Source organism: Paraburkholderia dipogonis (genome assembly GCF_042680985.1).
Taxonomy (GTDB): domain Bacteria; phylum Pseudomonadota; class Gammaproteobacteria; order Burkholderiales; family Burkholderiaceae; genus Paraburkholderia; species Paraburkholderia phytofirmans.
In genome coordinates, this window is the sequence record NZ_JBHUFR010000016.1 from 146,016 (window position 1) to 261,358 (window position 115,343).

Consider the following 115,343-nt stretch of genomic DNA (forward strand, 5'->3'; position numbering starts at 1 on the left):
TAGAGGCGGAGTATAGGAAGCGGAATTTCCAACGTAAAATCACGAATACCGAATCCTGCTATTCGAAAAACACATGTCAAAAGACGTAACCTTGCGGCAGATGCGCTACTTCGTGGCGGCAGCCCAGAGTGGGCAGTTTTCGATGGCGGCGACGGCCGAGCATGTGTCGCAATCGGCGATTACCAATGCGGTGCTCGCATTGGAGGAAACCCTGGGTACGCGGCTCTTCGAACGCCTGCCTCAAGGCGTCACGTTGACGCCGGACGGGCACGACTTTCTGAACCACGCGCGACACATACTCGATTCGGTGCGCGACGCGGTCTACAAGGCGCCATTCCGTTCGCACGATCTGAAAGGGACCGTGCGCATTGCGGCGTCGTACACGGTGTTGGGCTATTTTCTGCCCGAGTTGATGGCGCGTTTTCGCGCGACCTATCCCGACATCGAGATCGATCTGCACGATCTGGATCGCGAGTCGATCGAACAGGCCGTGCTCGCCGGCGACGTCGATCTCGGTGTCGTCCTGCTCTCCAACGTCGAAAATATCAGGCGTTTCCGTCACCATGTGCTGATTCGGTCGCGCCGGCAATTGTGGACCTCGCCGACTCATCCTCTCGCGCAACTCAATGCGCCTTCGCTCGCGGATATCGCGAGTTATCCATATATTTTGATAACGGTGGACGAAGGCGAGCAGTCGACGCTGCGTTACTGGAAGCAGAACGACGTCGAACCGAAGATCGCCTTTCGCACGAGTTCGATGGAAGCGCTGCGCGGTCTGGTCGCGCATGGTTTCGGTGTGACGATTCTGTCTGATATGGTGTTTCGGCCGTGGTCGCTGGAAGGCAAGCGGATCGACGCGCGGCCCATTCTCAACGCGATCCCGCAGATGGACGCGGGCATGCTGTGGCGCAAAGGCGCAACGCTGGATACGCCGGCCGTTGCGTTCCAGCAGTTCCTCATTCATGCATGCGGGAGTTAAAAGCGGGGCGATCTCACCCGTATCTGTTTTTCGCATAGCCTGAAAGCCGTTTCCTTTGCGCTCACACGGCGACCAACTCACGCCTCGAAGCCGCGCCGACATTGGCCCAAGCCGGGACGCACTATAATCGCCCCGATGCATCGATTCATTGAGAATCGATCGACGACCTTTTCGCCTTCCGACATGCCCAAAGAGAGAGCCAGCAAACCCGTCAAGCCCGCGTTGCGCAGCCGCAAGTCTCCGCAGGGCTCGCCCACCGTGCAGGACGTCGCGCGTCTCGCGAAGGTGTCGGTCGGCTCGGTGTCGCGTGTGCTGAACGGCCGCGAGAATGTGGCGCCGGCCATTCAGGACGCGGTGCGCGCCGCGGTGGCCGAGTTGAATTTCGTGCCGAACGTGGTGGCGCGCAGCATGCGCAAAGGCAGTTCGAGCGCGATCGGCTGCCTGATTTCCGATATCACGCAGCACACCGCCGCCCAGATGGTGAGCGCCGCCGAAGAGCGCCTGCGAGCAAGGGGTTTCGAGATTCTGATCGCCAATTCGCACTACGATCTCGAGCGCGAGCGGGCCATTCTGTCGAGCCTGAAGCAGCGCCGCATCGACGGATTCATCGGTGCGATCTCCGACGACGAAACGCCTTCCTATTTCAACTTCCTGCATACCCTGAACATGCCGGTCGTGCTGTGGGAGCGCGATGCCCAGGGCGAATTCAATTCGGTACTGACCGATCACGCCGACGGCTGCCGTCAGGCTGTGCGCTATCTCGCGTCGCTCGGGCATCGTGCGATTGCGCTCGTGGCCGGCCACGAAAACACGTGGGTGGGCCGCGAGATGGTGCGTGGCTATCAGGCCGCGTGCGAAGCGGCCGGCATCGCGCTCGATCCGGCGCTCGTGCTGCGTACCAGCGCCTTCAACAAGGACGTCTGCCGCGCGTTGCTCAGCGCTCCACAACCGCCTTCCGCGATCATCGCCACGCTGAACGACGTGGCCATCGTGCTCGAAGTCGTGCGGGAAACCGGGCTGTCGATCCCGGCCGACCTGTCGGTGATTTCCATCGGCGAACACGAGTATTCGGGCATCGCGTCGCCGGCCTTGACCGTGGTGACGCAAAATCCGCGCGACGTCGGCCGCGAAGCAGCGGACATGATGTTGCAGCTGATCGACGGCAGCGCGCCGTCCGGCATCCGCCGTTCCAAACATCCCATGCGGATGATCGTGCGCGAGTCGTGTGGCGCGCCGCGCAGCCCGGCACGCCGCAAAAAGCGCTAGCCCGGTTCGCTCCTCAGGGTTTGTCCGATCTCAAAGTTGCTTGACAGCGGATTTTTCGTCGCCGACATTGCGCATAAGCGTTAAATGAATCGATTCACCAAAACTCAGGACGAGACATGAGCGACAGGAAAAACGCGTTACGGTCGGGGCAGGGCGATAGCGAGGAAGGTGGCCGCGCGGGCCGTCGGCGGTTCATGAAAACGGCAGGCGCGCTGGCCGGCGCGGTGGCGACGGGACTCGGTCTCGATGGCTGCGGAGATGGCGGAATCAGCGCCGCGTCCGCGCAGAGCGTGGCTGCGCCGCTACCGGCGCTCGTGCCGGCGCAGACGGCGCTTGTTGTGATGCATTATCAGACCGACATCCTAGGGCTCTTTCCGTCGGTCGCGCCTACGTTGCTCGCCAACACGCGCAAGTTGTGCGATGCCGCGCGGGCCAAAGGCGTCAGCGTCTATTTCGCCAAGATCCAGTTCAGTCCGGGCTATCCGGAAGTCAGCCCGTTGAACAAGAACGGCCAAGGGCTCAAGCAGCTCGGCCTTTTCATCGACGACAAAATCGCGCCGGAGCTTGGCCAGCGGGCCAGCGAACCGCTCATCGTCGGGCATCGTGTGAGCGTGTTTTTCGGTACGGATCTGCAGGCGCGGCTTTCCGCACAGGGTATCGACACGCTGATCATGGTCGGCGTTGCGTCGACCGGTGTCGTGCTGTCGTCGGTCGCCTATGCGAGCGACGCGGACTTCCGCTTATACACCGTCAAGGATTGCTGTTACGACCCGGATCAGGTCGTGCACGATCATCTTTTTTCCACGGCATTCGATTCGCGCACGACGGTGCTGTCGCTCGCGGATGCCTCGTTGCTGCTCGCCTAGACTCCGCCGGAAAGCGTTCTGAATCCGCCAGCCAGGGTTTCCGATATTTTTAAAAAGTTGACTCGCCGCGCCAACCTCACTATTGTCTGTGAATCGATTCACGAAACTGTGGCGAATCGGCCGGCATTAAAAAAAGCAGAGGATTTCATGACTTTCAGCAGCAGGCGACGACAAGTGCTCCGTGCGGGCGCCGCGGGCATCGCAGGGCTTTCTTTGCCGTTCGCATTCGAAGGCCGCGTCTTCGCGGCAGAGGCAGGCGTGCTGTCGGTCGCCATTCCGAGCAATCCGCAGACGCTCGATCCGATCAACCAGCCGAATCACGACGTGATGGCGATCAATCAGTTGATCTTCGAGAATCTGGTTGCCATCGACGCGCGCGGTCAGCGGGTGCCGCAACTGGCCCGCGCATGGACGATTTCGCCGGACAAACTCACGTACACGTTCGATCTGCAGCGCGGCGTGAGTTTCCAGAACGGTCAGCCGTTCACCTCCACCGATGTGAAATACAGCTTCGACTACGTGCTGAATCCCGCCAACAAGGCATTCCGCCGCCCGTTCTGGACCGTGATCGAATCGGTCAGCGCACCGGACGCGCACACCGCCGTGATCCGCCTCAAGCGTCCTTACCGGCCGTTGCTCGACTACATGTCGAAGTACATGGGTATTTTTCCGGCAGGCAGCCGCGAGCAGCATCCGGCCGACTACTTCAAGCAGACGCCGATCGGCGTTGGCACGGGGCCGGCCATTTTTGTGCAGTCGAAGGCGAACGACTTCGTCGAACTGAAGCGCAATCCGGCTTACTGGGGCAAGGGCGAGCCGCATTGGGACAAGGTCGTGTTCCGCATCATCCCCGAAGAGTCGTCGCGGCTTGCCTCGCTGATGTCCGACCAGACGCAGATCATCAGTGCGCCGCCGGCCCAGACGTTCGCGCAGATCCGCACCTCGGCGGGCCTCGCGGGCGACAGCCGTCCCTCGCCGACCAGCCCGCTGATGATGTGTCTGAACAACCGCAAGGCGCCGTTCGACGATCCGGCGTTTCGCCGTGCGGTATCGCTCGTGCTGGACCGGGTCAAGGTCTGCCGCGATCTGTGCTACGGCGCGGTCAAAGCGAGCAGCATGCCGTTTGCGCCGGAGTCCTCATGGTACGACGCGGGCTCGGCTGGAAATTTGGCGTTCAATCTGGAGCAGGCGCGAGCGGCGCTGAAAAGCTCGAAGTACGCGAGCGGCGCATCGTTCGATCTGCTGTATGTGCAGCCTGCGTATCTGATCGATACATCGTCCACGGCGCTTTTCATTCAGGCGCAACTGGCGTCGCTGGGCGTGCGCGTCAATCTGCGTCCGCTCGATTTCGGCCAGATGATCTCGCAGGTGCTAGTCGGCAACCACGCGGCGGCGTTGACCGGTTTCATCGCGCCACCGGAGCCGACCTATCTGCTCAACGCGCTGTTCAGACCCGGCGAAAGTCTCTGGAAAGCGAGCGGCTACGAAAGCGCCGAGCTGCTGAAGCTAATCGACGACAGCTATCTGATCGACGATCCGGCCGCGCTCAAGCCGATCCTCGCGAAAATTCAGCAGGTGCTGGCGCGCGACTGTCCGGCCGTCTGGATCGGCGCGCTGGAAGTGCAGAACCTGTGGCGCAGCAACGTTAAGGATTTCCAGGTCAACACCGGTTTCTCGCTGAAGCTCGACAACGTTTATCTCGCGAAGGCATGAGGTCGATATGAAAGCCGTTTCAAGGCTGTTTTCCTCCGTGCTCGTGCTGCTGGTGGTGAGCGCGTTGCTGTTCGCGATGTGCCGCGCGACACCCGTGTCGCCCGCGCGTCTGACCTTGGGCAGCGACGCCAGCGTCGAACAGATTGCCGCGTTCAATCATCAATACGGACTGGACCGGCCTGTCGCCGCGCAATACGGCCGGTGGCTGAACGGTGCGCTCGCGCTCGACTTCGGCAAGTCGTACGCGACCGGCAACCCGATCGGCCCGCAAATCGCCGATACGCTGCCGAATACCGTCGAGCTCGTCACACTGTCGTTCGTGTTCACGATCTTCGTGTCGATCGTGCTCGGCACCTTCGCTGCATTGAAGGAGAACAGCGGCACGGACCATCTGCTGCGAGCCGTGGCGATTGTCGGCTTATCCGTGCCGTCGTTCTGGCTGGGGTTGTTGTTGATTCGCTATGTCGCTTTGAAGACCGGGTGGTTTCCGGTCGGCGGGCTCACGCCCTGGTCGGACGGCGCGGTGTCGCATCTGCTCGCGCTAGTGTTGCCCGTACTGACCATGTCCGTGTACTACATCTCCGTGCTGAGCCGTCTGGTGCGGGCGAACATGGTCGACGCGCTTTCGCAGGACTATGTGCGAACCGCCAGAGCGCTCGGTTTGCCGCCGTCGCGCATTCGCCTGTATGCGTTGAAGAACGCGTTGCCGTCGCTGGTGAGCACGGCCGCGATGAGTTACGGCTACATGTTCGGCTGGGCGCTGATCGTGGAGCAGATTTTCAATTTGCCGGGCGTCTCGCGCGCGTTGCTCACGGCGATCTTCCAGCGCGACTATCCGACGGTGCAGGCCATCGTGCTCGTAATCACGACGATCTTCATCGCGTCGAACACCTGCGCCGACGTACTGCATGGTTATCTCGACCCGAAGGCGAATAGAACATGATGGCTGATTCATCTCTCCCCAACGTCCAACGCAAGCCGCATGCGCTCGGCTCATGGCTCGCATCGGCCGGCCGGTTGCTCCGCGCGCTGATGCACGAACCGGCCGGTGCGATCGGTCTCGTGACGATCGTGCTGCTCGCCGCGATCGCAGTGTGCGCGCCGTGGCTGCCCTTGAAAGATCCGCTGCAGCTCTATATCGAACATCGACTGGAAGCGCCAGGAGCGGCTTTCTGGCTCGGCACCGACCAGGTGGGTCGCGATATTCTGAGCCGCACCATCTGGGGCGCTCGTGCTTCGCTCTCCATTGGACTGTGCGCGGTGGCGATCGGCCTCGTGCTCGGCACGGGCATCGGCCTCGTGGCGGGCTACAAGGCCGGCTCGTGGCTCGACGAAACGCTGATGAAAGCGATGGAAGTGCTCGCGTCGATTCCACTATTGATCTGGGCGATTGCGCTCGTCGGCATTACCGGCACTGACACGCTACATGTCGGCATGCTCGCCATTTCAAACGAAACCAAACTGGTGCTGCTGATCGGCGTGCTGTACGCGCCGGGTCTGGCGCGGCTCACCCATAGTCTCGCGAAGGCCGAGTCGCAAGCGGAGTATGTCGCCGCACGGGTTCTGCAAGGCGCGAACGGGGCGCGCATCATGTTCTCCGACGTTCTGCCGAACATCATCTCGCCGGTGCTGATTCAGGCGACGCTGCTGCTCGGCGTGACGATCATCGTGGAAGCGTCGCTCAGTTTTATCGGGCTTGGCGTGCAACCGCCTACACCGAGTTGGGGTGCGATGCTCTCCGACGCGCGCGCACTGATTTTCACCGACAACTGGTGGGTCTCGGTTTTCCCTGGCGCGGCGGTGTTCGTCAGCGTGCTCGCCTTCAATCTGTTCGGCGACTCGATGCGCACGATTCTCGACCCGCGGCGGCGCAATGCGCAGGCGGCCAATGTACCGGGAGCATCGCTATGAACGCTATGAGTGAAGCGCTGCTGTCGATTGAAAACTTGCGCGTCACCTTCGGTTCGCGCAAGACGCAGACCGAAGTCTTGCATGGGCTCGATTTGCAAGTGGGACGCGGCGAGGCGGTCGGTCTCGTCGGCGAATCGGGTTCGGGCAAGAGCGTCGCCTCGCTGGCGGTGCTCGGCTTGCTTGGCAACGCGGGGCGCATCAGCGGTGGCCGGATCGTGGTCGACGGCGAAGACTTGAGTCATGCGTCCGAGGCGCGTATGCGGACACTGCGCGGCGGGCGCATCTCCATGATCTTTCAGGATCCGGCAACGGCGCTCAACCCCGCTTTCACGATCGGCGCGCAGCTCGCGGACGTGATCCGCGCCCACCGTCCGCTGCGCGGCCACGCAATACGCGACGAAGTGCATGCCGTGCTCGCACGTGTCGGTTTCAAAGACCTGCGCGCCACGGAGCGCGCGTATCCGCACGAACTGAGCGGTGGCATGAAGCAACGCGCGATGATTGCCGCCGCGATTGTCTGCGAGCCGGCGCTGCTGCTCGCGGACGAACCCACCACCGCGCTCGACGTGACCGTGCAGGCGCAGATTGTCGAGCTGCTGCGAACGCTGGTGGACGAGATGGATCTCGGCCTCGTGTTCATCACGCACAACCTCGACCTGATGGCGGAACTGTGTTCGCGCGCTGTCGTGCTGAAACAGGGACATGTGGTCGAAGCAGGCCCGGTGGAGGATATCTTTCTGCGGCCTGCGCACGACTACACGCGGCATCTGATCGCGAGCATTCCGCGTTTGCCGGCTACGCGTGCGTTGGGCCGACATCAACCTGAGGAGCCTCGCAATGTCCGCTAACGTGCCGAACTCCGCTTTGGCCGCGCAGCCGATCTTCGCGCTGCGAGAGGTCGGCAAATCTTATGCGCTGGCGCGTTCGCCGCTCGAGCGCATGTTCAACCGGCGCCGCTTTCACGCCGTGTCGGGCGTGACGCTCGAGGTGGCGAAGGGCGACGCGCTCGCTATCGTCGGCGAAAGCGGCAGCGGCAAATCCACTGTCGCGCGCATGATGGTCGGCCTCACTGCGCCGACGGCCGGCTCGATCTGTTTCAGAGGCGACGCGTTGAACACGATGACGCGCGCGCAGAACGCGACGTTCCGTCAGCGCGTGCAGATGGTGTTCCAGAGCACGACGAATTCGCTGAACCCGCGCAAGACGATCGCCACGACGCTGGCCGAAGCGATCGGCAACGACGGCGTGCCGGTGCGTGAATTGCTCGACATGGTCCGGTTGCCGACCTTCGTGCTGGCGCGCTATCCACATCAGTTGTCGGGCGGTCAGCGCCAACGCGTGGGCATCGCGCGAGCACTTGCGCGCCGTCCAGAACTGGTCGTCGCCGATGAACCGACGTCCGCGCTCGACGTATCGATCCAGGCGGAGATCATCCGGCTGCTGCGCGATCTCCACCAGAGCGCAGGTGTCTCGCTGGTCGTGATCAGCCACGATCTGGCGCTGGTCGGCGAGCTGTGCGAGCGGGTGGTGGTCATGCGGGAAGGGCGTGTCGTGGAAGCGGGAGCCGTGGATCAGGTGCTGTTTGAACCACGCGAGCGCTACACGATGGAGTTGCTGGCGGCGATCCCGAAAGGCATCGGCCGGCACCCAATACGGGTGGCACCAGAGTAAGTGCGAAAGCGCTAATTCTGGTCGACACAGGAGAGTCGGTCCGAGCAGTAAAGAAGAAGATCCGGATCAAGCAGTGAGCCGGCCCACCTTGGGATATTTTTTTACACCATTGGTGAATCGATTCATTTGCTATCATCAATCGATCGCTAGCCGACCGGGGTGTCGCGATTCCTTGTTTGGAGAAGAGCGGTGAAGGAAAAGTTATTCATCATGGCGGCTCTGCTGGGCGGGAGCGGTTTCGTTCATGCGCAGAGTTCAGTCACGCTGTACGGGATCATCAACGAGGCCATCACTTACTCGTCGAACCAGGGCGGCCATAGCGCGGTGCAGTTGACCGGCAACGGCGAGTACGGCAGCCGCTGGGGACTGCGAGGCGCAGAAGACCTCGGCGGCAACACCAAGGCGATCTTCACGCTGGAGAACGGCTTTAACCCGACCAACGGCGCGCTCGGTCAGAACAACCGCATGTTCGGCCGCCAGGCGTTCGTCGGTTTCTCGAATCCGGACTACGGCACGCTGACATTCGGCCGCCAATACGACGCGATCGTCGGCACCTTGCAGACGATGACCTCCAACGGTGCGTGGGGCGGCGTGATGTTTTCGCATCCGTACGACAACGACAACACCGACGACTATTTGCGCGTCAACAACTCGATCAAGTATGTCTCGCCGAATCTGAAGGGCTTCACCGGCACGGCGATGTACGCGTTCAGCAACGCGCCCGGCGCCTTCGCGAACAATCGCATGTGGTCGGTAGGCGGCATCTATTCGCAGGGCGCTTTTTCGATTGCCGCGGCGTATTCGCTCTATGACCAACCGGGCGTGAACACCACGGCGAACGTGAATACGAACGGCGCGATCACCTGTTGCGACGCGCCGATCACGTCCAAACGCGAACAGATCGCGGGCATCGGTGCGTCGTATGTGATCGGCCCGGCCAAGCTGAGCCTGATGTACAGCAACGCGATCTACAACAACGTGGGCACGACGCTGACAAGCGGCATCAACTATCGCTTCAACAACTATGAAGCGAATGCGCGCTTCACGCTCGATCCGACGCTGTTCTTCGGCATGGCCTACACGTACACGAGCGACAACATCACCGGCGGTCCGGGCGGACCCACGCAGGTGCACTGGCATCAGGTCAATCTGCTGGTCGACAAGTTCCTTTCCAAGCGAACCTCCATCTATACCGAGGTGATCTATCTGCGCGCGGCGGGCGGCGGTTTTCCGCGGCCCACGGGCGGACCGTTGCCGGCGACGTCGAACGGCATGCTGGCTTCGCAGATTCAGACCATGTTGCCGTCTTCGGGACAGAACCAGGCCGTGGTCAGTGTCGGACTCGTGCATAAGTTCTAGCGCGCTGCATTGACGGGCGCAAACCGGCCACGCGTTTGCGCCGCATCGACTAACAAGCAAGGTGTGTAATGACTGAAAGACTTTACCGGGCCGGTGTCGATATCGGCGGGACCTTTACGGATATCGTCGTGATCGGTGATGACGGTGTGATTCATACGAGGAAGGTTTCGTCCACGCCCCAGGACTATGGCATCGCGATCGTCGCGGGTTTGCAGGCATTGCTCGCCTCGCTCGACGCGCAACCGCGCCAGATAACCGAACTGGTTCACGCAACCACCATCGCCACGAATACCGTGCTCGAAGGCAAAGGCGCGCGCACGGCGCTGATCACCACGCGCGGTTTTCGCGACGTGGTGGAGATCGGCCGGTTGCGCGTGCCGATGCTCTACAACCTCGCGTATCAGAAACCGGAGCCGCTCGCGAAACGCCGGCATCGTTACGAGGTCGATGAACGGTTGCTCGCCGACGGCTCGATCGACACGCCGCTCGACGATGCTCAAGTGCTGGACATCGCGCAACGTATCGCCGACGAGAACATCGAAGCGGTGGCGATCAGTCTGATTCATGCGTATGCGAATCCCGAACACGAGATCCGCATTCGCGATCTGCTGCGGGGCGTGCTGGGCGACGCCATCTATCTGACCTGCTCGCACGAAATTCTGCCGGAGATCCGCGAATACGAACGCACCAGCACGACCGTCGTCAACGCGTATCTCGGGCCGGTGGTGGTGAGCTATCTGCACTCGCTGATCGACAAGCTGCGCGGCATCGGCATGACCGGTCCCGTGCAGATCATGCATTCGAACGGCGGTGTGATGAGCGCGGCGATGGTGATGCAGAAGCCGGCCACGATCATCGAGTCCGGGCCGGCGGCCGGTGTCATCGCGGGCGCATCGGTCGCCGCCGCGTCGGGTTACGCCGATTGCATCACGGTGGACATGGGCGGGACCACGGCGAAGGCGGCCATCATCGAGAAGGGCGAGCCGGCGCGCACCACCGAATACGAAGTCGGTGCGGGCATCAATGTCAGCAGCAAGCTCGTCAAGGGTGGTGGGCACGCGGTCAAGCTGCCGTTCATCGACGTCTCGGAGATCGGCGCGGGCGGCGGGAGTCTGGTGCGTATCGACGCGGGCGGGCTGGTGAAGGTCGGCCCGGATTCGGCAGGCTCGGTGCCCGGGCCCGTGTGCTACGACGCGGGCGGCACGATTCCGACGCTCACGGATGCTGTGCTGACGCTCGGCTATCTGAATCCGGCGTTCCTTGCCGGCGGCGAGTTGCGCATTAATCAGCAGAAGTCGCTCGAGGCCATGCGCACGCAGATCGCCGAGCCCACGCACACGGATCTCTACGAAGCGGCCTATGGCGTTTTCTCGATCGCGGCCTCCACGATGACGCGCGCGGTGAAAGCCGTGTCGACATATCGCGGCCGCGATCCGCGCGAATTTGCGTTGTTCGCTTTCGGCGGCAATGGGCCGGTGATCGTGCATGCGATCGCCGAATTGCTCGACATGAAGACGGTCATCGTGCCGCCGAGTCCCGGCGTGTTCAGCGCGCTTGGTCTGCTGTTCTCGTCGACGCAACATGAGTTCATGCAAACGATGTTCTGCCGCCTCGATCATTGCGCAGCGGAGCAATTGGCCAACACGCTCGAAGACCTGGTGGCGCGGGCCACGGCGGATATGACGGCCGAGGGCAATGCGTTCGACGATATCGCCGTGACCTGCGCGCTGGATTTGCGCTACACGGGTCAGGCCTACGAGTTGACCGTGCCGATCGAATGGCGAGCCGGTCAGCCGCTCGATATCGTGCCGATCGCTGCCGCGTTTCATGCGGAACACGAACGTACCTACGGCCACGCCTCCACGGACGAGGTGATCGAACTCGTCAATCTGCGCGCGGTCGGTTCGCTGCGCTCGCAGAAAGACCGCGCCTACGACGCGCAACGCGCCGGCGGCAGCCGGGCGGGTTCGCCGGGTGCGCGCGCGCCCGTGCGGCGCCGCGCGTATTTCGGCAAGACCCACGGCTTTATCGACACCCCGGTGATCGCGCGCTCCGATCTGCGCGCCGCGCCGATGACCGGCCCGTTGATCGTCGAAGAATACGACTCGACCTGCGTCGTGCCGCCGAATGCCGGCGCGCGCGTCGATGCCCACGAAAACATCGTCATCACGTTTCTGGAGCAATCCGTATGACTACCCAGCAGGCCGCTTCAGCGGCTACCGACGCCATCACGCTTGAAATCGTCAAGAACGCGCTCGGCTCGATTGCCGACGAAATGGCGCTCGTCGTGCTGCGCACCGCGTATTCGCCGATCGTGCGCGATTCGATGGACTTTTCCACCGCGGTGTTCGACCGCGCCGGCCGCGTGATCGCGCAGGGCCTGACCTTGCCGATTCACCTCGGCGCGTTTCCCGCCGCGATGGACAACGTGGTGCGCCGTTTCGGCACGGCGGGCAAGCCCGGCGACATCTACATCATGAACGATCCCTACACGTCGGGCGGCATGCATCTGCCGGACGTGTATCTGATTCAGCCGGTGTTTTACGAATCGCGTATCGAAGGCTATGTGGCGACCATCGTCCATCACGCCGATATCGGCGGCATGGCGCCGGGCAGCATGGCGATCGGCGCGACGGAAATCTATCAGGAGGGCTTGCGAATTCCGTTGATGAAACTGTGCGATGCAGGCGCCGTCAACGACGCGCTCGTCACGCTGCTGGAAACGAACTCGCGCATGCCGGGCCAGTTGCGCGGCGACCTGCGCGCGCAGGTGGCCTCATGCAAGGCCGGTGAGCGCGGACTCGTGCAATTGCTCGACAAATACGGGGCGGACGGTTTCGGGCGGCTGGTCGAAGCGCTGCACGATTACGCGGAGCGCCTGACGCGCCAGGCGATCGGCACGATGCCGAATGGTGAATACCGTTACGAGGATTTCATCGACGGCCTGGGCGATACGCCTGTGCCGATCGCGTTTCGCGTCAAGGTGACGGTGGCGGACGACACCATCCGCATCGACTGGACCGGCACCGATGCGCAGGTGCAGGGCGCGATCAACGGTCCGTTCGCGACCACGCAATCGGTCGCGTATGCGGCGGTGCGCTGCGCGATCGGCGTCGATGTGCCGAACTGCGAAGGTTTTTCGCGGCCCGTTCAGGTCTACGCGGAAAGCGGCTCGATTGTGAATCCGGTGGAGCCGGCCGCCTGCGCGGCGCGCGGGATCATCGCTTATCGAATGTTCGACGTGTTGCAAGGCGCGTTCGCGCAGATCGTGCCGGATACGATTCCGGCGCTGGGTGAGGGCGGCCCGTCGGTCGTGTCGATTTCCGGGCGTAGTCAGGATGGCGAGGGTGGCGCGCGCGCGGGCAACTGGCTGATCACCGACGGCGTGCTCGGCAGTTGGGGCGGCGGTCGCAATGACGGCTGCGAGGGCATTGCGAATCCGCTCGGCAATCTGTCGAATCAGCCGGTCGAACTGATCGAGGCACGTCTGCCGCTCAAGATCACCGAGTACGGCTTCGTCACCGATTCGGGCGGCGCGGGCCGGCATCGCGGCGGCCTCGCCATGCGCCGCGCTTATGAATTGCGCAGCGACCACGCGTTGCTCGGGCTGCGCTCGGACCGGCGCGCGCATCGGCCTTCGGGTTCGCATGGCGGGTTGAGTGGATCTCCGTCGCTCAACCTGCTGACCCGCGACGGTCGAAGCACGTTGCTGCCGACCATGCCGAGCACCGTGACCGCGCTTCTCAAGGGCGACCGCTTCTGCCATATCGCGGCGGGCGGCGCGGGCCATGGCGATCCGTTGATGCGCTCGCCGCAAGCCGTGCGCGAGGACGTGCTGGACGACCGCATCACGGAGCAGATGGCGCGCGAAGTCTACGGCGTCGTGCTCGAAGGCGCGGGGCGCGACATCGACGCGCGGCGCACCGCCGAGATGCGTGAGCGGTTGCAGACGCTTTCCGGGCAGGAGCGCGTCGCGAAGCAGGAGGCGCTGTTCCTGCAAGCGACCGGCGCCGATGCCGCGGCTATCGGCAAACTCTGACCACTTCGGGGCGTTATCCATGTCCGTTTCAAATATCGAGCCCGACTTCGACACGCAACGCGTGCGCTTGCTGCGTCCGAGCTGGGCCGAGCTCGACTATGGCGCTATCGCGGCGAATCTGGCGCTCGCGCGTGAGCTGGTGGGACGAGCCACGAAAATCTACTTCGTTTGCAAGGGCGACGGCTTCGGTTTCGGGGCTGCGAATGTTGCGCGCCTCGCGGCGCAAGCGGGTGTTGATGGCTTTTGCGTCGGCAGTCCGGAAGAGGGCGTGGCGATTCGCAACGCCGGCATCGACCGCGAGATTCTGCTGTTTGCCGCGACCTTGCCGGAGGATGCGGCGCAGGTCGCGGCGCTGGGACTGACGGTGACGATCCAGAGTCACGAAAGTTTGCGCGCGTTTATCGATGCCGGCGTGGCCGTCGATGCATTCCTCGAGATCGATCCCGGCTTCGGGCGCTTTGGCTTTCTGCCGTCGCAATGGCAAGCCGCGTTCGAGGCGCTGCGGGATCAATCGACCGTGCGGCTCAAAGGCGTGTACACGCATCTGAGTTCGCCGGAGAGCGACGACGTGACGCGCCGGCAGGCCGGCGTGTTCGATGCCGCGCTGGCCGACGCGCGCGCGGCGGGATTCGATAACGTGACGACGATGCTGGCGAGCTCGCGCGTCATGCTGGCGCATCCGCATCTGGCGTATCAGGCGGTCGACCCGGGGCGCTTTTTATACGGTGCGCTCGACGCCGACTGGATGGCGCGCGCGCCGCTGCGGCCGATGTTGCGGGCTGTGCGCGCACGCATCATTCACGTTCAGGAGCATCCGGCCGGATCCGTGCTCGGGATCGGCTACGCGGAACCGATCCGGCTCGAACGCGCTGTGCGCATCGGCGTGGTGCCGATCGGCTTCTGGGACGGGCTGAATCATGTGCCGCCGCTGGGCCGCGTGCTGGTGCACGGACAGACCGCGCGTATTCTCGGGCGCCGTTCTTTCCAACATACCGTGATCGATATCACCGAAATCGCGCAGGCGCGGACCGGCAGCGTCGTCACGCTGCTGGGGCGTGACGGCGATCAATCGATCGAGATCGACGAGCTGGCGCAAACGCTGCGCTTGCCGGTCATGGAACTGGTCCCGCGGCTGGCGCGGAGCTTGCCGCACGTCGATGCCGGCGCGGCTGCCCACGCCGGCGAAAAACGTCGATAACGAGCGGAGACAACACGGCCACGTCAACCTGATCGCAGGCGGATTAAGCGGCGCATAATGCTGGAATCCAGTTATCAGGATGATGGAGGTCGATGTGACTACTTTTGCCATAGACGCCGTTCGCATCAACCCGACGAGCGACCGGATCACTCACGTGCGATGGGCTCCCGTCGACCCGTCGACGCGTGACTGGCTGTCCCCCACGGCGATTGTCGAAGTGCCCGAAGTCGTCGCCGCGATCCGTCGGGGCGATGCTGTCTGGTCCCTTTTTACGCTCGGCGGCACGCGGTTTCTGGGGCCCAAGATCGTGCCTGTCTCCCACACAGACGGCCACGATGGGATCGACACGGATGTCCCCGGCGCCCACGTCGAAAAATGCATCGACGACCTGCCGCGCGTTTGATCGCTCTCTCTTCAGCGCTGTCGACGATCATCCGCTGGAAAAACTACAATAGCGGATTCTGCATGCTTGAACCCGCGGCGCCGATTCGGCGTCCGGGGTTCAAGCCATCGGCTCGGTTGATGCAATCTGCATGTCGATCTGCATAACGAGTGTTTCCCACCAGGCCAACCCAACCCCAACCGAGAAAATCAATGGCCAACGAAAAATCAAAGCGCGCACGCCGTGCCGCCGAAAGCCTCTTCGGGGATTTGCCGAGCACCAGCAACACCACGGCCAGCCGGCCCTCGAATCCTTTCGACAACGACCCGTTCGACAGTCCCGCCAGCGTGACGCCGAGCGGGGACGAACTGGTCGTCGTGCCGGGCCAGTTCGAACTGCCGCCCGGCTATGCGGACGCGGCCGCCATGCGCGATGCGCTCGCCCGCGTCTGGCGGATGGACTGGATCAAAGTGGGCAAAGGCGAATGCGTGGTCAGACTGCCAGTTGGATGGCGCGCGGACAAATCCGTGGACGGTGTTTTGCGGATCGAATCCGCGGGCGTCGTTCGTGCGCAGGGCCGCATCGTGGAGGGCGCCGCATTGCAGATTCTGCCGCGCTACTACCTGAAGGCCGAATTCCATGAATCGAACGACCATTGCCGGATCGTCGTGCGGGATCGCGGCCGCAACAACAGCGTCCTGAAGGATTCGTTCTGGGACACGCGCAGCGGCCCGAACCATCCGCAGTGGAAGATTCTGTCCGACTGGCTGGACAAGGAATACCCGGATCACCGCGATCCGCTTCGGTATTGGGACGATTGCGAAGACAATCGCCGCGGCGTTTGAGCGAGTACCGAGCGCAACCATGTCCCACCTGAAATATTTGACTGGCTACTCGCCCACGCTTCAGGAGAAAGTCAAAAAGCTGATCGCTGACGACCAACTCGGCCAGTACCTCGCCGCGCGCTATCCGAACACGCACGACGTGCAAACAGATCGCGCGCTGTACGCCTACTGCGCCGATCTGAAGCGCGAACACCTGCGCAGCGCGGAGCAGATCGACAAGGTCGCCTACGACAGCAAACTCGACGTCGTGCGTCACGCGCTCGGTCTGCACACGAGCATTTCACGCGTGCAAGGCGGCAAGCTGAAGGCGAAGAAAGAAATCCGCATCGCCTCGCTGTTCAAAGCGGCGGCGCCGGAATTTCTGAGAATGATCGTGGTGCACGAACTCGCTCATCTGAAGGAAAGCGACCACAACAAGGCCTTTTACCGCCTGTGCGAGTTCATGCAACCGGGTTACCACCAGATCGAGTTCGATCTGCGTCTTTATCTGACGCAGCGCGAACTGGCAAAAAAGCCCGTCTGATGATCAAGCCGCGACCGCCTCGACTTCGGAGGCCTTCAATAACACCGGAATCGACTTCGACGTCGGCGTGCCCGCGCCATCGGCGACCGACGACAGCGGCACGAGCGGATTCGTCTCCGGGTAATAAGCGCCGAGACAGCCGCGCGGAATGTCGTACTCCACGAGCAGAAAACCATCCGCGTGACGCTCGATGCCGTCCGCCCACACGCTCGTGATATCCACGCGTTGTCCCGCCGCGAAGCCGAGCATCGCAAGGTCGTCCTTGTTGGCGAACAGCACGCGGCGTTGTCCGTACACGCCGCGATAACGATCGTCGAGACCGTAAATCGTCGTGTTGTACTGATCGTGCGAGCGCGTTGTCATCAGCGTCATCAGCCGCTCGCCGTGTTCCTTGCGCGCCTGGTGGATCGGCGTGGCCATATCGATTGCGTGCACCAGGAACTGCGCCTTGCCGCTCGGCGTTTTCCAGATCCGCTCGCGCGACGCCACGCCGAGGTGGAAGCCGCCGGGATTCTTCAAGCGCTCGTTGTAGTCGGTGAAGCCTTCGATCACTTGCGCGATGCCGTCGCGGATCAGCGAGTAGTCCGCGGCCTGCGCGAGCCAATCCACTTTCGCGCTGCCGAGCGTCGCATGCGCCATGCGCGCGACGATCGCAATTTCCGACAGCAGATTCTCCGACGCCGGTTTGTTCATGCCGTACGAGATATGCACCATGCTCATCGAATCCTCGACGCTCACGCCTTGCGCCACGCCGTTCTGCAAGTCGATTTCGGTGCGGCCGAGCGTCGGCAGAATCAGCGCGTCGCGTCCATGGACGAGATGGCTGCGGTTCAGCTTGGTCGTGATGTGCACGGTGAGGTCGCATGAACGCATCGCTTCCCATGTGCGCGGCGTGTCGGGCGTCGCGATCGAGAAATTGCCGCCCAGGCCGATGAACACCTTCACCTTGCCGTCGAGCATCGCCTGAATCGTGTTGACGACGTCGAGTCCGTGCTCGCGCGGCGGTTCGAAATCGTAGACTTCGCCGAGTTTGTCGAGAAACGCCTCAGTCGGTTTTTCTTCGATGCCGACCGTGCGGTCGCCTTGCACGTTCGAGTGGCCGCGCACCGGGCACAGGCCCGCGCCGCGGCGGCCGATATTGCCGCGCATCATCATCAGGTTCGACAGGATCTGCACCGTCGGCACCGAATTCTTGTGCTGTGTGAGGCCCATGCCCCACGTCGAAATCACGGCGCGGCCCTTCACGTAGATGTCGGCGAGTTGCAGCACGTCTTCGAACGGCACGCCGGCTTCGGCGACGATCGTGTCCCAGTTCTCGGCGCGCAAGTCATCGGCGAAGGCGTCGAAGCCGACCGTATGTTCGGCGATGAACGCGACATCCAGAACGCGTTCCAGGCCCGACGCCAACGCTTCGTCGTCGAGCTCGATCACGCGTTTGGCGACGCCCTTGATCAGCGCGAAATCGCCGCCGACTTTCGGGCGAATGAACACGGAGCTGATCTTCGTGCTGCCCATCGTCAGCATTTCCACCGGATGCTGCGGGCTCGCAAAGCGTTCGAGGCCGCGCTCCTTCAGCGGATTGATCGACACGATGGTCGCGCCGCGCTTGGCGCACTCACGCAGTTCGCCGAGCATTCGCGGATGGTTGGTGGCCGGATTCTGGCCGAAGATCAGCAGCGTGTCGGCGTGTTCGAAGTCGTCGAGCGTGACCGTGCCTTTGCCGATGCCCACCGTATGCGGCAAACCGCGGCTGGTCGCCTCGTGGCACATGTTCGAGCAGTCGGGGAAGTTGTTGGTGCCGTACATGCGCACGAACAGCTGGTACAGGAAAGCGGCTTCGTTGCTCGCGCGGCCCGAGGTGTAGAAGGCGGCGCGGTCCGGATCGTCGAGCCGCTTCAGGTGATCGGCGATCAGGTCGAACGCTTCGTCCCAGCCGATCGGCACGTAACGGTCGCTCACGGCGTCGTAGACGAGCGGGTCGGTCAGGCGGCCGTGCTGTTCGAGTTCGAAGTCCGACTGCGTCATCAGTTCGGCGATCGTATGTTGCTCGAAGAACGCCGGCGTCACGCGTTTGCTGGTCGCCTCGGCGGCCACGGCCTTCACGCCGTTTTCGCAGAACTCGAAGGTGGACGCATGCTCGCGATCCGGCCACGCGCAGCCGGGGCAGTCGAAGCCATTCGGCTGATTCTGCTTGAACAGCATTCGGTAGTCGCCGCCCGTCACCTTCTCCTTGAGCAGGTTGAGGGCGACGTACTTGAGCGCGCCCCAGCCGGCGGCGGGGTGCGTATAGGGTTCGATGCGAGCTTCGGGTTTCTTCATGATGTTGCCGCCGGATCGGGCTTGGACGAGGCTGTTGAGCCGATAGGTGCAAGCCTACTGTGTTCCAAAAAGGGCGCAGCATACAGAAAATTGGAAAGGGAAGGGATACAGTTGACCGGTTTTGCCCTAGACTGGCGCTTCAGCCCACGCTTTCGCGCGACTCAAGTCCTTGAAACTGTACGAAAAACTCGCCGATGAAATGACCGAAGCCGTGCGCCGCGGCGTGTTCGCGGCGGGCGAGCGGATTCCGTCCGTGCGGCAGGCGAGCCAGCAGCACGGCGTGAGTATCAAGACCGTGTTGCACGCGTACGCGTTGCTGGAAAGCCGGGGGATTGTCGAAACGCGGCCGCAGTCGGGCTATTTCGTGCGCGACGCGGCGGCGCGGGCCGTGGCGCTCGACGAGCCGCGGCCGGGCCGCCCTTTGCCGCCGCAGACGCCGCACACACCGCCGGTGGCCGCGGCGGTGGACGTAAGCCGCCTCGTGCTGTCGACTCTGCGCAGCATCCGCGCGCACGACGCCGTGCCATTCGGCTCGCCGTATCCGGATCCGTCGCTGTTCCCGTGGCGGCGCATCAACCAGTACGCGAACGCGATCGCGCGACGCCATGCGAGCTGGAATCTGATCGACGATCTGCCGCCGGGCAACCCCGAGCTGATTCGGCAGATCGCCCGGCGTTATGCCGAGAACGGCGCGCCAGTCGATCCCGATGAAATCGTCATCACGCTCGGCGCGACCGAAGCGATCAACCTGAGCTTGCAGGCGGTCGCCAAACCCGGCGACACGGTGGCCGTCGAATCACCGACCTATTACGCGATGCTGCACGCCATTGAGCGCCTCGGCATGCGCGCGATCGAGGTGGCGACGCATCCGCTTCACGGCATCGATATCGAGGCCTTGGCTCAAGTGATCGCCGAACAGAAGATCGCGGCCTGCATGGTGATGCCGAACTTCCAGAATCCGCTTGGTTTCCAGATGCCCGATGCACGCAAGCGGCAGCTGGTCGAACTGCTGGCGGCGCACGAAATACCGGTGATCGAGAACGACGTCTATCAGGAGCTTTACTTCGGCGAGACGCGGCCACAGACCCTGAAGAATTTCGACGCGAAGGGGCTGGTGCTGCACTGCGCGTCGTTTTCGAAGAGTTTGACCGCGTCGTACCGGATCGGCTGGGCGCTGCCGGGACGCTATCGCGCCCAGGTCGAGAAGCTGAAGTTTCTCAATACGCTGACCACGCCTTCGGTGCCGCAAGTCGCGGTCGCCGATTATTTGCGGCAGGACGGCTACGATCGGCATCTGCGGCACGTGCGCAAGGTTTATCGGCAGCAGGCCAGCATCATGATGGCGATGGTGCAGCGGTTTTTTCCGGTTGGCACGCGCATGTCGACGCCGCAGGGCGGCTACGTGCTGTGGGTCGAACTGCCCGAGCGGGTCGATTCGATGCGGCTCTACCAGGCGGCGCTCGCGCGCAGCATCACGGTCGGGCCGGGCATGATGTTTTCGACGCGCAACGATTTTCGCCACTTCATCCGGCTCAACTACAGCTATCCGTGGACCGCGCAGACCGAAGCGGCTTTGAAGACGCTCGGCGAACTGGTCATGCAGATGGCGTAAAAAAGGAGGAGACACTGACTATGGAAGACGACGAACTCGATCCGGTGCTGGTCGCCATCTTGACGCAATTGTGGCGCGCGCATCGGGAAACGCCGGGCGGCGCGTGGTCGCTCGCCAAACTGTCGAAGCAGGCCGGCGTGCCAATGAGCGGCTTGCGGCGGCAGTTGACGGCGCTCGTCGACGGCGGTCTGGTGGACACGACGTTCAACGAGGAAGGCACGGGCACGGCGCGCCTGAGCGAGCTGGGCCAAAGTCTGTGCGGCGAGTTGTTCGGCGACGGCGACGGTAACGGCGACGGCGACGGCGATGCGCCCGACGAGGATCAGGCGGAGCCGCAGCCGAAGCTTCACTGACCGCGAGCGCGGCTCGCCTGAGCGTGGCTTTAAAGCTGGCTCATCCCACCGTCGGCGATGATTTCCGTACCGACGATAAACGCCGACTCCGGCGCCGACAGATGCAGCACGGTCGAGGCGATTTCTTCCGGCGTGCCGAAGCGGCCCACCGGCACCTGGCCGAGAATCTGCGCGGCGGTGGATTCGAGCGCGGCGGCGTCGAGGCCGAGCTTGCCGTACAGCGGCGTCTGCACCGGGCCGGGACTCACCACATTGACGCGCACGCCTTGCGGCAGCAGTTCTGACGAAAGCGTCTTCGCCAGCGAAATCACCGCGGCCTTGCTCGCCGCATACACGGACGACGCCGGCATGCCGATATGCGCATTGATCGAGCCGTTGATCACGATCGACGCGCCGCGATTGAGCAACGGAAGCAGCGCCTGAATCTGAAAGTAAGCGCCCTTGACGTTGGTGTTGAACATCGCGTCCCAGAAGGCTTCGTCGACGTCCGGAAACGGCGCGAATTTCGCGGTGCCGGCGTTGACGAACACCGCGTCGAGGCGGATGCCGGCGGCGCTGATCGCAGCCGCCAGTTCACGCGCCGACGCCACCGAGCCGGCGTCGTTGCGCACCGCGACGGCATCGGCGCCGAGCGCCTGTCTTGCCGTTTCGAGGGCGTCGGCATCGCGGCCGGTGATCACCACACGGGCGCCTTCATCGGCGAATGCCTTGGCGGCCGCGAAGCCGATGCCGCTGCTGCCGCCGGTGACGAGAACCGACTTACCTTGGAAGCGAGTCATTTTGAATCTCCGAAAGAGTGTTGCGGGTTGGTGAGAGTGATATTGCGCCTGCGCGGCGGCCTTGCCGTACCATTTCTCCGACGTACTCGTTCGAAAGTATCGAACATGTTTATGACCATACCAAAATACGAGCTTAGTTATGGGCGGAATAACGGGAAATAATTTTTCCGCTGAAATTGACCTTCGAATATGGCCCCCTATGCTGGAGCCTTGCCCGGGTTATCCCGAGCGCTGGGGCAGGCACCTTCAACCATCTTCGGAGAATCCATGAAAACAACGCTGGCGCGAGCGCTGAATCATTCACTGCGCATCAAAGCCGTCCGAACCGTCCTCGTTGCGGCGCTTGGCGCGACGCTGGCATTCAGCGCAGCGGGGGCGTCCGCCGCCGCCACGCAGCCGGTCGGCATTGCCTTCGTCTACCTCGGCAATCCGGGCGACGCCGGCTGGACCTACGCGCACGAACAGGGCGTGAAAGCGCTCGAGGCGAAGTTCGGCGACAAGATCAAGGTGACGCGCGTCGAGAACGTGCCGGAGTCGGCGGATTCGGAGCGCGTGTTCCGCGATCTGGCGTCCAGGGGCAACAAGATCGTGGTGGGGTCGAGCTTCGGCTTTCAGGATTTCGAGCTGAAGGTCGCCAAGGACTTCCCCGACGCCGTGTTCGAACATGCCACCGGCTACAAGAAGGCCGCCAACTTCGCCACTTATGACGTGCGCACCTATCAGAGCGCCTATCTGGCGGGTCTCGTCGCGGGCTATACGACCAGATCGAACACGCTCGGCTTTGTCGGCTCCGTGCCGGTGCCGGAGGTGGTGCGCAACATCAACGCGTTCACGATGGGCGCCCGCTCGGTCAATCCGAATGCGCGCGTGAAGGTGGTGTGGATCAATAGCTGGTTTGATCCGGGCCGCGAAAAGCAGGCCGCCGAAACGCTGATCGGCCAGGGCGCCGACGTGCTGATCCAGAACACCGATTCGACGGCGACGATGCAGACCGCCGAGCAGAAGAAGGTGCATGCGTTCGGCTGGGACTCGGATATGAAGAAGTTCGGGCCGAATGCGCAACTCGGCGCATGCGTGAGCAACTGGGGCGTGTACTACACGCACCTGGTCGATCAGGTGATGGCGGGCACCTGGAACAATTCGCCGGTGTGGTGGGGGCTGAAAGAGAAAGCGATCGACCTCGCCGACATCAACACCGAAGCTGTTTCGCCGGCCGCGCAAAAGGCTTTGAGCCAGAAGCGCGATGACATCATCTCCGGCAAGTTCAATCCTTTTGCCGGTCCGATCATGGATCAGTCCGGTGCGGTGAAGGTCGCCGCCGGCAAGTCGCTGAGCGATCCGGAACTGTTGCGTTTGAACTGGTTCGTGCAGGGCGTGGACGGCTCGCTGCCCAAGTAAAAATTTGCTTCGCTAATCTAACTATTATTTAAGGAGATCGCCCGTGAGTCTGACGGTTTCGACGGAGGCCGCCGCAGCGGCCGCCAATTATCCGCCGCAGGGTTTGACGCCCACGCACGAGCAGATCGTGCGGCATCTGCGGCATTCGAGCCGGGTGGCCGAGCGGGCGACGCTGCTGGGACATCATCCGTTCGGCGCGGTGCTGGTCGGACCCGACCAGGAGACGGTGCTGATGGAGCAGGGCAACGTCGACACGGTGAATCACGCCGAGTCGGTGCTGGCGCGCGTGGCGGCGTTGAACTTCACGCCTGAGTATTTGTGGAGCTGCACGCTGTACACGTCAGTCGAGCCTTGCTGCATGTGTGCCGGCACGATGTATTGGGCCAACATCGGCCGGGTGGTGTTCGGCATGACCGAGAAGCGCTTGCTGGAGGCGACCGGCGATCACGCCGAGAATCCGACCATGAGCCTGGATTGCCGGTATGTCTTCGATCATTGCCAGAAACCGGTCGAGGTGATCGGGCCGGTGCCCGAAGTGGAAGCCGAGGTGATGGCGGTGCAGCGCGGATTCTGGAGCAGCCGCTAGGCGTGCCTGGTGTGCCTGGTGTGCTTGGTGCGCTTGCGGGAGAGAGAAGCGCGATGTTTGCACCCCTGCTTGAGTGCCTGGCCTCGCCGAGCCGACATGCAAAGCATGCTTTGGTCATTGCGCGGCGTCGGCCTGCATTTGCGCCGGCGCCAGCATCGCGACGCCGCAGAACCAGTCGCCGCCGCGCGGCTGATGTTTCCACTGTCCGCTGGTCGCCTTGAGCACGCTGGAACACTGCTCGTTCACCACGATTCCAGGGTTCGCCGCCGTGCACTGACGCATCGCCACCTCGGTGGGTTGTGCGGGGGCCGTGAGCGGCCTGCGTCGCGTGTCGGGCTCGGCGGGCGTGGTGGATGGCGGCGGCGTTCCGGTTTGGGTTTGCATCCCTTCGATCAGCGTCTGCAGTTCCTCGATACGCGTTGCGTACCACGTCCCCAGACACGCCGCATCGCGGCAGTTCGCTTCACGCCATGCCCATTTGCTGTCGCTGTCGGTGAGAAAGGCGCGCCGGTTGCTGACCCGCCGACGCGCTTTCCAGTACAGTTGCCCCAGCGTGTCGTCGAGCTTCGAGAGGGCGGGGTCGTTGCAAATCATCCTCTCGGTTAGCGAGCGTCCCCGGTTGCAGTCGAAGCTGGTGGCCTGGGCGACTGGATGCGCGAGCATCAGCGCGGCGATCAGAAGTGGGCGGATGATGGTCATTGCGGTCCCGAAAGTGCATGGCTTTTTCATGCAATGGATGATCGGCCGAGATGCCTGAACACGGACGCCCGAAAAACGCGTGACTTCAGGTGGGTGGTTACCAAATCTTGCCTCACGGGGACGGCGGGAATCGACGGGGCGCTTGACTGAACGCTTTCAGGCATGTGCCGTGCAACTCGCCTGTAACCGGATGCATCGCACGGCGCTACATGGCGGCGCGGCGCACCGCGCAGGGACCACAAGCACTCACTACATCAGCAGGACCGGCCGGCAGGACACGCGGCGCTTGAAACGGGAGAAAGAATGAAACAACACCTCGTTCGATGTCTGTACGCGGCGGCCGGCGTGCTGGCCTTGCCCGCCGTGGCTTGCGCGCAGTCGCAGGCCTATACCAACACCACCGTCAACGTGCGCGCGGGCCCGGCGCCGGATTACCCGGTCGTGACGCAATTGCCAGGCGGGGTGCCGCTGAGCGTGATGGGGTGCATCAGCAACTATCAATGGTGCGATGTCGCCGCGCCGAACTTGCGCGGCTGGGTGTATGCAGGCTCGCTCAGCTATCCGTATCAGGGCGCCAATGTGCCGGTGATGAACTACGGCATGGTAATCGGGCTGCCGATCGTGACGTTCTCCATCGGCGCGTATTGGGGCGACTATTATCGCGGCCGGCCTTGGTACGGCCAGCAATCGCGCTGGGCGCATCATCCGCCGCCACCTCCACCGCGGCCGGGCGCGGGACGGCCGCCGGGGCATGACGGGGGAAGGCCGCCGGGGGGAAGGCCGCCGGGGCATGACGGGGGAAGGCCGCCGGGTGGGCCGCCTCCGGGGCACGGCGGAGGAAGACCGCCGGGTGGGCCGCCGCCAGGGAACGTTGGCGGGCGTCCGCCGGGTGGGCAGCCACCAGGCAATGCGGGCGGACGGCCACAGGGTGGTCAGCCATCGGGTAATGCGGGTGGGCGGCCACCCGGTGGTCGGCCATCGGGCAATGCAGGCGGACGGCCACCCGATGGTTCACAAGGCAACACGGGTGGCCGCCTTCAAGGCGGTCCTCCGCAAGGCGGCGGAGGCAGACCGCCGGGCGGCGGTAACGGCGGTGAAGGACAGGGCGGCGGACACGGTGGCGGCGGTGGGGGTGGCCGCCCGCCGGATCAACACGGCTGAGCGCGATCCAGGCAAGTCGACGCGAAGCGTCCCGGCATGAGTCGGGTTCTGCCTCCGCAACAGGCGGCGGCAGAACCCGAAACCCTCCCGGCGCGGCGCGCGCCGAGGGCGCGATCACACGCTTGAGGCAAGTCGCCGCGCAGCTTCCCCGCGTGATTCGGGTTCCGACTCGCAAAAGCGGGGAAACCTATAACGCTGCCCGCGCGGCGCCCGCCCAAAGCGCCATCGCCCGCTCCAGCAAGGCCTTTGCGCGGTTTCTCCAAGGCCATCAACCGGCCCGATTCGGCAAGCCGTCTCCCATCCGCGACGAATTAAATTCGCCGGCCTCGCGTAAACCCCGGTGTGCCGCGTACACTAAGTTGCCGATGTCGGGTTAGGGGGCGCACATATGACTTGCGAAGCGACATCAGAAAACAAGCTGGAAGCAGCGCCTGAAGGCCGCTATGGATCGAATCTCGCCGAAGGAGTGGTGGCGTCGGAGCGCACGGTGTTGCGCTTGATCACCCGCAACACGCCGCTGCCGGAATTGCTTGACGAAGTATGCCGCCGCGCCGAAGCGCTGCTGGGCGAAGGCGCGTCCTGTTCAATCCTGTTGCTCGACGCCGACGGCGTGCACGCCAGAGTGGGCGGCGCACCGTCGCTGCCGGCGCATTTCAGCGCGGCGATCGACGGCACGGCAATCGGTCCACGGGTCGGCTCGTGCGGCACCGCGATGTACGAGCGGCGCCTCGTCGTCGTCGAGGATATCGAAACCGATCCGCTGTGGGCCGACTTCCGGCACCTCGCATTGCCGATCGGCCTGCGGGCCTGCTGGTCGGTGCCCTTTGAAAACGATTCCGGCGTGGTGCTCGGCGCCTTCGCGGTCTACTACCGCGTGCCGCGCCGTCCGGGCGCTGAGGAAGAAGCGATGCTGCGCGACATCGGCCACAGCGTCGGTCTCGCCGTGCATCAGGACACCATGGTCCAGCGCCTCGCGCACAGCGAGGAGCATCACCGGCTGGTGGTCGATCATCTGATCGAAGGAATCGTCGTGCAGTCGCGCGATGGCATCGTGCTCGCCTGCAATCCGAGCGCGCAGCGCATCTTGCGCGCCACCCCGCAGATCGTCGGCCGCAGTATTCATACGGTGATGGTGCGCGCGTATCACGAAGACGGCTCGCTCGTCATCGACGCCGCCCGCCCGACCGCGCAAGTGTTGAGCACCGGCAAACCGGTGCTCGGCGTGACGATCGGCGTGGAGCTGATCGGCGGCGACATCGTCTGGATCACCGAGAACGTCGTGCCCATCATGAAGCCGGGCGAGGGCGAACCCGGTTCGGTGCTGATCTCGTTCACCGACATCGGACCCGTGCGCGAGGCGCAGCGCCAGCTCAAGTTCCTCGCCACCCGCGATTCGCTCACCGGCCTCTACAACCGCGCCTATCTCACCGAGCGGATGCGCGACCTGTTCACGCCGGACATGTCGTCCGGGATGGGCGAGCTGGCGAGCGTCGCCGTGCTGTTCGTCGATCTGGACGGCTTCAAGAAGGTCAACGACACGGCGGGCCACGAGGCGGGCGACTCCCTGCTCTGCAGCGTGGCGGAGCGCCTCTCGGCGTGCATCTCGCCCGAGGACACGCTCGCGCGCGTGGGCGGCGACGAATTCGTGATCGTGATCAGCGCGTATGAAAACACCGGGCATCTGATCGGCCTCGCGCGCCGCATTCTCGACATGATCGCGGTGCCGTTCGCGGTGGCGGACAACGAGTACTACCTGGGCGCGTCGATCGGCATCAGCCGTTTTCCGGAAGACGGCCAGGACGTCGCCACGCTCATGCGCAACGCGGATTCGGCGATGTATCACGCCAAACAGCGCGGCCGCAACAACTTCCAGTTCTTCACCGCCGAGCTGAATCAGCATCTGCAGCGCCGCTTCACGATCGAGCAATCGCTGCGGCGCGCGCTCGCCGGCAACGAACTCAGCCTCGTGTACCAGCCGATCGTCGACAGCCGCGACGGCCGCACGATCGGCGCGGAAGCGCTGCTGCGCTGGTACAACAGCGAGCTGGGCAACGTGTCGCCGGGGGAATTCATCCCCGTGGCCGAAGATGCCGGGCTGATCGTCGAGATCGGCGACTTCGTGCTGGCGCGCGCCTGCGAGCAGGTGGCGCAATGGCGGCGCACGCTGGCGCCGGAGCTGATCGTCGCGGTGAACCTGTCGCCGCGGCAGTTCAACGACGGTCTGGTGGAGCGGATCGAACGCTGTCTCGCGCAGTCCGGGCTCGAGCCGACGGCGCTGGAGCTGGAGATCACCGAACGGCTGCTGATGAGCGACAGCGAAACCGTCCTGCCGATGCTGAGCGCGCTGAACGCCATGGGCGTGCGCATTTCCGTCGACGACTTCGGTACCGGCTATTCGTCGCTGTCGTATCTGAAGCGTTTCCCGCTGCATAACCTGAAAATCGACCGCTCGTTCGTCGCGGGTTTGCCGGATCATCGCGATTCGATTGCGATTACCCAGGCCGTGGTGGCGATGGCGCACTCGCTCGGCATGAACGTCACCGCCGAAGGGGTGGAAACCGCCGAACAGGCGGCGTTTCTGCGCGCGATCGATTGCGACAAGCAGCAGGGCTATCTTTACAGCCGTCCGGTCGGGGCCAGTGCCTATGCCCGCGGTTTGTGGGACGCACAGCTCAACGTCGCCGACGCCTCCTGAACCTGCCGGCCGTTCCGCACGCAAGCCCGGACCCCTTGCCGCGCTTGCGAATGCCGGCTTGCACGGCGCGCGGCGCGCGCATCCCGACGGGATTGTTCGGTTTGCCGGACAAGTGACTTCGCGTTCGCGCTATTTATCCGCGAGGCTGGTCTCCCTAAAATCCTCCCATCGAAAGGAAAATTGAGCGCGATGCCGAAACGGCGTCGTGCGATGGGAGTTGTCATGCCAGCTTTAATCAGAGACCAGCTTTACCGGCCGTCGGTGGTCTTGCCGATGGTTGCCCTCATGCAGGTGATGGTGTCGCAGGATTTCAATCTCGGCCAGGTCGGCTGGGTAATGGCGTCACGCGGCGCGCAGGCCGCGCTGCAACGTTCGCGCGAACTGATCTGCGCCGTGCATTGCCACGCCTGAGCACAACGGACGGAAAATAGCAGTCATCCGCAACAATCCGCAACAATCGGCGGCAGTAGTGAGCAGCACAACGTGGTGATTCCAGAGGCGAAGCGTAAGATGCTACGACCAGCACCCCAGCCTCGGGAGAGTTGCCATGCCACAGCACTTCGACGCAGTTGTGATCGGTACGGGACAAGGCGGCTCCCCGCTCGCCGTGCGTCTCGCTCAAAGCGGCCGCCAAACAGCGGTTATTGAACGGGCTGCCTTTGGCGGTACCTGCGTGAACGTCGGCTGCACGCCGACCAAATCCTATGTTGCGAGCGCCCGCGCGGCCCATGTCGCGCGTCATTGCGCGGAACTCGGCGTGCAGGTGGGCGGCGCGATCAGCGTCGATCTGGACGCCGTCAAGGCACGCAAGGACAAGGTCATTGGGCAGTCGCGCGACGGCGTCGAAGCATGGCTGCGCGGCACGAAGAACGTGAGCGTGTTCAAAGGCCACGCGCGTTTCACCGGACCGCGCGCACTCGCTATCAGCGGACCGGACGGCAATCTGCTCGACGAGATCAGCGCCGACGAAGTCTTCATCAATACCGGCACGCGCGCCGTCGTGCCGCCGCTCGACGGGCTCGAGCGGATTCGCTACTACACCAACTCCAACCTGCTCGATCTGACGGAATTGCCGAGTCATCTGGTGATCGTCGGCGCAAGTTATATCGCGCTCGAATTCGCGCAGATCTTTCGCCGCTTCGGCAGCCAGGTGACCGTGCTAGTGCGCGGCGAGCGTTTGCTCACGCGCGAGGACACCGATTTCGCCGATTCCGTGCAGAAGGTGCTCGCGCGCGAAGGCGTGGAATTTCGCTTCAATGTGCAGCCTTCGCGGGTGGAGCCGCATCCGCATCGCGAGAATGACGTGTGCGTCGGCTTCGAGCAGAACATTCCCGCGCTCGAGGCGTCGCACCTGCTGTTCGCGACCGGCCGTGAGCCGAATACCGACGACCTCGGCCTCGCCGCCGCCGGCATCACAGTGGACAAGCACGGCACGATTCCCGTCGACGGCCAGCTGCGCACCAACGTGCCGGGCGTCTGGGCGATCGGCGACGTCAACGGGCGCGGCGCCTTTACCCACACCTCCTACGACGACTATCAGATCGTCGCGGCCAATCTGCTCGACGGCGGCTCACGCAGCGTCGATACGCGGATCATGGCGTATGCCGTGTTCGTCGATCCGCCGCTCGCGCGTGTCGGCGCTTCCGAGGCCGAGGTGCGCAAGTCGGGCCGCGACGCGCTGATCGCCACCATGCCGATGACACGCGTGGGCCGCGCGCGCGAACGCGGCGAAACCGACGGCTTCATGAAGGTGATGGTCGACCAGGAGAGCAAACGGATTCTCGGGGCGGCGATTCACGGCATCGAAGGCGACGAGGCGATTCACACGTTCATCGACATCATGACGACGGGCGCGCCGTATCCGACCTTGCAGTACGCGATGCATATTCACCCGACCATCAGCGAACTCATCCCGACCTTGCTCGATGGACTCAAGCCCATGAAGTGAGCGGCGCGCACGAGCGGAGCACATACGATGATGCGCGCAATCCAAAGCGGCAATCTGTTCGATCACGATGCATCCGCGGACGCGGACGAGCAGATCGATGCGCTCGTCGAAGAGGGCGGCGTGAGCATCGAGCGGATCGTCTCGATGGGCCACGCCAGCGCGCCGGGTTTCTGGTACGACAGTTCGCGCGCCGAGTGGGTCGTGCTGCTGAGCGGCGCGGCGGCGCTCGAATTCGAAGGCGAGGCCGGGCCTCACCCGATGAAGGCCGGCGATCACGTGCTGATCGCCGCGCATTGCCGGCATCGTGTGGCATGGACGAGCGAGCAGGAACCCTGCGTGTGGCTCGCCGTCTATTACCCGGACGACGCTCCGACCTGACCTCGGCAAACTGCCGATCGATCAGGCGCATCGACAAAGCGTCGGGCCATCGCGGATAATCGGCAACGGCGTGGGTCGTCTGCGGAATGCGGGCGAACGGTGCGCGCAACCGCATTCATCATCAGGAATTCAACCGATGGGCAAGGGACGTGTCGAAGCCTTCAGCGATGGCGTGATCGCCATCATCATCACGATCATGGTGCTCGAACTGAAGGTGCCGGAGGGCTTCGATCTCGCCGCGCTGCGGCCTGTGCTTCCAGTGTTTTGCGCGTACGTGCTGAGCTTCATCTATGTCGGCATCTACTGGAACAATCATCATCACATGTTCCATGCCGTGCAGAAGGTCAACGGCGCGGTGCTGTGGGCCAACCTCCATCTGCTGTTCTGGCTGTCGCTGCTGCCCGCCGTTACGCATTGGGTCGGCGAAAACCACCTGGCTTCCTGGCCGACCGCGATGTACGGCGTGGTGCTGTTCATGTCGTCGATCGCGTATTTCATTCTGATGGGCGTGCTGATTCGCGAGCACGGCAAGGACTCGGCGCTCGCGAGAGCCGTCGGCAACGATTTCAAGGGCAAGGTTTCGGTCGTGATCTATCTGACAGGCATCGCGCTGGCGTTTGTCGTGCCATGGGTTTCGGCCGCGCTTTATACGCTCGCCGCCGCGTGGTGGCTGGTGCCGGACCGGCGCATCGAACACGTGCTGGAATCGTAAGCGTGCTGCTCGCGCTCAAGCTCGCGCTGGTGCCGGCGTTCCTCGCCGCGCTGACCGTGGCGGGACGCGTGTGGGGGCCGTCGGTGGCGGGCTGGCTCGCGGGGCTGCCGGTGGTCTCCGGGCCGATCGTATTGCTGCTCGCGCTTGAACGCGGGCCGTCGTTCGCGGCGCAGGCGTCGGCGGCTTCGATCGCGGCGATTGCCGCATCGGAAGCGTTCAATTTTGCGTATGCGTGGACTTGCCGGCGGGTGGCGTGGCCGCTTGCATTGATTGTCGGTATGGCCGGTTGGGCCGGCGTGGCAAGTGTGCTCGCGCTGCTTCCCGCCGGACTTGCATGGGCGGTGGCGGCGGCCTGTGCGGCCGTGGCTGTGTCACAGAGCGGCTTGCCGCGCGTGAACGGCCATGTGCCCGTGGCGCGCCTCGGACTCGGCGATCTTGCCGTGCGCATGCTCGCCGGGGCGCTGCTGACGGTCGCGGTGACCACGCTGTCCGCATCGATGGGCGCGATTTGGAGCGGACTGCTGTCGGTGTTTCCCTTGCTCGGCATCGTGCTCGCGGTGTCCGCGCAGCGAGCGCATGGTCCGGACTTCGTCGCCTTGCTGACGCGCGGCATGGTGATCGGCCGCGCCTCGTTCGCGGCGTTCTTTGCCGTGACGGCGACGATGTTGCCGCAATACGGCGTGTGGATCAGCTTCGCGTGCGCCTCGGTGGTTTCGGTGATCGTGCAGGGCGCCACTAAACGGATGCTCGGCGCGAAACGGTCGGTGCAGGCCGTGTCGCGTGAACTTGCCGAGCAGCAATCGGCGGATTGAGTGGGTGGGTTTGCCGCGCTTATGACCGCGAAAAATTACCGCGGAGAGCGGAGATGCCCGCTCAGCGAAACGACCGCGCGCGCAGTCCGCTCATTTGCCCGATACTCCCAACATGACTTCGCGCACTCCACAACCGTCACGCACACGAATCGGCCTGATCTCCGACACGCACAACCTCGTGCGCCCGGAGGCTTTGCAATATCTGGCCGGTTGCGACGCGATCGTTCACGCCGGCGACATCTGCAACGAAGCCGTGCTCGATGCACTCACGCGGATCGCGCCGGTCACGGCGGTGCGCGGTAACAACGACACCGGCGACTGGGCCGCGTCGTTGCCGACCCACACCGCGCTGACCGTGCAGCAAGTGACGATTCTCGTCGTGCACGACATCGCCGACGTGGGCGCCAATCCGCGCAGCCAGGGGATCAACGTGGTGGTGACGGGCCATTCGCACAAGCCAATGATCAGCGAACGCGACGGCGTGCTGTTCGTCAATCCAGGCAGTGCGGGGCCACGGCGTTTCAAGTTGCCGATTTCAGCCGGGATTCTGATCGTCGAAGGTGCGCACGCAAGCGCGAGTTTCGATTCGCTGGTGCCATAAAAAAACGGGCCGGCAAACTAGCCGGCCCGCTCTCGGACTATTCGCGGACAAGCCGCGCTAACCATCAAACAACCCGCAATCAGGCACGCGCCGTAGCCGTAGCCGCATAACGTTCGTCCATCTCCTCGGCTTCACGTTCACCGCGCAACACCGCATGTGCTTCGGCACGCGTCGCCACGCACGGGCCCGAGCCCAGCAGCGGCTTGCGGGCGGTTTCGCGCAGCGCCACCACCGAGACGATACCGATCAGCGACGCGCCCATCAGGTAGTACGCGGGCATCATCAGATTGCCGGTACGGTCGACCAGCCACGCCGTCACGAGCGGCGTCGTCCCGCCGAACAGCGACACCGAAATATTGAAGCCAATCGCCAGCGCGCCGTAGCGGATTTTGGTCGGGAACAGCGCTGGCAGCGCCGACGGCATCACACCGGTAAAGCACGACAGCAGCACGCCCAGAATCATCAGCCCGCCGAACACCGGCAGCACCGTGCCCATGCGGATCAGCAGCAGGGCGGGAATCGACAGCGCGAACAGACCCACGCAACCGAACAGCATCACCGGCTTGCGGCCGATCGTGTCGGACAGACGGCCGGCGGCGAGCGTCATCGGCATCATCAGCACCATCACGAGCAGCACGAGGAACAGGCCGTGCGTTTCGTTGAAGTGCAGCGTGGCCGACAAATAGCTCGGCAGATACGAGAGCGCCATGTAGTCGGTGACGTTGAAGATCAGCACGAGGCCGACGCACAGCAGCAGCGGCTTCCATTGCTGCGCGAGCAACTGGCCGAACGACTGCTTTGGCACGGCTTTGTCCTCGGCTTCGCGTTGCTCGGCCTGCTTCTTGAACGCCGGCGTTTCTTCGAGCTTCATCCGGATGTACAGACCCACCAGACCCAGCGGGCCGGCGATCAGGAACGGCACCCGCCAGCCCCACGAGAGCAGCGCGTCGTTCGAGAGCGTCGCGGTCAGCACGGCAACGGTGCCCGCGCCGAGCACGTAGCCGATCAGCGTGCCGAACTCGAGGAAGCTGCCCATGAAGCCGCGGCGCTTGTCGGTCGAGAATTCGGCGATGAAGGTGGCCGCGCCGCCATACTCGCCGCCGGTCGAGAAACCTTGCACCAGACGCGCGACCAGCAGCAGCACCGGCGCAAAAATGCCGATCGTCGCGTAGCTGGGAATCAGGCCGATCGCGAACGTGCCGAGCGCCATCATGATCATGGTCATGGCGAGCACGCGCTGCCGGCCGATGCGGTCGCCGAGGGGCCCGAACACCATGCCGCCCACGGGCCGCACCAGGAACGCCGCGGCGAACGTGCCGAACGTGGCGATCAACTGCGCAGCCGGACTGGCCGACGGGAAAAACACTTTGCCGAGCGTGACGGCGATGTAGCTGTACACGCCGAAATCGAACCATTCCATCGCGTTGCCGAGCGCCATGGCGCCGACGGCCCGCTTGAGGAGAGATTTGTCGACGACGGTGATGTCGTCGAGAGAGAGGCGTTGTTCTTCTTTGTGGTGTCGCCAGAAGCCGTTGCTGGAAGCGGTCAAGGTGAAAACTCCAATGACTGCGACGAAACTCATGATGCGCATGAACGTTCCGCCACGGTTGCTGGGAAGTGCGGTTTCGCGAGCAAGGCGAAAAGCATCTCCGTTGCCGTTCAAGGGCAGTGGAGCGGGGCGCAATGGAAAACACAACGCCCGTGCCTCGCGAGACAGATCGCGAAAAAACACTCGTCTAGATTGTGCTGACGTTGCACCTGCGTGGCCGTGGAAGGGGGGCAGGTACATGAGGACGCCGGGGTGGCTGAAAGCTGGCCCATGCGCCGCTGGAAGGCTTGAAACGAAAAAGGCCGGTGCTTTATTCGCCGCTCACGTGTGACGCGAAACGGGGAAACGACCGACAAGCCTTCTTGTATAAAAACTGTTCAATTCGGGTGGCACACGCACTGCGCGCCAGATTGAAGAGAAACGTGAATGAAGGTGAAATGCTGTTGGAACGAGGCACATGATAGCACGATAACAGAGGATCGTGCAAACCCGCTGTCCGCCGAGGGCTCTGGCGGGCACGCTCAATCCCTTGCTAGGCGGGGGATCGAGCGGATCCTGGCGGTCTGGAAAAGGGGCTTAAAACCGCGCGGAAATGTACCGTTTGGAGAGTTTCCCGGCGAGGTCGGAGGCGCGATCCGGTGGTCTCGATTCGGTGAATCCGCTCGCGCGTACAGACGAAAAAAATCCGCGGACAGGGCGCGGATTTCGGTCATGCAGTTTAAAAGCGCGAAAGCCTTTACTTTACTCAGCCGACGGCGGCACATAACCCTGCGCCGTGTCCGCGCCTTCGCCAAAGAAAAACTTTTCGGTCTGCTTCATCAGATATTGGCGCGCGCGCGGATCGGCCATGTTCAGGCGGTTTTCGTTGATCAGCATGGTTTGCTGCTTCAACCAGGCCTGCCAGGCTTCCTTCGAGATGCCTTCGTAGATCCGCTTGCCGAGTTCGCCGGGCAGCGGCGGGAAATCGAGGCCTTCGGCTTCCTTGCCGAGCTTCGCGCATTGAACCATACGAGTCATGCTGTGCTTCTCCTAAAATCGGTGTGGGGGCGGACAGTCGCTATATAGGGCCGCTCAGAGCTGTTTCATCAGCACGAGCGACTTGCGCTGCCAGTTATAGAGCCGGCGGCGGTCTTCCGGCAGGTCGTCGACCGTGACCTTGACGAAGCCGCGCTTGAGAAACCAGTGTTCGGTACGCGTGGTGAGCACAAAAATGCGCGTCAGGCCGCGCGCGCGGGCACGCTGCTCGATGCGCTTCAACAGCCGTTCGCCGTCGCCGGTGCCTTGCGCTTCGGGCGCGACCGTCAGGCACGCCATTTCGCCGATGCGCTCCTGCGTGTACGGATACAGCGCCGCGCAGCCGAACAGCACGCCATCGTGCTCGATCACAGAGAAATGGTCGATGTCGCGTTCGATCTGGTGACGCCCGCGCCGCACCAGCGTGCCGTCCGATTCGAGCGGCTCGATCAGCGCGAGAATGCCGCCGACGTCGTCCGGCGTGGCTTCGCGCAGGCTTTCGAGGTTCTCGTAAGAAATCATCGTGCCCACGCCGTCGTGCAGGAAAAGTTCGAGCAGCAGGCTGCCGTCGAGCGCGTAGGGGATGATGTGCGCCCGCGCCACGCCGCCGCGGCAGGCGCGAATCGAGTGCTTCAGATAGAAGCCCGCGTCGCCCGTGACTTCACCGCTTTCGTGCAGTTTGTAGGCGTCGTCGAGCGACAGTTCGCGCACCAGTACGGGGCCTTCTTCGCCGGCTTCCATCAGGCCCGGCGTTTCGGTCAGGAACACGATCTTGTCGGCGCGCAGCGCGATCGCCGCGGCGGACGCCACGTCTTCCATGGCGAGATTGAAGGCCTCGCCGGTGGGCGAGAAGCCGAGCGGCGAGAGCAGCACCAGCTTGCGGCTCGCGAGCGAGTGGCGGATCGAATCGGCGTCGATCTTGCGCACCACGCCGGTGTGAGCGAAATCGACCCCGTCGAGAATCCCGACTGGCCGCGCCGTCACGAAGTTGCCCGACACCACGCTGATGTGCGCGTGCGCCATCGGCGTATTCGGCAAGCCCTGGCTGATCGCGGCCTCGATATCCAGACGCACTTCGCCGGCCGCTTCTTTCGCGGACTCGAGCGCGCGCGCATCGGTAATGCGCATGCCGTGCGAAAACTCGGACTCCACGCCGTGCAGGCTCATCTGCTCCTCGACCTGCGGGCGCGAGCCGTGCACCAGCACGATCTGGATGCCCATGGCCTGCAGCAGCGCGATGTCGGAGACGAGCGCGTTCAGGAGCCCCTGATGCACCACCTCGCCGCCAAAACCGACGACGAACGTCTTATTGCGGAACGCATGGATGTAAGGGGCGACTGAGCGCATCCAGTCGACGAATTGCGCGTGCTGGGCGAGATCTTCCGTTGCGCCGGCGGGGGCCGGAGCGCTCGCGGGCGCGGGGACGAGGTCGGTTTGGGAATTCATGCCGGGGATTATAATGCGCCCCCATGTCGAATGTACCCAAAAGTCCCGCTGCGGCGAACGAGAATCCGGCGCCGGCCGCCGATCAACCGAAGGCCGGCGACGCGCCGCGCCGCGATGCGCAGGACGCCGAACGCAACACGCCGCACACGGCGCGCGAGCCGCGGCGCGCCGCGGAAAATGCTGGGGCGCGGAAGAATGCTTCGGACCGCGGCGTGCGCGGTCAAGCAAATGACGCGGCGCGGCAACACGCTGCAAGTGATGAATCGCGGCGGGCGTCCGAGCGCGGCGCGAGCCGCCGCGAACCGCAGCAGCCACGTGCACCCCGTGCACCCCGTGCACCCCGCGCGCCGCGCGTGGTCGAGCCCAATCCGATTCCGCCGATTACTTACCCGGAAGCGCTGCCGGTTTCGGGCCGTCGCGAGGAAATCGCCAAAGCCATCGCCCGGAATCAGGTCGTGATCGTCTGCGGTGAGACGGGTTCCGGTAAAACTACCCAGCTGCCGAAAATCTGCCTGGAACTCGGGCGCGGTCTCGGCGCCGGCGGCTCCGGTCTGATCGGCCACACGCAGCCGCGCCGGATCGCCGCGTCGGCGACCGGCCGCCGCATCGCCGAGGAACTCGGCACGCCGTTTGGCGAGGTGGTCGGCTACAAGGTGCGCTTCACCGACAATCTGTCGCCGGGCGCGTCCGTCAAGCTGATGACCGACGGTATTCTGCTTGCCGAAACGCAAACCGATCCGCTGCTGAAAGCGTACGACACGCTGATCATCGACGAGGCGCACGAGCGCAGCCTGAACATCGACTTTCTGCTCGGCTATCTGAAGGAAATTCTCGTCAAGCGTCCCGATCTGAAGCTGATCGTGACCTCGGCGACCATCGACGCGGATCGTTTCGCGCGCCACTTCGGCAGCGACGAGAAACCCGCGCCGGTGATCGAGGTGAGCGGGCGGCTGTATCCGGTCGAGGTGCGCTACCGGCCGGTCGCCGAAGACAGCCCCGCCGTGAAGGCGGCGCAAGGTGATGCGCCTGCTGCGCAACGCGGTGGCGACCGGCCGAAATCGCAGCGCGAAACCGATCGCGATCTGATGGACGCGATCGTCGACGCCGTCGACGAACTCTGCCGCGAAGGCCCGGGCGACGTGCTCGTGTTCCTGCCCGGCGAGCGTGAAATCCGCGACGCCGCCGAGGCGCTGCGCAAGCATCATCCGCCGCATACGGAAATTCTGCCGCTGTTCGCGCGGCTTTCCGCTGCCGAACAGGAGCGCGTGTTCCGCACCTCGAACGCGCGGCGCATCGTGCTGGCCACCAATGTCGCCGAAACCTCGCTGACGGTGCCGGGCATTCGCTATGTGGTCGACACCGGCCTCGCGCGCGTGAAGCGCTACTCGTATCGCAACAAGGTCGAGCAGTTGCAGGTCGAGTCGATTTCACAGGCCGCCGCGAATCAGCGAGCCGGGCGTTGCGGCCGCGTCGCGGACGGCATCTGCATTCGTCTCTATGAGGAAAGCGACTATCAGGGCCGCGTGCGGTTTACGGATCCGGAGATTCTGCGTTCGTCGCTGGCGTCGGTGATTCTGCGCATGAAGTCGCTGCATCTGACGGCGATCGAGACCTTCCCGTTCATCGAGCCGCCACCGGGCCGCGCGATCGCCGACGGCTATCAGCTGCTCAACGAGCTCGGCGCCGTCGACGACGACAACCGGCTCACGCCGCTCGGCCGCGAACTCGCGCGCCTGCCGCTCGATCCGCGCGTCGGCCGGATGATTCTGGCCGCGCGCGACCAGCAGGCGTTGAAGGAGGTGCTGATTATCGCGAGCGCGTTGTCCGTGCAGGATCCGCGCGACCGGCCGATCGAAGCGCAGGAGCAGGCCGATCAGGCGCATCGCCGTTTCGCCGACGAGCGCTCCGAATTCCTGCAGTGGCTGAAAATCTGGAACTGGTTCGAAGAAGCGATCGCGCACAAGAAGTCGAACAAGCAGCTGCACGAAGAGTGCCGCAAGAACTTCCTGTCGCAACTGCGCCTGCGCGAATGGCGCGACGTGCACTCGCAACTGCTGACCGTCGTGCGCGAGCACGGCTGGCGTCTGAACGAGGCGGAAGCGACTTTCGAGCAGATCCATCTCGCGCTGCTGACGGGCCTGCTCGGCAACATCGGTCTAAAAGCCGACGACGAGCCGTATTACCTCGGCGCGCGCGGCATCAAGTTCTATCTGTGGCCGGGTTCGGCGCTGGTGAAGAAAGCCGGCAAGTGGGTGATGGCCGCCGAACTGGTCGAGACGAGCCGGTTGTACGCGCGCTGTATCGCGAAGATCGAGCCGGAGTGGATCGAGAAGATAGGCGCGCATCTGCTGAAGAAGTCGCTCTCCGAGCCGCATTGGGAAAAGCGCGCGGCGCAGGTCTCGGCGTTCGAGCGCGCGGTGTTGTATGGGCTGCCGATCTATCACCGGCGGCGCGTGAGCTTCGGCAAACAGGACCCGGTGCGCGCGCGTGAATTGTTCATTCGCGGCGCGCTGGTGGAAGGCGAGTTCGATACGAAGCTCGCGTTCTTCGCGCACAACCGCAAGCTGCTCGCCGATATCGAGCAGCTCGAACACAAGTCGCGCCGCCAGGACGTGCTGGTGGACGACGAGCTGATCTTCGCCTACTACGATCAGGCGTTGCCGAAGGGCATTCACACGGGCGCGTCGTTCGAACGCTGGTATCGCGACGAAGTGAAAAAGAGCGGCCAGCCGGAAGACAAGCTGCGCCTGCTGTATTTGTCGCGCGATGACCTGATGCGGCACGAAGCCGCCGGCGTGACTACCGATCTGTTCCCGAAACGGATGACGATGGCGGGCGTCGAGATGGCGCTCACCTATCACTTCGAGCCAGGTTCGCCCCGTGATGGCGTGACGCTCGCCGTGCCGCTGTATGCACTGAATCAGGTCGACGCGCGGCGCTGCGAATGGCTCGTGCCCGGCATGCTGAAAGAGAAAGCGCAACTGCTGCTCAAGTCCTTGCCGCAGAAGTTGAGGCGTCATTGCGTGCCGCTGCCCGAGTACGCGGCGGGTTTCGTCGACCGGCACAGCGGTCCGCGCTTTGGTGCGGGCGGTTTGCTCGAGTCGCTGATCGCCGATGTTCGCGAGCAGACGCAAGTGGCGATGAAGCAGTCGGACTTCAAGCTCGAGACCTTGCCGCCGCATCTGTTCATGAACTTCAAGGTCGTCGACGAGCATGGACGCCAGCTCGCGATGGGCCGCAATATGTCGCAACTGCGCGCCGAACTCGGCGGCCAGGCGCAGCAGCATTTTCAGAAGATCGCGTCGAGCGCGGCCGGGGCGGCATTGGCGGACGCGGGCGGCGGCGGTGTCGCGACGCCGGCGCAAACCACCGGCGCGGACGAGCCGCGGGGCAAGGGCGGTGCGGGCGCCGCATCAGCTCCGCGGACCGTACCGCAGGGCGGGGCGCAGGGCACGGCGCTGTATGAAAAGCTGACGACGTGGAATTTCGGCAAGCTTCCCGAATTGCTCGAAATCCGTCGCGGCGGGCAGACGTTGTTCGGTTATCCGGCGCTGGTGGATCGCGGCACGCATTGCGACGTCGAAGTGTTCGATTCACCCGACGAAGCCGCGCGGATTCATCGCGCGGGATTGCGTCGGCTGTTCGCGTTGCAGTTGAAGGAGCCGATCAAGTATCTGGAAAAGAATCTGCCGGGTCTGCGCGAAATGGCGATGCAGTTCATGCCGCGCGGCACGCAGGAAGAGTTGCGCGATCAGCTGATCGACACCGCACTCGACCGCGCCTGCCTGCAAGACCCATTGCCCGACGACGACGTCAGTTTCCACACGCGCCGCGACGAAGGCCGCAGCCGCCTGACCTTGCTCGCTCAGGAAATTGCGCGGCTGGTCGGGCAGATTCTGGGCGAATACGCGAGCGTCGCGAAGAAGCTGGTGCAGGCAAGGTCGTTCACGGCGGCGCATGCCGATTTGCAGAACCAGCTCGACGGACTGATCGGCAAGCGCTTCGTGGTCGACACGCCGTACGCGCAACTGGCGCATTTCCCGCGCTATCTCAAGGGGATCGCGCTGCGCATCGACAAGCTGAAGGCGGACCCCGCGCGCGACGCACGGCAGTTCGCCGAATTCCAGCCGCTGCTGCAGAACTATCAGCGCGCGGTGGCGCAACGCGGCGGCGTGCTGGATCCGCGTTTGTCGGAGTTCCGCTGGTTGTTGGAAGAGTTGCGGATCTCGCTGTTTGCGCAGGAGTTGCGTACGCCGATGCCTATTTCGGTGAAGCGCCTTTATAAGGTGTGGGAATCGATGCAGCGCTGATCGGGGCGAGCAGGGACCCTCGCGTGAGTGGTGTCTGCTACCGATCGGATCGGCGTAATAGACCGACAGCCTTTCGCAGAGAGGTAAAAAAAGCGCGCGACGCCATGCCTTGTGGGAATGGCGTCGCGCGCAAAAACGGGCGTGGGGCTTGGGTCGAGCCCACGCTCGTCGCACATGAAAAGTCGATGGTTCAGGCTTTTGCTGTGACTCGCTTTGGCCTCGCTTGTCCTTCCAGTTCCGTTACCAGTGCATGCCGGCGCCGACTGCCGCGCCGAACTGGCCGCGCGAATCCGTGGTGCCTTGCAGCTTGTAGACCCACTTCCCCGTTTCCGAGATTTGCGATACGCCGATGGCCAACGCCGACTGACCGGCGTAGGTGCCACCGGCCATCGCGACCATGCCGCGACCCGGCAGAATCGCCTGCGGCAAGCCGGCCATTGCCATGGCGGACGCCGTGCCGCCGTAACCATCGCGACGGGCCGAGCGGATCTGGTCGTCGGTATAGCTGTTCGCCTGGCTGAGCGCTCCACCCACGCTTTGCTGCAACTGGCTCACATTGACCGCGTCGGTGCCTTGCACGCCGGCCGCGACATTGGCGATCTGGCGTTCCTGGCCTGCCGCGCCGACGGAGACGGTGTTGGCGCGGTCCGCGATCGAGCCTTGCCCCAACGCGACGGAGTTGCTGGCGGTGGCGTTTGCTGCTGCGCCGAGCGCGGTGGCGTTGGCGCCGCTGGCGATGGAGTTCGCGCCGAGCGAGGTGGCATTCGCGCCGCTCGCCAGCGAGTTGGCGCCGATGGCGACCGTGTCGGTGCCGGTTGCCCGAGCGTTGGCGCCCGCGGCCACGGACTGCGTACCGGACGACACGGCGCCTTGGACATCGCGATTGCCTTCCGCGCTGAAGAACGGATTGCCCGAGTTGACCACGACGTTGTTGACCGCGCCCGCAATGGCCGCGTTCAACTGATCGACGTTGACCGCGTCGGTGCCGTCCACGCCCGCCGCGACGTTGTGGATCGTCGTGCCGCCGTTCGCGGCGTCGCCACGGAGCGTTACGCTGTTCCGGTTGACGCTGCCGTCGGCGTTCTGGTCGTACATCACCGCGCCGTCGAGCTTGGCGGCATTGGCGGCGCCTTGATCGCTCACCGCTTTGAGCTGCGCGACGTTGACGGCGTCGGTGTCGGCAGTGCCGGCTGCGACGTTCGTGATCTGGCGCTCGTTGCCGACGGAGCCGACCGAGACGGTGCTCGCGCGGTCGGCGATCGAGCCTTGCCCCAAGGCGACAGCGTTGTCCGCGGCGGCGCGGGCCCGATAGCCGAGAGCGGTGGAGTTCGCGCCCGCTGCGTCGGCCTGGTAACCTAGCGCTACGGAGTTGTCGGCCGCTGCGCTGGCCTGGTAGCCGAGAGCAGTTGAGTTCGCGCCCGCTGCGCTGGCCTCGTAGCCTAGCGCGACGGAGTTGTCGACGAGGGCGCTTGCCCGATAGCCCAGCGCGGTGGAGCCGTTGCCCTGCGCGTTGGCGAACCCGCCAACCGCCGTGGCGGAATCGCCGCTCGCCTGCGAACTCGTGCCAATAGCCGATGCGGCTTGTCCCGCCGCAAGTGCCGAACTGCCGACGGCGACCGCGTTGTCGCCGGTGGCCGCTGCGTCGTCGTTGCCGTCGTTCAGACCGTTCGCCTTGAAGTAGCGCGAGGCGGTCGCGCTGGCTGCCTGCAATTGGCTCAGATTGACGGCGTCGGTTGCCTGGGTGCCGGCCGCGACGTTCGCGATCTGGCGCTCCTTGCCGGCTGAGCCGACGGAGACGGTGTTCGCGCGGTTGGCGACCGAACCCTGGCCCAAGGCGACGGAACCGTCAGCGGACGCGTCCGCGTCGTGGCCTATCGCAATTGAATCGACATTGCCGGCAACGGCGTTGTAACCCAATGCGATGCTGCCGGCCGACGTAGCCGAAGCATACGCGCCGAGCGCGGCGGCGCCCGTTCCCGCCGCGGCGGAGTTGGCGCCGAGCGCCGTGCCGTAGTCGCCGGATGCGTTTGCGAGCACCCCTGTTGCGACCGCATGCGTGCCGGTTGCGACGGCATCGTCCGTGCCGTCGGCGGCGCCATTGGCCTTGAAGTAGTGTTGCGTGCCGCTTTGCGCAAGCGCGCCGACCTTGCCGTCGACCGCGCTCAACTGACTCAGGTTGACCGCGTCGGTCGCCGCCGCGCCCGCTGCGACGTTAGTCAGGCGGCGCTCTTTGCCTGGTGAGCCAACGGACACCTCGCCGAGGGCCGCTGTCGCCTGGACCACGCCGCTCGTACCGAATTCCTCGCCGGGCTGGCTCAGATTCGTGGTGGTGGTCGAGTTCGCGCCGAGTGCGACACTGTTGGCGACCGTGGCTGACGCCGCATAGCCGATAGCGACAGAGTTCAGGTTGCTAGCCCGCGCGGCTGAGCCAAACGCCGTGGCCCCGGCCCCGCTGGCGAAAGCCAGATCGCCGATCGCGATTCCGTAGAGGGCGGCAGCTGCGGTTGTCGCCTGCACGCCCATTGCAAGCGATTTGTCGCCGTACGCCTGCGCCTGGACGCCGGTTGCAATCGACATGGAGCCCTGCGCACCGGACTGAAAGCCCGTCGCGATTGCGTAGGGGCCCCCTGCGATTGCACCGATGCCGAGCGCAATCGCGCCTGGGCCCACCGCAGAGGCAAAGAGATCGCTACCGGGGGAATTGACACTCGTATCTACGAAGAGGGCGGCCTGCGCCGCCGGCGCGCCCCCGGCCAGTGCCGCCACAATCAGCACTGCACGCGCGATGGCCTTTCTGCGCTTTGCCTTTGATCTTGCCGTTGCCGCCGTTGCCGCCGACATTGTCGTCGCTTCACACCAAACCAATGGGTTGTTGCTATTCATTGTTTTAGAAACTCCGCGTAGTGCGGGAGTGCACGGCACATGAGCGCGGGGTTTCGTATAAGGATTAATCGTCCCGATAAATCGCGCAACAAAAAATCTCGAGACTTTGGCATTGCCCGATTCAGTCTTTCGTTCTTTCTTAACTTGCACAACACCCGCGTAACGCCCGTGCATCCAGCTATGATTGGATAGGGATGAGACGAGGCGATTGTCATATCTGGCGGCGGCGCGGGGGATCAGTTATATCCGAAGCGATTGCGGAAAAATCTCTTTGTGTCGGCGGGTCTTGATTGGTTAGTGTGTGAGAAGCAATAAATAAAGAATCTTCAACGTATATTCTGATAATTATTTATTTCGTATAAGCGTGTTCTTGTGCCTATCCGCTTTCATTGAGATTCGCGGTTTCAGGCGCGACAATCCGTCGCCGGCGCTTTCAGAAACACGTGATCGCGCGTTGCGTTCGCTCTCGCTCGCCGTGCCGCGAGCCGCGGCATCCCGCCCTCGATTTCTCCTGGTCATAGCTCGACCTGCGTCAACCGCTGGCCCCGGCAAACGTTCTACAATGATGGTTGTTCTCCGATGTGAGTTTTCATGCGTAAATTTTTTCTTCCCGGCTTGACTGCCACGGTCGCCGCGGGCGCGGTGCTAGTCGCCGCCACAGGCTTTTTTTCTCCGGCAGCCCACGCCAACAACGTGATCGTGCTCAATTCCGGCGAAGCCACGCTCAGCCTGATCGACGAGGCGACCCGCCAGGTTGTCGGCACGGTGCCCACGGGTAAGGAACCGCATCACCTGATGGCCACGCCGGACAATTCGTCGTTGATCGTAGCGAATTCGGTGTCGAACAATCTGATGTTCGTCGATCCGAAATCCGGTCAGGTGCAGCGTTGGGTCGAAAATATCGAAGACCCGTACCAGATCGGCTTTTCGCCTGATCGCAAATGGCTGGTCACCACGGGCCTGCGTCTGGACCGTCTGGACATCTATCACTACGACGGCCAGAAGAACCAGATGACGCTGGCGTCGCGCCTGCCGCTCGCGGTCATGCCGAGCCATATGGCGTTCACGAATGACAGCAAGACGGTCTTCGTCACGCTGCAGGTGTCGGGCGAACTGGCCGCGATCGACCTCGCTACGCAAACCGTCAAGTGGAAGATGAAGGTCGGCAAGGTGCCGGCCGGCCTGTGGATGACGCCGGGCGAGAAATATCTGCTGATCGGCATGACCGGCGCGGATTACGTCGCGGTGGTGGATTGGCGCAACCAGAAGATCGTCAAGACGATTCACACCGGCAACGGCGCGCACAACTTCCGTTCGCTGGCCGACGGCAAGCACGTCGCGGTGTCGAACCGCGTGGCGAGCACCATCAGCATCATCGACGAGGACACGCTGACCAATGTCGGCGACATCACCGGTTTGATGCCTGGACCGGACGACATGGAACTTTCCGCCGACAAACGCTATCTGTGGGTTACGTTCCGCTTCGCGAAGCACGTCGGCATTATCGACCTGAATACGCGTAAGCTGATCCAGACGATTGCCGTCGGCCGTTCGCCGCACGGCATCTATTTCTTCAATCGCGCGCCGGTCACGGCGCCGAACGGCGCCTGATGCGAAGGCTCATGCCGCAACACGCGAACCGTCACGGATGAAGTAACCGGCCAGCACCATGTTCCATCTGATTTTTTCTTCCCTCGACAACTTCGTCTCCGCCGTGCAGACGTTGTTGTACGTCGACGTGGTGCAGCCGCTGCTGTTCCGCTTCAATTTGATGGATTACGACGAAGACACCTACGACAGCCTGTATTGGGTGATCGTGGGAATCGTCGAAGTGCTGGCCATGTACGCGGTCCTGCGTCCGCTCGAAGCGCTGCGTCCGGTGGAGCTGTGGAAGAGCCGCAAGGCGGTGCGCGTCGACGTGATCTACACGTGGATCGCCAAGCTCGGCATTCTCAACCTGTTCTTTTTCTTCGCGCTTCAGCCGTTCTTCGACAACGTGCAGGCGTGGTTCCGGCTGCACAACATTTCCAATATCGAACTCGACAATCTGTGGCCCGGGGTCACCACACAGCCGCTCGTCACATTCGTGATGTATCTGCTGGTGCTCGATTTCGCCGGCTACTGGTATCACCGCTGGGAACACCGGATCGGCGTGTGGTGGGAACTGCACGCGGTGCATCACAGCCAGCAGCAGATGTCGCTGTGGTCCGACGACCGCAACCATTTGCTCGACGACCTGCTGCAAGCCTCGTTCTTCGCGGTGATCGCGCTGGTGATCGGCGTGCCGCCGTCGCAGTTCGTCGTGCTGGTCGCCATCACGAATCTCGCGCAGAGCGTCCAGCACGCGAACATCCGCATGTACTTCGGCTGGCTGGGTGAGCGGTTGCTGGTCAGCCCGACGTTTCATCGGCGCCACCATGCGATCGGCTACGGCCACGAAGGGCTGAAATACGGCTGCAACTTCGGCGTGCTGTTTCCGTGGTGGGACATGCTGTTCCGCAGCGTGTCCTGGAGCCGCGAGATGGAACCGACCGGCATCCGTGATCAGCTCGAAGGACGCCGTTACGGCGACGGCTTCTGGGCGCAGCACTGGCTCGCCTTCGTGCGCATCGCCGGGCGTCTTTCGCCGAAGCGCCGCACCGAAAGCAACGACGCCGCCGCCGTTTGAGCGCGCATCCTCCCACGCCGCCGGTTTCCCCGGCGGCGCGTCACGTGGTTTATCCTGTTCACGTTTGCGACCAGGCGCGGGCCTGCCCGGCGGGCTCGTCGCGCGGTTCGCTCCCTTCCATCGTTTCGTTCACCGGCACTGGCTCGCATGAATGATCTGTTGCGCTCGTTCGGACGCGCGCTCGCAAGCGCGCTCCACCCGCGCATGCTCTGGCTGACTTTCATGCCGTTTCTGGCGGCGACGGTCGGCTGGGGCGTGATTCTGTGGTTTTCCTGGCAGACGCTGATCGGCGCGACCCGCAGCTGGCTCGAAGGCTGGTCGTTCACGATCACGCTTTATCATCTGTTCGACTGGCTCGGTTTTTCGGCGCTGCATGCGGCGATCGCGCCGTTTATCGTGATCGCGATGGCGATTCCGCTGATCGTCGTCACGGTGCTGCTGCTGATCGCCACGCTGTCGATGCCCGCGGTGATCCGCTTCCTGTCGGCGCGGCAATTCCCGAGCCTGGAAATGCGTCGCGGCGGAACGTGGTACGGTAGCCTCGGGCAGGCGTTGTGGACCACGCTGGTGTGTCTGGTGCTGCTGATCGTGACGCTGCCGCTCTGGCTCGTGCCGCCGTTCTTCGCGCTGATTCCGCCGCTCTTGTGGGGCTGGCTGACGTATCGTGTAATGAGCTACGACGCGCTCGCGCTGCATGCCACGCGTGACGAGCGGCGCGCGCTGGTGCGGCGCTTCCGCTTGCCGCTGCTGCTGATCGGCATCGCGAGCGGCTTGCTGGGTTCGCTGCCGACGTTGTTGTGGGCGTCGTCGGTCTGGCTGATCGTGCTGTTCCCGGTGGTCACGGCCGTGACGATCTGGATCTATGCGTTCATCCTCATATTTTCGGCGCTATGGTTCGGCTACTACTGTCTGCGCGCGCTGCAGCGCATGCGCGCGGATGAGCACGGCGGCGTGCGGCACGCGGCGCCGGTTCCCTACTGATGCATGACTGACTAAGCGAAAAGAGGCGGCAATGGCATTTGGCGTCATCATCATCGGCGATGAAATTCTGTCGGGCAGACGTATCGACAAGCATCTGCCGAAGGTCATCGAATTGCTGGGCGCGCGTGGGCTGTCGCTCGGCTGGGCGGAGTACATCGGCGACGATCCGGAGCGCATTACCGCGACGCTGCGACGCACGTTCGCTTCGGGCGACATCGTGTTCTCCACGGGCGGCATCGGCGCCACGCCGGACGACCACACGCGCCAATGCGCGGCGGCCGCGCTCGGCGTGCCGCTCGAACTGCATCCGGAGGCCGCGAAGCTGATTCAGGAGCGCATCCGCGACATGTATCCGGCGAACTCGCCCGCGCCGCTCGATCTGGAGTCGCCGGAGAATCGGCATCGGCTGAACATGGGCACGTATCCGCAGGGGGCGTCGATCATTCCGAACGGCTACAACAAGATTCCGGGCTTTTCGATCCATCATCATCACTTCGTGCCGGGTTTCCCGGTGATGGCGTGGCCGATGATCGAGTGGGTGCTGGACACGCAGTACGCGCATCTGCATCACGCCATGCCGCATGCGGAGAAGTCGCTATTGGTGTTCGAGTTGCCGGAGTCGCGCGTCACGCCGCTGATGGAAAAAATCGAACGCGATTTTCCGGGCGTGCGGGTCTTCAGCCTGCCGAGCGTGGGCGATGCGGAGCGCGGCGGCGTGTACGCACGTCATCACATCGATCTGGGCGTGAAGGGCGAGCCGGAAGCGGTGGCGGCGGCGTTCGTCAAGCTGCGCGAAGGTGTGCACCTGCTGGGCGGGGATATTGTCGAACCCGAAGCGGCGGCGGCGGCAGCGAAGCCGCGCGGCTGATCGGCGCGACACACGTTTGCCTTCGCTCGGGCGCTGCGGCGCCCGTTTTTCATAGAGCGCGTTGCCGATGCCGAGCGCGGCTTGGGCGGATCATCGGCCTGTCACATTGGGCGCCGAGTATGTGCTGGTTCTCACGCGCGGGCCTCAACAAGCTGACGTTGAACCGCTCCAGACAATCCGCCGTAACTGCTAGCGGGCGGTTATCAAGCAGGCAGGCCTCGAACGGTAGCGCGCGAGCGAGCGCTACACAGCAGTCACGCAATCGCCGTATTTACGCGCCGATCCACGGCAATCCGCGAAAGCACCAGCCCGACACCGTCTTCCGATGCCCCTGGCCGTCCTTGTCGCCTTCGAAGCCTTCCAGCAGGTCATACGCCTTGGTGAGGCCGGCCTGCGTGGCGGCAATCGCGGCGAGCTTCGAGCGCGCGGCGCTGCGGCACAGGAACAGCACAGGGGTATCGGGCGTGGCGACCTGTTTCAATTGCGCGAGAAATTCCTGGTTCGGCACCGCGCCCGGATAGCGGGTCCATTCCACGTGCGCGTATTGGCCGTCGCCGATCACCGGCCGGCCGACCCAGTCGAGTTCGGCGCGGGTGCGCACATCCACGAGACGCGTGCGCGGATCGAGCTGCAGCAGTTCGAACGCTTCGGCGGGCGATATCGCGCCCGCGTACGGCAACTGATTCTCGGTGCGGCGCTTGTCCGCGCTGGCGTACAACTGTTCGAGCGTGCTCATGAGCGCAATCTCCATCGGACCAAATGACCATTCTAGCGCGCGGCGTGCACCGCGCGCATGGCGCGAGCAGCGGAGAACGGGCGAGCGTCGCGATGTACGGAGTGCGCAAAGATGGTGCAAATTTCGTTCAACGCACCAAAATAGAGATGCTGGCCGTTGCCAATCAGGCGAATGCACATATTTGGTGCGAAATCGGGGTTGAAGATTTCGGGGCTGCATGCCGTGCGGTGCGTCCATTCCCCGCAAACGCGCGCGCAGTGTGGTTCTGCGCCGGGTTGGCGCATATATGGCACAGAAGCTGCTTTATTGGTGCCGATCGATTTGTCCAGGCAGACTTTTATGCTCATCCTCAACGATTGAGGGTGGACGCGCCGGGACGGGTCAGCTAGATTGGGCGGCGGCTGAATCCGCCGAATTCGTTAATCAGGAGATAGGTTATGAGTAAATCCGTGGCCGACGTCGTGCAACTCGTCAAAGACGAAGACGTCAAGTTTGTCGACTTTCGTTTCACCGACACGCGCGGCAAAGAGCAACACGTTTCGGTGCCGGTGTCGGCATTCGATGAAGACAAGTTCGAAAGCGGCCATGCGTTTGACGGTTCTTCGATTGCCGGCTGGAAGGGCATCGAGGCATCGGACATGTTGCTGGTCCCGGACGCGAACACGGCTTTCATCGACCCGTTCTACGAAGAATCCACGCTCGTGCTGACCTGCGACGTCGTCGAACCGGCGGACGGCAAGGGCTACGAGCGCGACCCGCGCTCGCTGGCAAAGCGCGCTGAAGCCTACCTGAAGAGCACGGGCTTGGGCGACACGGCGTTCTTCGGTCCGGAACCCGAATTCTTCATTTTCGATTCGGTCCAGTGGAACACGGATCAATCGGGCTGCTTCATCAAGATCGGTTCGGAAGAAGCACCGTGGTCGTCGGCGAAGGAATTCGAAGGCGGCAACACCGGCCACCGTCCGGGCACGAAGGGCGGCTACTTCCCGGTCGCTCCGGTCGACACGTTCCAGGACATCCGTTCGGAAATGTGCCTGTTGCTCGAACAGATCGGCATTCCGGTCGAAGTGCATCACCACGAAGTCGCGGGCCAGGGCCAGAATGAAATCGGCACCAAGTTCTCGACGCTGGTGCAACGCGCCGACTGGCTGCAGCAAATGAAGTACATCATCCACAACGTCGCGCACACGTACGGCAAGACGGCAACGTTCATGCCGAAGCCGGTGGTCGGCGATAACGGTTCGGGCATGCACGTTCACCAGTCGATCTGGAAAGACGGCACGAACCTGTTCGCGGGCAACGGCTACGCCGGTCTGTCGGAATTCGCGCTGTTCTACATCGGCGGCATCATCAAGCATGCTCGCGCGCTGAACGCGATCACGAACCCGGGTACGAACTCGTACAAGCGTCTCGTGCCGCACTTCGAAGCACCGGTCAAGCTGGCTTACTCGGCTCGCAACCGTTCGGCATCGATCCGCATTCCGCACGTGTCGAACCCGAAGGGCCGCCGTATCGAAACGCGCTTCCCGGATCCGCTGGCGAATCCGTACCTGTGCTTCTCCGCGCTGATGATGGCGGGCCTGGACGGCGTGCAGAACAAGATTCACCCGGGCGAAGCCGCCGACAAGAACCTGTACGACCTGCCGCCGGAAGAGGATGCAAAGATCCCGACCGTGTGCGCCGGCCTCGACCAGGCTCTGGACGCGCTGGACGCGGACCGCGAATTCCTGACGCGCGGTGGCGTGTTCACGGATTCGATGCTCGACGCGTACATCGAACTGAAGACGGGCGAGCTGCAACGCTATCGTCAGTCGGTGCACCCGATCGAATTCGAAATGTACTACTCGCTGTAAGCGGCCATGGCGTTTCGCCCTTCACACGGCGAAGCGCTTTGCCCGACGCTCGCGATCGGTCACGAAGGGACGGCGGCGCCGTCCCTTTTTCGTTAGGCCGTTTGCAACGCTCGCAACGTTCACGACGTTTGAAATGTTCGCAACGTTCGCGGCTCGCGGGCAAGGCAATGAGCAACACCTAAAGCGCATCAAAGTTTTATCACCATCTCCTATCGGCCAGACTGCAAGATGGTTCTTAAGAATCTGATCAAGGCAAGGAAAGGGCACGAGCAGGCGCTCTCCGACGACGCTCAACTCGTCAGCTCGGGTTTGCTGCCGGGCTTCGAGGCGTTGCCGACGGTCGTGCTGGTGCTCGAAAAGCGCACGCTGCGCGTCGCGTTTGCGAATCCGTCGGCGGAGTCGATGCTGGAACTCTCGCGCCGGCAACTGACGCAGATGGCGTGGCCGGACATCTTCTCGAATGCCGACGAACTGGTCGCAACCATCACCGCGATCGCCGCCCACCGTTTTCACGCGACGCATCTGGACGCCGTGCTCGAGCGTCCGGGCCACGAGCCGCTGCATGTGCATGCGATCGTCGGTTTTCTTGAAGGCGCGCAAGACTACGTGCTGCTCGAACTGTTCGAAAACGAGCGCCATATACGCACCGACCGCGAGGAGCGCATCAACGACCTCACGGCGGTCAACAAGCAACTGATTCGCAACCTCGCGCACGAAATCAAGAATCCGCTCGGCGGCATTCGCGGCGCGGCGCAACTGCTCGAGTTCGAACTCGGCGAGCGTCAGCGCGATGAATTGCGCGAGTACACCCAGGTCATCATCAAGGAATCGGACCGGCTGCAAACGCTGGTCGATCGACTGCTTGAGCCGCACCGTCATCCGCATATTGTCGGCGACGTGAATATTCACGAGGTGTGCGAGCGTGTGCGTCAGGTGATTCTCGCGGAGTTTCCGCGGGGCCTCACTATCGAACGCGATTACGACGTGAGCGTGCCGGACCTGCGCGGCGACAAGGAGCAGTTGATCCAGGCGCTCCTGAACATCGTGCGCAATGCGGCTGAAGCGCTGCGCGAACGTATTTCGCAGGGCGACGCGCGAATCGAATTGCGTACCCGCGTTGCTCGCAAGATTACGGTGTCGAAACGCTTATGTAAGCTGGCACTGGACTTGCATATCACTGACAACGGCCCAGGCATTCCCGAAGAGATCCGTGACCGCATTTTCTATCCGCTCGTGTCGGGGCGCGAGGACGGCAGCGGTCTTGGACTGACGCTCGCGCAGACCTTCGTGCAACAGCACGACGGCTTGATCGAAGTGGATAGCCGCCCGGGCCACACCGAGTTTCAGATTCTGCTGCCGCTCGACTGCTAACACCATACGTACTCAAACGTACTCAAGACTTCTGACCGACCCATATGAAGCCGATCTGGATAGTAGACGACGATCAATCGATTCGCTGGGTGCTCGAAAAAGCACTGGCCCGCGAAAACTTCGCGACCCGCAGCTTCGCGAACGTGCGCGAAGCATCGGCCGCGCTCGATCACGACAGCCCGCAGGTGCTGGTGTCCGACATCAGGATGCCTGGCGGCTCCGGCCTCGAATTGCTGCAAACCGTACGCGACAAGGTGCCGGGCTTGCCCGTCATCATCATGACGGCGTTCTCGGATCTGGATAGCGCGGTTGCCGCATTCCAGGGCGGTGCCTTCGAATACCTCGCCAAGCCGTTCGACGTCGACAAGGCCGTCGAACTGATCCGCCGTGCCGTGGACGAAAGCATGCGCGGCGAACAGACGTGGGACGAACGCGTCACCGAAGCACCGGAAATGCTCGGCCAGGCACCAGCGATGCAGGATATGTTCCGCGCGATCGGTCGCTTGTCCCATTCTGCGGCAACCGTGCTCATTACCGGCGAATCAGGCACCGGGAAGGAACTGGTCGCGCGTGCGTTGCACCGACATAGCCCACGCGCGAACGGTCCCTTCATCGCGCTGAACACCGCCGCGATTCCAAAAGATCTGTTGGAATCCGAATTATTCGGTCACGAGCGCGGGGCCTTCACCGGCGCGCAGGCCATGCGCCAGGGCCGTTTCGAACAGGCCGAGAACGGCACGCTGTTTCTCGATGAAATCGGCGATATGCCGTTCGATCTGCAGACGCGTCTGTTGCGTGTGTTGTCGGATGGGCAGTTTTATCGCGTCGGCGGCCACAATCCGTTGCGCGCCAATGTACGCGTGATCGCGGCGACGCACCAGAATCTCGAATCGCGCGTGCGTCAGGGTCTGTTCCGCGAGGACTTGTATCACCGTCTCAATGTGATCCGCTTGCGCTTGCCCGCTTTGCGCGAGCGTAGCGAAGACATCCCGCTGCTCACACGGCACTTTCTGCAAAAGAGCGCGCGTGATCTCGGCGTCGAGCCGAAGCGTGTGTCCGAAGAGGCGCTGGCTCATCTCGCGTCGTTACCGTTTCCGGGCAATGTGCGTCAATTGGAGAATCTCGCCAACTGGCTCACGGTGATGGCGCCGGCGCAGACCATCGAGATCAAGGACTTGCCGCCCGATCTCGGCCCCGCGCAAGCGGGCGTGAGCGATCTGAGCGGCGGTGGCGGCGGGGCGATCGGCGCGGGCGATGCGACTCTCGCAGGCGGCGTGCCGGTCAACGGCGCAAGTGCGGCAACGCATCCGGCCACGGTGGGCGGCATGCCTGTCGCGACCGCCGTCAGCGCCTGGGAAGGCGGGTTACGCACCGAAGTTGCGCGGATGCTGCGCGAGAATGCCGCGGACGTCATGGATGAACTCGCGCGCCGTTTCGAAGCGGCGGTGATTCGCGAAGCGCTCGACTTCACGCGTGGCCGCAAGGTCGAAGCGGCGGAGCGTCTCGGCATTGGCCGCAATACGATTACGCGCAAGATTCAGGAACTCAATCTCGAGCCCTGAGTGTCTGGTTGTAGAGCGGGGCGGCGCGTGAGCCGCTCCGTTCATTCGCTTGTCGAACGAGTCGCGCGCTCCCGCAAGGCATAATCAACGCTGTTTTCATTCGACAGCCGACGATGCCCGCACCTCGCACTCTCACCGCTCCTTTCTCCTGGCCGCTTTCCCCCGATCCCTTTCTGTCGCTCGAAGCGCTCGACGACCCTGACGCGCTCGCGTGGGTCGAACAGCAAAACGCGCGCACGCGCGCCGCGTGGTGCAGCAGCGCGGAGTTCGCCTCGCTCAGGCAGCGGCTCGCGGACGCCTATCTGCCCCGCGAACGTCCGGTGATTCCCGATCGCTGGAAGGATTGGGCTTACGACCTGTGGCAGGACGAGCGTAATCCCAAGGGCATCTGGCGGCGTACGGCGTGGGCGGCATGGCGTGGCGGCAAACCGGAGTGGCAGAACCTGCTCGACTTCGACGCGCTCGGCGCCGCCGAAGGTACGCCGTGGGTGTGCGTCGAACTGGACATTCTTTATCCCGATGGCGACCGCGCGCTGATCACAATGTCGCCGGGCGGCTCGGACGCGCTCGTGGTGCGCGAGTTCGACATCGACGCGCGACGCTTCGTCGACGACGGTTTCGTGATCGCGAAGGCCGGCAAGCACACGGCGTCGTGGATCGATCGTGACACCCTTTACGTCGGCTGGGATAACGGCCGCAAGAGCTTGACGCGCTCCGGGTATCCGCGCGAAGTGCGACGCTGGACGCGCGGCACGGCGCTCGCCGACGCGCCTGTGGTGTTCAAGGGCGCGTTCGGCGATATCGGCGTCGAAGGGCACTACGATCCGGTCGAGCAGCGGCATACGGTGGTGAGCAGCGTCGATTTCTTCGATTCGCACACGTACTACCTCGATGGCGCCCACGGCGCCGCCGACGCATGGCGCCGCTACGAGGTGCCGTCGCATGTCGCGGTGAGCGGCTGGCAAGGCTGGCTGTTGCTCGAGCCGCGACTCGATTGGGACTGCAATGGCGCGCACTATCCGGGCGGCGCGTTGCTGGCGATCCGCGAAGACGCGTTCCTGCGCGGCGAGCGCGACGTGCTGCCGTTATTCACGCCGACGCCGCAAACCTCGGCCTGCGAATGGACGCATACGCGCAATCACCTGATCGTGTCGTATCTGGAAGATGTGCAGAATAAGACCTTGCTATTGACGCCGTCGCAAGGCGGCAACCAGGCGTGGCATTGGCAGGAACGCGTCTTTCCGACGCGCGACGACGCGCAAGCCGACGTGTCGCCCGTCGAGCCGACCCTCGACGACGAAGTGTTCGTCGATACCGACGACTATCTGCAGCCGCCCGCGTACTGGCTCGCCGACCTTGCGCGCGACGATCTGAGCGAATGGGAACTGCTCGACCGCTGGCCGACGCAATTCGACGCGACGCAATTTACCGTCACTCGCGCTCACGCAGTTTCCGCGGACGGCACGCGCGTGCCGTACACCGTCGTCGGCCCGCGCGATGCGCCACAACACGCGCGCCCATGCCTGCTCAGCGGTTACGGCGGCTTTGCGATTCCGTTGCTGCCGAGCTATCTCACCGGGCAAGGCATTGGCTGGCTGGCGCGCGGCGCTGTGTACGTGGTCGCGCATATTCGCGGCGGCGGCGAGTTCGGCACGAGATGGCATACGGCCGCGCAGGGCAAGCATCGCCAGCGCGCGTTCGACGATTTCATCGCAGTGGCCGAGGCGTTGATCGACACGGGTGTGACGAGCGCCGCACATCTCGGCATACAGGGTGGCAGCAACGGCGGTCTGCTGGTGGCGGCGTGCATGGTGCAGCGCCCCGAGCTGTTCGGCGCCGTGGTGTGCGAGGTGCCTTTGCTCGACATGCGCCGCTATCATCTGCTGCACGCGGGCGCGTCGTGGATAGACGAGTACGGCGATCCCGACGAGCCCGATGAGGCGGGCATGTTGGCCGCTTACTCGCCGTATCACCGCGTGGCGGCGAACGTTGCGTATCCGCCGGTGTTGTTCACCACGTCGACGGCCGACGACCGTGTGCATCCCGGCCACGCGCGCAAGATGGCCGCGCGCATGCAGGCGCTGGGTGCGCAGCAGGCGTGGTACCGGGAGAATACGGAGGGCGGGCACGGCGGCTCCGATGAACTGGAGCAGGCCGAGCACGATGCGATGGTGTTCGAGTTCCTGTGGCGTACGTTGAACCCGTCAACGTAGCCCGACTTGATGACGCGAGATCAGCCGAGTTGCGCGACAACCGGCGCGTGGTCCGACGGCTGATCCCATTTGCGCGGCACCTTGTCGACGTCGCACGACGAGCACACGTCGGCCAGCGCCTTCGACAGCAGGATGTGGTCGATGCGCAGCCCCGCGTTGCGGCGGAACGCCATCATCCGGTAGTCCCACCACGAGTAGATTTTCTCCGGCTGCTCGAACTGGCGGAATGCGTCGAGAAGACCGAGCTCGATGAGGCGCACGAACGCAGCGCGTTCTTCCGGCGACACCAGGTTCTGACCTTCCCACGCTTTCGGATCGTGCACGTCGCGATCGTCTGGCGCAATGTTGTAGTCGCCGAGCAGTGCGAGCTTCGGATGCAGCGCCATCTCGCTTGCGATCCAGTCGTGCAGCGCAGCAAGCCAGCGCAGTTTGTACGCGAACTTGTCGGTGCCCGGTGCCTGACCGTTCGGGAAATACGCGGAGATGATGCGCACGCCTTCGATAGTCGCGGCAATCACGCGTTGCTGCGGATCTTCAAAGCCCGGAATATTCCGCACGATGCTGCCTTCGTCGACCGTCAAGCCGCCGCGCACCAGAATGCCGACGCCGTTATAGGTCTTCTGCCCGGCGAACCAGCTGCGGTAGCCTTTCTCTTCGAGTTCGGCGCGCGGGAATTTTTCGTCCGGCAGCTTCAGTTCCTGAAGGCACAGCACGTCGGTGCCGCTGGTTTCGAGCCAGTCGATCACATGCTGCTGGCGGACTTTGAGGGAGTTGACGTTCCAGGTGGCGATTTTCATGACATTCTCTTTTTCTTGCGTGATTCCGATAGTCCCGCATCTTATCGCGCGGACGAGGAGGCGGTGAAAATGGCCCCGTCGCGGCATCGAAAATAAAAGCGCGAGCCGCTCATGCCGCGGCGTATAGTGGGACGACTCACACTCGCGCTTTTGCGCATCGGGGAGGCATCATGGCCGAACTTTACCCGGCTCTTTATAAGGACTTCGAAGTGCATCCGCTGGTGTTTTCGCGGGCATTCGACAAGTTCGACGGTCATAAGCGCCACTCCGAAGGTTATGACGTCGCGGTGCGCGTCTGCCGGCCAGGCGCGATTAGCGGCTCGAAAGCGAGCCGCGTATTTCGTCTCGTGCTGCCGCTCACGTTCTCCGATTTTGGCGTCGCCAAACGTAGCGCGAGCCAGTACGGCGCGGATATCATCGACGGCAAGGTAGAGGGCGCTACGGTGCAGGATCTGTGAGTCGCGTGTGCGTCGTTTCACGAGCTTGAAATAATTCGCACGATTGTTTGACGTCTTGCGAACATCTCTATACAATCCGTTTTCTCTGACGCGGGGTGGAGCAGTCTGGCAGCTCGTCGGGCTCATAACCCGAAGGTCGTAGGTTCAAATCCTACCCCCGCAACCAAACGCATTGAGGCTTTTAGCCGCGTTGTGTATCCGTTTGAATCGCCCTGAATTCACCGTTAGGGCAAACTGAAGGCAAAGCTTGCGCATTCTGTGCGAAGTTGCCCGAAAACTGAAACCCGCCCTGTGCGGGTTTTTTGTTGTCTTTTGTCGGAGAGCAACCTCTTCTACGAGGAGCCGACTTGTCCGCAATTCTGTTCGGCGGTAACGATTCAGCCTATCTCGCATGGTTGCATACGCATCCGCATAGCGTTGTTCTGAACCGACGTCGCAATGGGTGATCGACCAGCTACCTCGTTCTCCACACTGCAATCTGTACGCCACGTCAGAAGGTTGCAGGCGAGTTCACCGAACGAACAGGGGACGCCAAGGTGTGTGCGGAAAGCGTTGACGCACTTCGCGCGTATGCCCGTGACTCTTCGCAACGCGCTTTGCGAGCCATGCAGTCAAGGTGTCGCGAAATATTTTTCCGGCTTTCGTGACGCTACGTCGATCAACGCAGCATGCAATGGACCGACGCAAGACGCTGGTCGAGCACGTCTTCCCAGTCCTCGCCGGAATTTTCCGCGCACTCGCTTTCGAGCGTCGATAGTCCCTCATCCATGCCGAGCACCGCGCCTTGCTTTTCTGCTACCGGATCAATCCACCCACGGCCGGGCCGATCCACGTACGCCGCGAATATGCGCCGCGCGCTTCGATGAACGGCGGCGCGTTATCCGGTAGCGGCAAATCATTGACTTCGAGCGCTTCCTCGATAAACGCGGTGCGAACCGGGTACGCGAAGTCATTAGCGAAATCGGTACGGCGGCGGTTAAACGTCTTCCACGCTTCGAGCAAGCCCGCGCGGGCGGACGAACAATTAACATCGCTTCAGTCCTGCGAAAGCGGTTGCGCACTCGCGCAACGCGGCGGCGTGACCGGCGTAGAGGTCGCGCATGGTGAGCTTTTCCGAGAGAGGTGCAGCCAGAAACGACAAAGCCCGCATTGCGCGGGCTTCATAATTCAGACAAGTTCTGACCGTCCGAATAGTTTGCCTAATAGGCTGGATTTGTCGTATGTCAGATCATATTCGCGCCGGTATGCACCGCGCATTTGATTGCACCCCTTTTAGCCTTTGTCTTATTCCCCCTGTTTCAAACCCGAGGCACGATGACCCGAGTGGGAGCAATTCAGCCCACTACTGCATTACCGGCCGCGTTACCGGGCGGGTCGCTTTCTTCTACTTCGTGGGGGTAAATGTCGGAACAGCAGGAACGTAATGGCAGGTTGTATCCGTTCGCAACCATCGGGGCTCGTACCGAGCGTAGCGGATGCGTGACGGGCGGCCGCGTACTTCCAATCTGCGGCCTTCTGGTTGCATGCATCGGCGACATTGTGACGTATAGCGGCTTCAGCGAAGCGGTCATTACGGACGGCGCAGGCATCGCGCTTGTCTATTCCGGCAATCCCGTTGCACTCGTTGGTAGCAGCCTGAGCAATGGCGACAGGATCGTTTCGGCCATCTCGAACGAGCGCGGGCTCTCTGTAGACGAAGACCAAGATATTGAGGTGCTATTCGACGCCGATTGTGTGCCCGAGTCGCACAAACCTTCAGCGCGTTTCGCTGTGTAGTAGGGGACCGCGACCTTACAACGACTGGCGGGCGTGTCATTGCATTAAAGGCGATGATTCGCAACAACGGGATAAAGCTAGCTCTGGACAGTGAACACGCAACTTGCGGAAACTGCAAGGGATCGTGGCCGATGCACGGAACCGGCGACAAGATGCGGAACCGTGGAACACCGGTTGTACTTGATAACGATCCTGTTCTGTGCCGCTGCGGAAAGAATCGACTAATCGCCGCTTCGGATGCCAAGTGCTTCGTTCATAAAAATACGAATATCGGGCGTTCCACCGTAGCGAACCCGCCGCTTGGAGTTACGCAAACTGCACCCTTCGATGAGCAATTTAGCTTGCTCGATAACACGCGCCGCCCGCTCGCACATATTCGTTATCGAATCGTCACCAATAGCAGCCAAGTCACCACAGGTACGACGAGCGCGATCGGTGCAACAGAACGCATCGAAACAGATGGAACGGAAAGGCTAAGGCTCTACATAACTGGAGAATCTATCAATGAGTGACGCCGGCAGCAACAGTTACGGCTTCAAGACGAGCGAAAACGAAGAATGGTTCGAGGTTCATTCGATTGCCGTCACAAATACGAATCCTGGGTCGATGGTTTACGTGTCCATAGATACAACACCAATTTGCCCGAATATGACTGATTGAGAGTTTCGGCAAACTGTACTGTCTCTAAGAGATGAGGCCGTAAAGATCATCCGTCAGCGGCAAAGTGAGCTTTCCATGTGGTCCCCTTCAGCGCGCGATCGAGTCAAGGCGTGGTTTAGCTCGAACGACGACGCTGTGCGGAAAAAGCTGATAAACGGCTTGAATAATCTTATTCAAGTAATGAACGGGCTAACTGCCAGCAATTTCATTCGACCAGACCCAGAAAGAGACCGCGCCGTCGGCTGCACACCGAATGCAAATAATCGAGGGGAAGTTGCACACGTTTGCGGCCCTGATACGGCTACGCATACAATAGCGATTGATACAAATTTCTGTTACTTGCCGAAAAAGTCAGCGGGTAAACTGTCGTCAATGCAATTGACGCTGGTTCATGAATGCACGCATTTTATGGATACATTCGGCACGATTGACTACCCCGGCGCATACGGGAGAACGGCTTGTGGTTGGCTGGCCCGCGATCATTCAGATGTCGCGATAAACAATGCAGACAGCATTGCTTGGTACATTTTGACTCGCGATGAATAGAGAGAATATATGAAAATAGATATCTATATTTTGGGGTTAGTGCTGACTGCTGCATCATTGCAGGCAACGGCATGTACGATTCTTCTCCAAGACAAAATCGAGTTGCCGCACGGTGCGCCAGATATAAGCAACGGCGATCGTCTTGCCCTGACTCGCCACTATCTAACTGCAAGGGGGTGGACGGGAGAAGGAACGAGAGCCACAGTCGAGGCAACCGCGTTCGAATACGAATCGAATGCCAAGCAGCTTGCGGCGTTGCGAGGGGAAAAGATCACGGCATTCCTAAAGCAACTGGGGCTCGACAAAGACGATATAGATGTTGATGAGAGAGTTATAAAACTCAACAAGGGAAAAATTGATCCAGACGATAAATGGCAGATCGGCGTTGAGTTCGTGCCGAAGTGTGCGGCCGCCGACTGTCAAAAACTGTGTAATACGCCGAATCTTCCGGGGGGCGTCAGCTATGCCGTAACAGCAGATACACCCGGACCCGTGCCCGGCAGTAACATTTTTACTTGTGGAGATAAGCGGGAACCGGCCAACGCCCGCATTATTACGCGTCAAGTTTGGACCGCTACTACGAAGGAGCAAGCTCTTACGTTGGCAACTGACGGCGGAAAGCCGCGCGCGGGGGTTTGCTACCGAATCTCGACGAGCGTACATAAATATATAGGTATGACGGACAATCAGGGACGCACCGAACTTCTACAACTACTTGGCCCTGAGTACACAACTATTGAGGTGAAAGTCGACCAGTATAGCTATTAGTCGATGGGCAAAGGTTGCGCAGGGCAAGGATCAGCCTCGTAAGCTCCGCTTCGGCGGGGCTTTTCGATCCATGAGGAAACTTGGAAATTAAACGTTTTATATTGACGTTGTTCGTTGTGGGCGCCACGAGCGCCGCGCACCACGTTGCAGCGCAAGGACCGGAGACGACCGATGCAAAGCAGGATTCGCCGACCACAATCACATCGGGGAAAGCGAATTCAGACCGTTCATTTGTGCGTTTTCTATTGGCGTGTGGAAATGGCCCGTGTGCTACGGTTTATTACACGGTTTGCTACCCGTCCGGCGTGGCCGCAATAGGAGAAACAGATGCTAACGGGTACACGATGTTCTATGAAGCTAATAATGTTCAATCGTTGAAACTCCTTTTAGGTCACCGTCGGCCAGGTGATTGCGAAGACAGGGGACGGTTAGGTATTGGCGTTACGCGAGAGGTCCAATCTCGATAGGCCGTTAGACTACCTGCGCCCCAGTGATTATCGGCCCCGCTTCGGCGGGGCTTTTCGATCCGCGAGGAAACTTGAAATTGAAACATCTTATATTGGCGTTGTTCGCTGTGAGCGCCACGAATGCCGCGCACCACGTTGCAGCGCAAGTGCCGGAGACGGCCGACGCAAATACAGGGAGCAATCCGACGGATTCGGACCTATCTAAGAAATTCCCGAATTCAATGCAATACACAATTGCCGACTCAGAAGGTAAGCCGTTAGCGCAAATTGCCTACCGGGTAACGTTCCCATCCGGGATAACGGCAAAAGGCGTAACCGATGAATACGGGCACACTGTTCGATTCCGAACAAAGAACCCTGAACGCCTCAGCCTTGCCGTCAAAGCGACTAATGCCAACGTTGCCCTCCTGCCTTCAGCGTCTGCTCACTAAATCGCCAGCCGCCGTTGTTTCTGCGCCGTGTCGGCGTGATCGAATAGCGCGCCCTGGCGGTGTGCTTCATTGATGCGCTCGCACGCGTTATCGAAGTGCGCCGGGTCCAGCTCGATAACGACGAAGCCCCGCCCGGTCTGTAACGCAGCTACGCCCGTTGTCCCTGAGCCCATGAAAGGATCAAGCACGATCGAGCCGGGCGCACCACGCGCAGCAGTTCGACATCGCTCTGTGCAACTGTGCAACGCCGCCCCGGATCGTCGTAAAGCTCGCGGGTGAGTCATGGTGCGATGACGAAGCCGAGCATTACGCCGCTATCGCCAACGCCGCCGCATTACTCGTCGCGGGTTCTAATAAAGCTTCCCTGCATGACGAACAGTTCATGCTGCGCGACGCGCGCGGGCGGCCGCTCGCCGACAGCTATAACACCATCCGCTTTCCGTCCGGCTCAGTCGCGCGCGGTGTAACGGACAGTGCGGGATGCACGATGCGATACAAGACAGATGGCGTACAAAACATTTCGCTCTATCTCGGCCACAGGAATTAAGCATGTCGGTAAGGCTGCAAGGATCACTATCGCACGGCGTTACCGATTCACAAAGCATAAATAGGAGGCTTAATGACGCAACCACTTGCGATCGCAACGACCAATACAAATCCGAATTCGTGCGTGAACGTACAGACAGATAGGCGGTGTAAGCCCTGGCAGCTTTCACCGCAAGGTATAACGTTCATGGCTGTCCTTGAGTGTGGAATTCTCAACGGTACGTATCATCATGTGGTACACGGCCATACAACTAACCTTACCGTTGTTGAGGGCTTTATATTGCAGGGGTACGACGATGGAACCGGCATTCCGACAGTAGGACTAGGGCATCGTGTCTTGCCGCAAGACCATTTGCATCTTGGGGACGTTATTACACTTGACCGGGCGAAAGAGTTTTTTCGACACAATCGGGAAGCCACTGAAAGGGCAATCAATCGTGACGTTCGCGTACCGCTCTATTAATACGAATATGATGCGCTGGTGTCCGTTCTCTTCAACACTGTCCACGGACGCCGACCGCATGACCCATGGCCGGGTACACGGTCGGAATACTTGGCCGATTTTCTGAATCATGGCGAGTACGAGCGTATGCGTGACGTGATTCGGGGCTTCATCGCTAATATCGTCGCAGGCCGCCGCCAGCGCGAGGCGCGTCTGTTCGACACGGGGGTCTATGACGCAACTCACTAAATTTTTGCATGTGTGCGTCGGTGCTTCTCTCTACATGGCCGGCGCTTCCATTGCGAATTCAGCTTCAATCTATGGAACCACGTTCGACTACCGGAAAGCGGAACCAGCAATCAGCCAGTTCCCTGGAAAGACGTCCCAACAAATCGCCGAACATTGCAAAGGCGAAAACCTGGGAACGATGGAACTGACCACATGCGCCCAGTTCAAGTTCGAGTTAGCCAAAACAGCACTCGCTAAGACTGTCGGAGCCGCCGAAAAGGAAATCGAGCAAAACGATGTAGAGCTTCGAAAGAACCATAACCCGATTGCTTTGCCGTACTTCAAACAGGCACAAAATCACTGGCAAAGCTATAGAGACAATCAGTGCTACGCGAACGTTTACGAAATCGGCCAGGCATCCATACGTTTCATTGATTTCTGGACGTGCATGGAAGCAATTACGAAAGCGAGGATCGGCGAGCTAACCAAACCTGATGTAAGTCAGTAAAACTTTTGCAGCTTCGCTTCAAGCGAATGACTGAGCTATCTTCGCCAGCAATCCCATAGGACCGCTTCGGTTGGGCTATTACTTTCGAGCGACAAGCGCGCCTGTTTCTGCGCCGTGTCGGCGTGATCGAATAGCGCTCCCTGGCGCTGCGCTTCATTGACGCGCTCGCACGCGTTATCGAAGTGCGCCGGGTCTAGCTCGATAACGACGAAGCCCGCCCGGTCTGTAACGCCGCTACGCCCGTTGTCCCTGAGCCCATGAAGGGTCAAGCACGATCGAGCCGGGCCGCACCACGCGCAGCCATTCGCGCGTAAGCGCTAGCGGCATTTGCGTGACGTGTACCCGAATCGCGCGGCGCGGTGCATTCGTAAGAGCGGGGTATCGTGCCGACAGTGAGATCCAGCGGCATCATACCCACCGCGCCCGGCCTGCACGCGCGCTTGTCGCGGGCATCTCCGCTGAAATCCGGTAGCTGTTGGCTTGATGAATCCGATTGAACGTTTTTTTCCAGGTGTCTAGTACGCGGTCGGAGCGAAACTGTCCACCGCTCGAAGATGGCGGATCGGTGAGCAACGCATCGAGCCCGGCAAGCTGCGGGAGCACCGCGAGCGCGTCCGCGTTAAAGAGCGTCGCCGGGCCGATCGTAACGGGCTCAATCGTGCGCGCCGCCAGGTGCGATTTTCGGCGCTCAGTTCGAGCTGCTATCAACATGCCGCGCCGCTCACCCGCAAGGATACGCGCGTCGATCCTGTGAGGTTCGATCGTGAGGATTTCGGTGGGCGTGCATCGCTCACCGGCAAACATCAAGATTTCAATAACGCTGATGATGGCGCCGGGTCTGAGGTCGGTCCGGCTCACGGTTTTTCCTCTGCATGTTCGTTTATCCAGTCGAGCGCGGCGCGGTGAGCATCGAAGTAAGACGGCAACAGGCGCCGCCCGGTTTCGGAGCCCATTGCCTATTAATCCCGCGCCTCCACCTCACTCCCCATCAATCGCCCATTCCACCGCCGCTTGCGCATGCAACGCAGTCGTATCGAACACAGGCAACACAGAATCTTCCGGCTTGATCAGCAACGTGATCTCCGTGCAGCCGAGAATCACCGCCTGCGCGCCACGCGCAGCCAGCGCTTCGATCACACGCTGATACACCGCGCGCGAAGCGTCGTTCACTTTGCCGTGGCATAGCTCGTCATAAATGATGCGATGCACGTCCGCGCGTTCGGCTTCGTCGGGAATCACCGTCTCCAGGCCGTAGCGCTCGCGCAGACGTCCCGTGTAGAAAGTTTGCTCCATCGTATAGCGCGTGCCCAGCAAGCCCACCCGCTCGATGCCTGCCGCCCGCAGCGCGCTGCCGGTAGGATCGGCGATATGCAGGAAGGGCACGTCGATCGCCGCTTCGATCGATTCATAGACGCGATGCATCGTATTGGTCGCCAGCATCACCAGATCGGCGCCGCCGCGTTCGAGCTGGCGGGCGGCGTCGGCCATCTGCTGGCCAAGCGCGGTCCAGTCGCCCGCGCGCTGGTTCGCTTCGATCGGCGCGAAGTCGACGGTGAGCATCAGACTGCGCGCGTTGTGGTGACCGCCGAGGCGCGCCTTGGTGTGCCGGTTGAGAAGCTTGTAGTACTCGGTGGACGATTCCCAGCTCATCCCGCCAATCACGCCGATCGTTTTCATGTGTTTGCTCCGTGAGTGGATGACGGCGCGGCATCGACCGTCTGTCCCGGCGAGTATAGGCGGGTGGCGCAATGCGCTGCCGGTACGGATCGCGCGCCGCTCGCCGGTACGGCCGGATGAAGAAACGTGGAACAAAATCGCCGCCACACGTTTTCTGACGCCGATAGAATCGTAATCAATCAGGACGGGGTCAAAGGGAGCGATAGATGGATCTGATCATCCGCCGCGCGATGCTGCCGTCAGGCGCCGCGCCGCAACACAACGAGCCGGTCGATATCGGCATTGAAGCGGACCGCATCGTTGCGGTCGAAGCGAATCTGGCCGCCAACGCGCGCGAGGAAATCGACGCCGCGGGCTCGCTCGTCACGCCGCCGTTCGTCGATCCACATTTCCATATGGACGCAACGCTCTCGTACGGTCTGCCGCGCGTGAACGCGTCGGGCACGCTGCTCGAAGGCATCGCGTTGTGGGGCGAACTGAAGCCGGATTTGACGCAGGAGGCGCTGATCGAGCGCGCGCTGCAGTATTGCGACTGGGCCGTCGCGCGCGGATTGCTGGCCATCCGCAGCCATGTGGATGTGTGCGACCCGCGCCTGCTCGCGGTCGAGGCGCTGGTCGAAGTGAAACGCCGCGTCGCGCCGTATCTCGACCTGCAACTGGTGGCCTTTCCGCAAGACGGCGTGCTGCGCAGCCCGGGTGCTTTCGAGAACCTCAAGCGCTCGATCGCGATGGGGGTGGACGTGGTCGGCGGCATTCCGCATTTCGAGCGCACCATGGCCGACGGCGCGCAGTCCGTGCGCCTGTTGTGCGAGTACGCGGCGGAGCAGGGCTTGCGCGTCGACATGCACTGCGATGAATCGGACGATCCGATGTCGCGCCACATCGAAATGCTCGCGGCCGAAACGCACCGGCTCGGTTTGCACGGGCGCGTCACCGGTTCGCATCTGACCTCCATGCATTCCATGGACAACTACTACGTCAGCAAGCTGCTGCCGCTGATGCGCGAGTCGGGCGTCGCGGCGATCGCGAATCCGCTGATCAACATCACGCTGCAAGGGCGCAGCGATACGTATCCGAAACGCCGCGGCATGACGCGCGTGCCGGAGATGATGGCGGCAGGCATCAACGTCGCCTTCGGCCACGATTGCGTGATGGACCCGTGGTATAGCCTTGGTTCGGGCGACATGCTCGAAGTCGCGCACATGGGCTTGCATGTGGCGCAGATGACGGGCGTCGACGGTATGCGCGCCTGTTTCGACGCGGTGACGGTGAACGCCGCGCGCATTCTCGGTCTGGAGGGCTACGGCATCGCGCCGGGATGCGCGGCCAATCTCGTGCTGCTCGACGCGCGCGATCCGGTGGAAGCAATTCGTTTGCGCGCCGCGCGCCTTGCGGTGGTGAGCCGCGGCAAAGTGGTGAGCCGTGCGCCGGCTGCGCGCGCAGCGCTGTCGCTCGAAGGGCGGCCTGCGCAAGTGGATTTCAAGCTGCATCGCGGCTGATTGCACCGAGGCTCTGAGCCTCGCGCGAAGAAAAAAACCGGTGCCTGCATAACGCAGGTCACCGGTTTTTTATCGGCCCATGCAAAGCGCCGACATTCGCATCAACCGATCAATGCGCCGCGCCCGGCGACATGCCGTTGTGGCGCAGCAAGGCGTCGATATTCGGCTCGCGGCCGCGGAACGCCTTGAACGATTCCATCGCCGGGCGGCTGCCGCCCACTTCCAGAATCTCCTTGCGATAGCGCAGGCCGGTCGCCTGATCGAGCACGCTGCCGCTCGCCGTTTCCGCAGCTTCTTCGAATGCCGCGTAGGCGTCGGCGGAGAGTACCTCAGCCCACTTGTAGCTGTAGTAGCCCGCCGCATAACCGCCCGCAAAAATATGGCTGAACGTATTCGGCCAACGCGAGAACGGCGCCTGCGGCACGACATGGAAGCGCTCGTTGATTTCGCTCGCGAGTTCGGTGGCGTTCTTCGTGCCGGACGCGTCGAAGCCGGTATGCAGTTGCATGTCGAACATCGAGAACACGATCTGACGCAGCGTGCCAAGACCACTCTGGAAATTCTTCGCGGCGAGCATCTTGTCGAACAGGTCGCGCGGCAAGGGCTTGGCCGTTTCGACGTGCGAGGTCATGTCGCTCAGCACGTCCCACTCCCAGCAGAAGTTCTCCATGAATTGCGACGGCAGTTCGACCGCGTCCCACTCGACGCCGTTGATACCCGACACGCCCAGCTCATCGACGCGCGTGAGCATGTGATGCAGACCGTGGCCGAACTCATGGAACAGCGTGATGACTTCGTCGTGCGTGAAGCAGGCGGGCTTGCCGCCGACCGGCGCCGAGAAGTTGCACGTCAGATACGCGACCGGCGTTTGCACGCTGCCGTGCGTGTGCTTGTGACGGCCGCGCGCGTCGTCCATCCAGGCGCCGCCGCGTTTGCCTTCGCGTGCATACAGATCGAGGTAGAACTGCGCGACGAGCCCGCCATCCTGATTCTCGACGCGGAAAAAGCGCACGTCCGGGTGCCACACGGCCGCTTCGTCGCGACGGATACGCACGCCGAAGAGTGTCTCCGTGACCTTGAAAAGACCCTTGAACACGGCGTCTTCCGGGAAGTACTGTTTGACTTCGTTCTCGGAAAACGAATAGCGCTTCTGACGCAGACGCTCGGCGGCGAACGTCATGTCCCACGGTTGCAGTTCAGTCATGCCGAGTTCGTTCGCAGCGAATTCGCGCAGTTCCTTCCAGTCCTGCTCGGCATGCGGACGCGCACGCGTGGCGAGGTCTTCGAGGAAGCTCATCACCTGGGCGGGCGATTCGGCCATTTTCGGCGCGAGCGAGACTTCGGCGAAATTGTTGAAGCCGAGCATGTGCGCTTCTTCGGCGCGCAGTTTCAGCTGATCGGCGAGCACCGCGGTGTTGTCCCACTCGGGCTTGCCATTGCCGTATTGCGGGCCGAGCTCCGAAGCACGCGTGACATAGGCGCGATACATCGCTTCACGCATCGGACGATTTTCAGAGTACTGCATCACCGGGAAGTACGACGGGAAGTGCAGCGTGAACTTGTAGCCGGTTTTGCCTTCGCGTTCGGCCGCTTCCTTCGCGCCTTCGATCACGTCTTCGGGCAAACCGGCCAGCTCTGCTTCATTACCGGCTTCGACGATATACGCGTATGCGTTGGTCGCATCGAGCACGTGATCGGAAAACGCTTTCGAAAGCGCCGCCTGGCGTTCCTGCAACTCGGCGAAATGGGGCTTCTGGTCCTCCGGCAATTCCGCGCCGGACAGGCGGAAATCGCGCAGCGCATTGCCGAGGATCTTCTTGCGCTCGCCGGTCAGCGATTCGAAGTCGGCGCTGGCATTCAACGCCTTGTACTTCTCATACAGCGCGAGATTTTGCCCGACGCTCGACCAGAACTCGGTGACGCGCGGCAGATTCTCGCCATACACGGCGCGCAGCTCGGGCGTGTCGGCAACCGCGTTCAGATGGCCGACCACGCTCCAGGCGCGCGACAACGGTTCGGTGGCGCGCTCGACCGGCTCGACCACGTCGGCCCATGAAGCGGGCGTGATCGGCTGGGCGGCGCGCTCGACGGCGGCGGCCGCATCGGCGAGCAGCACATCGAGGGCGGGCGTGACGTGTTCGGGGCGGATTTCGCCAAAGCGCGGCAGGTCGGAGAAATCGAGGAGCGGATTGTCGTGATTCGAGGCGGTAGTGGACATGAGGCTTCCTGTCTGACGCGGGTGAACGGGTAATCGGTGCATCGACGGGCGTCCCCCGAGGGGACTGCCTTCGGGGCGCGCGCTATGACGCCCCATAACAGCCGATACAGACATTATTGGGGCAGGGCGCGTTGATTCCAATCCGTCGGCAGACAAATTATCAGATGTCGCGGCCCTGTGCGCGAGCGCGACATGGCAGCCGAGCGCCACGCGCGCCGAAATTCGCCGCCGTGCTCTGTGCGAAAGCGCACGGTTTCGATTGCTGCTATGCGGCAATGTGGAGCGTCGCTGTCGGCCGGCGGCGCTTTTTGCAAAGAGGTATCGATGAATCCGCTTTCGGACGCACTCGCGCACAAGGGCAATAATTTCGATCTCGTGCGGTTGCTCGCCGCCATTGCCGTCGTGTATGGCCATTCGTACGTGCTTCAGGCGCCCGACGGCACGACGGATTGGGTTCAGAACGCGTTGGGCTTCGACGGTTTCGGCGCGCTGGGCGTCTACGCCTTCTTCCTGCTGAGCGGCATGCTGGTGACCGCCAGCTTCGACCGGCAACGCTCGGTGCCGCGCTTCGCCGTGTTGCGCATCGCGCGGCTGTGGCCGGCGGTGGCGGCCGGGTCGCTGGTGACGGTGTTCATCGTCGGTCCGCTCTTTACGACGTTGACGCTGCGCGAGTATTTCGCCTCCGGCATGACGTGGGCCAATCTCGACAACTTCTCGACTATCGTGCGCAGCGCCGGCTGGGCGCTGCCCGGCGTGTTCGAGCACAACCGCTATCCGGTCGACATCTGCGGACCGCTGTGGACGCTACCGGTTGAAGTGCGCTGCTATCTGCTCGTGCTCGTGACGGGCATGGTGGGTTTGCTGTCCAGTTCGCGCGGCGTGATGCTAGCGGCCGCGCTCGGCTGCGCCTTCTTCATGCTGCACGTGGATCATGCGCATTGGCAGATCGGCTTGCGCGATTTCAGCGAAACGCCGGACGGCTATTCGTTCTGGCCGGAGCCGTTTTTCATGCTGGGCATGCTGCTGTATGGCTGGCGCGAACGGATCGACATCAACGGGTTGACCGCGCTCGCGTTCACGATGGTGTTTCTGGTGTTCCGCGACACGGCCGGCGCGCAGCCTCTGTTCTATCTGGCCTTCGTGTACGGCGTGCTGTGGATCGGCACGACGCCGCTCCTGCGGCGCTTCGTGCCGCGTCACGATTACTCGTACGGCATCTATCTGTATGGCTTCATGGTGCAGCAATGCGTCGCGAATATCGCGCCGCAGTTGAGCCATGTGACGGCGGTGTTGATCGCCGCGCCGGTCATTCTGCTGTGCGCGGCGCTGTCGTGGCACTTCGTGGAACGGCCGGTGCTGAAGTGGTGCCGCGGGCGTCTGGCGCGGTCGTCTGCGCCGGTTGCGGCGGGGATGCCGGCTGGCGATCAAGCTGTGCGCTGAGGTGGGCTGAGATGCGTTGATGCGAGAGGCGCGCGCGGAGCCGATGGATGCGGATCCTTGGCGAGACGCCAAGGCCGCAAGCATCCCGTTGCCGCCGAGGTTGCTTCGCCGGCGTCCAGGCGACCAACGCAAGCGCGAAGCAGTGTGGCGCGCGTTAGCGCCGATGCGTGTCGAAACCCTGACACAACGCCAAGGCCATAAAATCCCAAAGCCGGCAAAGACGCTCCGCCGGCCTTTCCTCCGCCGCTTTACGCGTTCGCCGCCGCTTCGCGCTCGGCGGCTTCGATCGTGTTGACGAGCAGCATGGTGATCGTCATCGGGCCGACGCCGCCCGGCACCGGCGTGATGTAGCCGGCCACTTCCTTGACGCCCGCAAAATCCACGTCGCCGCACAGTTTGCCGGCTTCGTCGCGATTCATGCCGACGTCGATCACCGCCGCGCCCGGCTTCACCATCTCCGCCGTGAGAATGTTGCGCAAGCCGGTGGCGGCGACCACGACATCCGCATTGCGCGTGTGAGCGGCCAGATCGCGCGTCTTGCTGTGGCAGATCGTGACGGTCGCGCCGGCTTGGAGCAGCAGCAACGCCATCGGCTTGCCGACGATGTTCGAGCGGCCGATCACCACCGCGTTCGCGCCTTGCAGCGGAATCTCGTAAGCGGCGAGCATTTTCATGACGCCGTACGGCGTGCACGGACGGAACAACGGCTGGCCGGTCATCAGCGCGCCAGCGTTGGCGACGTGAAAGCCGTCGACGTCCTTTTCCGGCGCGATCGCCTCGATCACCTTGTGGCTGTCGATATGCGGCGGCAGCGGCAGTTGCACCAGAATGCCGTGAATGCGCGAGTCGCGGTTCAGTTCGTCGATGCGCGCGAGCAGTTCGGCTTCCGGCAGATCGGCCGGATAGCGGTCGAACGACGAGCCGAGCCCGTTGTCATGGCACGCCTTCACTTTGTTGCGCACATACACTTCACTGGCCGGATTGTCGCCGACCAGCACCACCGCGAGGCCCGGCTGATGGCCGCGGGCGGTGAGGGCGGCGGCGCGCGCGGCGACGTCGGCGCGCAGAGTCTTGGAAAGGGCTAGGCCGTCGATCAGTTTGGCAGTCATGGTCGGGTCGAGATGGGCAGTTTGAAAAGCGGGGCGGGGCGCAGACGCTCGTGCGTGCCGCGCGCGATGGCGCTTTTCAACGGGAATGGGTCGGTACGTGAAAAGCGCGCGGCGCGAATCGGGGTTAAGCGGCGCTGCAAAGTGCGACATTATACCGGCCCTGCCTGGCGTGCCGCGTACGGATTCCAGGCTGCGTGGCCGCAGTGGGTACGCGGGCCGTGCGTGCTTCACATGGTGGGCACGAATGCCCGCTTCGAGCGCTGGCGGCCACAGGTGCGCTGCCAGACGCCTTTTCGCTTGTTCACCTGTTCGGCGCCGCGCCTGCCGCCGAGAACCTGCCGCAGCGGGCGCAGGCTCGGCTGTCAAACGCGACCCCTAAGGCTCGACCGCCTGCCAGCCGGACCCCGGATCGAATGCCGTGATGGCGGCAGCCGCGCGCGTGGTGCGCGGCCCGAGGTTCTTCTCATAGACCTGGCCGTCCTGGTTGACGATGAAACTCATCACGCCGGTCCTGCCATAGTCGGCTGGCGATGCGATCAGTCCGAACCCTTTGCTCAACACGCCGTTTTCGACGTAGTCGCCGGCGCCGCCTTTCGCGTGCGCTCCTTGTGCCGTGAGAATGCGGAAGCGATAGCCGTGATACGCCTCTTCAGGCCGCGTGCCGTCGGGCCTGATGGCGGCGAGCGGTCCAAGTGGGCTTTCCGCTTCGCCGGGCGCCGTCGTCCAGTACAGGCCGTCGTGCTGCCCCGGCGTACTGATGAGGCGCTGTGCGTAGTGCCGGGTCAGGTTGCGATAGTCGTATTGCGCATCGAGATACACAAGCGAGGCCAGGATCGCGCCGTGTTCATTGCGGCCGATGCGGCGTGTCAGCATTTCATCGCGTCCCGCCGGCGGATCGAAACGCCAGCCCTTGCCCGACTGGACGAGCGGAATCGGCAAGGTCCAACCGCTGTCGCCGACCGTCAGATGCGCGGTGGCGCGGCCTTTGTCATTGACCGGATCCTCGACGACCTGATGGTTTTTCGACCATTCGCCGAGGAACTGATAGATGTCGTCCTGGCCGATGCCATCGGTCGGAATGAAGCGATGAAAATCGCCGCCGAGCACGCGCTTGAGCGCGTCTTCGTCGTTGCGGGCGAGGGCTTCGACGAAGGCGTTGGCGGCGTCGTCCGCGCTGGGATAGACCGCCTGGGCATGGGCGGGGACCGCGCTGATCAGCAGAACCGGCGCCAGCACCAGTGTGCCGGTGGTGACGAGAGCGAACGCAAATGTCAGGACTTGGGCGCGCAGCTTGCGCTTTGCGAATAGATGCATCATCGGATTCTTCCTTTTTTGTTCAGCGGTTGCGGCCGGCGTGGTGCTCGGCTGCGTCCTCCCGATGGGGTTTATACGACGAGATGTCGATGCGCAGCACGGGCTGCGTCGCTTCGCCGCGATGGAAAATGGCGCGTCGGACTGGTGGCGGGTACGTGGTCGGAAGGCTCGATCGACACGCACTACGGCGCGGAAAACGCTCGACTCGCTCGCATTCTTTCGCATCACCAGGCAATGCCGGATGCGGCGTTTCGCAGCACGCGTCGCCCTCGCGTTGACCACGGCATCGGCGAGGTTTGCTAAGGAATGCTGGGTAAATCAAGGAGGGTGCGTCCTGATCCGTCAACCTTGTCGGACGAAAGAACCCGTTGCGGATTGGGGTAGGTGATCGCTGACCGACGCGTATTATTTTGCGCGAGCCAACTGCGCCGAAATCACGCGGTTAGTGTGATTGCCGTGCGATGGAGGAGATGAAAAAGCGCGGGGAAATACGAGGAAAAAGAGGGGCGAGACGGGCCGGACTCTTCAATAGTCCGGCCGTTGATGCGCAGTCACTTCTGCCCGGCGGCGCCTCTCCCAAAGGCGTTTGCCTTCGGGCCGCGAGCCGCCGGTTGCGGCTTATTGCGCCGGTTGCGGCTTGTTCGACAGCGCCAGTCGCAGCAGATCGGCGACCGTGTTGACGTTGAGCTTTTCCATGATGTTTGCGCGGTGCGCTTCCACCGTCTTGATGCTGATGCCGAGGTCGTCGGCGATCTGCTTGTTCAGGCGGCCGGCGATGATGCGCTCGAGCACCTGATGCTCACGCGCGGTCAGCTTGCCCAGACGCTCGGCAGCAGCGCGCTGCTGCTGCACGCTGGTGCTTTCGCTGCGCGCCTTGTCCAACATGCGCTCGACCAGCTTGCGCAACTCGGCTTCGTCGAACGGCTTTTCGATGAAATCCATCGCGCCTTTTTTCATCGTGGACACGGCCATCGGCACGTCGCCGTGGCCCGTCACGAAGATGATCGGCAGCGATGCGTTGTCGGCGATCAGGCGTTCCTGCAACTCGAGTCCGCTCATGCCGGACATCCGCACATCCAGAATCAGGCACGCGATCTGGCCCGGATGCTGATGCGGCTGCCATGCGTCGATGAACTGCTCGGCGCTGGAGAAGCATTGCACGCGGTATCCGTTCGCCTCCAGCAGCCAGCGCAGCGAATCTCGCACGGCCTCGTCGTCATCGACGACAAAGACAGTTTCCTGTGTGGTGACTGGGCTATTCATAGCTCTCCCGTAACGGTTTGTGGTGTCGGCGCCTGTGCCCCGCCGTTGCTCGGGCCATCAGGCTCTCCAATAGGCAGACTGCAATGGAACGTGGCGCCTGTGATGTGGCCGTCAGATTCGACGTTGTTCACCACCCACAGACGGCCCCGGTGCGATTCGATAATCGAACGGCAAATGTTCAGCCCCATGCCCATGCCGTCGGACTTGGTGCTGTAAAACGGTTCGAACAGCCGCTCGGCTGTCGCTTCGTCGACGCCCGGCCCCTGGTCGACGACGCTGATGCAGACAAACCCGCTCTCCAGCCGCACGACGACGCGGATCACCGGATCGACCGCATTCGGACGGGCCTCGGCCATCGCTTCGGCGGCGTTCTTCAGCAGGTTCACCAGCACCTGCTCGATCAGCACCGGGTCGACGTAGATCACCGGCAGGCGCGAGCGCAGATCCGTGACGATGCGAATGCGGCGCTTCCTCGCCTCGATTTCGGCGAGGCCTACGGCGTCGGCGACGATATCGGCGACGCGCGTGGCTTGCCGCTTCGGCTCGCTGCGCTTCACGAACTCGCGAATGCGCTTGATGATCATGCCGGCGCGCACCGCTTGCTGGGCGGTTTTTTCGAGCACGGGTAGCAGATTGTCAGGCGTGGTCCGACCGGATTTAACCAGCGCCACAGTTCCGGAGCAATAGTTATTGATCGCGGCGAGCGGTTGATTCAGTTCGTGAGCGAGCGACGAGGCCATTTCGCCCATCGTCATCAGGCGGCTGGTGAACTGCAGTTTCTCGTCCTGCTGGCGCGACAGTTCCTGCGCCTGCTTGCGGGTGGTGATGTCGGTCGCGATCTGCATCTGCGCGAGGTGGCCGTCCACCCACTGAATGTACTGGCGGCGCACTTCGAACCACTTTTGAATGCTCTGCACGTAAATTTCCTGCGCATCCGCAGTGCTTTCGGTCAACGCGGCGGCGGGCAGGCCAGCGTATGTGTCCACCATATCGATCGAATCGGACGACGCCTGTGCGCTATCGAACCCGCCGCCCGCCAATTCCAGATGTCCGTCCGGGCGAATACCGAACAGATGCCGGTAATAGCGGTTGGCGAACAGCAGCTCGGCTTCGTCGGCGGCCAGCACGGAGACCGCGGCGTCGAGACTTTCGAGCACCGTGGTGAAGCGCTCGTGCGCCGCGGCGAGTTCTTCGCGCGCGCGCTTCGGCTCGGTGATGTCGGTCATCGACGACATCCAGCCGGTCTGGCGGCCCGAACTGTCGATCAGCGGCGACACGTAGAGGCGAGCGTGGAACAGCGAACCGTCCTTACGGCGCACCCGCAATTCGAAACCCGACGAGGGTGCCTTGCCGCGCAGCGTCATGTCGAGCTGGCGCTGCATTTCGGGGTAAGCGTCGCGCGGCCAGTAGGCGAACGGCGCGTTCTTGCCGACCAGATCGCTTTCGTCCCAGCCGGTCATGCGGCAAAAGGCCGGGTTGACGTGGGTGATGCGCCCATGCATGTCGAGCACGCGCATGCCGATGAGCACCGAGTTTTCCATCGCGCGGCGGAAGAACGCTTCGGCGTACAGCGCCTGCTGCGCCTCGAAGCGCTGCCGTGTGTGTTTCCACAAGCTCCACAGGCTCCACAGCACGAAACAGGACAGACCCGCCACCAGCCACACCAGCGTGTTGTTGGTGAAGTTGGTCATCTGCGGGAACGCGTAGACGCGCACCGAGACGCCTTGGCCCGGCGGGTCGAGCGGCAGATCGTAGAACATGTCGCGCGGCAGGCGCGGGCGGGTCGACGTGGTGGTCAACTCGCGGTTGTTCACGTCGATGATCGAGATTTTGTATTTGGCGGACAGCTCAGGCGGAATGTCGTGCTTGAGGATCCCTTCCACCGAGAACACGGCGGCGATCGTGCCGAGGAAGTCGCGGTCGCGGAACACCGGCGTTTGCAGCGTGATGTAGCCGTTGCCGACGTCGTCGTAGATGAGCGGCGAATACACCTGGCGGCGCGTGTTGCGCGCCTCGGTGAAGGCGGCTTTGACGGCTTCGTCCATCTGCGCGTCGTTCGGCTTGGCCAGACGCTGGCCGAACACGGGCAGCGCGGTATTGGGCCAGCGCGGTTGCTGCGCGCTGGTGTACCAGTTCATGTAGAGGATCTCGGGATGCCCCTGCATGATGTCCGTAGTGGACACCTGGAACGAATGCGGATCGGCGCGGCCGGCGACCAGATCGCGCGCGAGCGCCTGGATCTGTTCCTGCGCGCCGGTCATGGACAGGCGGATCTGCTGCTGCGCCCACGCGACGTTACGGTAAAGCGTGTCTTCCTGCTGTTGCTGTTCGCGCCGGTTCAGGCTCCACAAAATCAGACTCATGACGACCAGGAACACCAGGATCGACAGAAGCGGCGTGAGCAAATAGGAATTGGACCACCATGGTCCATGGTGCCAGCGGGAGGACGGCGTCGAATCCGCGGGCGAACCGGCGGTGCGCGCCGAGCGTGCGAAAAGCCGTTCGGTCAACATGCGTGGCATTGTAGCGCAGCGTGAAGCTAGCAAATGGCGCAAAAAAGCGCGGAAAGGACCATTAATCGGCGCAAACTAGCCAGCGTATCCGCCGATCGGCAGTCAAATCAGGTTGCGCCGCAACAATTTTCCGCATTATGAGATTCGATCTCGTAATTCGAAAATTTTGTTGCGCTGACGTCGGGACCCTTATTACAATCGGCCGAAGCTGCCGCGGCCGTGCTTCGTCCGCGTCGTCTGTTCAAAGAGCGTTCCTCTACATCCAGGAGACGAGCATGTCCGCTGTACCCGACGAAGTCATGAAATATGTCGCTGCTGAAAAAGACGACGATCCCCAGGAAACCGGCGAATGGCTGGAAGCGCTGGATGGCGTGATTTCTGCTGTGGGCCCCGATCGCGCTCACTACCTGATCGAGAAACAGATCGAATTTGCCCGCGTGCATGGCGAACATCTGCCGTTCTCGGCCAACACGCCGTACATCAACACGATCCCGGTTTCGCGTCAGGCGAAGATCCCCGGCGATCAGGACATCGAACACCGCATTCGCTCGTACACGCGCTGGAACGCCATCGCGATGGTGCTGCGCGCCGGCAAGGACACCAACGTCGGCGGCCACATCGCCTCGTTCGCTTCCGCCGCCACGCTTTACGACGTCGGCTACAACCACTTCTGGCATGCGCCGTCCGCTGAACATGGCGGCGATCTCGTGTTCGTGCAGGGCCACTCGTCACCGGGCGTCTACTCGCGAGCGTTCCTGCTGGGCCGCCTGACCGAGAACCAGCTCGACAACTTCCGTCAGGAAGTGGGCGGCGAGGGCATCTCGTCGTACCCGCACCCGTGGCTGATGCCGGACTTCTGGCAATTCCCGACCGTCTCGATGGGCCTCGGCCCGATCATGGCGATCTATCAGGCGCGCTTCATGAAGTACATGCAGGCGCGCGGCATTGCGAAGACCGACGGCCGCAAGGTCTGGGCCTTCCTCGGCGACGGCGAAACGGACGAACCGGAATCGCTCGGCGCGATCGGCATGGCCGGCCGCGAACGCCTCGACAACCTCGTGTTCGTGATCAACTGCAACCTGCAGCGCCTCGACGGTCCGGTGCGCGGTAACGGCAAGATCATCCAGGAACTGGAAAGCGAATTCCGCGGCGCGGGCTGGAACGTCATCAAGGTCATCTGGGGCAGCCGCTGGGATGCGCTGTTCCAACGCGACAAGTCCGGCGCGCTGATGCGCCGCATGATGGACGTGGTCGACGGCGAGTATCAGACGTACAAGTCGGAGTCGGGCGCGTTCGTCCGTGAACACTTCTTCAATACGCCGGAACTGAAGGCGCTGGTCGCCGAATGGTCCGACGAGGACATCTGGAACCTGAACCGCGGCGGCCACGATCCGCACAAGATCTACGCGGCATTCCAGGAAGCGTCGAATTCGAAGGGCCAGCCGACCGTCATCCTCGCGAAGACGATCAAGGGCTACGGCATGGGCGAAGCCGGCCAGGCCATGAACATCACCCACCAGCAGAAGAAACTGCACGTGGATCAGCTGAAGAAATTCCGCGACCAGTTCCGCCTGCCGATCGCCGACGACGACCTCGTCAACGTGCCGTATCTCAAGTTCGAAGAGGGTTCGAAAGAACTCGAGTACATGCGCCAGAAGCGTATGGACCTCGGCGGTTATCTGCCGGCGCGTCGCCAGAAGGCCGAGTCGCTGCCGGTGCCGGAACTGTCGGTATTCGAACCGCTGCTCAAGGGCACGGGCGAAGGCCGCGAGATCTCCACGACCATGGCGTTCGTGCGGATCCTGAACATCCTGCTGAAAGACAAGGCGCTCGGCAAACGCATCGTGCCGATCGTGCCGGACGAGTCGCGTACCTTCGGTATGGAAGGCCTGTTCCGTCAGATCGGTATCTGGAATCAGGAAGGCCAGAAGTACGTGCCGGAAGATTCCGACCAGCTGATGTTCTACCGTGAGTCGGAAACCGGTCAGATTCTGCAGGAAGGCATCAACGAAGCCGGTGGTATGTGTGACTGGATCGCGGCCGCGACGTCGTACTCGACGCACGGCGAGATCATGATCCCGTTCTACATCTTCTACTCGATGTTCGGCTTCCAGCGTATCGGCGACCTCGCATGGGCAGCCGGCGACATGCGTTCGCGCGGCTTCCTGCTGGGTGGTACGGCCGGCCGCACCACGCTGAACGGCGAAGGTCTGCAACACGAAGACGGCCACTCGCTGCTGTGGGCGGCTTCGGTGCCGAACTGCATCAGCTACGACCCGACCTTCGGTTACGAACTCGCGGTCATCATGCGCGACGGCCTGCGCCGCATGGTCGCGGATCAGGAAGACGTGTACTACTACATCACGGTGATGAACGAGAACTACGAGCACCCGGCGATTCCGCAGGGCGACTCGGTGGAAGCCGACATCATCAAGGGCATGTACGCGTTCCGTAAGGCCGAAGCGGACAAGAAGGCGCCGCGCGTGCAACTGATGGGCGCGGGCACGATCTTCAACGAAGTGATCGCCGCCGCCGACCTGCTGAAGAACGACTGGGGCGTCGCCGCCGATCTGTGGAGCGTGCCGAGCTTCACCGAACTCGCGCGCGAAGGCCACGAAGTGCAGCGCTGGAACCTGCTGCACCCCACCGAAGAAAAGAAGCTCTCGCACGTCGAGACGCTGTTGAAGGACGCACAAGGTCCGGTCATCGCATCGACTGATTACGTGCGCGCGCTGACCGAGCAGATCCGCGCGTTCGTGCCGCAGAAGTTCGTCGTGCTGGGCACGGATGGCTACGGCCGTTCGGACACGCGCGAAAAGCTGCGCCACTTCTTCGAAGTCGACCGCTACTGGGTGACGGTTGCCGCGTTGAATGCACTCGCAGATGAAGGCACGATCGAACGCAAGGTAGTCGCCGAGGCGCTCAAGAAGTACAACCTTGATCCCGCCAAACCCAACCCGATGACCGTCTAAGGCATCATTCCCCGTGTGCCACGGCGTGCGCGCCCGCTCCTGCGTTTGCAGGGGCAGGCCGCGTGCGCGGCCCAGGAGACACTAACAATGAGTCAAGCGATCGAAGTCAAGGTGCCGGACATCGGCGATTACAAGGACATTCCTGTGATCGAGGTGCTGGTGAAGGCGGGTGACACCGTCGAAAAAGAGCAATCGCTCGTTACGCTGGAATCCGACAAGGCGACCATGGACGTGCCGAGCTCGGCCGCCGGCGTCGTCAAGGAAGTGAAGGTCAAGGTCGGCGACAACGTGTCGGAAGGTTCGCTGATCGTCGTGCTGGAAGGTGCGGAAGGCGGCGCGGCTGCGCCCCCCCCGGCGCCTGCCGCTGCTCCGGCTCCGTCGGCGGCGCCGGCTGCGGCCCCCGCGGCTGCACCCGCGCCCGCTGCCAGCGGCGGCGGTCTGCAGGAAGTCAAGGTGCCGGATATCGGCGACTACAAAGACATTCCCGTGATCGAAGTCGCGGTGAAGGTCGGCGATCGCGTCGAGAAAGAGCAGTCGCTGGTGACGCTCGAGTCCGACAAGGCGACCATGGACGTGCCGAGCTCGGCTGCGGGCGTCGTCAAGGAAGTGAAGGTCAAGGTTGGCGATACCGTGTCGGAAGGCTCAGTGATCGTGATCGTGGAAGCGGAAGGCGGCGCGGCTGCGGCCCCCGCTCCGGCTCCGAAGCAAGCGGTCGAGAAGCCGTCGGATGCGCCGGCCGCTCCGTCGCCGGCTCCGGCGGCTCCGTCGGCGCTCGCTCAGGCGCCGGTGATTCCGGCTGGCGAAGGTGGCGCGCGCCACGCGAGTCATGCGTCGCCGTCCGTGCGTAAATTCGCGCGCGAACTCGGCGTCGACGTGACGCAAGTGCAGGGCACGGGTCCGAAAAACCGTATCACGCAAGCCGACGTGACCGCCTTCATCAAGGGCGTCATGACCGGTCAGCGTGCTGCGCCGGCTGGTGCGGCTGCACCGGCTGCCGCGGGCGGTGGCGGCGAGTTGAATCTGCTGCCGTGGCCGAAGGTCGATTTCGCGAAGTTCGGTCCGGTCGATCCGAAGCCGCTGTCGCGCATCAAGAAGATTTCGGGCGCGAATCTGCATCGCAACTGGGTCATGATTCCGCACGTCACCAATAACGACGAAGCGGATATCACCGAGCTCGAAGCACTGCGCGTGAAGTTGAACAAGGAATACGAAAAGTCGGGTGTGAAGATCACCATGCTGGCTTTCGTGATCAAGGCTGTGGTCTCGGCTTTGAAGCAGTTCCCGACGTTCAATGCCAGCCTCGATGGCGATAACCTGGTGTTCAAGCAGTATTTCCATATCGGGTTTGCGGCTGATACGCCGAATGGTCTGGTCGTTCCGGTCATTCGCGATGCGGACAAGAAGGGGTTGATCGATATCGCCAAGGAAATGGCCGAGTTGTCCAAGCTCGCGCGTGACGGCAAGCTCAAGCCCGATCAGATGCAAGGTGGATGCTTCTCGATTTCTTCTTTGGGTGGCATCGGTGGCACGAACTTCACGCCGATTATCAATGCGCCTGAAGTCGCGATTCTTGGTCTGTCGCGTGGCGCGATGAAGCCGGTTTGGGATGGCAAGCAGTTCGTGCCCCGGCTGACTCTGCCGCTGTCCTTGTCGTATGACCATCGGGTGATTGATGGTGCGGCGGCGGCCAGGTTCAATGCGTATCTTGGGGCGCTTCTTGCCGATTTCCGGCGTGTGATTCTTTGATCGTGTAGTTGCGTGGGGCGCGGGTTTTTTCTGTTTCTGTTATCCGCGTCTCTCTGTAGAACCTGCTTTCTTTTCGGTCCATTAGCGTCGCCCCTGTGCGGGGCGGCACCTACTTTTCTTTGTCTTCCAAAGAAAAGTAGGCAAAAGAAAGGCGCGTCCTTCGGCGGACGGCAAAGGATGATTCTGTCCGGCGCGCTGCCAGCTTTTGGGCTGTATTTTTGCGGGTTCTTTGTCTCATCACGATCAATACGAGAAGGGGACACTAATGAGTCTCGTCGAAGTAAAAGTGCCGGATATCGGTGACTTCAAAGACGTCGATGTCATCGAAGTCAATATCAAAGCGGGCGATGTCATCGAGAACGAACAGGCTCTCATGACGCTCGAGTCCGATAAGGCCTCCATCGAAGTGCCGAGCGATACCGCCGGCACGGTCAAGGAAGTTCGCGTCAAAGCCGGCGATAAAGTCTCGCAAGGCACGGTGATCGCGCTCGTCGAAACGTCGGCGGATGCAGCGCCCGCGAAAGACGCGCCGAAGGCGCCGGCCAAGGAGCCCGAAAAGGCGCCCGCTCAGGCGGAAGCCAAACCGCAAGCGGCGGCTCCGGCCAAGGCGGCTACGCCCGCTCCGCAGGCGGGTAGCTTCTCCGGCAACGCGGATATCGAATGCGACATGCTCGTGCTCGGTTCGGGCCCCGGCGGCTATTCCGCGGCGTTCCGTTCGGCCGATCTGGGTATGAAGACGGTGCTGGTCGAGCGTTACTCGACGCTCGGCGGCGTGTGTCTGAACGTCGGCTGTATTCCGTCGAAGGCGCTGCTGCATACCGCGCTCGTGATCGACGAAGCCGAAGCGCTCGGCTCGCACGGCATCACGTTCGGCAAGCCGCAAATCGATCTCGACAAGCTGCGCGACTTCAAGTCGGGCGTCGTCAAGAAGCTCACCGGCGGTCTCGCCGGCATGGCGAAGATGCGCAAGGTCGAAGTGGTCACGGGCACGGGCTCGTTCGTCGATCCGCATCATATGGAAGTGCAGGTCGAGGGCGGCAAGAAGGTCGTCAAGTTCAAGCAGGCCATCATCGCCGCGGGCTCGGAAGCGGTGAAGCTGCCGTTCATTCCGGAAGATCCGCGTGTCGTCGATTCGACCGGCGCGCTCGAACTGCGGCAGATTCCGCAACGCATGCTGGTGATCGGCGGCGGCATCATCGGGCTGGAAATGGCCACGGTGTATGCCACGCTCGGCGCGCAGATCGACGTGGTCGAAATGCTCGACGGCCTGATGGCCGGCGCGGACCGCGATCTGGTCAAGGTCTGGGAGAAGTACAACAGCAAGCGTTTCGCTAACGTCATGCTGAAGACCAAGACCACCGCGGCGGAAGCGAAGGACGACGGCATCTATGTGTCGTTCGAAGGCGAGAAAGCGCCGGCCGAAGCGCAACGCTACGATCTCGTGCTGGTTGCCGTCGGCCGCTCGCCGAATGGCAAGAAGATCGGCGCGGACAAGGCAGGCGTCGCGGTCACGGATCGCGGTTTCATCGACGTCGACAAGCAGATGCGCACTAACGTGCCGCACATTTTCGCGATCGGCGATATCGTCGGTCAGCCGATGCTCGCGCACAAAGCCGTGCATGAAGCTCACGTTGCCGCCGAAGTCGCACACGGCGAAAAGGCGTACTTCGACGCGCTGCAGATTCCGTCGGTGGCCTACACCGATCCGGAAGTGGCATGGGCCGGCAAGACGGAAGACCAACTGAAGGCCGAAGGCATCAAGTACGGCAAAGCGGTGTTCCCGTGGGCCGCGTCGGGCCGCGCGATCGCCAACGGCCGCGACGAAGGCTTCACGAAGCTGCTGTTCGATGAAGAAACGCATCGCGTGATCGGCGGCGGGATTGTCGGTCTGAATGCGGGCGACCTGATCAGCGAAGTCTGTCTCGCGGTCGAGATGGGTGCGGATGCAACGGATATCGGCAAGACGATTCACCCGCATCCAACGCTCGGCGAATCGATCGGTATGGCCGCCGAGTTGTATGAAGGCGTCTGCACCGACCTGCCGCCGCAGAAAAAGAAGTAACGCGATTCGGTCCGTCTGCATTCGTGCAGGCGGGATCGATAAAAAAGCGGCGCGCCCCGTAAAGGGCGCGCCGCTTTTTCTTTGGGCAGCAGAGTAGGGCGGTTGCCGTCGCGACGACGGCCAAAAGGCGCGGATAAAAAAATCCCGGCCTTTCGCCGGGCAAACGATACGCTATTCAACGTATCGGAGCGTTCGGTCAATTAACACCATGTGAGCGGCAACGGCACAACGCTGTTGCTTGCGATAACGCCGACACAACTCTCGTGAGCTGTGCCGGCGCCAGATACTGCTTGAAGCGTGCTGCTTGCGACTGAGGCTTAGACTGCCTTCTTGGCCGAGCGCGATGCTTGTGCGGCGGCTTGCGAAGCTGCCTTCGATGCGGCCGTTGCAGCTGCATTGAAGTTGCTTTCAGCGATTTCTACAGCTTGCTTCGTTGCCTTGTGAACCGTGTCGTACGTGGTGTTGGCAGCCGTGATAGCCGACTTCAGGACAGCGACAGCCGTTTCCGAACCAGCCGGTGCATTCTTCGCGACGTTTTCGACCAGCGATTGCACCTTGCGGTTTTGCTCTTCGAATTGCGCTTCTGCGACGCGGGTGAATTCACCTTGCGTTGCCGAAACGATTTCGTACACGTGACGGCCGTACGACAGCGCCTTTTCAGCCACCGGCTGGGCAAGGCTCGCTTGCAGCGCCAGCAGTTCCTGCGCGTCCTTGACCGACAGCGCGCGTTGGGCATTTTCCTGGCTTTCCGCGAGCGTCGATTTCACGACTTGCAGGTTCAGCTCAACCAGCTTTTCGACGCCTTCAAATGCTTTGGTCGTCAGGCCGAACAACGTTTCAAAGTTGGCTTTCTGGGCTGCGGCGAATTGCTCAGGGGTCAGCAAAGTCATGGTTTACGCTCCTGGATCGCGGTCTGTCTGTGCGGACCGCATTGGGTGAATGGTGAGACACATTGGTGCGTCCCGCCGGACCGCGATGAATTGTGCATCGCAGCAATGGTTCCCATTTTAGGATGGCTGCAAAGAATGTCAAGTGCTTTTTGTGCGTCGCACAATATTAAGAAACTGCTGATAAAACAGAGTGTTATGCGATCGGCATGACAGCGGCGTGACGCGGGTCAATTTAACCGTCGCACCGCACTGGTGCTCAATCATGCCGCATTTATTACAAAATAGTAAGGTTATTTTGGCGGGCAAAGAGCGTGCTAGCGCGGGGAGGATAACATCCGGCGATTGTTAAAAAACCTTTCGAAGGCCCATTCGGTGTAAACCGGAAAGTGTCACGGAACGTTAATGCATGATGCTGGTCGAATGCGCGTTGGCGGTCTGCAGCAGGCATTTAACAAGCTGGCTGCGCGACTCTGGCCACGTGCTGTTGCTCTGGCGGTCTTGACCGCCCGTGCCCTGACCGTATTTCCCCTGATCAAGGTTGTCTCGAAATTGCCGTTATGCTGGAAGAATCACCTCGATTCCGGCGTATGGCGGCAGCGACGAGGCATAACGCGCTGGCGATCGTTTTTTTCGATCGATGCGCGGCACTTATTCGTGTTTTTGCGATCGGAGCTTACAAGCCGGTTTAAGGAGCGCTCATAAGTGCTTCAAATTGCTAATTTTTCGTTGTTTTACTACACTTGCGGAACCCACTCGCCGCTCCCTACCGAACACCCATGAAAACCGACATGTTTTCGTCGCTAAAAGTGATCCACGGCGCGGCCCGCAGCACCGCTCTGTCGGTGGCCGCCTCCATGGTCATCGCAGCGGCGTTCGCTACGCCCGTGAGCGCTTTTGCCGCCACACCTGCTGCACCTGCAAAAACTTCCAAACACGCCAAAGCGGCCAAAAAGCTAGCTGCCGCGCCTGGCACCAAGGTGTCGAGCAAAGCCTCGAAGGCCACCAAGGGCGCGGCTGCAAAGACCGTAGCCGCGGACGACGACGCACCGCGCGCGGGCGTCAAGCGCAAGCGCGTAACGTATACGTCGAACGGCCGTCACCGTTCGGTGGTGCGCCGTGTCGCGTACGAGCCGCGTCAGCCGAGTGTCGGCCAGGCTTTTGGTCTGCACGAAACGCCGGACGCGCTCATGCTGCGTTCGAGCGTTGCGTACGTGATCGATCAGAACTCGGGCGAATCGCTGTTCGACAAGAACTCGCGCGCCGTGGTGCCGATCGCGTCGATCACCAAGCTGATGACCGCGATGGTGGTGCTCGACTCGAAAGAGCCGATGACCGACCAGATCGAAGTCACGGACGAAGACCGCGATTATGAAAAGAACACCGGCTCGCGTTTGTCGGTGGGCTCGGTGCTTTCGCGTGAAGACATGCTGCACATCGCGCTGATGGCGTCGGAAAATCGCGCGGCTGCGGCGCTGTCGCGTTATTTCCCGGGCGGCCGTCCGGCGTTCCTCGCGGCCATGAATGCGAAAGCCAGGCAGCTCGGCATGACCGACACGCACTTTGAAAACCCCACGGGTTTGACGAGCCAGAACGTGTCGAGCGCGCGCGACCTCGTGAAGATGGTCAACGCGGCTTATCAGTATCCGGTGATCCGCAGGTTCTCGACCGACCACAGCTACGAGGTGTACACCGGCAAGCGCTCGCTGGCCTATAACAGCACCAATGCGCTGGTGCGCAATCCGACGTGGGACATCGGTCTGCAAAAGACCGGCTTCATCAACGAAGCGGGCGAGTGCCTCGTGATGCAGGCGACCATTCACGGCCGTCCGATGATCATGGTCCTGCTCGACTCGTCGGGTAAGTACTCGCGCTTCGCGGACGCCACGCGTCTGCGCACGTGGCTGGATAATGGCGGCGACCAGGCGCGTATTACCAGCGCGGACGCCGGCGGCCCGGGTACCTGAAGCTTTTCCCCGGTGGCCGGTTTTTGGACCGGCCGCATGAAAACAAAAAGCCTCGCATTTTTTGCGAGGCTTTTTTTGTTTTGAACGGAGGATGTGAAGTGCCGGCCTACGCGTGATGGCTATGCGAATGGTCCTGCGGGGGTTGCGGCCGATAGCCAAGCGACGCCGAAATCATCAGCGCGGTCTGGCTCAGCTGGCCAATCCAGGAGTCTTGCAGGCGGTCCGCCGGCGCCGACAGCGACAGACCGGCGACCAGCTTGCCGGTGTCGTCGTAGATACCGGCGGCGATGCAGCGCACGCCGAGTTCCAGTTCTTCGTTATCACGCGCGCACGCCTGCTGGCGCACATGCGACAACTCACGCTCCAGTTTGGTCAGGTCAGTGATGCTGTTCTGCGTGTGGCCCGACAAACCGGTCCGCGTCGCATAAGCTCGCACGCGGGTGGATTCGTCGGCGGCGAGGAACAGCTTGCCTACCGAGGTCAGATGCAACGGCGCCCGTCCGCCGATGGCGCGCACCACCTGCATGCCGGAACGCTCGGAATAAGCGCGCTCGATATACACGATCTCGTCGCCCTGGCGCACCGACAGATTCACCGTCTGGCCCGTCTGACGATGCAGTTCGCGCATCGGCGTGAGCGCCGCGTCGCGCACCGACAGGCGAGCCTTCACCAGATTGCCCAGTTCGAGCAGGCGCATGCCGAGACGGTATGTGCCGGGATCCGACCGGTCGACCAGCCGGCACATCACCATATCGTTCAGGATGCGGTGCGCGGTGGACGGATGCAGCTCCGTGCGGATGGCGAGTTCTTTCAGGCTGACCGGGTCGCTGTGCGCAGCGAGTGCGTCGAGCAAGCGCATCATGCGTTCGATCACCTGGATCGAAGTTTTGGGATCCGGGTTCGTATCGCTCATGGGAAGGAATCGGTTGACGCGTCAAACAGCGGAAATTGATTGTATCCCGTATTGTGAAAAGATGGAAAGCGGTTGGAACGTCTATTCCAAATTAAGTCGCTTTCGTCCTATGCCTTCCGGCCGTTGGTATTGTGCGGCAAACAGCGGATAATCAGGGACGTTTTCCCGAAGGAGGGCTCATGCGAGTCGGATTGTTCGTTACCTGCCTGATCGACCTGATGCGTCCCGAGATCGGTTTTTCGGTCATCAAACTGATCGAAGGCGCCGGATTCGAGGTGATGGTGCCGCCAGCGCAAACCTGTTGCGGGCAACCGGCGTACAACTCCGGGGAGCGGCGCATCGCGCGCGATCTGGCCGAGAAGACCTTGCGCGAGTTCGAGCAGTTCGATTACGTCGTGGTCCCGTCCGGTTCGTGCGGCGGCATGATCCGCGCGCATTACGCCGACCTCTTCGCCGACGATCCCGAACTGATGAACCGCTTCGGCCGGCTGCGCGCCAAGGTGTTCGAACTGACCGATTTCCTCGTGAACGTGGCCAAAGTGCAATTGCAGCCGGGCGAGTTCGCGGGTCAGGTCACGTACCACGATTCCTGCTCCGGGCTGCGGGAACTCGGCGTGAAGGCGCAGCCGCGCGCCTTGCTGGCGCAAGTCGGCGTGACCGTGAACGAGATGAAGGATTGCGAGCATTGCTGCGGCTTCGGCGGCACCTTCGCGGTCAAGTATGGGGATATCTCCACGGCGATAGTCGACGAAAAATGCGCGAATATTCGGGCAAGCGGCACCGGCGCGGTCGTGCTCGGCGATCTCGGCTGCATGCTCAATATCGAGGGCCGTTTGCGGCGGACCGGCGACGCCACCACGCGCGTGCTGCACATCGCGCAGGTGCTGGCCGGCGACGTGTAACGCGGGCGGCTGCACGTCCGCCTTTTTATCCAGATAGGCGCGCTTGACTCGTCCTAACTCGCGGTTCGCCCGCTTTGCCTGATTACGCACAAGGCCGCCATGCAAGTCCAATCGATGCAATTCAAGGCGCGCGCCGGTCAGAAACTCGCCGACCAGCGTCTGCAGCAGAATCTCACCAAGCTGTCGACCAAGTTCGTGTCGGCCCGCGCCACGGCCATGACCGCGATCGATTTTCCCGCCACGCGCGCCGCACTGAAGGAGCGCCGCAATCGCGCGCTGGAAAATCTCGACGTGTGGCTGGAAACTTTCGAGCGCGAAGCGGCGCGGCGCGGCGTGACGGTGCTGTTCGCCGAGACGACTCAGGAGGCCGCGCGGCTCGTCGGCGACATTGCTCGCCGGCACGAGGTAAAAAAGGTGATCAAGACCAAGTCGATGGTCACCGAAGAAATGCGCCTGAACGAAGTGCTCGGGCAGATGGGCGTGCAATCCATCGAAACCGATCTGGGTGAGTACATTCTGCAGATCAACGACAACGAGCCGCCGAGCCACATCATCGCGCCGGTCGTCCATAAAGATAAGGACGAGATCGCCGACCTGTTTGCTAAGACTCACAACCGCCCGCGCCTCACCGAAATCACCGACATGACGCGCGAAGCGCGCGAGATGTTGCGTCCGCATTTCATGACCGCGGACATGGGCGTGACCGGCGGCAATTTCGTGGTGGCGGAAACGGGCTCGGTCGTGCTGGTCACGAACGAGGGCAACGAGGGCATGTGCACCGTGATGCCACGCGTGCACGTGGCGGTGACGGGCATCGAGAAAGTGCTGCCCACACTTGAAGATCTGGCCACGGCGATGCGTCTCTTGCCGCGCTCGGCGACCGGGCAGGCCACCTCGAACTATTTTTCCGTGCTGACGGGGCCGCGCGGCGAGGGTGACCAGGACGGTCCCGAGCATATGTATGTGGTGCTCGTCGACGGCGGGCGCACGGGACTGATAGGCGGCGACTTCCAGGAAATGCTGAGATGCATCCGCTGCGGCGCGTGCATGAACCATTGTCCGGTGTATCAGAAGGTGGGCGGTCATGCATACGGCTGGGTCTATCCCGGCCCGATGGGTTCGGTATTGACGCCGAGCTATGTCGGCGTCGACAAGGCGCTGGATCTGCCGCAGGCCGCGACTTTGTGCGGCGAGTGCAATAGCGTGTGCCCGGTGGGGATTCCGCTCTCCGATCTGTTGCGCAAGCTGCGCGAGAAGCAGGTGGAGCGGCGTCTGCGGCCGTGGAAAGAGCGCGCCGGACTTGCGATATGGGGGTTTCTGGCGCTGCACCCGGATGCTTACGCGCTTTTCACTAAACTGGCTGTCCGTCTGCTGGAACGCATGGGCGGAAGAAACCGGTCGATCGCCAGGCTTCCGCTGGGCGGCGCGGGCTGGACCAATACGCGGGAGATGCCCGCTCCGGTCGGTCGGACGTTCAGGGAGTTGTACGCGGCGCAGCGCAGTCATATTGGCTGAGCGGGCGTCGGCGGCCAGACATTGCTATCGTCTTTTGCGATTCACTCGGCATTCAGCGTGAGCCGGTGGTTCCGGTATCGCGCTGTCCGATCTTGCGTCGAACCGCAAGGCAATCTGATCTCGCCTGATTTCGCCTGAGCGACCCGCACATTGCGGCCGCAGAAATTAGAACACGGTACGCCTGCGCATCAGCACACGCGTACCGCGCTTCCACCATACGGCTAGTCCAGATCAGTGATCCGTCATCTGGCCCGACTGGCGACCCGGCACCCCTCGCACGGGCGCACCGTTATTCCCGTTGCCGCGACCGCCGCCGGCTTGCTGCTGCGGCGGTGGAGGTGGCGGTGGGCTTCCAGCCCCCGGTCGTGGCGCGTTCGATCCGCTCGGCCCGCGCGGGCCGCCCGCGGCACCTTGCGGCGGCGGCCCGCCGCGCGATCCGCCATTCGGCTGGCCGTGCCAGCCGCCGTTATCGCCGTGGTTGCCGTTGTTTCCATAATTGCCGTTGTTCGGCCGGCCTCGATCGGGATAGCCGCCGTAGCCAGGGCCCGGGCCGTAATAGCGGCCCGGCCCGTCGTAGTAGCCAGGCCCCGAGTAGTTGCTATAGCCCATGTAGACATTGGTTTGCGGCACGACCGGCACACCGGTGGCGTAGCCATCGTAACCGTCGTAGCCGCTATAGCCGCCGCCGTAGCCGTTGCTGTACATCGGCGTGCCGTCCGGATAGACCGCGCAGCCGCCGAGCAGGGCAGCGACGGCGAGGCAGGCGAGTGGTGCAAAAACAAAGCGTTTCATGTGATCGACCGATGCGAGGTTTTGTTTCTGTGAGACCGCTATTATCGCTATCCGTCGCGAGAGCTTTGTATGTGTTTGTAAGGATTTCTTTTTTGTGCCATGACGCGCGTCGGGGCCGTGCGTTGCGAAAAGTGAATTCACTGTTCCACTCAGCGCAACGGTCTATCTCGCGCCAGTAGGTTTTTCCCGATTGTGAATTTCTATAAGATTTCGACTGGGCATAGTGGGTAACGAACTCATCTGCCCCCAATCGGAAGAATCGACATCATGAAAAAGACAATATCGGTGTACTGGCCCCTTGCCATCGTTGTGCCGCTCGCTGCGGCTGCTTATCTCCATATTTGTGGCGACGCTGCATCGCGCGTCCCGCAAGCTCCGCTCGCTGCCGACCAGTTGACGGCTGAACTCGCGCGTGCCGTTTCGTACGGCATGATCGACGATGCCTCGACTTTGCGCGCGAAACCGATGCGCGCCGCTACGGCGATGCCGGTCGCGGAAGCGTCGTAAGCACGAGCTGAGCGCGACCGGGATCGGCCGCCATACCGAACGCCATGCTCGTGCCAGCCGCAGGCGAGTTTCCGGCCAGCTTTGTATAATCGCGGCAACATTTACTAACAGTCAGCCTGCGCGCGTCACTCGGCTAAAAATCCTTCGATGAAAACCGTATCCATCTGCTTTGTCTGCCTCGGGAACATCTGTCGTTCGCCGACCGCGGAAGGTGTGATGCGTCATCTGGTAGACGAGGCGAAGCTCGCGGAACGCATTGTGATCGATTCCGCCGGAACGGGTGACTGGCACATCGGCGAGCCGCCGGACGAGCGCGCGCAGCTGGCAGCCGGCCAGCGCGGGTACGAGCTCGCGGGCTTGCGCGGCCGCCAGATCGCCGCGGCGGATTTCGACCGCTTCGACCTGCTGATCGCCATGGACGACAAGAACATCGTCGCCTTGCGTCAGATCTGCCCGCCGCACCAACGCGACAAGATCCGTCTGCTGATGGAATTCGTCCCGGAAACGGACGCCCGCTGGAGTGGCGCCCGCGAAGTCGTCGATCCGTATTTTGGCGGCGCGGAAGGCTTCGAGCAGGTGCTGGATCAGTGTGAAGTTGCCTGCCGCGGCCTCATCGCGGCGCTGCGTCCCCAGTTGCTTGCATAGAATCCGGCGAGAAAGCGCGCCGAGCTTATCTAGCAATTAAGCAAATGACCCAAATCGCGGTAGGGATACTTGACTAAATCGCTCATGTATTTATACTTGACAAAACTTGTCGAGAATTGCGGTTCCCACACCATATGAGACTCACCACGAAAGGCCGTTTCGCCGTCACGGCGATGATTGACCTGGCACTGCGCCAGGAGCAGGGCCCGGTGACGCTTGCGGGTATCAGCCAGCGCCAGCACATTTCCCTGTCGTACCTCGAGCAGCTGTTTGGCAAGCTGCGTCGTCATGAAATCGTCGAGTCCGTGCGCGGACCGGGCGGCGGCTACAATCTCGCCCGCCGCGCTGAAGACGTGACCGTGGCTGACATCATCATCGCGGTCGACGAGCCGCTCGACGCCACCCAATGCGGCGGCAAGGGCTCGTGCGAGGGCACCAAACAGCACGACGGCCACTGCATGACGCACGAACTGTGGTCCACGCTGAACCAGAAAATGGTCGAGTACCTCGATTCGGTCTCGCTGAAGGATCTGGTCGATCAGCAGCGCTCGCGGGAAGGCGAGCCGGCCGTGATACGCGATAGACGCAACGAAGCGCCGGCGGTTGAACCCGTCCGCGTGGCGCCGAAAGGGCCGAATTCAGTTTTCAACATGGCCGGTTCCTAGGCGCGGTATCGAGCAGTCACCGCAGCCTGATAAGAAACCCAGAAGCCAGAGCACACGACGTCCCCGGAGCAATTGATGAACAACGACACTCTCCATCTGCCCATCTACATGGACTACAGCGCGACGACGCCGATCGATCCGCGCGTGGTGGACAAGATGATTCCGTATCTGCGCGAGCAGTTCGGCAACCCCGCATCGCGCAGCCACTCGTATGGCTGGGCGGCGGAGCGCGCAGTCGAAGAAGCGCGTGAGAATGTCGCCGCGCTGGTGAACGCCGATCCGCGCGAAATCATCTGGACCTCGGGTGCCACCGAGTCGGACAACCTGGCGATCAAGGGTGCCGCGCACTTCTACAAGAGCAAAGGCAAGCACATCATCACGGTGAAGACCGAGCACAAGGCCGTGCTCGACACCTGCCGCGAACTCGAACGCGAAGGCTTCGAAGTCACGTATCTGGACGTTAAAGACGACGGTCTGATCGACCTCGAAAAGTTCAAGGCCGCGTTGCGTCCGGACACGATTCTGGTGTCGGTCATGTCGGTGAACAACGAGATCGGCGTGATCCAGGACATCGAAGCGATCGGCGAGATCACGCGTGAAAAAGGCATCATTTTTCACGTCGACGCGGCGCAAGCCACCGGCAAGATCGCGATCGATCTGCAAAAGCTGAAGGTCGACCTGATGTCGTTCTCGGCGCACAAGACGTATGGCCCGAAGGGCATCGGTGCGCTGTACGTGCGCCGCAAACCGCGCATTCGTATCGAAGCGCAGATGCACGGCGGCGGTCACGAGCGCGGCATGCGTTCGGGCACGCTGGCCACGCACCAGATCGTCGGCATGGGCGAAGCGTTCCGTATCGCGCGTGAAGAAATGGCGACGGAAAACGAGCGCGTTCGCATGCTGCGCGACCGTCTGCTGCGCGGCCTGTCGGAAATGGAAGAAGTGTATGTGAACGGCGACATGGAAAAGCGTGTGCCGCACAACCTGAACATCAGCTTCAATTTCGTCGAAGGCGAGTCGCTGATCATGGCGGTGAAGGACGTGGCGGTGTCGTCCGGCTCGGCTTGCACATCGGCTTCGCTGGAACCGTCGTATGTGCTGCGCGCGCTGGGCCGCAACGACGAGCTGGCGCACAGCTCGATCCGCTTCACGGTGGGCCGCTTCACGACCGAGCAGGATGTCGATTACGTGATCAACCTGCTGAAGACCAAGATTTCGAAGCTGCGCGATCTGTCGCCGCTGTGGGAAATGCACAAGGACGGGATCGATATTTCGACCATCCAGTGGGCAGCGCACTGACGCGCCGTTTGGACGACGTCGAATTCATCGAATTGCGAATTGCAGGTTGAAACGAATCAAGGAGTGTCATCATGGCTTATAGCGACAAGGTTCTGGACCACTACGAAAACCCGCGCAACGTCGGTTCCTTCGCGAAGGACGACGATGCGGTCGGCACCGGCATGGTCGGCGCGCCGGCATGCGGCGACGTCATGAAGTTGCAGATCCGCGTGGGCGCGGACGGCATCATCGAAGACGCGAAGTTCAAGACGTATGGCTGCGGTTCGGCAATTGCGTCGAGCTCGCTCGTCACCGAATGGGTGAAGGGCAAGACGCTCGATCAAGCCATGTCGATCAAGAACACGCAGATCGCCGAAGAACTGGCGCTGCCGCCGGTGAAGATCCACTGCTCGATCCTCGCGGAAGACGCGATCAAGGCAGCGGTCGCCGACTACAAGCAACGTCACGGTGAAGCCGCTTCGGTCGAAGGCGACAAGCAACACGCTTAACCAGAGCGGCGGTTGCGGCGCGGTTTCAGGTAAATCGAAACGGACGAAGGCGTGGAATCACGCCAGCCGTCCGGCACGAACGATATTTGGTGCAGGCAGGGTAGCAGCGCGTGAGCGGGTAGAGGCATGGCCGGCACACTCTGCGCAATGAGAAACGCTATGGCAATTACGTTGACCGAAAAGGCAGCACAGCACGTCCAGAAGTATCTGAACCGTCGCGGTAAAGGCGTCGGCTTGCGCGTCGGCGTGCGCACCACCGGTTGCTCCGGCTTGGCTTACAAGCTCGAGTACGTGGATGAACTCGCGCCCGAAGACGAAGTGTTCGAATGCAACGGCGTGAAGCTCATTGTCGACCCTAAGAGCCTCGCCTATATCGACGGCACCGAACTCGACTTCGCACGTGAAGGGTTGAACGAAGGCTTCAAGTTCAACAACCCGAACGTGAAGGACGAATGCGGTTGCGGCGAATCGTTCCGCGTGTAAATCGGGACATTCCGCGTGCAGCGGATCAAAGGCGGCGCGTGCCGCCTTTTTAGTTTGATCCGCGAATTCGCTTATGCCACCGGGCTCCGCTTCGACGAGCCGCGTTTTTTAGACTGCACTCCGGTGCGCTTTCCTGAACGGACTTCTTCTATCCGATGGCCTCGCTGAACGACAGCCACTTCGACCTGTTCGATCTGCCGGCGCAATTCGCGCTCGACGCCTCCGCGCTCGACCATGCCTACCGCACGGTCCAGGCGCAAGTGCATCCGGACCGCTTCGCGGCGGCCGGCGACGCGCAAAAGCGCATTGCGATGCAATGGGCGACGCGCACCAACGAGGCGTATCAGACGTTGCGCGATCCGTTAAAGCGCGCCACCTATTTGCTGCATCTGCGCGGCATCGACGTCGGCGCGAACGACAATACGGCGATGGAGCCGGCGTTCCTGATGCAGCAGATGGAATGGCGCGAAGGCATCGAAGACGCGGCTGCGGCGAAGAACGTCGACGCGCTCGACGCCTTGCTCACTGAACTGCGCGACGAAGAGCGCATGCGTTTCGACAAGCTCGGCGCGTTGCTCGACAGCGGCGCGAATCAGGCCGCGGGCGAGGCCGTGCGGCAGTTGATGTTTATTGAACGGGTGGCGTCGGAAATCGGCACGCAGATCGAGCGGCTCGAAAACTAGCGAGCCCGAGCGCGCCGCGCGTGCGGCAATGGCCGCCAGAAAAGCCGTAGCATTACATCCAGCAACGCGAAAATTCAGGACGGGGCCGAGCGGCCCCGAGAAGATCCAGATGGCCCTACTGCAAATCTCTGAACCCGGCATGGCGCCGGCGCCCCACCAGCGGCGTCTGGCGGTCGGTATCGATCTCGGCACCACCAATTCCCTCGTCGCCGCCGTGCGCAGCGGCGTGCCCGACGTGCTGCCCGACGCGGACGGCCATGCGCTGCTGCCGTCGGTGGTGCGCTACCTCGAAAAAGGCGGCCGGCGTATCGGCCGCACCGCCAAGGCCGAGGCGGCGAGCGATCCGCGCAACACGATCGTCTCGGTCAAGCGCTTCATGGGCCGTGGCAAGGCGGAGGTGGAGGGCGCCGAAAACGCGCCGTACGATTTCGTCGATGCACCCGGCATGGTGCAGATCCGTACCATCGACGGCGTGAAGAGCCCGGTCGAAGTGTCGGCCGAAATTCTGGCGACGCTGCGCCAGCGCGCCGAAGACACGCTCGGCGACGAACTGGTCGGCGCGGTAATCACGGTGCCGGCGTATTTCGACGAAGCCCAGCGTCAGGCGACCAAGGACGCAGCGCGTCTGGCTGGCCTGAACGTGCTGCGCCTCCTGAACGAACCGACCGCGGCCGCGATCGCCTACGGCCTCGACAACGGTTCCGAGGGGCTTTATGCCGTGTACGACCTCGGCGGCGGCACCTTCGACCTGTCGATTCTCAAGCTCACCAAAGGCGTGTTCGAAGTGCTAGCGGCCGGCGGCGACTCCGCGCTCGGCGGCGACGATTTCGATCACGCGCTGTATCGCCATGTGCTGGAGCAGGCCGGCATCGCGCCGCAAACACTCGCGCCGGAAGATGTGCGCCTGCTGCTGGACAGCGTGCGCGAGGCCAAGGAGGCCCTGTCCGACGCGCCGAATGCGAAGCTGCAAGCCGAGCTTTCGAACGGCGCCAGGCTCGATCTGACGATCGACGAAGCCACTTTCGAGGCGATCACACAGGCGCTCGTGCAGCGCACGCTCGGCCCGACGAAAAAGGCGCTGCGCGACGCCAAAGTCACGACGAAAGAAATCAAGGGCGTGGTGCTGGTCGGCGGCGCGACGCGCATGCCGGTGATTCGTCGCGCGGTCGAGTCGTTCTTCGGCCAGCCGCCCTTGATCAATCTCGACCCGGATCAGGTGGTCGCGCTCGGCGCCGCGATCCAGGCCGATCTGCTCGCGGGCAACCGCGGCGCGGACGGCGACGAATGGCTTCTGCTCGACGTGATTCCGCTCTCGCTCGGCGTCGAGACGATGGGCGGTCTGACCGAGAAAATCATCCCGCGTAATTCGACGATTCCGGTCGCGCGCGCGCAGGATTTCACGACTTTCAAGGACGGCCAGACGGCCATGGCGATCCACGTCGTGCAAGGCGAGCGCGAGCTCGTCAGCGACTGCCGCTCGCTCGCGCGTTTCGAGCTGCGCGGCATTCCGCCGATGGCGGCCGGCGCCGCGCGCATCCGCGTGACCTACCAGGTGGACGCCGACGGCCTGCTGTCCGTGTTCGCGCGCGAACAGGGCTCGGGCGTGGAAGCATCGGTGGTGGTCAAGCCGTCCTACGGTCTCGCGGATGACGACATCGCCCGCATGCTCGAAGACAGTTTCTCGACCGCTGAAGTCGACATGCGCGCGCGTGCGTTGCGCGAAGCGCAAGTCGAAGCGCGCCGTCTCGTGGAAGCCACCGACGCCGCGCTCGCCGCCGACGCCGAACTGCTCGACGACACCGAGCGTGCCGAGCTCGACGCGCTCCTCGATGCATTGCGCAACGTCGTGCAAAGCGACGACGTCGACGTGATCGAAGCCGCCACCAAAACGCTCGCCGAAGGCACCGACGAATTCGCCGCCCGCCGCATGAACAAGGGCATTCGTCGCGCGCTCGCCGGCCGCAAGCTCGACGAGATCTGAGCCTTGCGCTGACGGCAGACCGCCTCGATTTGCGAGAGGCCGCCGCAAAAAACCGAATCGTGCCGCGTGGACTTAAAAAGTCCGCGCGGCGCCAGTAAAATGGTACGGAGCCTGTTTGCGGCCGCCGTGCCGCAGACCCAAACGGAAAATGTATGCCTCAAATCGTTGTGCTGCCTCACGTCGAACTGTGCCCGGAAGGCGCGGTGATCGATGCCGTGCCCGGCAAGAGCATTTGCGACAACCTGCTCGAACACGGCATTGAAATCGAGCACGCGTGCGAGAAGTCGTGCGCCTGCACGACCTGTCACGTGATCGTGCGTGAGGGTTTCGCCGCCTTGACGCCGTCGGAGGAAGACGAGGACGATCTGTTGGACAAGGCGTGGGGGCTCGAACCGGCCTCGCGTCTGTCGTGCCAGGCCATGGTGCCGGCTGAGCAGGATCTGGTTGTCGAAATCCCTCGCTACTCGATCAATCACGCGAAGGAAAATCACTAACAGGAGGATGCAGCCATGAAGTGGACCGATACGCAAGACATCGCGATGGCCCTGACTGACAAGCACCAGGACATCGATCCGCAACAGGTGCGCTTCACCGACTTGCACCGCTGGGTCACCGAACTGGAAGGATTCGACGACGATCCTAACCGGTCGAACGAAAAGATCCTCGAGGCGATTCAGGCTGCATGGATTGAAGACGCGGATTACTGAGCGTCACTGAGTTTTCCGGCGCCGGTCAGCGAGTTGATTGCGCTTCCGGTTGCGGCAAAGAAAAAGGCGATTCCATTTGGAATCGCCTTTTTTGCGTCTGGCGGAAAGTCACCCCGCGTGCGGTTAGCTTGCCACGAGCGTGCCGTTCTGAATCCGAACACGCTGACCTTGCTGGAACGGCGGCGCTTCATGGTAAGTGAAATAACGCGTCTTGCCGTTTTCCATCCGCACACGCACGGAATACGACGTGGTGCTGCGGATATGTTTTTCCACCGAGTTGCCGGCAAGGCCGCCGCCGAGCGCGCCGAGAACGGTCATCGCAGTGCGGCCGTTGCCGCTGCCGAACTGATTGCCGACCACGCCGCCGGCCACCGCGCCGCCGACCGCGCCGATGCCGGTGCCATGACCTTCCTGACGCACCGCCGAGATGGCCTCGACTGTCCCGCAACTCGAGCAGTAGGCGGGTTGCGGTGGCGGTTGCTGTGCGTAGTTAGGTGCCGGCTGCGCCTGTTGCTGCTGAGCGTATTGCTGCTGTGCGGGCGCAGGCGCCGGCGCGGGTCGCGGCTGTTGCGCGGCCTGCTGCTGGGCTGCCTGTTGCTGCGCGGCCTGTTGCGCCGTCAGATTGGCGGGCGCCGCCGAATCGACCACACCCGGCGGCGTGGCTTGTGTCGCCACCTGCGCAGCTTGCGTTTGATCGTTTTGCGCGCCGCTACTGGACGCCTTCGTGAACAGGCCGGTTACGGCCGCCGTCGCGGCAAGGCTTGCGATGATCACCGCGCCGGCAGCGGTCGCGACGAGCGGGTGAATCCGGCGCGGTTGCGCAGGCTGAGCGGACTGCGTGGTGGGTTGCGTGTTTGGATTGTCCATTTTGGCCTCCGTTTTCAACGGGAGTCGACTTTTGGTAAGACCGAGTGTCGGATAAATCGATTGTCTGAGGGTTTCAATTTGTAACGATTTCCGCTCAAGCATCGCGCCGACTCGCATGGAAGCCGCGCAACGCGGCCGGGCGCCGCTTCCGGCAAGCGCTCGTGCAATGAACGTCCGTAGTCGAATCATCGCACAGCATGCAGCTTTTACCGATGGTTACAAACCGTCAGGCGGGCGCCACACACACACGAAGCAGCAAGAAAAACGCCCGGCATCGAGCCGGGCGTTTGCACATGCTTTGCACCGCGCTGCGTTCAGTCTTCGCGACGCAGATGCGGGAACAGAATCACGTCGCGGATGCTCGGGCTGTCGGTCAGCATCATGACCAGACGGTCGATGCCGATACCGCAACCGCCCGCCGGCGGCATGCCGTATTCGAGCGCGCGAATGTAGTCCGCGTCGTAGAACATCGCTTCTTCGTCGCCGGCCTCTTTCTGATCGACCTGCTTCTTGAAGCGCGCTGCCTGGTCTTCCGGATCGTTCAGTTCCGAGAAGCCGTTGGCGATTTCACGACCGGTGATGAACAGCTCGAAACGCTCAGTGATGCCTTCCACCTTGTCCGACGCGCGCGCGAGCGGCGACACTTCAATCGGGTAGTCGATGATGTACGTCGGCTCCCACAATTGCGACTCGGCGGTTTCTTCGAACAACGCCAGTTGCAGCGAACCGACACCGGCGTTCAGGAACTGCGGCTGCGACGCATCCACGCCGAATTTCTTCAACTCGGTGCGCAGGAAGGCGCTGTCGGCGAGTTGCTCGTTTGTGTACTGCGGTGCGTACTTCTGGATGGCTTGCGTGATCGTGAGGCGATGGAACGGCTTCGCCAGATCGAGTTCTCGGCCCTGGTACGTGATCGTGGCGGTGCCCAAAGCATCGATCGCGGCCTGACGGATCAACTGCTCGGTGAAGTCCATCAGCCACTTGTAATCGGTGTACGCGGCGTAGAACTCGATCATCGTGAATTCCGGATTGTGGCGCACGGACACGCCCTCATTGCGGAAGTTACGGTTGATCTCGAACACACGCTCGAAGCCGCCGACCACCAGGCGCTTCAGATACAACTCCGGCGCAATGCGCAGGAACATCTGCATGTCGAGTGCGTTGTGGTGCGTGGTGAACGGCTTGGCCGCGGCGCCGCCCGGAATGGGGTGCAGCATGGGCGTTTCGACTTCCATGAAGTCGGCATTTGCCATGAAGTTGCGGATCGACGAAATGGCCTTGGTGCGCGCGACGAACGTCTTGCGCGTTTCCGGCGTGACGATCAGATCGACATAGCGCTGGCGGTATTTCATTTCCTGGTCGGCGAGACCGTGGAACTTGTCCGGCAGCGGACGCAGCGACTTCGAAAGCAGACGCAGTTCCGTGCATCGCACCGAGAGTTCGCCCTTGTTGGTGCGGAACAGCACGCCGCGCGCCGCGACGATGTCGCCCATGTCCCACTTCTTGAAGGCGTCGTACTTTTCCTGGCCGACGTCGGCGGGCGTGATGAAGAACTGGATCTGACCCGAGCCGTCGCGCACCGTCGCGAAGCTCGCCTTGCCCATCACGCGCTTGAGCATCATGCGGCCGGCAATCGCGACTTCGAGCGGATTCGCTTCGAGCGCTTCCTTGTCGGATTGCTCGTATTGCGATTGCAGATCTTCGGCGTGATGCGTGGGGCGGAAATCGTTCGGATAGGCGACGCCTTGCTCACGCAGTTCGCGCAGCTTCTCGCGGCGCTCGGTCATGATCTTGTTGTCGTCCATCTCGGGTGCGGCAGTCGGCTGGGCCGCATTAGGCTGGGCCGCATTAGGCTGGGTCGGTTCGGTCATGATGTTTGATATTCGGTGGCCCGCGCGGAATGCCTCGCGTGCGGGTGGCCAGTCAGTGTGAAAACCTCAGGCGTTGGAAAAATTTCGGCGAAAGCGGCGGCGCGGTAGCACAGGCAAAACGCGCCGCGCTGAACCGCACCGCTTGCGCCGGCATTATCCCGAAGTGGCCGAAGCGGCTTCGGGTAAAGCCGGCATCAAGTCAGACGCCCTGTTTCAGGCTGGCGCTGATGAACGGATCGAGGTCGCCGTCGAGCACGCTCTTGGTATTGCTGATTTCGACGTTGGTGCGCAAATCCTTGATGCGGCTGTTGTCCAGCACGTACGAGCGGATCTGATGACCCCAGCCCACATCGGTCTTGCCGGCTTCGAGCTTGTCCTGCTCTTCCTGACGCTTGCGGATTTCCGCTTCGTATAAGCGTGATTTCAGCATGGCCATGGCTTCGGCGCGGTTGCGGTGCTGCGACCGGTCGTTCTGGCACTGCACGACGATGCCCGACGGCATGTGCGTGATACGCACCGCGGAGTCGGTCTTGTTGATGTGCTGACCGCCCGCGCCGGACGCGCGGTACGTGTCGATACGCAGATCGGCCGGGTTGATGTCGACTTCGATCGAGTCGTCGATTTCCGGGTACACGAACACCGACGAGAATGACGTATGACGGCCGCCCGACGAGTCGAACGGCGACTTGCGCACGAGGCGGTGCACGCCGGTTTCGGTGCGCAGAAAGCCGTACGCGTATTCGCCCTCGATCTTGATGGTGGCGTTCTTGATGCCCGCGACGTCGCCGTCGGTCTGTTCCAGCACTTCGGTCTTGAAGCCCTTGCGCTCGCAGTAGCGCAGATACTGGCGCAGCAGCATGGACGCCCAGTCGCACGCCTCGGTGCCGCCGGCGCCGGCCTGGATGTCCAGGAAGGCATTGTTCGGATCCGCCGGGTTCGCGAACATGCGGCGGAATTCCATGTCGGCCACACGCTGTTCGATGCCTTGCGCGTCGGATTCGCAGGCGAGGAGCGTTTCCTCGTCGTCTTCCTCGCGGGCCATGTCGAACAGGTCCTGCGCGTCGCGCAGGTCGTTATCGAGCGACGTGAGTTTGCCGACCGTGTCGTCGAGCAGCTTCTTTTCCCGGCCGAGGGCCTGGGCGTGCTTCGAGTCGTTCCAGACGTCCGGGTCTTCGAGTTCCCGGTTGACTTCGATTAGACGCAGTGCTTTGTCGTCGTAGTCAAAGATACCCCCGTAGCGAGTCCGCGCGAGTGCGCAGGTCCGCCAGTGAGGCTTCGATCGCGTTGAGACGTTCCGCTTCCATGTCGATCTTTTATAGCTTCGTAAAAAGGGGAAATTATAGCCGATCGGCGTGCCGGGCCGGCGGCTGTCGAGCGATCCGGCGCGTGTTTGCGGTTGATTTTGCGGAGATTTTCGAGGCTTTCGGTGCGGCGGGGCCGGCACGGCCGGCGGGCCGTTCGACGCGCCGGCGTCGACTCATCGCCTGCCCATTGGTGGCGTGAGGTCCGCGCTTCAGCTTGCGATTGCAACTCGCTTAGTCCGGCTGGGTTTTTCAGCCGGCCGCCTTAGCTCGCCGCGTGCTCGACGATCAACTGCACGCGCGACACACCGTTCCACGTATCGCTCGCGAGGCGATAGGCGACAGTGGTGCGCGCGGGCAGGGTGTCCGTGTGATTGAACCAGATCGCGTTGAAGCGCTGGCGTCCGCGCACGAGTTGCAGTTTCAGGTGCTTGTCCTTCACGAGCGCCTGCGAGGCAATGTCGAATTCGCCCGAAAACACCGGCGCCGGAAAGCCTTGGCCCCACACCGCGGCGTCGAGCATTTCGACGAATTGCGGCGTGAAATACGCGTCTTCCAGTTCGCCGTCGGTTTCCACGGTGCGCGAGAGCGCGTCCTCGGACAGCCATTCGCGGCCGACCGCTTCGAACGCGGCCGTGAAGCGCGGCACGTCGGCGGCGGCGAGCGTGAGGCCCGCGGCCATCGCGTGGCCGCCGAATTTGACGATCAGGCCCGGCTCGCGCTTCGAGATCAGATCGAGCGCGTCGCGCAGATGGAAGCCCGAGATGGAGCGGCCCGAGCCTTTGACGGTCTGGCCGCTGTCGTCGGCGAGCGCGAAGGTGAACGACGGCCGGTGGAATTTCTCCTTTAACCGCCCGGCGACGATGCCGATCACGCCCTGGTGCCAGCCCGGATTGAACAGCGTGATGGTGGTCGCGCCGTCCGGGTTGATTGCCGACAGGTCTTCGAGCGCCTGCTGCTGCATGCCGGCTTCGATCTCACGGCGTTCGCGATTCATCGTGTCGAGTTGCTGCGCGAGATCCCATGCGCGGCCGATGTCGTCCGTGGTCAGGCATTCGATTCCGAGCGACATGTCCGACAGGCGGCCCGCCGCGTTCAGGCGCGGCCCGAGCGCGAAGCCGAGGTCGAAGCCCGACGCGCTGCGGGCTTCGCGCGCGGCGGCGCGAAACAACGCGGCGATGCCCGGCTGCATCTTGCCCTTGCGGATGCGCTGCAACCCTTGCGCGACCAGCACGCGGTTATTGCCGTCGAGCTTGACCACGTCCGCGACCGTGCCGAGCGCGACCAGATCGAGCAGGCCATCCAGGCGCGGTTCGGGAAACGCGTCGTTGAAGGCGCCACGGCGACGCAATTCCGCGCGCAGTGCGAGCAACACATAAAACATCACGCCGACGCCCGCGATGCACTTGCTCGGGAACGTACAGCCCGGCTGGTTCGGATTGACGATTGCGCGGGCGGCCGGCAGTTCGTCGCCGGGCAGGTGGTGGTCGGTGACCAGCACGTCGATGCCGAGCGCGTTGGCTGCTTCCACGCCGTCGACGCTGGCGATGCCGTTATCCACTGTGATCAACAGATCCGGTTTGCCCGACGCGTTGCGCGCGGCCAGCGCGACGATCTCGGGCGTCAGGCCGTAGCCGTACTCGAAGCGGTTCGGCACCAGATACTCGATGCGCCCGCCGAACATGCGCAGGCCGCGCACGGCGACTGCGCAGGCGGTCGCGCCGTCGCAATCGTAATCGGCGACCACCAGCATGCGGCGCTTCTGCTGGATCGCGTCGGCGAGCAGAGCGGCGGCGTCTTCACAACCCTTGAGCGCGACCGGCGGTACGAGCCGCGCGAGGCCGGTTTCGATTTCGTCCGGCATGCACACGCCGCGCGACGCGTAGAGGCGCGCGAGTACCGGATGCAGGCCGTGGCGGGTGAGGATTTCGGCGTCGACGGGAGAGCAGGCGCGCGTAACGATTCGAGTCATTCGGAGAGGCCGTGAGTCATTCGTTGATTCAATCAATCATTCGATGAAGAGCGAGGCGAGCACACGCCGCCGCCAGAATTTGCGCAGATCGCCGCGGGTGACCGACAGCGTCACCGAGCCGGTGTCGCCGCACAAGGTCAGCCCGAGTTCGGCGAGATCGCCGGATTGCAGCGCGGCGAGCGCCGGTTCGAACCAGTCGGTCTGCATGGCGGCGAAGGCGTCGTTCCAGCGCGCCCAGTCCTGCTCGATGTAGGGCGCGGAGAACGGATCGAGTTCGACCAGCGTCGGCCCGTTTGTGTTCGTGTTTGCATTGGCGTCGGCGTTGAGCCCGGACGCGCCACGCAGAACGTTATCCGACGCGCCGCGCGCAGCGCCAGCCGCCGGCAGTGCCGCAAACGACGCCGGCGGCGCAGCCGCAGCGACGCCCGCGGTCATCGCCAGACCGCGCGTCGCGGCTGCATCGGAGAACACTCGTGCGAACGGACTGCGTACCGGCTGCGCCGCGCCCTGCGCGTGAAACCAGATCGAATTGACGGCAGGCAGGCCGCGCGCCTCGCGCGCTTCGTTGACCGGGTGCTCGAACCAGGCCATCTGCACTTCGTTCTGCAGCTTCATCCAGGCGCGCGAACGCTCGCCGGAATGCGCCTCGTGCGGCAGCCAGATTTCGATGTTGCGCCCGCTCGCGCGCAATGGCGACGCGCCGGCGAGCGTGCCGAAGCCGTCGCCCGACAGATACCAGCGCGCGGGCCGCGGCGCTTCGATACGCACGCCGAGTTCCTCGATCAACGGCCGCGCGACCGCGAGCAGCGCGCCGGCTTCGTCGTCGGACAGGTCGAGCGAGGCCGGGTCGATCAGCACCAGATGGTCGTGCGCGATCCGCACGTGCACCGGCTGCACGCAAGCCCATGTGGCGGTGCCGGGTTCGCCGCCGTCGGCGCGCAGCATGTAGGGCGCGAGCGGCGCTTCATCGGCGGCGGCCGCGCCGCTGGGCAACGCGCCGAATTGGCGCGCCACCCAGCGCTCGTGCGGCAGCGTGCGCTGAAAGTCTTCGCCGACCACGCGCTCCACCAGCGTCGCGCGCGCGATCAGCCGGTCGAGCGCCGGACTGCGGATGTCGTGGAGGGCGGTGGAGGCGTCCGCTGCGGCGGGCAGCGCGAAGGGCAGGAGAAGATGGAGACGGTTGGCGAGCATGATGCTGCGCATTGTAGGGCAAAGCGCGTGAGGATTTGCACGCCCCGGCCGCACCTGCCGTCCAGACTGCCTTTGAGCGAAGCGGCCGGATTGTATGGCAAACTTCGCGCTTGATTGACCGGTGGCGAGAGGCTGGCGGCATGTCCCGCGCATTGCTACGCAACGGCGCGCCGCACCGGAACCATCCGCGCCGCAACGACACCAACAATCACGACGCTCGGGCCGCACGAAAGGCGCTTCACGCCTTCGTGCGCGGCACAAAGCCGAAGAACGCAGAAAAGGATTCGCTTGAAATTTCCCTACGAATGGCAGATTGGCTGGCGCTACACCCGCGCCGGCAAACGCACGACCGGTAACGGCTTCATTTCCTTCATCGCGCTCGTGTCGATGTCGGGCATTGCGCTCGGCGTCGCCGCGCTGATCGTCGTGTTGTCCGTGATGAACGGTTTTCAGAAAGAGGTGCGCGACCGCATGCTGTCGGTGCTCGCGCACGTCGAAATCTTTTCGCCGACCGGCTCGATGCCCGACTGGCAGCTCACCGCCAAAGAAGCCCGCCAGAACAAGGAAGTGATTGGCGCGGCGCCGTATGTCGAAGCCCAGGCGCTGCTCACGCGCCAGGACGCGGTGAGCGGGGTGGCGCTGCGCGGCGTCGAGCCGTCGCTGGAGCCGCAGGTGTCCGATATCGGTAAGGAGATGAAAGGCGGCAGTCTGAATGCGCTGGTGCCGGGCGACTTCGGCATCGTGCTGGGCGCCGACCTCGCCACCAATCTCGGCGTGACGGTCAACGACAAGATCACGCTGGTCGCGCCGGAAGGCACCATCACGCCGGCCGGCATGCTGCCGCGGCTAAAACAGTTCACGGTGGTGGGTATCTTCGAATCGGGTCACTACGAATACGACAGCACGCTCGCGCTGATCAACATCAAGGACGCGCAGGCGCTGTTCCGGCTGCCCGCGCCGACCGGCGTGCGGCTGCGCCTGACCGACATGCAGCGCGCGCCGGAAGTCGCGCATCAGCTTGCCCGCAGCCTGTCCGGCGATTTGTATATTCGCGACTGGACGCAGCAGAACAAGACCTGGTTCTCGGCGGTGCAGATCGAAAAACGCATGATGTTCATCATCCTCACGCTGATCATCGCGGTGGCGGCGTTCAATCTGGTGTCGTCGCTCGTGATGACGGTGACCAACAAGCAGGCCGACATCGCGATTCTGCGCACGCTCGGCGCGCAGCCCGGTTCGATCATGAAGATTTTCGTGGTGCAGGGCGTGACGATCGGTTTTATCGGCACGGCCACCGGCGTCGCGCTCGGCTGCCTGATCGCGTGGAGCATTCCATGGCTCGTGCCGATGATCGAGCATCTGCTCGGCGTGCAGTTCCTGCCGCCGTCGGTGTATTTCATTAGCGAACTGCCGTCCGAACTGGTGCCGGCCGACGTCGCGCGAATCGGCGTCATCGCCTTCGTGATGTCCGCGCTGGCCACGTTGTACCCGAGCTGGCGTGGTGCGAAAGTCCGTCCCGCGGAGGCACTGCGCTATGAATGACCGTTCCGCTAACCTGTCCATGGCTTCTTCCGACACCGTGCCGCATCCCTACGTGCTGGAAGCAACCGGCATTTCCAAGTCGTTCGTGCAGGGCGGCCTGAACGTGACGGTGCTCAACAACACGGAGCTGAGCGTGCGGCGTGGCGAGAAGCTCGCGATCGTCGGCGCGTCGGGCTCCGGCAAGAGCACGCTGCTGCACGTGCTCGGCGGCCTCGACGATCCAAGCGCCGGCCATGTCTCGGTGATGGGCAAGCCCTTCACCAGGCTCTCCGAGCGCGAACGCAACGACCTGCGCAATCGCGCGCTGGGTTTCGTGTATCAGTTCCACCATCTGCTGCCGGAGTTCACCGCGCTCGATAACGTCGCGATGCCGCTGCGGATCCGCCGCATGACGACCGAAGCGTCGCGCCGCGAAGCGCTCGCGGTGCTGGAGCGCGTCGGCATGGGGCATCGCGCGAAGCATCGTCCGGGCGAGCTGTCGGGCGGCGAGCGCCAGCGCGTGGCGATTGCCCGGGCGCTGGTGACGAAGCCCGCCTGCGTGCTGGCCGACGAACCGACCGGCAATCTCGACGGCGGCACCGCCGACACGGTGTTCAATCTGATGCTCGAACTGTCGCAAACGCTCGACACGAGCTTCGTGATCGTCACGCACGATCCCGAACTCGCGGGACGTTGCGACCGCATCATGCGGCTGCGCGACGGCGTGCTGCACGAAGAGCCGCCGGTGCCGGTTTAAATGGCCGTCCATTCGGCGTGGATGCCGCGCCGCTCGCGAGGTCTGTGATGTGGATCGATACGCACTGCCATCTCGACGCATCGGAATTCGACGCCGACCGCGCGCAAGTTGCGGCGGCGGCGCGTCGCGCGGGCGTGGGGCGAATCGTGATTCCGGCGATCGGCCGGCAGAATTTCGCGGCGGTGCGTGAGTTGGCGCACCAGGTTGAGGGCGGTGCGTACGCGCTTGGCATTCATCCGTTGTTCACGCCTCGCGCGCAGGAAAGCGATCTGGATCGGTTGCGCATGGAAATCGAGGCGAGCCTCGATGATCCGCTGTTTGTCGGCATCGGCGAGATCGGACTCGATTATTTCGTCGAAGGTCTTGACGACGCGCGCCAGCAATTCTTCTACAACGGCCAGTTGGAGCTCGCGCGCGAATTCGATCTGCCGGTGATCTGCCATGTGCGCAAATCGCAGGATCAGGTCATCAAAGGACTGCGGCGGCATCAGATTCATCGCGGCATCGCGCACGCGTTCAACGGCAGTTTTCAGCAGGCTCAGGCGTATATCGATCAGGGCATGCACCTCGGTTTCGGCGGCAATCTGACTTTCGAGCGTGCGCGGCAGATTCGCCGTCTTGCCGAGCAGTTGCCGTTCGATGCTTTGGTCGTCGAAACCGACGCGCCGGACATCGCGCCGTCGTGGATCTACAAGCAGCGCAACACGCCGGAGCAGATTCCCGCAATCGGCGCGGGCCTCGCGCAACTACGCGGCATGGCCGCCGACGAAGCCGCCCTAGGCACAACGGCTAACGCGCTCGCCGCGCTGCCGCGGCTGGCACTTTCCTCTGCATAATTGAACCCGATGGTCTGAGTGGTTCGCGCCGGGCGATACCCACGCCTGGCGGGCTCGCTGACGCCTGCGCGTCGAGTGTTCCGTCGTCCGGCGATTGCTGGTGGAGGGCGGATGCGGGCATGGTGGTGTGGATTTGCGTTGGGCGTGATCGGGCTGCAACGGCAAGCGGTGTTGCCGGATTGGACGGCGTTGTGCGGGTTGGTAGTGCTGGCCTGTGCCGTGGTCGTGGCGGCGGTGTGGGGTTTGGGCGAGGATAGCCGCGCGGCGGTCGGTGCGGATCACGCGACGACCCGCGTAGCTAGCGTTTCGGCTGAGGCCGGAACTACGAACGCAGATGGAACTGCGGCTATAGCGGAGCATGACGCTGAGGCTGCAACCGTGCCGCGAGTTGCAGCCGCGACAAGGTCAACGGTGGAACCCAAGGATCGGCAGCACGCGTGTGCGACGACCGTCGCTTCGCTCGTACGTCGCATCCGCTTCAGCCGGCGCGTGCGTTCATTCGTGGGCTGGAGCGCCGTGTGGTGCGCGGCAATGTGCGCGGGCTTCGGCTACGCAGCCATCCGCGCGGACATGCGCCTTGCGGTGAGCTTGCCGAACGCGTGGGAAGGGCGCGATATCGAGGTCGTCGGCAGTATCAAAGGCTTGCCGTCACGCGATGAAAATGGCGCGCGTTCTCTGTTCGACGTCGAGTCGGCCGAAGCGCCAATCGACGCTTTCCCGCGCGTGATCCAGCTCTCGTGGATCGCCGAAGATGCGCCGCCGCCATTGCTCGAGCCGGGGTCACGCTGGCGGCTGGCCGTGCGCCTCAAGCGTCCGCATGGCAATGCCAATTTCGGCGTGCGCGATGCCGAGGCGACTCTGCTCGCACGCAACGTGCGCGCCACCGGTTATGTGAGCGCGCCGGCTCATGCCGTGCGATTGCCCGGCAGGGCGCGCGGCGTCGGCGTGACGGTGGACCGCTGGCGCGCCGCGTTACGCGAGCGGATCGATGCAGTGCTCGCCGACGCGCCGCATCGCGGGATTGTCGTGGCGCTTGCCATCGGCGCGCAGGACGAAGTCAGCGCCGCGGACTGGCTGCTGATGCGCGGCACGGGCACGAGTCATCTGGTGGCGATTTCGGGGCTGCATATCGGTTTCGTCGCGGGGCTCGCGAGTTGGCTGGCGGGCGCGGTGTGGCGGCGCTCCGGATGGATCGGCCGCAACTGGCCGTTGCGGCTGCCGGCACAGATCGTCGCGGTGACGGGCGGCGCGCTGTTCGCCGCACTGCATGCCGCGTTGGCCGGCTTCAACGTGCCGGCACAGCGCGCGCTGTGGATGGCAGGGGTCGTCGCGCTCGCGTTTATCGGCGGGCGCAATGTGCCGCGCTCGGTGGTGCTCGCGTGGGCCTTGGGGCTCGTGCTGGTGGTCGATCCGTGGGCGGTGGTGTCGGCGGGATTCTGGTTGTCGTTCTGTGCGGTGGCGGCGATTCTGTACGCCATGTCGGGGCGGCCGCATGTGCAGGATCACGAACAGCACCGCGACGAAACAGCGGAGGATGGCGCAGCGGCGAGCCGCTTGTCGAGACTGGTTATCGGCTTGCGTCGCCACTTGCCCGATGCCGGTGCAAGGTTGCGCAGCGCCGCCCAGGTTCAGTTCGCCGTGACGATCGCGCTCGCGCCGTTGACCGTCTACTGGTTCGCGCAGATTCCGCTGATCGGCCCGCTCGCCAATGCTTTCGCGATTCCGTGGGTGAGCCTGCTGGTCACGCCTGCGGTGCTGGCCGGCGTCGCGTTGCCCGCGCCGTTCGACGCCTACGCATGGCATGGCGCACACGCTTTGCTGGACCTGCTGACTGTGGGCTTGCAAGCGCTATCCGGCCCCGCCTGGACACTCTGGCGTTTGCCGCAACCGGACGCATGGACGCTGGCCGCGGCGGCAGTCGGCGTTCTTTGGTGTCTTGCGCCGCGCGGCTGGCCGCTGCGTTGGGCCGCGCCATTGACCTGGCTGCCGCTGCTGCTACCCGCGCCGTCCGGACCGCCGCACGGCAGTTTCCGTTTGACCGCGCTGGACGTCGGTCAAGGCACCTCGGTGCTGGTCGAAACGGCGCATCACACTTTGCTGTTCGATACCGGACCGGGACCGGAGTCGACTCACGCGGGCGAGCGGGTGGTCGTGCCGTTTTTACAGGCGCGTGGCGTGACGGCGCTCGATACGTTGATCGTGAGCCACGCCGACTCCGATCATTCGGGCGGCGCGCCCGCCGTGCTGGACGCGATCGAGGTGCATCAAATGGTGGCGGCATTGGCGCCGTCGAATGCGCTGTGGTCGAACGCGCGGCAACGCGGCGCCGACACGCTGCCGTGCGCGGCGGGCCAGCGCTGGCAGTGGGACGGCGTGGAGTTCGCGATGCTCTGGCCGGACGCCGGCCCGCTGCAAGGCAAGCCGAATGCGCATTGCTGCGTGCTGCGGGTCAGCACTTTGCCCACCGCCGCAAGCCCGTCGATCAGCCATACTCAAACAGCACCGCCGCGCATGACGGCCTTGCTGACGGCGGACATCGAGGCGCCCGTCGAGCGCGTTCTGCTCGCGCGCGATCGCGGGGCGTTGCGCGCGCAGGTGCTGGTCGTGCCGCATCACGGCAGCAAGACTTCGTCGACCGAGCCGTTCCTCGACTCTATCGATCCGCTCATCGCGCTATTTCAGGTAGGCTATCGCAACCGTTTTCATCATCCGAATGCGGGTGTGTTCGAGCGCTACAAGGCGCGGCGGATCGAGCTCGGGCGCAGCGATGCGGACGGTGCGGTGCGCGTTGAGGTGAATCCGAGCGGCGAGATAAGCGACGCCGCCGGCAGCAGCGCCACGGTCACGCTCGAGCGCTATCGCGACACGCAGCGCCGCTACTGGATGGATCGCTGACCGGGTTAATTGATGAATCGCCGGCCGCACAGATAAAAGAAACGCGCGCCGGGCGTGTTGACTGCACGCGGGTGCGTGCCACGACCCGCACGCAGGAATACAACGGAGACAGCCGCAGTTGAAAAACATCATTCACTTCTCGCACGCGAACGGCTTTCCGGCGTCGACCTACCGCACGATTTTCGCCGAGCTCGCCGACGACTACGAACTGCGCTCCATCGAGCGGATCGGCCACGACGCGCGCTTTCCGGTGACGCAGGACTGGCCGCATCTGGTCGAACAGTTGCTCGACGACATCCGCAGGACGTACGAGTGCCCGGTGTGGCTGGTGGGACATTCGCTCGGCGGTTATCTGTCGCTGATGGCCGCGCTCAAGAAGCCGCAATGGGTGCGCGGCGTGGTGATGCTCGATTCGCCGGTGATCGCCGGCTGGCGCAGCAGCATGCTGCGCGTGTCGCAATGGACCGGCCTCGACGAGCGGCTCTCGCCCGCGGCCGCCACCCGCACGCGTCGCACCCAGTGGACGAGCCGCGACGAAGCGTGGCGACATTTCCATTCGAAGCCGGCGTTCGCGCGCTGGGACGAGCGCATGCTGTCCGACTACATCGACTTCGGCATTCCGCAGACTTCGCCCGACGGCTCGCGCTCGCTGGCCTTCGACCGCCGTACCGAATATCAGATCTATAAGACCTTGCCGCACACGCTCGGCTCGCGGCTCGCCCGGGGCGCGCCGGTGCCGGTGGGCTTCATCGCCGGCACGCGTTCGAAGGAAATCCGCCAGGCCGGTCTCGACGCCACCCGCCGCGCGACCGGCGGACGTGTGGAGTGGATCGAGGGCAGTCACCTTTACCCGATGGAAAAACCCGTCGAAACCGCCCGCGCGGTGCAAAGCATGTTGCATGAACTGGAGCAGCGCGGCTGACGCGAACGCACGCGCGGACCTTGGCGCGGACTTGAGCAGTGACGGCGACAACGGCAGCATCAGCACTACGCCGCGCCGCCAGCCGCAGCGCGCCGCGCCGGCATGGTTTGAAAGAAACGGTGCATGATCCACCCGCGGCAACGGCCGCCGCCGTGGCGCGCGCACATGTGGATGCCGCCAGGATTTTGCTGGGGTTGGGGCCCTGCTTTACGGTATAATCCGTTTTTCCCGCGAGCATCCAGCGATGACCAAATATGTTTTCGTCACCGGCGGCGTAGTATCTTCCCTCGGCAAGGGTATTGCCGCCGCTTCCCTCGCCGCGATCCTCGAATCGCGCGGTCTTAAAGTCACCCTCCTCAAGCTCGATCCCTACATCAATGTCGACCCCGGCACGATGAGTCCGTTTCAACACGGCGAAGTGTTCGTGACGGAAGACGGAGCGGAGACTGACCTCGACCTCGGTCACTATGAGCGCTTCATCAGCACGAAGATGCGCAAGGCCAATAACTTCACCACAGGCCAGATTTACGAATCGGTGATCCGCAAGGAACGCCGCGGCGATTATCTCGGCAAGACGGTGCAGGTCATCCCGCACATCACGAACGAAATCCAGGCGTTCATCGAACGCGGCGCGGCTTCCGCGACGTGCGGTGAGCCGGACGTCGCTATCGTCGAAGTGGGCGGCACCGTGGGCGACATCGAATCGCTGCCGTTCCTCGAGGCCGCGCGGCAAATGAGCCTGCGCATGGGCCGCAACAGCGCGTGCTTCGTGCACCTCACGCTGGTGCCCTGGGTTGCCACGGCCGGCGAACTGAAAACCAAGCCCACGCAGCACAGCGTGCAGAAGCTGCGCGAAATCGGTATTTCGCCGCACGTGCTGCTGTGCCGCGCCGACCGCCGCATTCCGGACGACGAGCGCGCCAAGATCTCCATGTTCTCGAACGTGCCGGAAGACGCCGTGATCTCCGTGTGGGACGCGGACAGCATCTACAAGATTCCGCAGATGCTGCACGATCAAGGTCTGGACGCGATCATCTGCGAAGAGCTCAAGCTCACGCCGCATGCCGCGGATCTGTCCATGTGGTCCGACCTCGTCGAGAAGCTGGAGCATCCGAAGCACGAAGTCACGATCGGCATGGTCGGCAAGTATGTCGATCTGACCGAGTCGTACAAGTCGCTGATCGAAGCGCTGCGCCATGCGTCGATGCATACGTCGACCAAGGTCAACATCGAATACATCGATTCGGAAGAGGTCGAGACGCAAGGCGTCGAAAGCCTCAAGCATCTGGACGCCGTGCTCGTGCCGGGCGGCTTCGGCCGTCGCGGCACCGAAGGCAAGATCGCCGCGATCCGCTACGCCCGCGAAGCGAAGGTGCCGTATCTCGGCATCTGCCTCGGCATGCAACTCGCCGTGATCGAATTCGCCCGCGACGTGGTCGGTCTGAAAGACGCGAACAGCACCGAGTTCGACCAGGAAACGCCGAACCGCGTGGTCGCGCTGATCACCGAGTGGTACGACCGCGAAGGCCGCGTCGAGAAGCGCACGGAAGAGTCGGACCTGGGCGGCACGATGCGCCTCGGTTCGCAGCGTTGCCCGATCAAGCCGGGCACCATGGCCGAAGAGATTTATGGCAAGGACGTGAACGAACGCCATCGCCACCGTTATGAAGTCAATAACCGCTTCGTGCCCCAACTCGAGGCCGGCGGCCTTATCATCAGCGCCCGTACTCCGAGCGAAGATCTGCCGGAAATGATGGAATTGCCGCGCAGCATGCACCCGTGGTTCGTCGGCGTGCAGTTCCACCCGGAATTCACGTCCACGCCGCGCGACGGCCATCCGCTGTTCAAGTCGTTCGTCGAAGCGGCGCTCGCGCATCGCAAGGCGGCCACGCCGGTCGCAGTCGGGGAGAAAGCATGAAACTGGGCGATTTCGAAATCGGGCTCGACAAGCCGTTTTTCCTGATCGCAGGCACCTGTGTCGTCGAATCGGAGCAGATGACGATCGACGTCGCGGGCCGGCTGAAGGAAATCTGCGCGAAGCTGAACATTCCGTTTATCTACAAATCGTCGTACGACAAGGCCAACCGCAGCAGCGGCAAGTCGTTCCGCGGTCTGGGCATGGACGAAGGCTTGCGGATTCTGTCGGAAGTGAAGCGTCAGCTCGGTCTGCCAGTGCTGACCGACGTTCACGCCGAGCACGAGATCGAGCAGGTCGCCTCGGTGGTCGACGTGTTGCAAACGCCGGCTTTCCTGTGCCGTCAAACGGACTTCATTCACGCTTGCGCGCGTTCGGGCAAACCGGTCAACATCAAGAAAGGCCAGTTTCTCGCACCGGGCGACATGAAGAACGTGATCGACAAAGCGCGCGATGCCGCGCGTGAAGCAGGTTTGTCGGAAGACCGCTTCATGGCGTGCGAGCGCGGTGTGTCGTTCGGTTATAACAACCTCGTGTCGGACATGCGTTCGCTCGCGATCATGCGCGAAACCAACGCGCCCGTCGTGTTCGACGCCACTCACTCGGTGCAGTTGCCGGGCGGGCAGGGCACGAGCTCGGGCGGTCAGCGCGAGTTCGTGCCAGTGCTGGCGCGTGCGGCGGTGGCGGTGGGCGTGTCGGGGCTCTTCATGGAGACGCACCCGAACCCGGCTGAAGCCAGGTCGGACGGTCCGAACGCGGTGCCGCTCGGCCGCATGGCCGATCTGCTCGAGACGCTGGTTACGCTCGATCAGGCCGTCAAGCGCGCGCCGTTTCTCGAAAGCAATTTCAACTGATTCAGGCGTTCACGGCGTGTCACGAGCGGTACGCACAATCGTGGCACGCGGCGAATGCACGCAATGGTCGTCGAACGTATCTGCGCGCGGGTAGTTTGCCGGGGAGACCGGTGCTCTGCACGGGACCGGAGTGAGCGATGAAGCGCTGACTGCGGATCGTCAGGCGCCAGATACAGTGTCACAGTAAAGAATTCAACGTCATTTCTTGAGGAAACCATGAGTGCTATCGTAGATATCATCGGTCGAGAGATTCTCGATTCGCGAGGCAACCCCACCGTCGAATGCGACGTGCTGCTCGAGTCGGGCAC

General features: G+C 62.9%; 99 protein-coding genes and 1 tRNA gene (1 of these 100 only partly in view). 73 read left to right on the top strand and 27 right to left on the bottom strand.

Features of this window, described 5'->3' with window-relative positions; all coding sequences use genetic code 11:
• The first annotated feature begins 73 nt into the window (after positions 1 to 73).
• The 15 genes from ACFSNN_RS20870 (at position 74) to ACFSNN_RS20940 (ending at position 16,752) form a co-directional block, all read left to right on the top strand.
• On the top strand, positions 74 to 979 hold the full coding sequence (locus tag ACFSNN_RS20870) for a LysR family transcriptional regulator (RefSeq protein WP_134455568.1): 906 nt from the start codon (positions 74 to 76) through the stop codon (positions 977 to 979).
• Positions 980 to 1,162: 183 nt separating this feature from the next.
• The gene (locus tag ACFSNN_RS20875) at positions 1,163 to 2,245 is read left to right on the top strand and encodes a LacI family DNA-binding transcriptional regulator (RefSeq protein WP_134455569.1); all 1,083 of its coding nucleotides are present in this window, start codon (positions 1,163 to 1,165) and stop codon (positions 2,243 to 2,245) included.
• Positions 2,246 to 2,439: 194 nt separating this feature from the next.
• Positions 2,440 to 3,111: a cysteine hydrolase family protein gene (locus ACFSNN_RS20880; protein ID WP_134458754.1), complete on the top strand. Its 672-nt coding sequence runs from the start codon at positions 2,440 to 2,442 to the stop codon at positions 3,109 to 3,111.
• Between the two features lie 147 nt (positions 3,112 to 3,258).
• Positions 3,259 to 4,824, top strand: coding sequence for an ABC transporter substrate-binding protein (locus ACFSNN_RS20885; RefSeq protein ID WP_134455570.1), 1,566 nt, complete (start codon positions 3,259 to 3,261; stop codon positions 4,822 to 4,824).
• 7 nt (positions 4,825 to 4,831) lie between these two features.
• Entirely contained in the window at positions 4,832 to 5,767 is a 936-nt protein-coding gene (locus tag ACFSNN_RS20890; protein ID WP_134455571.1) for an ABC transporter permease, read from the top strand.
• Entirely contained in the window at positions 5,764 to 6,735 is a 972-nt protein-coding gene (locus ACFSNN_RS20895; RefSeq protein WP_134455572.1) for an ABC transporter permease, read from the top strand. Before ACFSNN_RS20890 ends, ACFSNN_RS20895 begins: the two co-directional genes overlap by 4 nt.
• Complete coding sequence (locus tag ACFSNN_RS20900; RefSeq protein WP_244322711.1) at positions 6,732 to 7,583, top strand: ATP-binding cassette domain-containing protein; 852 nt, start codon at positions 6,732 to 6,734, stop codon at positions 7,581 to 7,583. Before ACFSNN_RS20895 ends, ACFSNN_RS20900 begins: the two co-directional genes overlap by 4 nt.
• The gene (locus tag ACFSNN_RS20905; protein ID WP_134455573.1) at positions 7,573 to 8,406 is read left to right on the top strand and encodes an ABC transporter ATP-binding protein; all 834 of its coding nucleotides are present in this window, start codon (positions 7,573 to 7,575) and stop codon (positions 8,404 to 8,406) included. Before ACFSNN_RS20900 ends, ACFSNN_RS20905 begins: the two co-directional genes overlap by 11 nt.
• A 189-nt stretch (positions 8,407 to 8,595) precedes the next feature.
• Positions 8,596 to 9,765: a porin gene (locus tag ACFSNN_RS20910; protein ID WP_134455574.1), complete on the top strand. Its 1,170-nt coding sequence runs from the start codon at positions 8,596 to 8,598 to the stop codon at positions 9,763 to 9,765.
• A gap of 68 nt (positions 9,766 to 9,833) precedes the next feature.
• A complete protein-coding gene (locus ACFSNN_RS20915) occupies positions 9,834 to 11,957 on the top strand; it encodes a hydantoinase/oxoprolinase family protein (protein ID WP_134455575.1) in 2,124 nt (707 codons plus the stop codon).
• Positions 11,954 to 13,804, top strand: coding sequence for a hydantoinase B/oxoprolinase family protein (locus ACFSNN_RS20920; RefSeq protein ID WP_134455576.1), 1,851 nt, complete (start codon positions 11,954 to 11,956; stop codon positions 13,802 to 13,804). Before ACFSNN_RS20915 ends, ACFSNN_RS20920 begins: the two co-directional genes overlap by 4 nt.
• Positions 13,805 to 13,823: 19 nt before the next feature.
• Positions 13,824 to 15,002: an alanine racemase gene (gene alr / locus ACFSNN_RS20925; RefSeq protein WP_134455577.1), complete on the top strand. Its 1,179-nt coding sequence runs from the start codon at positions 13,824 to 13,826 to the stop codon at positions 15,000 to 15,002.
• Positions 15,003 to 15,096: 94 nt separating this feature from the next.
• A complete protein-coding gene (locus tag ACFSNN_RS20930) occupies positions 15,097 to 15,405 on the top strand; it encodes a hypothetical protein (protein ID WP_134458758.1) in 309 nt (102 codons plus the stop codon).
• A 191-nt stretch (positions 15,406 to 15,596) separates the two neighbouring features.
• Positions 15,597 to 16,229, top strand: coding sequence for a hypothetical protein (locus tag ACFSNN_RS20935; RefSeq protein ID WP_134455578.1), 633 nt, complete (start codon positions 15,597 to 15,599; stop codon positions 16,227 to 16,229).
• A gap of 19 nt (positions 16,230 to 16,248) precedes the next feature.
• A complete protein-coding gene (locus ACFSNN_RS20940) occupies positions 16,249 to 16,752 on the top strand; it encodes a M48 metallopeptidase family protein (protein ID WP_134455579.1) in 504 nt (167 codons plus the stop codon).
• Between the two features lie 3 nt (positions 16,753 to 16,755).
• Here ACFSNN_RS20940 and ACFSNN_RS20945 read toward each other — a convergent pair whose 3' ends face one another.
• On the bottom strand, positions 16,756 to 19,071 hold the full coding sequence (locus ACFSNN_RS20945) for an FdhF/YdeP family oxidoreductase (protein ID WP_134455580.1): 2,316 nt from the start codon (positions 19,069 to 19,071) through the stop codon (positions 16,756 to 16,758).
• A gap of 169 nt (positions 19,072 to 19,240) precedes the next feature.
• Here ACFSNN_RS20945 and ACFSNN_RS20950 point away from each other — a divergent pair, with 169 nt between their 5' ends.
• Both ACFSNN_RS20950 and ACFSNN_RS20955 read left to right on the top strand, forming a co-directional pair.
• Positions 19,241 to 20,683, top strand: a complete 1,443-nt coding sequence (locus ACFSNN_RS20950) for an aminotransferase-like domain-containing protein (RefSeq protein WP_377767333.1) — start codon at positions 19,241 to 19,243, stop codon at positions 20,681 to 20,683.
• Positions 20,684 to 20,703: 20 nt separating this feature from the next.
• Positions 20,704 to 21,036, top strand: coding sequence for a helix-turn-helix domain-containing protein (locus tag ACFSNN_RS20955; RefSeq protein WP_134455581.1), 333 nt, complete (start codon positions 20,704 to 20,706; stop codon positions 21,034 to 21,036).
• A 29-nt stretch (positions 21,037 to 21,065) separates the two neighbouring features.
• On the opposite strand, the gene ACFSNN_RS20960 is transcribed toward ACFSNN_RS20955, so the two are convergent.
• On the bottom strand, positions 21,066 to 21,815 hold the full coding sequence (locus ACFSNN_RS20960) for an SDR family oxidoreductase (RefSeq protein ID WP_134455582.1): 750 nt from the start codon (positions 21,813 to 21,815) through the stop codon (positions 21,066 to 21,068).
• A 267-nt stretch (positions 21,816 to 22,082) separates the two neighbouring features.
• Here ACFSNN_RS20960 and ACFSNN_RS20965 point away from each other — a divergent pair, with 267 nt between their 5' ends.
• Positions 22,083 to 23,213: a BMP family ABC transporter substrate-binding protein gene (locus ACFSNN_RS20965; RefSeq protein WP_134455583.1), complete on the top strand. Its 1,131-nt coding sequence runs from the start codon at positions 22,083 to 22,085 to the stop codon at positions 23,211 to 23,213.
• A gap of 43 nt (positions 23,214 to 23,256) precedes the next feature.
• Positions 23,257 to 23,799 carry a nucleoside deaminase gene (locus ACFSNN_RS20970; protein WP_208949453.1) on the top strand — a complete coding sequence of 181 codons (543 nt, stop codon included), beginning with the start codon at positions 23,257 to 23,259 and terminating at the stop codon, positions 23,797 to 23,799.
• Positions 23,800 to 23,913: 114 nt separating this feature from the next.
• Here the strand turns inward: ACFSNN_RS20970 and ACFSNN_RS20975 are convergent, their stop codons facing one another.
• Positions 23,914 to 24,498, bottom strand: a complete 585-nt coding sequence (locus ACFSNN_RS20975) for a lysozyme inhibitor LprI family protein (RefSeq protein WP_134455584.1) — start codon at positions 24,496 to 24,498, stop codon at positions 23,914 to 23,916.
• A 303-nt stretch (positions 24,499 to 24,801) separates the two neighbouring features.
• Here ACFSNN_RS20975 and ACFSNN_RS20980 point away from each other — a divergent pair, with 303 nt between their 5' ends.
• The 8 genes from ACFSNN_RS20980 (at position 24,802) to ACFSNN_RS21015 (ending at position 32,805) form a co-directional block, all read left to right on the top strand.
• A complete protein-coding gene (locus tag ACFSNN_RS20980; RefSeq protein WP_377689071.1) occupies positions 24,802 to 25,659 on the top strand; it encodes an SH3 domain-containing protein in 858 nt (285 codons plus the stop codon).
• A 388-nt stretch (positions 25,660 to 26,047) separates the two neighbouring features.
• Positions 26,048 to 28,354: a putative bifunctional diguanylate cyclase/phosphodiesterase gene (locus tag ACFSNN_RS20985; protein WP_134455585.1), complete on the top strand. Its 2,307-nt coding sequence runs from the start codon at positions 26,048 to 26,050 to the stop codon at positions 28,352 to 28,354.
• Positions 28,355 to 28,576: 222 nt separating this feature from the next.
• Entirely contained in the window at positions 28,577 to 28,765 is a 189-nt protein-coding gene (locus ACFSNN_RS20990) for a hypothetical protein (protein ID WP_012433618.1), read from the top strand.
• Positions 28,766 to 28,901: 136 nt separating this feature from the next.
• Complete coding sequence (locus tag ACFSNN_RS20995; RefSeq protein WP_134455586.1) at positions 28,902 to 30,302, top strand: FAD-containing oxidoreductase; 1,401 nt, start codon at positions 28,902 to 28,904, stop codon at positions 30,300 to 30,302.
• A gap of 27 nt (positions 30,303 to 30,329) precedes the next feature.
• Positions 30,330 to 30,680, top strand: coding sequence for a cupin domain-containing protein (locus tag ACFSNN_RS21000; RefSeq protein WP_134455587.1), 351 nt, complete (start codon positions 30,330 to 30,332; stop codon positions 30,678 to 30,680).
• Between the two features lie 136 nt (positions 30,681 to 30,816).
• A complete protein-coding gene (locus tag ACFSNN_RS21005; protein ID WP_012433615.1) occupies positions 30,817 to 31,392 on the top strand; it encodes a TMEM175 family protein in 576 nt (191 codons plus the stop codon).
• A 5-nt stretch (positions 31,393 to 31,397) separates the two neighbouring features.
• Positions 31,398 to 32,204, top strand: a complete 807-nt coding sequence (locus ACFSNN_RS21010) for a hypothetical protein (RefSeq protein ID WP_134458762.1) — start codon at positions 31,398 to 31,400, stop codon at positions 32,202 to 32,204.
• 112 nt (positions 32,205 to 32,316) lie between these two features.
• Entirely contained in the window at positions 32,317 to 32,805 is a 489-nt protein-coding gene (locus ACFSNN_RS21015; protein ID WP_134455588.1) for a metallophosphoesterase family protein, read from the top strand.
• Between the two features lie 79 nt (positions 32,806 to 32,884).
• Here the strand turns inward: ACFSNN_RS21015 and proP are convergent, their stop codons facing one another.
• The 3 genes from proP to argA form a co-directional block, all read right to left on the bottom strand.
• Positions 32,885 to 34,387, bottom strand: a complete 1,503-nt coding sequence (proP, locus tag ACFSNN_RS21020) for a glycine betaine/L-proline transporter ProP (protein WP_244322836.1) — start codon at positions 34,385 to 34,387, stop codon at positions 32,885 to 32,887.
• Positions 34,388 to 35,095: 708 nt separating this feature from the next.
• Entirely contained in the window at positions 35,096 to 35,371 is a 276-nt protein-coding gene (locus ACFSNN_RS21025; RefSeq protein WP_012433611.1) for an oxidative damage protection protein, read from the bottom strand.
• Positions 35,372 to 35,425: 54 nt separating this feature from the next.
• Entirely contained in the window at positions 35,426 to 36,814 is a 1,389-nt protein-coding gene (gene argA / locus ACFSNN_RS21030; RefSeq protein ID WP_012433610.1) for an amino-acid N-acetyltransferase, read from the bottom strand.
• A 23-nt stretch (positions 36,815 to 36,837) separates the two neighbouring features.
• Here argA and hrpA point away from each other — a divergent pair, with 23 nt between their 5' ends.
• The gene (gene hrpA, locus ACFSNN_RS21035; protein WP_134455590.1) at positions 36,838 to 41,124 is read left to right on the top strand and encodes an ATP-dependent RNA helicase HrpA; all 4,287 of its coding nucleotides are present in this window, start codon (positions 36,838 to 36,840) and stop codon (positions 41,122 to 41,124) included.
• A 240-nt stretch (positions 41,125 to 41,364) separates the two neighbouring features.
• Here hrpA and ACFSNN_RS21040 read toward each other — a convergent pair whose 3' ends face one another.
• Complete coding sequence (locus ACFSNN_RS21040; protein WP_377689070.1) at positions 41,365 to 44,007, bottom strand: YadA-like family protein; 2,643 nt, start codon at positions 44,005 to 44,007, stop codon at positions 41,365 to 41,367.
• A gap of 591 nt (positions 44,008 to 44,598) precedes the next feature.
• Here ACFSNN_RS21040 and ACFSNN_RS21045 point away from each other — a divergent pair.
• The 4 genes from ACFSNN_RS21045 to ACFSNN_RS21060 all read left to right on the top strand — a co-directional run bounded on the left by ACFSNN_RS21045 (position 44,599) and on the right by ACFSNN_RS21060 (position 48,524).
• Positions 44,599 to 45,618 carry a YVTN family beta-propeller repeat protein gene (locus tag ACFSNN_RS21045; protein ID WP_134455591.1) on the top strand — a complete coding sequence of 340 codons (1,020 nt, stop codon included), beginning with the start codon at positions 44,599 to 44,601 and terminating at the stop codon, positions 45,616 to 45,618.
• A 58-nt stretch (positions 45,619 to 45,676) separates the two neighbouring features.
• Positions 45,677 to 46,675 carry a sterol desaturase family protein gene (locus ACFSNN_RS21050; protein WP_134455592.1) on the top strand — a complete coding sequence of 333 codons (999 nt, stop codon included), beginning with the start codon at positions 45,677 to 45,679 and terminating at the stop codon, positions 46,673 to 46,675.
• 147 nt (positions 46,676 to 46,822) lie between these two features.
• A complete protein-coding gene (locus tag ACFSNN_RS21055; protein WP_012433605.1) occupies positions 46,823 to 47,656 on the top strand; it encodes an EI24 domain-containing protein in 834 nt (277 codons plus the stop codon).
• Between the two features lie 31 nt (positions 47,657 to 47,687).
• Complete coding sequence (locus ACFSNN_RS21060; RefSeq protein WP_134455593.1) at positions 47,688 to 48,524, top strand: competence/damage-inducible protein A; 837 nt, start codon at positions 47,688 to 47,690, stop codon at positions 48,522 to 48,524.
• 271 nt (positions 48,525 to 48,795) lie between these two features.
• On the opposite strand, the gene ACFSNN_RS21065 is transcribed toward ACFSNN_RS21060, so the two are convergent.
• Positions 48,796 to 49,260 carry a rhodanese-like domain-containing protein gene (locus tag ACFSNN_RS21065; protein WP_134455594.1) on the bottom strand — a complete coding sequence of 155 codons (465 nt, stop codon included), beginning with the start codon at positions 49,258 to 49,260 and terminating at the stop codon, positions 48,796 to 48,798.
• Between the two features lie 32 nt (positions 49,261 to 49,292).
• Complete coding sequence (locus ACFSNN_RS21070; protein ID WP_134455595.1) at positions 49,293 to 49,607, bottom strand: hypothetical protein; 315 nt, start codon at positions 49,605 to 49,607, stop codon at positions 49,293 to 49,295.
• A gap of 90 nt (positions 49,608 to 49,697) precedes the next feature.
• Between ACFSNN_RS21070 and glnA the strand changes: the two genes are divergently transcribed.
• The 4 genes from glnA to ACFSNN_RS21090 all read left to right on the top strand — a co-directional run bounded on the left by glnA (position 49,698) and on the right by ACFSNN_RS21090 (position 56,259).
• Complete coding sequence (gene glnA, locus ACFSNN_RS21075; protein WP_064268939.1) at positions 49,698 to 51,113, top strand: type I glutamate--ammonia ligase; 1,416 nt, start codon at positions 49,698 to 49,700, stop codon at positions 51,111 to 51,113.
• 228 nt (positions 51,114 to 51,341) lie between these two features.
• Positions 51,342 to 52,484, top strand: a complete 1,143-nt coding sequence (gene glnL / locus ACFSNN_RS21080; RefSeq protein ID WP_134455596.1) for a nitrogen regulation protein NR(II) — start codon at positions 51,342 to 51,344, stop codon at positions 52,482 to 52,484.
• A gap of 44 nt (positions 52,485 to 52,528) precedes the next feature.
• Entirely contained in the window at positions 52,529 to 54,046 is a 1,518-nt protein-coding gene (ntrC, locus tag ACFSNN_RS21085; protein WP_134455597.1) for a nitrogen regulation protein NR(I), read from the top strand.
• Positions 54,047 to 54,159: 113 nt separating this feature from the next.
• The gene (locus tag ACFSNN_RS21090; protein ID WP_134455598.1) at positions 54,160 to 56,259 is read left to right on the top strand and encodes a prolyl oligopeptidase family serine peptidase; all 2,100 of its coding nucleotides are present in this window, start codon (positions 54,160 to 54,162) and stop codon (positions 56,257 to 56,259) included.
• A 20-nt stretch (positions 56,260 to 56,279) separates the two neighbouring features.
• Here the strand turns inward: ACFSNN_RS21090 and xth are convergent, their stop codons facing one another.
• Positions 56,280 to 57,056: an exodeoxyribonuclease III gene (gene xth / locus ACFSNN_RS21095; RefSeq protein ID WP_012433598.1), complete on the bottom strand. Its 777-nt coding sequence runs from the start codon at positions 57,054 to 57,056 to the stop codon at positions 56,280 to 56,282.
• Between the two features lie 170 nt (positions 57,057 to 57,226).
• Between xth and ACFSNN_RS21100 the strand changes: the two genes are divergently transcribed.
• Positions 57,227 to 57,514: a hypothetical protein gene (locus ACFSNN_RS21100; RefSeq protein WP_106279408.1), complete on the top strand. Its 288-nt coding sequence runs from the start codon at positions 57,227 to 57,229 to the stop codon at positions 57,512 to 57,514.
• A gap of 89 nt (positions 57,515 to 57,603) precedes the next feature.
• A tRNA-Met gene (locus ACFSNN_RS21105) sits at positions 57,604 to 57,680 on the top strand.
• A gap of 629 nt (positions 57,681 to 58,309) precedes the next feature.
• Here the strand turns inward: ACFSNN_RS21105 and ACFSNN_RS21110 are convergent.
• A complete protein-coding gene (locus ACFSNN_RS21110) occupies positions 58,310 to 58,516 on the bottom strand; it encodes a hypothetical protein (RefSeq protein ID WP_134455599.1) in 207 nt (68 codons plus the stop codon).
• A 399-nt stretch (positions 58,517 to 58,915) separates the two neighbouring features.
• Here ACFSNN_RS21110 and ACFSNN_RS21115 point away from each other — a divergent pair, with 399 nt between their 5' ends.
• From ACFSNN_RS21115 to ACFSNN_RS21135, 5 genes are all read left to right on the top strand, one after another.
• Entirely contained in the window at positions 58,916 to 59,290 is a 375-nt protein-coding gene (locus tag ACFSNN_RS21115) for a PAAR domain-containing protein (protein WP_208949454.1), read from the top strand.
• A gap of 53 nt (positions 59,291 to 59,343) precedes the next feature.
• Entirely contained in the window at positions 59,344 to 59,802 is a 459-nt protein-coding gene (locus tag ACFSNN_RS21120; protein WP_134455600.1) for a PAAR domain-containing protein, read from the top strand.
• A gap of 223 nt (positions 59,803 to 60,025) precedes the next feature.
• Positions 60,026 to 60,496, top strand: coding sequence for a M35 family metalloendopeptidase (locus ACFSNN_RS21125; RefSeq protein ID WP_244322715.1), 471 nt, complete (start codon positions 60,026 to 60,028; stop codon positions 60,494 to 60,496).
• Between the two features lie 9 nt (positions 60,497 to 60,505).
• On the top strand, positions 60,506 to 61,264 hold the full coding sequence (locus tag ACFSNN_RS21130) for a hypothetical protein (protein ID WP_134455601.1): 759 nt from the start codon (positions 60,506 to 60,508) through the stop codon (positions 61,262 to 61,264).
• 538 nt (positions 61,265 to 61,802) lie between these two features.
• Complete coding sequence (locus tag ACFSNN_RS21135) at positions 61,803 to 62,162, top strand: hypothetical protein (protein WP_377689135.1); 360 nt, start codon at positions 61,803 to 61,805, stop codon at positions 62,160 to 62,162.
• Here ACFSNN_RS21135 and ACFSNN_RS21140 read toward each other — a convergent pair.
• Entirely contained in the window at positions 62,159 to 62,335 is a 177-nt protein-coding gene (locus ACFSNN_RS21140) for a site-specific DNA-methyltransferase (RefSeq protein ID WP_244322716.1), read from the bottom strand. The genes ACFSNN_RS21135 and ACFSNN_RS21140 overlap by 4 nt on opposite strands.
• Before the next feature lie 209 nt (positions 62,336 to 62,544).
• Between ACFSNN_RS21140 and ACFSNN_RS21145 the strand changes: the two genes are divergently transcribed.
• From ACFSNN_RS21145 to ACFSNN_RS21160, 4 genes are all read left to right on the top strand, one after another.
• Positions 62,545 to 62,709, top strand: coding sequence for a hypothetical protein (locus ACFSNN_RS21145; protein WP_166799211.1), 165 nt, complete (start codon positions 62,545 to 62,547; stop codon positions 62,707 to 62,709).
• Positions 62,710 to 62,895: 186 nt separating this feature from the next.
• On the top strand, positions 62,896 to 63,171 hold the full coding sequence (locus ACFSNN_RS21150; protein WP_377747407.1) for a glycoside hydrolase family protein: 276 nt from the start codon (positions 62,896 to 62,898) through the stop codon (positions 63,169 to 63,171).
• Between the two features lie 90 nt (positions 63,172 to 63,261).
• Positions 63,262 to 63,399 (top strand): hypothetical protein, encoded by a 138-nt coding sequence (locus ACFSNN_RS21155; protein ID WP_166799212.1) that lies wholly within the window; start codon positions 63,262 to 63,264, stop codon positions 63,397 to 63,399.
• Positions 63,383 to 63,886, top strand: a complete 504-nt coding sequence (locus ACFSNN_RS21160) for a lysozyme inhibitor LprI family protein (RefSeq protein ID WP_244322717.1) — start codon at positions 63,383 to 63,385, stop codon at positions 63,884 to 63,886. The genes ACFSNN_RS21155 and ACFSNN_RS21160 overlap by 17 nt, the downstream gene beginning before the upstream one ends.
• 408 nt (positions 63,887 to 64,294) lie before the next feature.
• Here the strand turns inward: ACFSNN_RS21160 and ACFSNN_RS21165 are convergent, their stop codons facing one another.
• Entirely contained in the window at positions 64,295 to 64,744 is a 450-nt protein-coding gene (locus tag ACFSNN_RS21165; protein ID WP_134455604.1) for a hypothetical protein, read from the bottom strand.
• Positions 64,745 to 64,864: 120 nt separating this feature from the next.
• Positions 64,865 to 65,563 (bottom strand): aspartate/glutamate racemase family protein, encoded by a 699-nt coding sequence (locus ACFSNN_RS21170; protein WP_134455605.1) that lies wholly within the window; start codon positions 65,561 to 65,563, stop codon positions 64,865 to 64,867.
• 206 nt (positions 65,564 to 65,769) lie between these two features.
• Between ACFSNN_RS21170 and ACFSNN_RS21175 the strand changes: the two genes are divergently transcribed.
• On the top strand, positions 65,770 to 67,062 hold the full coding sequence (locus ACFSNN_RS21175) for an amidohydrolase family protein (RefSeq protein ID WP_134455606.1): 1,293 nt from the start codon (positions 65,770 to 65,772) through the stop codon (positions 67,060 to 67,062).
• A 109-nt stretch (positions 67,063 to 67,171) separates the two neighbouring features.
• Here ACFSNN_RS21175 and ACFSNN_RS21180 read toward each other — a convergent pair whose 3' ends face one another.
• Positions 67,172 to 69,280 carry a M3 family metallopeptidase gene (locus ACFSNN_RS21180; RefSeq protein ID WP_134455607.1) on the bottom strand — a complete coding sequence of 703 codons (2,109 nt, stop codon included), beginning with the start codon at positions 69,278 to 69,280 and terminating at the stop codon, positions 67,172 to 67,174.
• 324 nt (positions 69,281 to 69,604) lie between these two features.
• Here ACFSNN_RS21180 and ACFSNN_RS21185 point away from each other — a divergent pair, with 324 nt between their 5' ends.
• Positions 69,605 to 70,720 (top strand): acyltransferase family protein, encoded by a 1,116-nt coding sequence (locus ACFSNN_RS21185; RefSeq protein ID WP_134455608.1) that lies wholly within the window; start codon positions 69,605 to 69,607, stop codon positions 70,718 to 70,720.
• A 248-nt stretch (positions 70,721 to 70,968) separates the two neighbouring features.
• On the opposite strand, the gene folD is transcribed toward ACFSNN_RS21185, so the two are convergent.
• The 4 genes from folD to fixL form a co-directional block, all read right to left on the bottom strand.
• Positions 70,969 to 71,829 carry a bifunctional methylenetetrahydrofolate dehydrogenase/methenyltetrahydrofolate cyclohydrolase FolD gene (folD, locus tag ACFSNN_RS21190; RefSeq protein ID WP_134455609.1) on the bottom strand — a complete coding sequence of 287 codons (861 nt, stop codon included), beginning with the start codon at positions 71,827 to 71,829 and terminating at the stop codon, positions 70,969 to 70,971.
• Between the two features lie 375 nt (positions 71,830 to 72,204).
• A complete protein-coding gene (locus tag ACFSNN_RS21195) occupies positions 72,205 to 73,146 on the bottom strand; it encodes a DUF2950 domain-containing protein (RefSeq protein WP_134455610.1) in 942 nt (313 codons plus the stop codon).
• Positions 73,147 to 73,761: 615 nt separating this feature from the next.
• Complete coding sequence (gene fixJ, locus ACFSNN_RS21200) at positions 73,762 to 74,406, bottom strand: oxygen response regulator transcription factor FixJ (RefSeq protein WP_006051254.1); 645 nt, start codon at positions 74,404 to 74,406, stop codon at positions 73,762 to 73,764.
• Positions 74,403 to 76,919 carry an oxygen sensor histidine kinase FixL gene (gene fixL / locus ACFSNN_RS21205; protein WP_134458766.1) on the bottom strand — a complete coding sequence of 839 codons (2,517 nt, stop codon included), beginning with the start codon at positions 76,917 to 76,919 and terminating at the stop codon, positions 74,403 to 74,405. Before fixL ends, fixJ begins: the two co-directional genes overlap by 4 nt.
• Before the next feature lie 275 nt (positions 76,920 to 77,194).
• Between fixL and aceE the strand changes: the two genes are divergently transcribed.
• From aceE to lpdA, 3 genes are all read left to right on the top strand, one after another.
• Complete coding sequence (gene aceE, locus ACFSNN_RS21210; RefSeq protein ID WP_134455611.1) at positions 77,195 to 79,891, top strand: pyruvate dehydrogenase (acetyl-transferring), homodimeric type; 2,697 nt, start codon at positions 77,195 to 77,197, stop codon at positions 79,889 to 79,891.
• 87 nt (positions 79,892 to 79,978) lie between these two features.
• On the top strand, positions 79,979 to 81,637 hold the full coding sequence (gene aceF / locus ACFSNN_RS21215; protein WP_377779191.1) for a dihydrolipoyllysine-residue acetyltransferase: 1,659 nt from the start codon (positions 79,979 to 79,981) through the stop codon (positions 81,635 to 81,637).
• A gap of 265 nt (positions 81,638 to 81,902) precedes the next feature.
• Complete coding sequence (gene lpdA / locus ACFSNN_RS21220; protein WP_134455613.1) at positions 81,903 to 83,699, top strand: dihydrolipoyl dehydrogenase; 1,797 nt, start codon at positions 81,903 to 81,905, stop codon at positions 83,697 to 83,699.
• 317 nt (positions 83,700 to 84,016) lie between these two features.
• On the opposite strand, the gene ACFSNN_RS21225 is transcribed toward lpdA, so the two are convergent.
• Positions 84,017 to 84,589 carry a phasin family protein gene (locus ACFSNN_RS21225; RefSeq protein WP_012433576.1) on the bottom strand — a complete coding sequence of 191 codons (573 nt, stop codon included), beginning with the start codon at positions 84,587 to 84,589 and terminating at the stop codon, positions 84,017 to 84,019.
• Between the two features lie 776 nt (positions 84,590 to 85,365).
• Between ACFSNN_RS21225 and pbpG the strand changes: the two genes are divergently transcribed.
• Entirely contained in the window at positions 85,366 to 86,553 is a 1,188-nt protein-coding gene (gene pbpG, locus ACFSNN_RS21230; protein ID WP_134455614.1) for a D-alanyl-D-alanine endopeptidase, read from the top strand.
• A gap of 106 nt (positions 86,554 to 86,659) precedes the next feature.
• Here the strand turns inward: pbpG and ACFSNN_RS21235 are convergent, their stop codons facing one another.
• Positions 86,660 to 87,466, bottom strand: a complete 807-nt coding sequence (locus tag ACFSNN_RS21235; protein WP_134455615.1) for an IclR family transcriptional regulator — start codon at positions 87,464 to 87,466, stop codon at positions 86,660 to 86,662.
• 179 nt (positions 87,467 to 87,645) lie between these two features.
• Here ACFSNN_RS21235 and ACFSNN_RS21240 point away from each other — a divergent pair, with 179 nt between their 5' ends.
• Positions 87,646 to 88,368, top strand: a complete 723-nt coding sequence (locus tag ACFSNN_RS21240; RefSeq protein ID WP_134455616.1) for a (Fe-S)-binding protein — start codon at positions 87,646 to 87,648, stop codon at positions 88,366 to 88,368.
• Between the two features lie 99 nt (positions 88,369 to 88,467).
• Positions 88,468 to 89,883 (top strand): lactate utilization protein B, encoded by a 1,416-nt coding sequence (locus ACFSNN_RS21245; RefSeq protein ID WP_134455617.1) that lies wholly within the window; start codon positions 88,468 to 88,470, stop codon positions 89,881 to 89,883.
• A 231-nt stretch (positions 89,884 to 90,114) separates the two neighbouring features.
• Here the strand turns inward: ACFSNN_RS21245 and ACFSNN_RS21250 are convergent, their stop codons facing one another.
• Positions 90,115 to 90,675, bottom strand: a complete 561-nt coding sequence (locus tag ACFSNN_RS21250) for a hypothetical protein (RefSeq protein WP_134455618.1) — start codon at positions 90,673 to 90,675, stop codon at positions 90,115 to 90,117.
• 267 nt (positions 90,676 to 90,942) lie between these two features.
• On the opposite strand from ACFSNN_RS21250, the gene ACFSNN_RS21255 reads away from it, so the two are divergent.
• The 10 genes from ACFSNN_RS21255 (at position 90,943) to iscX (ending at position 98,133) form a co-directional block, all read left to right on the top strand.
• A complete protein-coding gene (locus ACFSNN_RS21255) occupies positions 90,943 to 91,182 on the top strand; it encodes a hypothetical protein (RefSeq protein WP_134455619.1) in 240 nt (79 codons plus the stop codon).
• A 147-nt stretch (positions 91,183 to 91,329) separates the two neighbouring features.
• Positions 91,330 to 91,827, top strand: a complete 498-nt coding sequence (locus ACFSNN_RS21260) for a low molecular weight protein-tyrosine-phosphatase (protein ID WP_134455620.1) — start codon at positions 91,330 to 91,332, stop codon at positions 91,825 to 91,827.
• A 134-nt stretch (positions 91,828 to 91,961) separates the two neighbouring features.
• A complete protein-coding gene (iscR, locus tag ACFSNN_RS21265) occupies positions 91,962 to 92,492 on the top strand; it encodes a Fe-S cluster assembly transcriptional regulator IscR (protein WP_134455621.1) in 531 nt (176 codons plus the stop codon).
• Positions 92,493 to 92,567: 75 nt separating this feature from the next.
• Positions 92,568 to 93,791: an IscS subfamily cysteine desulfurase gene (locus tag ACFSNN_RS21270; RefSeq protein WP_134455622.1), complete on the top strand. Its 1,224-nt coding sequence runs from the start codon at positions 92,568 to 92,570 to the stop codon at positions 93,789 to 93,791.
• Positions 93,792 to 93,862: 71 nt separating this feature from the next.
• Entirely contained in the window at positions 93,863 to 94,279 is a 417-nt protein-coding gene (iscU, locus tag ACFSNN_RS21275; protein ID WP_012433566.1) for a Fe-S cluster assembly scaffold IscU, read from the top strand.
• Between the two features lie 159 nt (positions 94,280 to 94,438).
• A complete protein-coding gene (iscA, locus tag ACFSNN_RS21280) occupies positions 94,439 to 94,762 on the top strand; it encodes an iron-sulfur cluster assembly protein IscA (protein WP_012433565.1) in 324 nt (107 codons plus the stop codon).
• A gap of 155 nt (positions 94,763 to 94,917) precedes the next feature.
• A complete protein-coding gene (hscB, locus tag ACFSNN_RS21285; RefSeq protein WP_134455623.1) occupies positions 94,918 to 95,445 on the top strand; it encodes a Fe-S protein assembly co-chaperone HscB in 528 nt (175 codons plus the stop codon).
• A 109-nt stretch (positions 95,446 to 95,554) separates the two neighbouring features.
• Positions 95,555 to 97,426, top strand: a complete 1,872-nt coding sequence (hscA, locus tag ACFSNN_RS21290; protein ID WP_134455624.1) for a Fe-S protein assembly chaperone HscA — start codon at positions 95,555 to 95,557, stop codon at positions 97,424 to 97,426.
• Positions 97,427 to 97,578: 152 nt separating this feature from the next.
• Entirely contained in the window at positions 97,579 to 97,920 is a 342-nt protein-coding gene (fdx, locus tag ACFSNN_RS21295; protein WP_012433562.1) for an ISC system 2Fe-2S type ferredoxin, read from the top strand.
• A 15-nt stretch (positions 97,921 to 97,935) separates the two neighbouring features.
• Entirely contained in the window at positions 97,936 to 98,133 is a 198-nt protein-coding gene (gene iscX, locus ACFSNN_RS21300; protein WP_007181290.1) for a Fe-S cluster assembly protein IscX, read from the top strand.
• Between the two features lie 123 nt (positions 98,134 to 98,256).
• Here iscX and ACFSNN_RS21305 read toward each other — a convergent pair whose 3' ends face one another.
• The 5 genes from ACFSNN_RS21305 to ACFSNN_RS21325 form a co-directional block, all read right to left on the bottom strand.
• Positions 98,257 to 99,000: a glycine zipper 2TM domain-containing protein gene (locus ACFSNN_RS21305; protein WP_134455625.1), complete on the bottom strand. Its 744-nt coding sequence runs from the start codon at positions 98,998 to 99,000 to the stop codon at positions 98,257 to 98,259.
• A 314-nt stretch (positions 99,001 to 99,314) separates the two neighbouring features.
• A complete protein-coding gene (gene lysS, locus ACFSNN_RS21310; RefSeq protein ID WP_377689666.1) occupies positions 99,315 to 100,871 on the bottom strand; it encodes a lysine--tRNA ligase in 1,557 nt (518 codons plus the stop codon).
• A 199-nt stretch (positions 100,872 to 101,070) separates the two neighbouring features.
• Positions 101,071 to 102,175 (bottom strand): peptide chain release factor 2 gene (prfB, locus tag ACFSNN_RS21315; RefSeq protein ID WP_106313460.1). Its coding sequence is split into 2 segments (ribosomal slippage): positions 101,071 to 102,093 and positions 102,095 to 102,175, totalling 1,104 coding nucleotides; the frame shifts between segments, so codons are not numbered across the junction.
• 262 nt (positions 102,176 to 102,437) lie between these two features.
• Complete coding sequence (gene recJ, locus ACFSNN_RS21320) at positions 102,438 to 104,144, bottom strand: single-stranded-DNA-specific exonuclease RecJ (protein ID WP_134455626.1); 1,707 nt, start codon at positions 104,142 to 104,144, stop codon at positions 102,438 to 102,440.
• Between the two features lie 36 nt (positions 104,145 to 104,180).
• Entirely contained in the window at positions 104,181 to 105,347 is a 1,167-nt protein-coding gene (locus tag ACFSNN_RS21325) for a regulator (protein ID WP_134455627.1), read from the bottom strand.
• 276 nt (positions 105,348 to 105,623) lie between these two features.
• Between ACFSNN_RS21325 and ACFSNN_RS21330 the strand changes: the two genes are divergently transcribed.
• From ACFSNN_RS21330 to eno, 8 genes are all read left to right on the top strand, one after another.
• Positions 105,624 to 106,877, top strand: coding sequence for a lipoprotein-releasing ABC transporter permease subunit (locus ACFSNN_RS21330; protein ID WP_134455628.1), 1,254 nt, complete (start codon positions 105,624 to 105,626; stop codon positions 106,875 to 106,877).
• Entirely contained in the window at positions 106,870 to 107,613 is a 744-nt protein-coding gene (gene lolD, locus ACFSNN_RS21335) for a lipoprotein-releasing ABC transporter ATP-binding protein LolD (RefSeq protein WP_012433555.1), read from the top strand. Before ACFSNN_RS21330 ends, lolD begins: the two co-directional genes overlap by 8 nt.
• A gap of 47 nt (positions 107,614 to 107,660) precedes the next feature.
• Positions 107,661 to 108,449: a TatD family hydrolase gene (locus tag ACFSNN_RS21340; RefSeq protein ID WP_134455629.1), complete on the top strand. Its 789-nt coding sequence runs from the start codon at positions 107,661 to 107,663 to the stop codon at positions 108,447 to 108,449.
• A 111-nt stretch (positions 108,450 to 108,560) separates the two neighbouring features.
• Positions 108,561 to 111,344, top strand: a complete 2,784-nt coding sequence (locus tag ACFSNN_RS21345; protein WP_134455630.1) for a DNA internalization-related competence protein ComEC/Rec2 — start codon at positions 108,561 to 108,563, stop codon at positions 111,342 to 111,344.
• A gap of 118 nt (positions 111,345 to 111,462) precedes the next feature.
• Entirely contained in the window at positions 111,463 to 112,266 is an 804-nt protein-coding gene (locus ACFSNN_RS21350) for an alpha/beta fold hydrolase (RefSeq protein ID WP_134455631.1), read from the top strand.
• A 244-nt stretch (positions 112,267 to 112,510) separates the two neighbouring features.
• Positions 112,511 to 114,184 carry a CTP synthase gene (locus tag ACFSNN_RS21355; RefSeq protein ID WP_134455632.1) on the top strand — a complete coding sequence of 558 codons (1,674 nt, stop codon included), beginning with the start codon at positions 112,511 to 112,513 and terminating at the stop codon, positions 114,182 to 114,184.
• Positions 114,181 to 115,035 (top strand): 3-deoxy-8-phosphooctulonate synthase, encoded by an 855-nt coding sequence (gene kdsA, locus ACFSNN_RS21360; protein ID WP_134455633.1) that lies wholly within the window; start codon positions 114,181 to 114,183, stop codon positions 115,033 to 115,035. Before ACFSNN_RS21355 ends, kdsA begins: the two co-directional genes overlap by 4 nt.
• Before the next feature lie 216 nt (positions 115,036 to 115,251).
• A protein-coding gene (eno, locus tag ACFSNN_RS21365; protein WP_012433549.1) for a phosphopyruvate hydratase crosses the window boundary here: on the top strand, positions 115,252 to 115,343 show its 5' portion. 1,192 nt of this gene lie beyond the right edge of the window; 92 of the gene's 1,284 nt are visible here — the first part of the coding sequence; it begins with the start codon at positions 115,252 to 115,254; its stop codon lies off the right edge, out of view.

Bases quoted from the DNA above. Each gene is read 5' to 3' on its own strand.
- ACFSNN_RS20870 (WP_134455568.1), top strand. From the start codon at position 74: ATGTCAAAAGACGTAACCTTGCGGCAGATGCGCTACTTCGTGGCGGCA.
- ACFSNN_RS20875 (WP_134455569.1), top strand. From the start codon at position 1,163: ATGCCCAAAGAGAGAGCCAGCAAACCCGTCAAGCCCGCGTTGCGCAGC.
- ACFSNN_RS20880 (WP_134458754.1), top strand. From the start codon at position 2,440: ATGAAAACGGCAGGCGCGCTGGCCGGCGCGGTGGCGACGGGACTCGGT.
- ACFSNN_RS20885 (WP_134455570.1), top strand. From the start codon at position 3,259: ATGACTTTCAGCAGCAGGCGACGACAAGTGCTCCGTGCGGGCGCCGCG.
- ACFSNN_RS20890 (WP_134455571.1), top strand. From the start codon at position 4,832: ATGAAAGCCGTTTCAAGGCTGTTTTCCTCCGTGCTCGTGCTGCTGGTG.
- ACFSNN_RS20895 (WP_134455572.1), top strand. From the start codon at position 5,764: ATGATGGCTGATTCATCTCTCCCCAACGTCCAACGCAAGCCGCATGCG.
- ACFSNN_RS20900 (WP_244322711.1), top strand. From the start codon at position 6,732: ATGAACGCTATGAGTGAAGCGCTGCTGTCGATTGAAAACTTGCGCGTC.
- ACFSNN_RS20905 (WP_134455573.1), top strand. From the start codon at position 7,573: ATGTCCGCTAACGTGCCGAACTCCGCTTTGGCCGCGCAGCCGATCTTC.
- ACFSNN_RS20915 (WP_134455575.1), top strand. From the start codon at position 9,834: ATGACTGAAAGACTTTACCGGGCCGGTGTCGATATCGGCGGGACCTTT.
- ACFSNN_RS20920 (WP_134455576.1), top strand. From the start codon at position 11,954: ATGACTACCCAGCAGGCCGCTTCAGCGGCTACCGACGCCATCACGCTT.
- alr (WP_134455577.1), top strand. From the start codon at position 13,824: ATGTCCGTTTCAAATATCGAGCCCGACTTCGACACGCAACGCGTGCGC.
- ACFSNN_RS20935 (WP_134455578.1), top strand. From the start codon at position 15,597: ATGGCCAACGAAAAATCAAAGCGCGCACGCCGTGCCGCCGAAAGCCTC.
- ACFSNN_RS20940 (WP_134455579.1), top strand. From the start codon at position 16,249: ATGTCCCACCTGAAATATTTGACTGGCTACTCGCCCACGCTTCAGGAG.
- ACFSNN_RS20945 (WP_134455580.1), bottom strand. From the start codon at position 19,071: ATGAAGAAACCCGAAGCTCGCATCGAACCCTATACGCACCCCGCCGCC.
- ACFSNN_RS20955 (WP_134455581.1), top strand. From the start codon at position 20,704: ATGGAAGACGACGAACTCGATCCGGTGCTGGTCGCCATCTTGACGCAA.
- ACFSNN_RS20960 (WP_134455582.1), bottom strand. From the start codon at position 21,815: ATGACTCGCTTCCAAGGTAAGTCGGTTCTCGTCACCGGCGGCAGCAGC.
- ACFSNN_RS20965 (WP_134455583.1), top strand. From the start codon at position 22,083: ATGAAAACAACGCTGGCGCGAGCGCTGAATCATTCACTGCGCATCAAA.
- ACFSNN_RS20975 (WP_134455584.1), bottom strand. From the start codon at position 24,498: ATGACCATCATCCGCCCACTTCTGATCGCCGCGCTGATGCTCGCGCAT.
- ACFSNN_RS20980 (WP_377689071.1), top strand. From the start codon at position 24,802: ATGAAACAACACCTCGTTCGATGTCTGTACGCGGCGGCCGGCGTGCTG.
- ACFSNN_RS20985 (WP_134455585.1), top strand. From the start codon at position 26,048: ATGACTTGCGAAGCGACATCAGAAAACAAGCTGGAAGCAGCGCCTGAA.
- ACFSNN_RS20990 (WP_012433618.1), top strand. From the start codon at position 28,577: ATGCCAGCTTTAATCAGAGACCAGCTTTACCGGCCGTCGGTGGTCTTG.
- ACFSNN_RS20995 (WP_134455586.1), top strand. From the start codon at position 28,902: ATGCCACAGCACTTCGACGCAGTTGTGATCGGTACGGGACAAGGCGGC.
- ACFSNN_RS21000 (WP_134455587.1), top strand. From the start codon at position 30,330: ATGATGCGCGCAATCCAAAGCGGCAATCTGTTCGATCACGATGCATCC.
- ACFSNN_RS21005 (WP_012433615.1), top strand. From the start codon at position 30,817: ATGGGCAAGGGACGTGTCGAAGCCTTCAGCGATGGCGTGATCGCCATC.
- ACFSNN_RS21015 (WP_134455588.1), top strand. From the start codon at position 32,317: ATGACTTCGCGCACTCCACAACCGTCACGCACACGAATCGGCCTGATC.
- proP (WP_244322836.1), bottom strand. From the start codon at position 34,387: ATGAGTTTCGTCGCAGTCATTGGAGTTTTCACCTTGACCGCTTCCAGC.
- ACFSNN_RS21025 (WP_012433611.1), bottom strand. From the start codon at position 35,371: ATGACTCGTATGGTTCAATGCGCGAAGCTCGGCAAGGAAGCCGAAGGC.
- argA (WP_012433610.1), bottom strand. From the start codon at position 36,814: ATGAATTCCCAAACCGACCTCGTCCCCGCGCCCGCGAGCGCTCCGGCC.
- hrpA (WP_134455590.1), top strand. From the start codon at position 36,838: ATGTCGAATGTACCCAAAAGTCCCGCTGCGGCGAACGAGAATCCGGCG.
- ACFSNN_RS21040 (WP_377689070.1), bottom strand. From the start codon at position 44,007: ATGAATAGCAACAACCCATTGGTTTGGTGTGAAGCGACGACAATGTCG.
- ACFSNN_RS21045 (WP_134455591.1), top strand. From the start codon at position 44,599: ATGCGTAAATTTTTTCTTCCCGGCTTGACTGCCACGGTCGCCGCGGGC.
- ACFSNN_RS21050 (WP_134455592.1), top strand. From the start codon at position 45,677: ATGTTCCATCTGATTTTTTCTTCCCTCGACAACTTCGTCTCCGCCGTG.
- ACFSNN_RS21055 (WP_012433605.1), top strand. From the start codon at position 46,823: ATGAATGATCTGTTGCGCTCGTTCGGACGCGCGCTCGCAAGCGCGCTC.
- ACFSNN_RS21060 (WP_134455593.1), top strand. From the start codon at position 47,688: ATGGCATTTGGCGTCATCATCATCGGCGATGAAATTCTGTCGGGCAGA.
- ACFSNN_RS21065 (WP_134455594.1), bottom strand. From the start codon at position 49,260: ATGAGCACGCTCGAACAGTTGTACGCCAGCGCGGACAAGCGCCGCACC.
- ACFSNN_RS21070 (WP_134455595.1), bottom strand. From the start codon at position 49,607: ATGAGCATAAAAGTCTGCCTGGACAAATCGATCGGCACCAATAAAGCA.
- glnA (WP_064268939.1), top strand. From the start codon at position 49,698: ATGAGTAAATCCGTGGCCGACGTCGTGCAACTCGTCAAAGACGAAGAC.
- glnL (WP_134455596.1), top strand. From the start codon at position 51,342: ATGGTTCTTAAGAATCTGATCAAGGCAAGGAAAGGGCACGAGCAGGCG.
- ntrC (WP_134455597.1), top strand. From the start codon at position 52,529: ATGAAGCCGATCTGGATAGTAGACGACGATCAATCGATTCGCTGGGTG.
- ACFSNN_RS21090 (WP_134455598.1), top strand. From the start codon at position 54,160: ATGCCCGCACCTCGCACTCTCACCGCTCCTTTCTCCTGGCCGCTTTCC.
- xth (WP_012433598.1), bottom strand. From the start codon at position 57,056: ATGAAAATCGCCACCTGGAACGTCAACTCCCTCAAAGTCCGCCAGCAG.
- ACFSNN_RS21100 (WP_106279408.1), top strand. From the start codon at position 57,227: ATGGCCGAACTTTACCCGGCTCTTTATAAGGACTTCGAAGTGCATCCG.
- ACFSNN_RS21115 (WP_208949454.1), top strand. From the start codon at position 58,916: ATGTCGGAACAGCAGGAACGTAATGGCAGGTTGTATCCGTTCGCAACC.
- ACFSNN_RS21120 (WP_134455600.1), top strand. From the start codon at position 59,344: ATGATTCGCAACAACGGGATAAAGCTAGCTCTGGACAGTGAACACGCA.
- ACFSNN_RS21125 (WP_244322715.1), top strand. From the start codon at position 60,026: ATGTGGTCCCCTTCAGCGCGCGATCGAGTCAAGGCGTGGTTTAGCTCG.
- ACFSNN_RS21130 (WP_134455601.1), top strand. From the start codon at position 60,506: ATGAAAATAGATATCTATATTTTGGGGTTAGTGCTGACTGCTGCATCA.
- ACFSNN_RS21140 (WP_244322716.1), bottom strand. From the start codon at position 62,335: ATGGGCTCAGGGACAACGGGCGTAGCTGCGTTACAGACCGGGCGGGGC.
- ACFSNN_RS21145 (WP_166799211.1), top strand. From the start codon at position 62,545: ATGCTGCGCGACGCGCGCGGGCGGCCGCTCGCCGACAGCTATAACACC.
- ACFSNN_RS21150 (WP_377747407.1), top strand. From the start codon at position 62,896: ATGGCTGTCCTTGAGTGTGGAATTCTCAACGGTACGTATCATCATGTG.
- ACFSNN_RS21160 (WP_244322717.1), top strand. From the start codon at position 63,383: ATGACGCAACTCACTAAATTTTTGCATGTGTGCGTCGGTGCTTCTCTC.
- ACFSNN_RS21170 (WP_134455605.1), bottom strand. From the start codon at position 65,563: ATGAAAACGATCGGCGTGATTGGCGGGATGAGCTGGGAATCGTCCACC.
- ACFSNN_RS21175 (WP_134455606.1), top strand. From the start codon at position 65,770: ATGGATCTGATCATCCGCCGCGCGATGCTGCCGTCAGGCGCCGCGCCG.
- ACFSNN_RS21180 (WP_134455607.1), bottom strand. From the start codon at position 69,280: ATGTCCACTACCGCCTCGAATCACGACAATCCGCTCCTCGATTTCTCC.
- ACFSNN_RS21185 (WP_134455608.1), top strand. From the start codon at position 69,605: ATGAATCCGCTTTCGGACGCACTCGCGCACAAGGGCAATAATTTCGAT.
- folD (WP_134455609.1), bottom strand. From the start codon at position 71,829: ATGACTGCCAAACTGATCGACGGCCTAGCCCTTTCCAAGACTCTGCGC.
- ACFSNN_RS21195 (WP_134455610.1), bottom strand. From the start codon at position 73,146: ATGATGCATCTATTCGCAAAGCGCAAGCTGCGCGCCCAAGTCCTGACA.
- fixJ (WP_006051254.1), bottom strand. From the start codon at position 74,406: ATGAATAGCCCAGTCACCACACAGGAAACTGTCTTTGTCGTCGATGAC.
- fixL (WP_134458766.1), bottom strand. From the start codon at position 76,919: ATGTTGACCGAACGGCTTTTCGCACGCTCGGCGCGCACCGCCGGTTCG.
- aceE (WP_134455611.1), top strand. From the start codon at position 77,195: ATGTCCGCTGTACCCGACGAAGTCATGAAATATGTCGCTGCTGAAAAA.
- aceF (WP_377779191.1), top strand. From the start codon at position 79,979: ATGAGTCAAGCGATCGAAGTCAAGGTGCCGGACATCGGCGATTACAAG.
- lpdA (WP_134455613.1), top strand. From the start codon at position 81,903: ATGAGTCTCGTCGAAGTAAAAGTGCCGGATATCGGTGACTTCAAAGAC.
- ACFSNN_RS21225 (WP_012433576.1), bottom strand. From the start codon at position 84,589: ATGACTTTGCTGACCCCTGAGCAATTCGCCGCAGCCCAGAAAGCCAAC.
- pbpG (WP_134455614.1), top strand. From the start codon at position 85,366: ATGAAAACCGACATGTTTTCGTCGCTAAAAGTGATCCACGGCGCGGCC.
- ACFSNN_RS21235 (WP_134455615.1), bottom strand. From the start codon at position 87,466: ATGAGCGATACGAACCCGGATCCCAAAACTTCGATCCAGGTGATCGAA.
- ACFSNN_RS21240 (WP_134455616.1), top strand. From the start codon at position 87,646: ATGCGAGTCGGATTGTTCGTTACCTGCCTGATCGACCTGATGCGTCCC.
- ACFSNN_RS21245 (WP_134455617.1), top strand. From the start codon at position 88,468: ATGCAAGTCCAATCGATGCAATTCAAGGCGCGCGCCGGTCAGAAACTC.
- ACFSNN_RS21250 (WP_134455618.1), bottom strand. From the start codon at position 90,675: ATGAAACGCTTTGTTTTTGCACCACTCGCCTGCCTCGCCGTCGCTGCC.
- ACFSNN_RS21255 (WP_134455619.1), top strand. From the start codon at position 90,943: ATGAAAAAGACAATATCGGTGTACTGGCCCCTTGCCATCGTTGTGCCG.
- ACFSNN_RS21260 (WP_134455620.1), top strand. From the start codon at position 91,330: ATGAAAACCGTATCCATCTGCTTTGTCTGCCTCGGGAACATCTGTCGT.
- iscR (WP_134455621.1), top strand. From the start codon at position 91,962: ATGAGACTCACCACGAAAGGCCGTTTCGCCGTCACGGCGATGATTGAC.
- ACFSNN_RS21270 (WP_134455622.1), top strand. From the start codon at position 92,568: ATGAACAACGACACTCTCCATCTGCCCATCTACATGGACTACAGCGCG.
- iscU (WP_012433566.1), top strand. From the start codon at position 93,863: ATGGCTTATAGCGACAAGGTTCTGGACCACTACGAAAACCCGCGCAAC.
- iscA (WP_012433565.1), top strand. From the start codon at position 94,439: ATGGCAATTACGTTGACCGAAAAGGCAGCACAGCACGTCCAGAAGTAT.
- hscB (WP_134455623.1), top strand. From the start codon at position 94,918: ATGGCCTCGCTGAACGACAGCCACTTCGACCTGTTCGATCTGCCGGCG.
- hscA (WP_134455624.1), top strand. From the start codon at position 95,555: ATGGCCCTACTGCAAATCTCTGAACCCGGCATGGCGCCGGCGCCCCAC.
- fdx (WP_012433562.1), top strand. From the start codon at position 97,579: ATGCCTCAAATCGTTGTGCTGCCTCACGTCGAACTGTGCCCGGAAGGC.
- iscX (WP_007181290.1), top strand. From the start codon at position 97,936: ATGAAGTGGACCGATACGCAAGACATCGCGATGGCCCTGACTGACAAG.
- ACFSNN_RS21305 (WP_134455625.1), bottom strand. From the start codon at position 99,000: ATGGACAATCCAAACACGCAACCCACCACGCAGTCCGCTCAGCCTGCG.
- lysS (WP_377689666.1), bottom strand. From the start codon at position 100,871: ATGACCGAACCGACCCAGCCTAATGCGGCCCAGCCTAATGCGGCCCAG.
- recJ (WP_134455626.1), bottom strand. From the start codon at position 104,144: ATGACTCGAATCGTTACGCGCGCCTGCTCTCCCGTCGACGCCGAAATC.
- ACFSNN_RS21325 (WP_134455627.1), bottom strand. From the start codon at position 105,347: ATGCGCAGCATCATGCTCGCCAACCGTCTCCATCTTCTCCTGCCCTTC.
- lolD (WP_012433555.1), top strand. From the start codon at position 106,870: ATGAATGACCGTTCCGCTAACCTGTCCATGGCTTCTTCCGACACCGTG.
- ACFSNN_RS21340 (WP_134455629.1), top strand. From the start codon at position 107,661: ATGTGGATCGATACGCACTGCCATCTCGACGCATCGGAATTCGACGCC.
- ACFSNN_RS21345 (WP_134455630.1), top strand. From the start codon at position 108,561: ATGCGGGCATGGTGGTGTGGATTTGCGTTGGGCGTGATCGGGCTGCAA.
- ACFSNN_RS21355 (WP_134455632.1), top strand. From the start codon at position 112,511: ATGACCAAATATGTTTTCGTCACCGGCGGCGTAGTATCTTCCCTCGGC.
- kdsA (WP_134455633.1), top strand. From the start codon at position 114,181: ATGAAACTGGGCGATTTCGAAATCGGGCTCGACAAGCCGTTTTTCCTG.